An 84,734-nucleotide genomic window follows, 5' to 3' on the forward strand; every position below is an offset into this window, starting at 1 on the left:
GCCCTACCCCACCCACGGCACCCACTGGCCAGACCTCCAAGGGGCCACCCACAGCCAGACACCCCAAGCTCAGATCCCCAGACACCGACGGACAGATCTCCCAGACGCCCAAGGTCAGATGCCCAAGGTCAGATACCCAAGAACAGATTTCCAAGGTCAGACGCCCCCGGCCGGGCAGCCCGGACCCCGCTTCCGCCCGCCCTCCCGCCCGCCCTCCAGCCCCGCCCGGCACAATGGGACGGTGGACCAGCACATCGCGCCGGCGGACGAAGTCACCGGGAAGACGTACGCACACCCGGGAACGCCTGACGCACCGACCAGGCCGCCGATACCCGACACCACTCCCGACCCGATACCCGTCACCCGCCCCGTGGACCACGGCACCGCCAAACTGATGCCGGACATCGACCGCCCCCGCGCATGGCTGCTGACGGTCGACGGCGCCCCGCAGTCGTACGTCGACCTCGACGCCCCCACCCACCTGGAATTCGAGTACGTCCGCAGACTGGCCCACGTCCTGGACGAGGCCACCACCCCGGGACAGCCCCTCGACGCGCTCCACCTGGGCGGCGGTGCACTGACCCTGCCCCGCTATCTGGCCGCCACCCGCCCGCGCTCCCGGCAACGCGTCATCGAAGCCGACCGCGGCCTTCTCGCCCTGGTGGCACAGCACCTGCCGCTCCCCGACGGCTCCGGCATCGAGGTGCGCGCCCAGGACGCCCGTACGGCGCTGGAGGAGGCGCCCGAGGGCAGCGCGGACATCATCGTGGCCGATGTCTTCGGCGGTTCCCGGGTGCCGGCCCATCTCACTTCGGTCGAGTACGCGCAGGCCGCCGCCCGTGTGCTGCGGTCGCACGGCCTCTACGCCGCCAACCTCGCCGACGGCGCACCCTTCGACTTCCTGCGCGGCCAACTCGCCAATTTCGCCACGGTCTTCACGCAGCTGGCGCTGATCGCCGAGCCTTCCGTGCTGCGCGGCCGCCGCTTCGGCAATGCCGTGCTCCTCGCCTCGCGCACGGAGCTGCCGCTCGCCGCGCTGGCCAGGCGGGTGGCCGGTGACGCGTTCCCGGCCCGGGTCGAACACGGCGCGGCGCTGCGCCGGATGATCGCGGGCGCGCTGCCCGTACGCGACGCCGATGCGGTTCCTTCACCGGAACCGCCCTCGGGAGCGTTCAGCGTCGGCTGAGCGCCTGGGGCGGTGATGAGCGCTTGGGGTGGTTGGGCCTTGGGCCTTGGCCTGGGCCGCGGAGTGGCCCGCCGTCCCCCGACCCGACGGGTGGCCCCTGGTCGTCGGCTTTGGCCTGCGGTTGGTTGGTCTTGGGGTCTGTGGTGGCTTGGGTGGGTGCTGGGTTGTGCGGGTGTTGGCTTGGGTGGGTCTCCGTGTGCCTTCTCTGCCGCCTTGGCCTCCTTGCTGCCTCCTCCTTGTTCTCGGCAACGAATTACGGAGAGCTATAAGTTCCCCTCGGTGCATTACTCACCGTATTGGGTGATGTTGTTGTGTGGTGCCGGGAGGGAGTTTGGAAGGCGACGCCGCTGTCAGGGTCCGCTGTCGTGCGCGGGGTGTGCGTCGCTTCCTGGGCAGACCGGTGTCAGCGAGTGTCCGTGAGTGTCGGTGAAGTGCGGGGGCGGGAGGGTCGGGCGGGCCTTTTCATCCAAGCTACCCGTAGGTAACATGCTGCCATGTCCTCCGAGACCCTGCCGTCGATCGGCGAGATGATGTCGGCGTCCGTGCCGATGGTGCGCACCCTGAACCTCGAGTTCACCGAGACCACCGCCGAGCGCGCCGTGGTCCGTATGCCCGACCAGTCCGACTTCCACAATCACGTCGGCGGACCGCACGCCGGAGCGATGTTCACCCTCGCCGAGTCGGCCAGCGGTGCGATCGTGATGACGGCCTTCGGCGATCAGCTCGGGCGGGCGGTGCCGCTGGCCGTGCGCGCCGAGATCGGCTACAAGAAGCTCGCCATGGGCCCGGTCACCGCGACCGCGGAGCTCGGCCGGCCGGTGGCCGAGGTGGTTGCCGATCTGGATGCCGGCGAGCGCCCGGAGTTCCCGGTCAAGGTCAGCATCACCCGTGAGGACGGCGCGGTCACCGGCGAGATGACCATTGTGTGGACGTTGCGTCCCAATAAGTGAGACGAGTGCAGCGTAAGCGACTGTGGTGAGTTCTGCGTGAGCCATCAGGTCCAGTAGGTGAAGACCGTTTCCCGGCCCGTCGTGCAGTGCGCGGCGGGCCGTCGCTCATCCGCGTCCGATGCGGGCTATCGAGTACGCTTCCCGGGCGCGTTGTTACGGCGCGCCAGGGTATCGACCGGCCCGGTGGCACAGGCGGCCGGGCAGCGGCCCACGGGGGCCCTACATCAAGTGGAGGAAGCGGCTTTGCACATCCAGGAGTGGCTCGAGACGGTACCGGCCGTGAGCGTCTACCTCCTGGTGGGGGTGGTCATCGGGGTGGAAAGCCTGGGCATTCCGCTGCCCGGTGAGATCGTCCTCGTCAGTGCGGCGATCCTCGCCGCGACCCAGGACCACATCAACCCGGTCGTGCTGGGCGCCTGCGCGTCCGCCGGCGCGATCATCGGTGACTCCATCGGGTACATGATCGGGCGCAAGGGGGGCCAGCCGCTCCTCAACTGGGCCGGCCGGAAGTTCCCCAAGCACTTCGGTCCCGACCATGTCGCCATGGCGGAGGAGAAGTTCGAGAAGTGGGGCATGTGGGCGGTGTTCTTCGGCCGCTTCATCGCTCTGCTGCGGATCTTCGCGGGTCCGCTGGCTGGCGTGCTGAAGATGCCGTACTGGAAGTTCCTGATCGCCAACGTCCTCGGCGGCATCATCTGGGCCGGCGGCACCACCGCGCTCATCTACACCTTGGGCATGGTGGCAGAGTCGTGGCTGCGGCGGTTCCAGTGGCTCGGCCTGGTGGCGGCCCTCTGCTTCGGCCTCGGCTCGTTCCTGATCATGAAGCGCCGCGCGAAGAAGGCGGCGGCGGAGCGTGAGGCGAAGGCTCAGGATCAGGTTCCGGCGGCGATCGACTGACCTTCCGTCGGGAGCAGTTGCTCACGCGGCTACGGAGATTGCGGTCACCGGCCCGGTAGCGCTTGCCACCGGGCCGGTGTCGTGTTTTGCGGGTTGCGGGTTGCGGGTTGCGGGTTGCGGGTTGCGGCGCCTGTCGGGCATTGCCGAGGGTGAGGTGGGGCCAGGTATGCCTGGGGAACGGCGGGGCGCCTGGCGGGCGTTGTTCGCTGCCGGGGTGCTGGGGCCGCGTACCGTGCCCACCGGTTTCGCTGGTTGCACCGGTTCGAGCGGAAGGCGGCTGCTTCGAGCGGAAGACGGCTGCCGCGTCGCGGTCTGTCAGGGGCTCGACCAGACATCGGGGCCGCCGTCGCGCCATTCGATGAGGCCGGTGTCGTCCCAGGCGAACTGTGCCGTCGGGAATCCGGCCCGGCGCAGATACGCGGCCACATCGCCGCGGCGCAGGGCGCGGCCGAGGTCCTGTCCGTGGAGCGTGACGCGGCGCCCGCCGGTGCAGGGCGGGTGCACGATCACGGGGGCACGCTTCATGCCCTTCAGGATGCGGGCGGCCCGGCGCGTCCGCATCCCGAACGCGGCTGAACGGTCACGCTGTGTGAGTGGCGTGGGTGGCCGGGCGCCCACCTGAGCGCCCTCAGGACCCCGTCCGCAGCCGCGAGAAGAACGGGGCCGTCCGTACCCCGCCGCCGCGCTGCCACCACCGGGTACCCGCGCCGGCCTCCGGCACCGCGGCCCCCTCGCGTACCTCGCGGCGCAGCGCGGCCAGCATGTTGCGGGCCCCCGCGATGAACAGCGGATCCCCGACGAGCTTCTTGGCCGCCAGTGCCTTGCGGCACGCCCGCAGTGCCGCCTCCGGCCGACCATGGGCACGTTCGGTGAGGGCGCGGGCGTACAGGACGGTGGAGTACAGCCAGAAGTCGCCGTCGGAGTGCCGGGATTCCCAGGCGCGGTGGGCGGCGTTCGCCGCCTCCTCGGCGTCCACGGCCGACAGTGCGATGGCGAGCAGGGCGCAGCTGTGGGCGGGACCGGGCCCGAACCACGGGTCCTTGGACCGGTGCCCGGCCGCCTCCTCCAGGCACGCCACCGCCGCCCCGCTGTCCTCCCGGTACAGCGCCAGCACGCCGTGCGCATGCGCGATACGGGCCAGCCCGTCGTCGTCGGCGTGCATCACCGCCGCCGTCCACGCCTGGTCGAGGAGCGCTTCCGCGGTGGCGAGCGCATGCTCCTGCGCCGCGAGCCAGCCGGCCAGCCACAGCGCCCGCGCACGCAGCGGGGTGTCGCCCCGGGAGAGCAGCAGCAGCCGGTCCAGATGCGCCCGCCCCTCCCGGCGGAAGCCGCAGGCCCCCCACTGGAACCACAGCGAGACCGCGATCTCCAGGGCGCTGAGCGCGTCGTCCGCGTCCTGCGGCGGCCGGGTCAGCGCCGCGTCGAGGTTGTGCTGCTCGTCCTCCACCAGCCGGACGGCGATCTGCTGGTCGGGTCCCTGCCAGGCGATCTGCGCCTCCGCCGCGAGCGCCGCGCACGCCTGCCGGAACCGGCGCAGCGCCGCGGACTCCTCGCCCGCCTCGCGCAGCTGGGTCCGCCCGAAGTCCCGGGCGCCGCGCGGGAGGCGGTAGCGCGGCGACAGCGCGGCCCGGGTGTCCTGCGGGCCGCCGCTCTCCCGTACGCGTTCCAGTACGGAGGCCAGCCGCAGCCGCTCCAGCGCCGCGTCGATCTCCGGCGCAGGAACGTCACTGCTGGCACAGACGCATCCCGCCAGCCAGGGATCGAAGTCCCCGGGAAGCACCGAGAGCCGCGCCCACACCCGCCGGTCCGTGGGCGAGCAGAGGGCGTAGCCGGCGGCGTGGGCCGCGTAGAGAGAGGTGTGCCGCGCGGTCGGCGCCGGGCCCGAATAGAACAGCGGGCCGTCCGCGCTCACCTGCGCCACGAGCTGCGGCAGCGACATCCGGTCCAGCTGCCGCGCGGCCAGCTCGATCGCCAGCGGCGAGCCCTCGAGCGCCTCGCAGACGGCGACCAGCAGCTCCGGCGCTGCTTCCGACTCGGCCCGCGCGGCCAGCAGCTCGACGGCCGGACCCGCGATCCCCTCGCCCAGCGTCACGGGCAGCGGCGCGATGTCCACCACCCGCTCCAGGGGCAGCCCCAGCGAACGCCGGGACGTCACCACGATCTGCAGCGTCGGCTCGGCCCGCAGCAGCCGCCGCACCAGCTGCGCGCAGGCGTCGAGCACCGGATCGCAGTCGTCCAGCAGGAGGGTCGCGCCCTGCCGGACGCAGTGCGCGGCGAGCGCCGCGAGAGTGGCGCCGTCGGCCGGGCGCGCCTGCCGGGGACCGCCGCGCGGCGGTTCGTACGGGAGCGGGGCGCCCCGGCGCACGGTCTGCGCGCCGGTGAAGGGGGTACCTCCCTGCTCCTTGAGAGCTTGGGGGAGGGTGGTGGCCGGCAGCCCCGCGGCCTCGAGCAGAGCATCCGTCAGACCGCCGTCGGACAGGCCGTCCCAGCAGCCGACCCGGATGACCGTGCCGCCGTGCCGTGCGATGCGTTCGTCCAGGACGGCGCGGGCCAGGACGCTCTTGCCCGCCCCGGCGCCGCCGGTGAGCGTCACCAGGGGCGAGCCGTCCAGCAGCCCGGACACCCGCTCGTGCTCAACGGCCCGGCCCACCACCTCGGGCAGTGGCCGGTGATCGGCCCACGCGCTCATCCGCCATCCCGTCCACGGCACAGCGCCGCGCCGTCCCTATGGACGACCAACGATGCCAGAACCGACCGCCCGGTAAACAGGCGAGTGTCCTTATCTATCGGGGGAAACGCGACAGGGGCGTTTGACGGCGCCCCAGGGGCACCGGGCTGGAGGGGACGGCTCAGCCGTGCCCGGCGTGGGCCGGCAGGTCAGCCCTCGTCCTCCCCGGCCTCCGGGACTGCGTCGGCCTCCTGGACCGAATCCCGGTGCCGGGCCGCCAGTTCCAGATACATCGCGGCGTTCAGCTTTATCGTCTCGCGTTCCTCGTCGGTCAGCTCCCGCTTGACCTTCGCCGGCACCCCGGCGACGAGTGAGCCGGGCGGCACCTGCATGCCCTGCGGGACCAGCGCCTGTGCAGCGACCAGCGAACCGGCGCCGATGTGCGCACCGTTGAGGACCGTGGCGCCCATACCGACCAGGACGTCGTCCTCGACGGTGCAGCCGTGCAGGACCGCGTTGTGGCCCACGGAGACCCGCTCGCCGACGGTCACCGGGAAGCCGGGGTCCACATGCACCGTGCAGTTGTCCTGGATGTTGCTGTCGGCGCCGAGCACGATCGGGCCGCAGTCGGCGCGCAGCACCGCGTGGTACCAGACGCTCGCCCCCGGAGCCAGGGTGACGTCGCCGACCACGACGGACGTGGGCGCGGTGAAGGCCGCCGGATCGATCGTCGGCTCCGCGCCGGCCACCCCTGAAATCAACGCCCGTCCTGCCATTTTGCTTCTCCTCGCCAGTGGTGTGCCGCGCCAACGGCACCGTAGACGACGGTCGCAGCGGCGGGCGGGGGCGGCCGCCGGTGGGGCGAAGATCACAGCGCGGGGTGCGACCGGCCGCCCGGCGCGCTGAGTACGGTGTGCGGGTGCCGTCGAACCAGAACGTGTTCTCATCCCTTGCGGCCTGGCGGCGCCGGGCCGTGTCGCGTGCCGTCCACCGGGGCGTGCGCTGGGTGAGGCAGGCCGCGGCCGTTACGGCCGAGCGCCCGGGCCCGTACCGCTTCCGCCGGCTCGGCGCCGGTGCCCGGCTGGCCTTTCCGCAGGGCACGGTCTTCGGCGACCCCTGGATCGAGATCGGCGAGCACTGCATCATCGCCCAGGACGTCACTCTGACGGCGGGCATGATGCCGGACCTGGATCTCGGCCCGGACCCCATCCTCACCCTGGGCAACGGCGTCGTCCTGGGCCGCGGCAGCCATGTGATCGCGGATGTCCGGCTGACGATCGGTGATGACTGCTTCTTCGGCCCCGGGGTCTATGTCACCACCACCAACCACAGCTACGACGATCCCGAGGTGCCGGTCGGCAAGCAGTGGCCGCGCACCGACCCGGTCAGCATCGGCTCCGGCAGCTGGATCGGCACCGGGGCGGTCATCCTGCCCGGCGCGCGGCTGGGCAGGAATGTGGTGGTCGCGGCCGGTGCGGTGGTGCGCGGCGAGGTGCCCGACCACGCGGTGGTGGCGGGTGCGCCCGCCAGGGTCGTCCGCAGCTGGGACCCCGAGGCGGGCTGGCAGCCGCCGCTGCGTACGCCGGCGCCGGTGCCGATCCCCGAGGGCGTCACCCCGGAGCAGCTGCTCGCGTTGGAGGGGTGGGAGCCGGAGGAGGCCGCGGCGACCGATGGGGCGTACGAGGCGTCATGAGGCGTACGGGCGGGCCTGCGGGGCCGATGACCGCGCCGCCGCCTACCTGAGCCCCCGTCAGCCGTCAGCCGCCCGAAGCGAGCAGAACCGTTCCCACCAGGGCGAGCGAGGCGCCCGCCGTCTGGACGGCACGCATCCGCTCCTTCAGGATGCCGAGCGCGGCGAGGGCGGTGACGACGGGGTAGAGCGAGGCGAGGACGGCCGCGACGGTGACCGGGCCGTGCTGGGCGGCCAGGGAGTAGGTGCCGTTGGCGGCGACGTCGGCGAGGCCGATGAAGGCGAGCGCGGGCAGCGAACCGCGCAGCGCCGTGAACCCGCCCTCGGGCAGCGCGGGGGTGCCGCGCCGGACCGTCGCGTACAGCGCCGCGCCGCCCACCGCGACATTGCACACCCGCTGGACGAACAGGGCGAGGAACAGGCCGGTCAGGGTCGTGGACGCCTCCGCGATCAGGGACATCACCGCGCCGAAGCCGAGTGCCGATATCAGGGTGAGAACGATGGTCTGGCGCGCCACGGAAGCGCCGCCGAGCTGCGGCCCGCCCGCCAGGAGGACGCCGACCACGGCCACGGCCATGCCCGCGACCTGGACCAGGCCCGGCCGTTCGCCCGCCAGGATGCCGACGCCGAGCGGGACCATGACGGTGCCCAGGGAGCCGAGCGGGGAGACCACGCCCATCGGGCCGAGCGCCAGCGCGCGGTAGAAGCAGAGCATCGCGGCGGGGCCCACGACGCCGGCCGCGACCGCGAACCACAGCTGGGGACCGGCCTCCCGCCAGCCGCCGGTGGCCAGCACGATGGCACCCAGGGCGAGCGCGGCCAGGGTCTGCGAGACGACCACGACGGTCAGCGCGTGCAGGCGTCGGGTGAGCAGTCCGCCGCCGAAGTCGGCGAGCCCCCACAGGAGGCTGGTGGCCAGGGCGAAGACCGCAGTCATGGGGAAACCTCGCAGTACAGTGTCGTGGACGCGGAAGTGCACCACACAGTAGTTCATTAAATTGGACTGACGTAGTGAATATATTGCACCACCAGGGTGCTCATGGCTGCTCATGGATCCCTGGACCCCGATGGACCTCGACTTGGACGGACCGTGACGGATCTCGATCAGCTCACGCAGTCGCTTGCCCGTAACCTCAAGCACTGGCGCACCGAACGCGGCTACACCCTCGACGCGCTGGCGGCGCGGGCCGGGGTCAGCCGCGGCATGATCATCCAGATCGAGCAGGCCCGTACGAACCCGAGCGTGGGCACCACCGTCAAGATCGCCGACGCGCTGGGGGTCAGCATCACCACGCTGCTCGATTACGAACAGGGCCCGCAGGTGCGGATCGTGGCGCCGGACGAGGCCGTGCAGCTGTGGTCCACCGAGGCCGGCAGCCACACCACGCTCCTGGTGGGCGCCGAGGCGCCCGGCCCCTTCGAGCTGTGGGACTGGCGGCTGATGCCCGGCGACCGCAGCGCCTCGGATCCGCATCCCCCGGGCACCGTCGAGCTGATCCATGTCCGGTCGGGCACCCTGACGCTCGTCGTGGACGGCGAGGAGTACGAGGTCCCGGCCGGGGCCTCGGCGACCTTCGAGGCCAAGGTGGCGCACGGTTACCGCAACGACGGGGACGAGCCGGTCGCGATGACGATGTCGGTGATCATCCCGCTCGGGCGGTGAGCCCGGTGCCGCCCGCGCGGTGATCCAGACGGTGAGACGGGCGGCCGCGGATCGGGCCGCGGCTGTTAGCTTGGCGGACATGCCCGTTCCGATGGATGCCTTCGACGATGTCCGCCCCGCCGCCGAGTGCCTGGACCTGCTGGCCGAGCCCGTGGCCGCGGCGATCCGCGACTGGCGTGGATCCGTGCCGGTGCAGGAACTCCGTTACGTGGACACCGATCCGGCCATCGCAGACACCGAGCTCCTCGTCACGCACCACGGTGCCTGGCTGCTGGAGCAGTCGGCGAACTGCGTCGTGGTGGCGGGCAAGCGCGGCGGCGAGGTCACCCTGGCCGCGTGCCTGGTCCTCTCGCACACCCGGGTCGACGTCAACGGCACGGTCCGCCGCCACCTGGGCGCCCGCAAGGCATCGTTCGCCCCGGTGGACACCGCGGTCGGCGACAGCGGGATGGAATACGGGGGCATCACCCCGATCGGCCTGCCCGGCGGCTGGCCGGTGCTGGTGGACGCCGCCGTGGCCGACGTCCCGTACGCGCTGATCGGCAGCGGCAGCCGGCGCGGCAAGCTCATCGTGCCGGGCAAGGCACTGGCCGAACTGCCCGGCGCCACGGTCCTGGACGGGCTCGGCGTCCGGTAACTCCCGCCCCGGAAGGCGCTATTCGGCCCGAGAGGTCCGATCGGTCCGATCCGCCTGCGCGGTCCCCGCTTGCCCGGCGCCCGCGCGGGAGCGCAGATCCAGTGACAGCGGCGTCGCATGCTCGGTGAAGCCCAGGCTGCGGTACAGGGCCTCGGCCTCGTCCGTGGCATGCAGATCGACGCGGGTGACGCCCCGCTCGGCGAAGCGGTCCAGCAGCGCCTCCGTCGTGGCACGCGCATAGCCCCGGCCGCGATAGCGCGGGTCCGTACAGACATTGAAGACGAAGGCGAAGCGCCCCGACGGGTGTCCGGGTGCGGGCAGCCGCTCCTCTATCCGGCCGACCGCGCACGCCGCCAGATGCGGCGCACCGTCCCCCTCGCCGTCCACCACGAACCCGGCCAGCGGTGCATCCGGCCCGGCCAGCTGCCGGCGCGCCACCGCCTCCGCGTCCCGCTCCCAGCTCCCGGGCTCATCACGTCCGTTCATGGCGAGGAACATCAGGCGACGCAGCCGGACGAGTTCGGCGGCGTCCTCGGGGAGGGCGGCACGCGGCGTGATCATGCAGGGACGCTAACGCACCCCGTGCTCAGCCCAAACGGGGTATCTCAATGGCCGGACAGCGGTCCATGACCATGGTGAGGCCGGCGGCGCGGGTGCGGTGAAAAGCGGCGTCGTCGGTGACGCCGAGCTGGAACCAGACTGCCTGGGCGCCGATGGTGACGGCTTCGTCGGCGACGGCTCCGGCGAGGTCGCTGCGGACGAAGACATCGACGACGTCGACCGCGAAGGGGATGGCTTCCAGGGAGGGATAGCCCGCTTCCCCGTGCACGGTCTCGGCCTTCGGGTGTACGGGGACGATCCGCTTGCCGTAACGCTGCAGCACCCCGGCGACGCCGTATGCGGCGCGCTGCCGGTTCGAGGACAGTCCCACGACCGCCCAGGTGTCTCCGAGCTCGGTGAGGATCCTGCGGATGGTCGCGTGGTCGTCGTGCATGGGGTGGTGTCTCCTGTCGTCCGTGGTTCCGCCACAGCACAACGCGCGGCCCGCGCAGCTGATTCCCCCTTGCCGGTTCCGGTGATCAGGCCGCCCTGTTCCGGCGACGGTAGGCGCCCGGAGCCAGGCCGTACTCCCGCTTGAAGGCCTTGGCGAAGGCGAACTCCGAGCCGTATCCGGTGCGGGCGGCGACCGTCGTCAGCGGGGCGTCGGACTCGCGCAGCAGACGGGCGGCGGTCGTCATGCGCCAGCGGGTCAGATAGGCCATCGGCGGTTCGCCCACCAGCGACGTGAACCGCCGGGCGAACGCCGCGCGGGACAGCCCGGCCCGCTCGGCCAGCGATTCGACCGTCCACTGGGCCGAGGGGGTGTCGTGGATGGCCGACAGGGCGGGCGCCACCGCCGAGTCGCTCAGGGCCGCGGCCCAGCCCCGGGCGGTGGCCGGCGGCTGATCGTCCAGCCAGGCCCGCAGGATGTAGAGGAGCAGCGAGTCGATCAGTGCGGGCACGATGCCGTCCGAGCCGATACGCGGGTTCTCCAGTTCGGAGCCGAGGAGCTGGACGGCGGCGCTCAGCTCCGGATGGCGGCCGTGCCGCGTCGGCAGATGGATCACCTCGGGCAGCTGGCGCACCAGGGGATGCGGACGGCCCTGGTCCAGGTGGTAGTTGCCGCACAGGAGGCTGGTCTCGGGGCCCTCGCCGCCGATCGTGACCGTGCCGATCGGGGAATCCTGCCGGTACTGCTCCGCCTTCTCTTCCTCGGCCGGTGTGGAGGGCTGGTCGGCGAGGATGTGGCCCCGGCCGTCGCGCAGGAAGATCACATCGCCGGGGCTCAGCGGGATCGGCTTCAGATGCGGTGGTGCGTCCTCGAGGGGGACCAGCCAGCAGGTCCCGTACAGCACCACATGGAACCCGGCGCCCGCGACCGGTGGCAGCCGCAGGCCCCAGGGAGCGCGGCCGTTGGTCCGTACGGACGCCGGGCTTCCGGTACGCATCGAGGCCAGCGCCTCGGTGAGGATGTCCATCGGCCTCGCCTTCCCTGGTGCGGCCCGTCGCGGTCAGACCGTCAGGACAATCTTGCCCTGTACGTGCTTCGCCTCGACCAGCTCATGGGCCTTGCCGGCCTCCTCCAGCGGGAAGGTCGCCTCGACGTACGGCCGGATCCGGCCCGCGTCGACCAGCTCGGCGATCGCCTCGAGCGCGGCCCGGTCCGGCTGGACGAAGATGCCGGCGAAGCGCCGTCCGGCCGCCTCGACGCGCGCGGCGAGCTCCTGGTCCTCGTGTTCCAGGATGCTGATCAGCACGCCGCCGGGCCGCACGGCGCGGAGCGAGAGATCGCCCTGGGCCATGGAGTCGAGGACCACGTCGGCGTCCTTGACGGCCTCGGTGAAGTCGGTGGTCCGGTAGTCGATGATCTCGTCGGCGCCGAGGCCACGGACGAAGTCGTGCCGGGCCGCACTGGCGATGGCGGTCACATGGGCGCCGCGTGCCTTCGCGATCTGCACCGCGAAGTGGCCGACGCCGCCGGCCGCCCGCTGGATCACCACCCGGTCGCCCTCCTTGACGTCCGCCGCCTGCACCAGGCCCTGCCAGGCGGTGAGCGCCGCGAGGGGGAGGGCGGCGGCCTGCACATGGCCGACGGAGACGGGCTTGCGGGCGAGCTGGCCGGACGGTGCGACGACGTACTCGGCATAGCCGGTGGCGGCGCGGGGGAAGAACGGCATCCCGTACACCTCGTCGCCCACCTCGAAGCCGGCGCCGGGGCCCACCTCCTCGACCACCCCGGAGATGTCCCAGCCCACACCGAACGGCGGCTCGCCGAGCAGGGGGAAGAGGCCGGCCCTGACGGCCACGTCCACCGGGTTGACCGCACTGGCATGGACCTTGACCAGCACCTCGCCGGACTGCGGCACCGGCCGCTCGGTCTCCACGACCTCGAGGACCTCGGGGCCGCCGACGGACTTCTGGATCACTGCGCGCACGATAACTCTCCCTGGGTTCGGGCAAGGTTGATGCCCGGATCGGTTTGCGGACCGGCGTCCGGATCGTTGTCCGGACCGGTGTCCTGCGTGATGTCCTCAACCCTAGGAAGATCGAACGAGCCGCAGAATAGCCTTCCGTCTCGCTTACATGTCCCAGCGTCTCGCGGTGAGCCTGTTACGCGTCGTTCACCCCAGGCGGCCGAACCTCGCGTAAAGATCACGGTCGCGCCAGGCGTCGGAGAACGCGTCCAGCATCGCCTCGTGGAGCCGACGGTCGCTGACGTTCCGCCCGGGAGCGGAGATCCGGCTGCGGATCGCCGCCTCGACCGCCGGCCAGCGCAGCTCATGCATGGCGAAGGACACCAATTCCACGACGCCCTCCCCGGGGGAATCGATCAGGGAGATGAGCTCGGTCTCGAACTGCGGCCGCAGGGCGGGACTCCGCTGCAGCGCCGTGAGCGCGCGCTCCAGATCCCGCTCGAGTGCCTCCGCTCCGCACGAGGCCTCCGCGGCGTCCAGGATGTCGTGAACGATGCTTCTGAAGCCCGTCAGGGGATCAGCAGTCGGGCCTTCCCCATGCATCGATGTACTTTCCATCAGCCCTGAGTCCGTTTCTGTTGAACGCGTCGACGGCTGCCTGCCGTGCATGGGCTCCGTAGGGCCTGTAGTGCCCGGACTTGTTGTCGAGATGGACAACCTCGCCGCCCTTGGTCTTGAATTCGCCGGCGGCCAGCACCCGGCCGCCCTGGGCCAGGCTGACATGACCCGCGGTGCGCTTCCCGATGACGAGTTCACCGTTTTCCAGCACCACGTACGCGTAGTTTCCCGATCGAGCCAGGGCCTGTCCGGGTGAAATCGACTTGAACCACTGGGGCTTGTCTTCGGGTATCTGGTTCGGGAAGTCACGGGGATCGTCATCGGTGTGGCGGATGAGGACCGGTACGTCGTCCGCGCGCACAGAGGAGGCGCGGTCGCTGTCTGTGCGGTGGCTCCGGCCGCCAGGGTTGGCGAGCGAGGACGCCCGAGTGGACGTGTTGCCGGTCGAGCACCTCCCGTCCCGGTCACGGCGCTCCTGCTGCACCCGTTTGACGAGCTTGTCGACCTCGCCGGTGGCCAGGGCGGCGGCGGAGACCACGGGGTGGGCCGCGTACGGGAAGCGGTAGGGGACGGGCCGCCCGCCGGACGCCTGGGATTCCGCCTCGGCCTGGGCCCGGTATCTCGCGTCGACGGCGGCGTAGACCGCGCCGGCGCCGGGAACCGAGCAGGACAGCGTGCCTGACACCGTGTTACCGGTGAGGGGGAAGGCGCTGCGCGGGCTGGTGCATCCGCCGGCGCCCTGGCCGTCGATGGTCACGGTCGCGCGCATGACCGCGGTGACCGTACCGCCGGTGAGATGGACCTTGGCGTCAGAGGTCACTGCACCGGTGAAATTCTGGCTGACGGTGCAACCGCCGGTGCCACAGCTGACATTGCCGCCGTTGGTGCTCAGAGTGAAGTCGATGCCGTTGTCCACCGCATGCGCGAGCTGCCTGGTGGCCGCCTCCAGGCTGTCGTACAGCGCGTCCGCCCGGCCGCCGGAAACCGGGGACAGGTCCATCCCCCGGGAGCCGCCGTGCTCCAGGGCGCTCGTGGCCACCCGCTGCATCGCGGACGGCGTTGCGCCCTTGTGCCGCTGCCCGGGCCGACTGAGCTGCTTGAGCCGGCCGGACGGGCCGTAGGGTTCCAGGCGCAGCACGCGGTACGGCTTGTTCCTGGTGATGAAGAGACGTCCCGCCGGGGTGTCGGCGCGCAGTGCGGGCACCCCGTGGACCCGCAGCGGGGGCAGGTCCGGGTCGTCCGGGCCGGGCAGGTCCTTCACCTGGTCCACCGCGTCCGAGAGTTTGAGTGCCAGCTCGGCCGGGGGCAGGAACCGCGCCAGAACGGGGCCGATGCCGGATTCGCCGCGGTCGACGGTCCACTTGCCCGGGGTGTCCGGATCCGTCTGCTGCCCGTCCGGTGTCTCGTCGTCCGGGGCCTTCTTCGGCCGGGTGAAGGTCTTGCCGCCGATTCTGAGGACGTCCTGGTCCGGATCCGTCCCGCCGTCGCCGGTGGATCCCAGGAGCGTGCCGGACGGGGTGACGGTGATGTCCCGCTGGGTGATGCCGTTGGCCGTGTCCTTGTAGTGCAGCCCCCGGGCTGTCGCCAGGCGGGCCAAAGCCTGGTCGAAGGGGGCCTGATTCCGGGTCTGCTGCGGGGCTGCCCGGTGCGCATCGCGGGAATCGCGGGGAGCATCCGATCCGTTGGGCATGGCCAGCAGGCCCGCGACGACGGCGGCCAGGCCGAGGGCCACGAGTGCCGCGGTGCGCCGTCCCCTGCGGTGGGGCCACCCGGGCGGCTGCTGAACCCCGTTGGCGGGCGGCGTGGTTGAGGGCGGTGGCGGCACTGCCGGGGGCTGCGGCGGCACCTGCGCGGTCCGCGGCGGTGAGGCGTGGGTGTGCGTCGTTCCCGCGCCCCATGTGCCTGTTCCGGGCCGGGCGGGCCGGGCGGGCGGCGGCTGCGTGGTGGGCGGCGGCTGCGTGGTGGGCGAGGCGGGCTGTCCCAGGGGCGGTGGCACGGCCCGGGGTGTCTGCTGCCAGGTCGGCAGCTTCGGCTCGTCGGATCCGTCCTGCCAATAGTGGTCTCCCACAGTGACTCCCCCAAGTCGCTTCCGCCAGTACCCGCCCTTTGGGAAGATACGGCACCAGGGGGCGCACTCCCAGAGAGCAGCGTCCGGCAAGTTCAGTTCTTGCAAGTACGGGGCGGAAACGGGGAGTTGAGAACAAATGGCGGACACCAAGGGTGTGTTGCTTCCGGCGTATGTACTGGCCGATGAGTCGGGTTCGATGGGGCCGTACCAGGGGGAACTGTCGGACGGCCTGGTGTCGTTGTGCGAGGGGCTCCGGGCCGAGCCGATGATCGCGGCCAAACTGCGGCTGGCCGTGCTGGGCTTCTCCGACGACGTGCAGGTGCGGCTCGCGGTGGCGGACATGCGCACCGAGACCAGCCTGCCGCAGGTGGCCATCCGGGGGCTCACCAACTACGGGGCGGTGTTCGACGATCTGCTGGACCGGATTCCGTCCGACGTGCAGTGGCTGCGCGGCGAGGGGTACAAGGTGCACCGCCCGGTGGTGTTCTTCCTCAGCGACGGGCAGCCCACCGACGGCAAGGGCTGGCGGCGGCCGCACGCCAAGCTGATCGACAAGTCCCAGACACCGACCGCGCCGAACATCATCGCCTGCGGGATCGGCGACGCCCAGGCCGCCACCATGGTCGAGGTGGCGACGCGCCCTGAGTTCGCCTTCGTCGCCAAGCCCGGGACCGACATCGGCCAGGCGATCTCCGAGTTCTTCCATGCGCTCACCGCGAGCCTGGTGGCCTCGGGGCAGGCGCTGGGCTCGGCCAGCCCGCAGCTTGTGGTCAACCGGCCGGAGCAGTTCACCATGGCGATCGACGAGGTCGGGCAGTGAGTCCGCACGGCGGGGACGGCTCCGCTGCGCCGCCGCTCGCACCGTCCCTGTCCGGGCCCGAGCCCTGGCACCCGGTCACGGTGGGCGTGCCCGGACCCGAGTTCGAGGCGAGGCCGCCGGGCCAGTACGCCTTCGACTTCCCGGACAGCGTATGTGACGGCTGGTCAACCGACCTGCTCACCCTGCGTTTTGCCTCGGTGCGTGGCGCCAAGCACCGCTACTACCGGCAGCCCCGCCAGGACGCCGCACGCGCCGCGGTCCACGAGGCCACCGGCAGCATCGTGTTCGCCGTTGCCGACGGCGTCTCGAGCGCCTCGAGCTCCGAACACGGCGCCGTCGAATCCTGCCGGGCCGCCCTGGAACGGATGCTCCACCTGCTGTCCGGCAGTCAGGGACCGCTGGACTTCCAGGACGTCGCCCACCACGCCGCCGAACGGCTGCGGCAGCTCGCACAGTGGCGTCTGGGCGGGAAGGCCCCCGAGCCGGCCGAGGTGGCGCGCCTGTACGCCACGACGCTCGTGGCCGGTGTCGTCCGTCCTGACCGTACGGGAGGCAGCGTCGAGCTCTGCCGGATCGGGGACTCGGGGGCCTGGATGCTGGAGCCGTCCAGCGGCCGGTACCATCCGCTGTTCGACTCCAAGACCGGTTCGGACACCGTGCTGGTCTCGAACGAGGTGGCGCCGCTGCCCCAGGTACCCGATCGGCTCGAGGGGACCACCGCCCGCCTGTCTCCCGGTCAGGTCCTGCTGGTCGGCACCGACGGTTTCGGAGACCCGCTCGGCGACGGCGACGGCCACGTCGGCTCGCTCTTCGCCCGGCACCTCGCCGTACCGCCGCCTCCGCTGTGGCTCGCGCACGTCCTGGACTTCTCCCGGGAGACCTTCGACGACGACCGGACCCTGCTGGCGGTCTGGCCCCGCGCCACGGCAGAGCCGCGATGACGGCACCACGCGTACGCCCCGTCGATCACAGCACGCTCACCCTGGGACGCCAGCTCGGCCAAGGCGGCCAGGGCACGGTGTACCAGGTGGCCAACAAGAAGATCAACGAGGCCTTGGGCGGCGGCGGTTGGGATGTGGTCTACAAGGAGTACGCCGCCGCCGTGCTGCCCGATCTCGATGCCGACGCACTGGCGTCGAGAGTGGACCTGATCGGCAAGCTGAGCGCTGCCGAAGGCCGGTGGCTGTGCGAGAAGACCGCCTGGCCCGCGGCCGTGGTCGAACGCCAGGGCCAGACCTGCGGGTTCCTCATGCGCGCGGTACCCGATCGCTTCCAGTTCGCCTTCCAGAGCCTGACCGGCACGGCCGCGGGAACGAAGCGACTCGCGAACCTGGAGTATCTGCTCAACGACGACTCCTACGTCGCCGGGATCGGCCTGACCATCAGCGACCGGGACCGGCTCGCCATCCTGGCCGACCTGGCGGCCACGCTCACCCGGCTCCACCGTACCGGCATCACGGTCGGAGACCTCTCCCCGAAGAACCTGCTGTTCACCACGACCCCGCAGGCCGAGTGCTTCCTCATCGACTGCGACGCCATGCGGTGGCAGGGCAGCACCGTGCTGCCCCAGGCCGAGACACCCGACTGGCAGGTCCCTGCGGGCGAGGAGAAGGCGACCCGCGCCAGCGACATCTACAAGCTCGCACTGCTCGCCATCCGGCTCCTGGCCCGCGATCAGACCGCCACCGATCCCGCCGCGCTGGCCGCGCTCAGCCCGGAACTCGGCGATCTGGCCCGCAGCAGCCTCACCTCCGACCCCGCCCGAAGGCCCACGCCGGCCCTGTGGGCCGAGCAACTCACCGCGGCGAGCGCCACGGCATCCACCGCCCCCGCCGCACCGTCCGCTCCCCGGCCAGGGCCCCGACGGCCCCGCGTCTCGTCGGCCCACCGCCCCGGCCCGGGGCGCCCGCCCGGCACCACGTCCCCGGCGGGAACGGGCCCGGCCGGGAAGAACCCGGCGGGTGCGGTCGGGCTCGTCGCTACCGTCGCGGTGGTGCTGATCGCGCTGATCGTGATCGGCAACTCGTCCGACGACAACTCCGATGCCTCCGCCCAACCCACCGTGTCCACCAGCGCGTACGTGCCCAGCTACGAACCGACGACGGAGGCGCCCACCGAGCCCGAGACATCGCCGAGCGACGAGGACACCTGGGACCCGTCGACCTATTCCCCCGAACCCGACCCGACGACCTACTCTCCCGAACCCGACCCCACGACACCCCCGGCTCCGCCCCCGCCACCGCCACGACCCGACTACTACGGGGCCATCGCCGTGGCAAGCAACGGCGGCTATGGCAGGGCCTGGGACTACCGCTCGCGAAGCGGCGCCGAGTCGGGAGCGATGAGCAGGTGTTCCGGTTCCGGCTGCAAGGTGCTCACCAGCTTCGTCAACGGCTGCGGAGCCATCGCGTACAACTCCAGCACCCGCCAGTACTGGGGCGGTCACGGCGACACCCCGGTCGAGGCCACGAACAACGCGATGTCCAATGCAGGCGGCGGGCGCTGGATCACCTATGCCTGCACCACGCGGTACCAGAACTGAGTCCTCGCCTCTGACCTGCGTGGTTGCAGGTCGCGGACGGTGGGCCGGGGTACGCCCCGGGGCGCCCCGGCGGGGACCGCGAGGACGGTTCCTGACCATCCCGGTTGCGTACCCGCCCCAGCTGTGACGACCGTGGACTGAGGATCCGCGCGGAGCAGCGAAGGAGCACTCGATGCATGCGTCGTCCGCCACGCCCGGCGCCGACGGCCCCCAGGGGCCGTTGAGCGCCGGTGAGCGGGCGGACTACGAGCGGCTTCGCCGGGCAGCCGGAATGCGGCACCGCCGGCTGCGGTACGCCGCCACGTCGTTCCTGCTGGTCCTGGCCTTCCTCCTCGCACCCCTCGGCGTCGTCGCCGCCTGGCTGGACTCCCAGGTCTCGGACACCGGCCGGTACGTCCAGACCGTGGCGCCCCTCGCCAGGAACCCGGCGGTCCAGAACGCGCTGACCAACCGGCTGACCGGCAAAGTGGTCGGCTACATCGACACGGAACGGCTCACCGCGGCACTCGCCCACGCCCTGCAGGAGACCGGCGCGCCGCCGGTCGTGGTCGACCGGGCCGGCACCCTGGCCGGCGCATTGAAGAGCGGTGCCACCAGTGCGGTCCGCGCAGTGGTGAACAAGGTGGTGACCAGCGACCAGTTCGCGGATGTCTGGGACGGCGCCAACCGCAGGGCGCACGCCGCCGTGGTGAACGTCCTCACCGGTCAGGGCGGCAGCGCCGTCGAGGCCAAGGGGAACACCATCACGCTCGACATCGGCACGGTGGTCAAACAGGTCGAGAAAAAGCTGGTCGACGCGGGGTTCAAGAACGCCGACAAAATCCCCGACATCGACAGGTCCGTCGTGCTGGTGAAGACCGACAAGCTCAACAAGGCCCAGGACGCCATGCGGCTGCTCAACATCGTCGGTGTCTGGCTGCCCGTGCTGGTCGTGGTGCTGGCGGCACTGGCCGTGTGGTCGGGGCCCTCGCACCGGGTGGCCATGATGAGTGCGGCCGTCGGCTTCGGCGTGATGATGGCCGCCCTGCTCATCGCGCTGGCCTTCTTCCGCCAGAAGTACCTGGAATCCGTATCCCCGAAGGTGCAGTCCCCGGACGCCGCCTCCGCCGTCTACGACGACCTGGTGCGGTTCCTTCAGCAGACCACCCGCACGGTGCTGGTCATCGCCGTGATCGTGCTGGTCGCCGGCTATCTCTACGGGCCCGGGCGCGGCGCCCGGTGGACACGTGGGATCACCGGCCGTGGCACGACGGCCGCGGGCCGGGGCCTGGCCCGGGCGGGGGTGCGGACCGGCGGTGCGGGCCGCTGGCTCGACACGCACCGCGCGTGGACGACGGGAGTCGTCATCGGCGCGGGAGTGCTCGCGCTGTTCCTGTGGAACTACCCCACCCCGGGCGCCGTGGCCCTGGTCCTGGGACTCGTCGTCCTCGTCATGGCGGTCCTCGGCGTCCTCGCCGCCGCGGGAACCCCACCCCCACCGGCAGCGCCCGGCCCCGGTCCCGCCGGTGACGACGGCCGAACGAAAGGAATGCCTGGATGACCGAGAAGACGACGACAGCGCAGGACTCCCGGTGCTGACCTGAGCCGATATCACCGGCCGTTGCTACGGCGCACCGCGAACTACGAGTGGCAGGAGAAAAGCCATGGGCAACGTATACCTGGCGTACGACTATCCGGTGCTGGGCGCCTTCTGGACCGTCATGTGGATCTTCCTGTGGGTCCTGTGGCTGTTGGTGCTCTTCCGCGTCATCGCCGACATCTTCCGCGACCACGCACTGAACGGATGGGCGAAGGCGGGCTGGCTGTTCTTCGTCATCATCCTGCCCTTCCTGGGCGTCCTGATCTATGTGATGGTCCGCGGCAAGGAGATGAGCAAGCGCGAGCTGCGTGAGGCCAAGCGGCAGCAGGACGCGGTCGATGCATACATCCGCGAGACGGCGGGCGGCCCGGGCGCGAGCAGCGCCGATGAGCTGGCCAAACTCGCCGACCTCAAGGCGAAGGGCACGATCTCGGAGGCGGAGTTCCAGCGGGCCAAGGAAAAGATCCTCCACTGACCACGGAATTCCGGCCGCGACCTCCAGGCGGGGAACGCCCATGAACGGTCTTCAGATTCTTCCGCTCGCCCTCACCATGATGCTGGGTCCGCAGATCATGTCGGCGATCATCTTCGTGACGACGCCGCGGGCGGTCCGGGTATCGCTCGGCTTCCTCGCCGGCGTCGCCATCGCCACCACCGCAGGCGTGGCGGTCATGAAGGGAATCACCGGCGCCTTCGACCTGGGGGACCCCTCCGACAAGGGATCGGCGGGACAGATCGTCCAGTACGTGCTCGTCGGTCTCCTGGCGTTCGGCGCCGTGTGGAACTGGGTGAAGCGGGAAACCATCGAACCGCCGAAGTGGCTGGGCACGCTCATGTCGGCGGACGCGAAACGGGCCTTCAAGGTCGGGCTGCTTCTCATCAGCCTGATGCCGTCGGACCTCGTGATCATGTTCACCGTCGGCATCAACCTGTCGCAGAACAACGCGGCCTTCTACGAGGCGCTGCCGTTCATCGCGCTCACCGTGCTGGTCGCGGCCCTGCCGCTGCTCGTACGGCTCCTGCTCGGAAAACGGGCCGAGGCCGCCATGCCTCGGATCCGGGACTGGACCAACACCCACAGCTGGCTGGTCAACATCATCGTCTACGTGGTCTTCATCGTCCTCATCCTCGCCTAGCAGGTCCGGCCCACGCTTCCGCTTCCTTGCGTGCGGCGTCATAGGCCTCACGGGCGGCGGAGACCTGCGGAAGGTGCGCCTCGGACCAGTCGGTGAGGGCAGGCCTGCCTCTCCCGGGGGAGGCGGTGGCCCCGGCCCCCCGGGCATGCAGACGCCCCGCCCGAAGGGGAAGACGGGCGGGGCGGGTCTCTGCGGGGCGGGGTCTCAGGTGGTGCCGCCGACCGCTCCGGCGGTGACGACGCTGCTGTCGGCGGCGGTACGGGCCGGTTTGCCGATGGCCGCGCCGCCGGTGACCGGCTCGATCCCGACGGTCGCCGTACCCGGGCGCAGGGCAGCCGTGGCGGACGGCTCGGGTGTTCCGCCGGTCTCGAGCCCGGTCCCGGCCCCGGTCCCCGCCTCGGAGATCGCCGCCCGCAGCGGCTCGGTCTCCACCAGCATGCTCACCGGCCCGGTCGGGTTCAGGTACAGGGCGTGCCCCGGCGGCAGCTGCTCGACGAGCTCGGCCACCGGACGCCGGTCGTACAGCAGCCGTCCCACCGATTCGAGATAGCCGGGCGAGGTGTAGACGGGGATCACCGGGGTGCCCTCCGGCGAGGCCGCGGCCAGTGGCGTGCCGGTCGCGGTGACCAGGACCGACACCTCCGCACGGGCCAGCGTCGCATGGACGTCCTGCATCGGCCCGTACCCCGTGGCGGCCAGCTGCACCGCGCGGTCGACGGCGTCGGCCGGCTCCGCCCAGTCCAGCGCCTGCGGGGACGGCCGGTACTCGGGGTTGTCGCGCCACTCCTCGATCTCACCGGCCGGGCCCGACCGCCACTGGCCGATCAGCGCCCACAGCGGCGGTGCACCCTCGCCCTGCCACGTCAGATCCACCATGGCCAGCCAGTGATCGGGGGCGTTGCGCGCCGCCTCGACGACCTCCGGGGGCGGCTCGGGCATGTCCTCGCCCGTCACGGGCTCGCCCGCCGTCATCGCCGACTGTGTGATGTTGTCCATGAAGCCCTCCGCCAACCCGCCGTCCGGTTCCTGAGTGCACGGGCGGACCCCGCAAACACAAGGCCTTCGCCCGGGGCTCACCCTGCCCACGGGCGGCGCGGACGTCGTCCCGACGCACCGTACGGACCCCTGCGGGTACGCCGCCTGGCCGTGCGCCCTGCGCCCGTACGGCGGACCCCGCAGCGCGGCGAGGGGCACCGGCGCCGGGCGGTGTCCGTTGTCCGTGTGTCACCGGCAGGTCATAGGCTGGCCGGATGCAGGAGCAGTACCGCACGCTCGCGCGCGAGGGTGTCCACGAGATCGAGATCAACAAGTCCCGCTTCATCTGCGCGCTCGCCCCCGTGGCGAGCGAGGCCGAGGCCCAGGACTTCCTCGCGCGTATCCGCAAGGAGCACCCCGCGGCCCGCCACCACTGCTGGGCGTACGTCCTCGGCGCCGACGGCGGCATCCAGAAGGCCAGCGACGACGGCGAGCCGGGCGGCACCGCAGGCGTCCCGATGCTGCAGATGCTGGTGCGGCGCGAGGTGCGCTATGCGATCGCCGTGGTCACGCGCTACTTCGGCGGCGTCAAGCTCGGAGCGGGCGGGCTGATCCGCGCCTACGGGGGCGTGGTCGGCGAGGCGCTGGACGCGCTGGGCACGGTCACCCGGAAGCGCTTCCGGCTGGTCACCATCGGCGTCGACCACCAGCGGGCCGGCCGGGTGGAGAACGACCTGCGGACGACGGGGCGCGCGGTGCGCGAGGTGACGTACGGCGCCGATGTGCGCATCGAGGTCGGACTGCCGGAGGCCGATCTGGACGCCTTCCGCGGATGGCTGGCCGACGCGACGGCCGGTACGGCGGTGCTGGAGATCGGCGGCGAGGCGTACGGGGAGTGGTGATGCCCGGAAGCTGTACGCGATTTCGCAGGTCGGGCCCCGTACACCGGTGACCGGGTGCGAGACTGGGGCGGACACGGACGACGAGCGTCGAGAGGGACACCACACCATGCGGGTCGGAGTGCACCTGTGAGACTCCTGCACACCTCCGACTGGCACTTGGGACGGTCGTTTCACCGCGTGAGCCTGCTCACCGCCCAGCGCGCATTCCTCGACCACCTCGTCGGGACCGTCCGGGACCGGGGGATCGAGGCGGTGCTCGTCGCGGGCGACATCTACGACCGCGCGGTGCCGCCGCTCTCCGCCGTACAGCTCTTCGACGAGGCCCTGCACCGCCTCGCCGACCTCGGCGTCCCGGCCGTCATGATCTCCGGCAACCACGACTCCGCCCGCCGGCTCGGCGTCGGCTCCGGGCTGATCCGGCAGGCCGGCATCCATCTGCACACCGACCCCGCCGCCTGCGGCACGCCCGTGCTCCTCGAGGACGGGCACGGTCCAGTGGCGCTGTACGGACTGCCGTACCTCGAACCGGCCATGGTCCGCGACGCGCTCGGTGCCCGGCGGGCCGGCCACACCGAGGTGCTGGGTGCGGCGATGGACCGGGTCCGCGCCGACCTGGCCGCACGGCCCGCGGGGACCCGCTCCGTGGTGCTCGCGCACGCCTTCGTCACCGGCGGCGCCGTGAGCGACAGCGAGCGCGACATCACCGTCGGCGGGGTGGCCTCCGTCCCCGCGGCCGTGTTCGACGGCGTGGACTACGCCGCGCTCGGCCATCTGCACGGCTGTCAGACGCTCACCGAACGGGTCCGCTACTCCGGCTCGCCGCTCGCCTATTCCTTCTCCGAGGCCGGTCACCGCAAGTCGATGTGGATCGTCGACCTCGACGGGGACGGCGCGGTCACCGCCGAGCGGGTCGACTGCCCGGTGCCCCGGCCGCTGGCCCGTATCCGCGGACCGCTGGAGCGGCTGCTCGACGACCCCGGACTCGCCCGCCACCAGGACGCCTGGGTGGAGGCGACGCTCACCGACCCCTCCCGCCCGCACGAGCCGATGGCCCGGCTCGCCGAGCGCTTCCCGCATATCGTCAGCCTCGTCTTCGACCCCGACGAGGGCCCCGCCCGCACGCTCGCCTCCTACGCCCAGCGGCTGCGCGGCCGCAGCGACCAGGAGATCGCCGAGGACTTCGTGGAACACGTACGGGCCGGACGCGCTGCCGACGCCGACGAGCGGGCCGAACTGCGCTCGGCCATCGACGAGGTACGCCTGGACGACACCCTGCACGAGGTGGCGCGATGAGGCTGCACCGGCTGTCCGTCACCGCCTTCGGGCCCTTCGCACGCACCCAGGTCGTCGACTTCGACCGGCTGTCGCGGGACGGCCTCTTCCTGCTGCACGGCCCCACCGGCGCGGGCAAGACGTCCGTCCTGGACGCCGTGTGCTTCGCGCTGTACGGATCGGTCCCCGGGGCGCGGCAGAGCGGCCAGGCGCTGCGCAGCGATCTGGCGGACCCGCTGACCCTCACCGAGGTCGTCCTCGAACTGACCGTTGCCGAGCGCCGTTTGGAGATCACCCGGCTGCCCGAGCAGCCGCGCCCCAAGAAGCGGGGGAGCGGGACGACCCGGGAGAAGGCGCAGAGCCGGATGCGGGAGTTCGACGCGGCCGGTGGCGAGTGGACGGCGCTGAGCCGGTCCCACCAGGAGATCGGCGAGGAGATCGGGCAGCTGCTCGGGATGAGCAAGGAGCAGTTCTGCCAGGTGGCGCTGCTGCCGCAGGGCGACTTCGCACGCTTCCTGCGGGCCGATGCGGAGGCCCGCGCCCGGCTCCTGGGGCGGCTCTTCGACACGCGGCGGTTCGCCGCCCTGGAGGACCGCCTCAACGCCCGGCGGAAGGCCGCCGGGGACCGGGTCGCGGCGGGTGACGAGCGGCTGCTGGCGCTCGCACACCGGATGGCGCAGGCGGCGGGGGACGACACCGATCTCGACGACCCGTCCCTTCCCATGCCGGAGAGGCCGGTTGAGGCCCCCCAGGGCAGGCGGAGCCGGACGGCAACCGTACCGGCGCAGGGCCGGGGCGAGGGGCGGCCCGCCGCCGTCCCCGGCCCGGGGGAGCCCGGATTCGCCGGCGCGGTGCTGGTGCGGGCCGCCGTGGCCCGGGCCGGCGCCCGCGAGCGGCTGGAGATCGCCCAGGCCGCGGTACGCGCCGCCGAAGCGGCGGAACGCGTCGCCGCCGGGCGCCTGGAGGAAGCCCATGAACGGGACCGGCTCCAGCGGCGCCACGAGGACGCCCGCCGCCGCGCCGCCCAGCTCGAGGCCCGCGCCGAGGAGCGGGAGCGGATGCGCCGCCGGCTGGAGCGGGCCCGTGCGGCCGCCGACGTCGCCCCCGCTCTCGCGCTGCGCGACGCCGCCGGACGCGAACTGGACGCCGCACAGGACGCCGAGCGGCGGGCCAGGGCCGCGCTGCCGCCCGATCTCGCGGAGGCCGAGGGCGACCGGCTCGCCGCACTGGAACGGCAACTGCAGGCCGACCTCGGATCGCTGACGGCGGCGCGCCGCGCCGAGCGCCGGGCCGCCGACATCGGCCTGGAGCGCGCCGGACTCGACCGGGAGGCGCGCGCCGACGACCAGACGCTGCTGGACACCGCCGAGTGGCTGGCCGGCTGGGACGCCGTCCGCGAAGCCCATCAGCGGCGCATCGAGACGGCTCAGGAGGCCGCGACCCGCGCCGAACAGCTCGGCGCGCAGCTCCGGCCCGCCGCCGAACGCCTCGAGGCGGCCCGCCGCCGCGACGCCCTCGGTGCGGAAGTGCAGGCCGCAGAGCGGGAGTTGCTGGCCGCCAGGGAGCGTGCCGCGGCGGCACACGAGAACTGGCTCGACCTCAAGGACCGGCGGCTGCGCGGAATCGCCGCCGAGCTCGCGGAAGGGCTGCGGGACGGCGAGGCGTGCGCGGTGTGCGGGGCGACCGACCACCCCGACCCGGCCCGTGCGGGCGAGGGGCATGTCGACCGGGCGGCCGAGGAGGCCGCGCTGGCCGCTCACCGCCGGGCCGAGGACGCCCGCCGGCAGACCGAGAGCCGCTGCCAGTCCGCCCGGGAGGCGCTGGCCGGCGCCGCCGCCGCGGCCGGAGACGCACCGGCCGGCGAACTCGCCGAACAGGTCGAGGAGTTGCGTAGGGAGCATGCGCGCGACCATGCGGCCGGGGCCGATCTGCATGCCGCCCGCGAGGCCCTGGGACGCGCCGAGCGCGAGTACGAGCACCGCCGCGCCGAGCAGCAGCAGGCCGAGCGCCGCGTCGCCGCCCGCACCTCGCACCGGGAAGCGCTGCACCGCGAACAGGCCGCGCTGGAGGAGGAGCTGACCCGGGCACGCGGCGACTGCGCCAGCGTCGCCGAGCGCGCCGGACGGCTGGAACGGCAAGTGACGCTGCTCGCCGCAGCCGCCGAGGCCTCCCGTACGGCGGGCGGCTGCGCCGAGCGCCTCAAGGACGCCGACGCCGGGCTCTCCGACGCCGCCTACCGCGCCGGATTCGACACTCCGCAGTCCGCCGTCGAGGCGCTGCTGCAGGACGGCGAATGGCGCGCGCTCCAGCAGCGCCTCGACGCCTGGCAGGCCGAATCCGCCGCCGTGCAGGCGGAGCTGGACAGCCCCGAGGGTGTTGCCGCGGCGGCCCTGCCGCCCGCCGACCCGGACGCCGCACGCACCGCGCACGAGGCCGCGGGACAGCGGCTGCGGACCGCCGCCGCGGCCCAGGCGGCCGCCCGCGACCGCTGCGGCGAACTCGACCGGCTGTCCGCCCGCGCCGAGGCCGACGCCCGCGAACTGGCCCCGCTGCGCACCGCCTACGACCGCATCGCCCGCCTCGCCGGGCTCGCCTCGGGCACCTCCGGCGAGAACGAACGGCGGATGCGCCTGGAGTCGTACGTCCTCGCCGCCCGCCTCGAACAGGTCGCGGCCGCCGCCAGCGAACGGCTGCACAGGATGTCGTCCGGCCGCTACACCCTCGTCCACTCCGACGAACGCGCCGGCGGCACCCGGCGCTCCGGACTCGGGCTGCATGTCATCGACGCCTGGACCGGCCAGGAGCGCGACACCTCCAGCCTCTCCGGCGGGGAGACCTTCTTCGCCTCGCTCGCCCTCGCCCTCGGGCTCGCCGACGTCGTCACCGACGAGGCCGGCGGCACCCGGCTCGACACCCTCTTCATCGACGAGGGCTTCGGCAGCCTCGACGAACAGACCCTGGACGAGGTCCTGGACGTGCTGGACGGGCTGCGCGAACGCGACCGCAGCGTCGGCATCGTCAGCCATGTCGCCGACCTGCGCACGCGGATCCCGGCGCAGCTGGAGGTCGTCAAGGACCGGTCGGGCTCGGCGGTCCGGCACCGGGTCCCTGGCTGATCACGGGGCGGCGGGGGAGCGGCGAGGAGTACACGACGCTGGTGGTCACCGAGCCGAGCGCCCCGATCCGGCCCGAGACCTCCTCCAGATGCCGCATCGACCGGGCGGCGACCTTGATGACGAAGCAGTCGTCGCCCGTGACGTGGTGGGCCTCCAGGATCTCCGGTGTGCTCTCCAGCAGATCGTGGAACGGCTTGTAGTTGCCGTTCGGGTAGCGCAGCCGGACGAAGGCGAGCACCGGCAGACCGAGCCGCTCCGGGTCGATCACCGCCGCATAACCCGAAATCACCCCGGACTCCTCCAGACGGCGCACCCTTTCGGTCACGGCGCTCGCGGACATGTTCACGGCCCGCGCCAGCTCCGCGTAACCCACGCGGCCGTTGCGCTGCAGAACATCGAGGATGCGCCAGTCGGTGGCGTCGGGGGAATAGCCGGTCATAGCCGCTGTCTAGCAGGGGAATCCCCGGCTGATCAAGGGTTTTGCCGGTGATCACCGCTTCAAGGGCCGACCGACGGACCGTAAATTATCGGCCATGATCACACAAGGCATACGCACCCCGGGCCCGACCACCGCCACCAGCGCCGTCCTGGCCACCCCGCCCGCCGCACCCGCCGACGCCGCCGCCTACTTCGCCGCCCGCCTCGCCTTCCACACCGATGTCGCCGATGTGCACGCCGCGCTCGCCGCCGGTGCCGCCGACTTCGTCGTCGTCGACTCCCGGAGCACCGGGGCCTGGGACCAGGGCCATGTCCCCGGAGCCGTCCACCTGCCCACCGCCCGTATCCCCCAGGACGCGGCAGGGGTGCTCGACCCCGCGGTCCCGGTCGTCGTGTACTGCTGGGGCCCCGGCTGCGACGGTGCCACCCGCGCCGCCCTCGCGCTGGCCCGGCTCGGCTACCGGGTCAAGGAGATGCTCGGCGGCATCGAGTACTGGATCCGCGAGGGATACGAGGTGGCCACCTGGCAGGGCACGGAACGGCGCCCCGCCGACCCGCTGACCGCGCCCGTCGGGGCGGAGGACTGCGGCTGCTGAGCCGGGGAACGGGGCCGGCGCACCGCCGCGGCCGTCAACTCCCCGTGCTGCTCCCGGCATGGGCCCCGGCCGGAGCGCTCACCAGGGCCTCGAACAACGGTCCGGCGTCCGCCCCCGCAGGCAGCCCGCTCACCTGCCCGTCGCCGACCTCGACGACCCGCCAGACGCCGTCCATCCGCAGCGCCAGGTCCGTGGTGACGAAGCGGGCGTCCAACTCCCGTACCCGCGGGGCCACATGAGTGAGATCGGGGGCCGGGCACAGCCCCGGCGTGTCGGGGTGCGGGCCGGTCAGCACCGGCTCGCCGTCCAGCCACCAGACCCTCGCCTCGCCCACCGCCCGGTCGAAGTCCTCGAAGGCGCGCAGCACCACACCGCCGGTCAGAAACTCCTCCTGGAGGGCGACGAAGCGGTGGACGACCGAGGCCAGACGGCCGGTGTCGGCCGCGTCCGGGACGTACGCGGCCTCCTCCCATTCGTGTTTACGGGACTTGACCCAGTCCTTGACCACGACGGGGCGGTCTCCGAAGGGCCCGGCGAGCCTGGCCAGTGCCGCGCGCTCCGGGGCACGGCCGGGCGCGCAGGGGAGAAGCGTGCTGCGCGGGGTGAGTGAGCGGAAGGTGTCGTACCAGCCGGGGAGTTCATGGGCCGTGCGGTACGCGGCGGGGGAGCTCAGCAGCCGGCAGCCGCGGGCGGCCAGCGCCGCGGCCAGCTCGGCGTAACGGCCGGCGGGCAGCATCCAGCCGCGGTACCAGACCGCGCCCGCCCCGCGCGGCACCCGGGACACCGCCGCCCCGGCGTCCCCCGCCGACAGCGCCTCGTGGTCGAGGACCGCGGCCGACGCACCGGCCGACCGGGCCGCGGCGGCCTCGGCCGCGAAGTGCGGGTCGGGGCGCCGAGGACGCAGCGGGTCGCCGGGGAGGAGAAAGAGCGGCGGGGCGGCGGGGTGGTCCGGGGTCATGCCATCGGACCCTACGGGCGGGCATGTCCGGCCACAACGGGATATGCAGTGGCCGGACAGCGCGCCGCCTCAGGTCACAGCGCCGGACAGCGCGCCGCCTCAGGTCACAGCGCCGGACAGCGCGCCGCCTCAGGTCACAGCGCCGACAGCTCGCTCAGCAGATCGTCCAGCCCCAGCGAACCCTGCGAGAGCGCCGCCATGTGCCAGGCCTTGAGGTCGAAGTCCGCGCCGTGCCGGGCGCGGGCCGCCTCCCGGCCCTGGAGCCAGACCCGTTCACCGAGCTTGTAGCCGATCGCCTGGCCTGCGATGCCCTGATAGCGGATCACCTCGCTCTCGACATAGTCCGCCGGGCGGCTGCAGTGCAGCCCCAGGAACTCCTGCGCCAGCTGTGGAGTCCAGCGCTCACCCGGGTGGAAGGGCGAGTCCGCCGGGATCTCCAGCTCCAGATGCATACCGATGTCGATGATGACGCGGATCGCCCGCATCATCTGCGCATCCAGATAACCCAGGCGCCGTTCGGGACTGGTCAGGAAGCCCAGCTCGTCCATCAGACGCTCGGCGTACAGCGCCCAGCCCTCGGCGTTCGCCGAGACGATGCCCACCGTGGTCTGGTAGCGGGAGAGCTGATCGGCGACATGGGTCCACTGCGCCAGCTGGAGGTGATGGCCCGGCACCCCCTCGTGGTACCAGGTGGAAACCAGGTCGTACGCCGGGAAGCGGGTCTCGCCCATCGTCGGCAGCCAGGTGCGGCCGGGGCGGGAGAAGTCCAGCGAGGGCTGGGTGTAGTACGGGGCCGCGGCGCTGCCCGGCGGGGCGATCCGCGACTCCACCTTCCGCACCCGCTCGGCGAGCTCGAAGTGCGTGCCGTCCAGCGCGTCGATCGCCTCGTCCATCAGCGACTGGAGCCACTGCCGGGTCTCCTCGACGCCCTCGACCGTCTCACCGTGCTCATCGCACCAGGCCAGCGCCTCCCACGGAGTCTTCGCACCGGGCAGGACCTTCTCCGCCTCGGTCTCCATCTCGGCCAGCAGCCGGTGGAACTCGGACCAGCCGTACGCATACGCCTCGTCCGCGTCGAGGTCGGCGCCGTTGTAGTAACGGGCGAGCCGGGCGTAGCGTTCCCGGCCCACCACGTCCGGCGCGCCCGCGACGGCCGGGGCGTAGCTGTCCCGGAGCCAGTCGCGCAGCTCCACCAGGGCGCCGGTCGCGACCTCGGCCGCCGCGGTCAGTTCGGTGCGCAGCGCGTCCGGGCCCGGGTCGGTGAATTCGGCGAACCAGCTGCGGTCCGTGCCGATCCATTCCGCCAACTGGCCGATGACCGTGGCGACCTGGCGCGGTCCGGCGGGCAGTTCCCGCCGCAGGCCGGCGTCGAGGGAGGCGCGGTAGCCCTCCAGCGCGGCCGGTACCGCCCGCAGCCGCCGGGCGATCGCCGCCCAGTCCGCCTCGGTCTCGGCGGGGGTGATCGTGAAGACCTCGCGGACGCCGTGCAGCGGCGAGCCGAGGTTGCTGACCGCGCGCAGGCCCTCGCCCGCGTCGTGCACCGCCAGCTCCGCGGTCAGCCGCTCACGCAGCAGCCGGGCGCAGATCCGCTCGGCGGCGCTGTCCGCGCCCGGCCGGGCCTCGGCCTCGGTGAGCTTCTCCAGCGTCGTACGGGCCAGTTGGGCCACCGCCTCCTGGCCCGTGGGCGAGAGGTCGGGAAGCCTGCCGGAGCTCTCGGCGACACCGAGGTAGGTGCCGCTGATGGGGTCCAGCTCGACGAGGGCGTCGACATAGGCATCGGCGATCTGGCGGGGCAGCGGGCCGCCGCCGGAAGAAGTGGTGTGGGACATGACGGCATCCTCGTACGGATCACCCCGCCGCGTCACCAACAATAGGCCGGACGTTCCTGTCGCTTTGCCGCCGCATTGCCATTCGTGGTGCCCGCACCGCCGTCCGGCGCGCCGCGGATGCCGCGGACCGGCCGGGTGCCGCCACACCCGGCCGGTCCTGCGGATCCGCGCGCACCCCGCGGCATGGCGGGCCGGGAGCCGTTGACGGTCGCCCGCCGTGGTCCGGCTACTTCGGACGTCCCGCCGGCACCCCGAGCCGTGGCGGGCCGGCCACTTCGGTCACCCCCGCCGGGCGCGTGGTGATCACCAGCGTGCCCTCCTCTATCTGGTAGTCCAGCGGCAGCCCCAGACCGCGCATCGCCGCCACCATCCCGGTGTTGGAGGCCTGGGTGATGGCGTACACGGTTTCGCAGCCCGTCTCGGCGGCCATCGTCACCAGCCGGCGCAGCAGCTCCGCGCCGATCCCGCGCTGCTGCCAGGCGTCCTCGACCAGCAGCGCGACCTCGGTCTCGTCGCCGTCCCAGAGGAGATGGCCCAGGGCCACCAGGCGCCCGGAAGCCGTCTCCACCGCCAGCGTACGGCCGAACCGGGGGCTGAGCAGATGCGCCAGATAGCGGTCCGCGTCGGTGACCGGCCCGTGATAGCGCAGCCCGAGCGTGGCCGCGGAGCAGCGGTCGTGCATCTCGCGGGCGGCGGCCAGGTCGGTGGTGTCGGCACGGCGGATGGTGATCTCGTTGCCCTCGGGCAGCGTCAGCACATCCCGCCGCGGCGGCACCCGCTGGCCGAGCCTGGCATCCAGATCGACCAGGGCGCGCACTCGGGCGAACTCGGTGGGCGTGAACGGCAACTGCGGCCTTTCGATGGTGAGCGACCCCCCGGAGGGGTCGCGGAATTTCATGGTGTGCTCGGCCAGCACGCCCTCGGCGGGCACCTGCTCGGCCAGCGGGTGCCCGCGCAGCGAACGTGCGGGCACCGAACGGATCCTGCAGCGCCCCAGCAGCTGACGCAGCGCCAGCGGCAGTTCGGAGGAGTCCAGGGCCGTACGGGTCGCCAGCCCCAGCATCCGGGTCGGCGCATCGACCAGGTCGTGGGCGTCCGCCCGCTCCAGCCAGCTGTGTGCGCCGCCCGCGCCGGCCACCGTACGGGTCAGCTCCCCGGGCGCGACCGCGGCCGGCGCGCGGAGCAGGAACTCGTCGACCGTGCCGTCGGACAGCGGATGGGTCTGCAGGCTGAGGATGTCCACCCGGCGCCCGGCCAGCGCCGTGCACAGCGCGGCCAGGCTGCCCGGCTCGTCCTGGACCGTGGTCCGCATCCGCCACAGCACCGTCTCCTGCCCGCCGGCCTCGGTGGCCCCGGCGGGGGAGGGCAGCGCCATGGCGCCGGTATCGGTCGGGGGCGGGGCGTGGCCGTGCCGTCGTGACCACCACACGTGGAAGCCGGCCGTGGCGAGCAGGGCCACCGCCCCCGCGCACAGCAGCACCGGGCCGGACGGCCCGTGCGCCACGGTGTTGGCCACCAGGTCGGCCACGGCCACCGCCGTGAACAGGGCGGCGAGCTCGACGACCTCCCGGCGCCAGTGATGGCGGCGGGAGGAATGGGCAGAGGTTGCTTCAGTCATGCAGACAGCCTCGCGGACCGGTGTTGCCTGATCGCCAACACTTTGTGTCCGACGGGTAAAAGACGCAATCGGAGCATTGGTCCCTACTGCCCAACCTGTCCTGGTTGCAGCACCTTGCTGAACAACACCTCGCCCCCTTCCTGACGCAGCCGCACGGTCAGCTCCCCGCTTCCCCCGTCGATGTCGATCTCCCCGAAGTTCTGCGGACTCTCCGCGGGGGAGGTGTTCGCACGATCCGGTGCCTTGAGGAACGGCTGCGCGGGCCCGAACGTTCCATCCAGCTTCAGCGCCTGGAATCCGCCCGCGTTCAGCGGCCCGGACACGAACTCCCAGAACGGCTCGAAGTCCTTGAACGCCGCCCGCTCCGGTGCGTAGTGCTGCGCCGACGTGTAGTGCACATCCGTCGTCAGCCACACGGTGCCGGTGATCCGCCGGTGCTTGATGTGCCGCAGCAGCTCGGCCAGCTGCAGCTCACGCCCCAGAGGCGCGCCCGGATCGCCCTGCGCCACCGCCTCGAAGTCCGTCTTGCCGTCCGGCACGACCAGCCCCAGCGGCATGTCGGAGGCGATCACCTTCCACACCGCACGTGACCGCGACAGCTCCCGCTTGAGCCAGCGCAGCTGCTCCGCACCGAGAATGCCCTGCGGGTCATCGGTCTGACGGCCCGGCGAATTGGCATTGCGGTACCGGCGCATGTCCAGCACGAACACATCCAGCAGCGGGCCGTGCCGCACCACCCGGTAGACCCGGCCTCCCCCGTCGGCCCGCAGCGTACGGACCGGGAAGTACTCGCTGAACGCCCGCAGCGACCGCGCCGAGAGCACATCCGCGTCCTTGACGGTGTACCGGTCGTCGTCGAGCAGCTGCCCCGGATACCAGTTGTTGTGCACCTCGTGGTCGTCCCACTGGGTGATCGTGGGCACCTGGGCGTTGAACCGCCGCAGATTCTCATCCAGCAGGTTGTAGCGGAACGCGCCCCGGAACTCCGCCAGCGTCTCGGCGACCTTCGCCTTCTCCTCGGTCGTCACATTCCGCCAGATCCGCCCGTCCGGCAGCGTCACCCGCTCCGGGATCGGGTTGTCGGCGTAGATGTTGTCGCCGCTGCACAGAAAGAAGTCCGGGTCACGGCGCCGCATGTCCTCGTAGATGCGATAGCCGCCCCGGTCCGGGTTGATGCCCCAGCCCTGCCCGGCCAGATCCCCCGACCAGTGGAAGCGGACGCCGTCGCGGACGCGCTCGGGAGCCGTACGGAACGTCCCCGTGACCGGCTCGCCACTGCGCCGCGGGTCGTCGGGATCGGCCAGCACCACCCGGTAGTGGATCTGCTCCCCGGACGGCAGCCCGTGCAGCGGGGTGACCCCGGTGAAGTCCGTACCCGCCCCGATCACCGGGCCGTGCCACGTCCGCGCATTGCGGAACGACTCCGTCGCCGCGGTCTGCACCAGCATCCGGGCCGGGCGGTCGGACCGTACCCACACCAGACCCGACGACGTCGTCACATCCCCGACCTGCACACCCCAGTCGGCGCCGGGCCGCCCGCTGCGCGCCTGCGCCGGTGCACCACAGGTGAGCGCGGGCAGCGCCAGCACGCCGGAACCGGCCGCCGCACCCCGCAACAACGACCGCCGCCCGAAGCCGCCGCCGGATCCCTGCACCATCTGAAACCTCCATGTCGGACTTCGCCGGACTGACCTCGGCCGATGTGCCGTTCGTACCGGGAGCCGGTGCCGGTGGCCCGAACTCCCGGTGTCCGGCGGCCGAACGGCGGATGCGCCGCCGGACCCGGAGCGTACCCACCGCCCGGCTCACACCGCCGCGACCGTGTCGAGGACGACGCGGGCCACCAGCGCGGGATCGTCGTTCATCGGGACATGACCGCAGCCCGGCAGCCGCACCAGACGGGCACCCGGGATCGTCTGCTTGGCGCGCACGCCCTGACGGGGCAGCAGCAGCCGGTCCCGGCTTCCCCAGCCGATGGTCACCGGGACGTCCGGCACATCGGCCGTGAACCGCACCCCGCGCCCGGCCGCCAGCGTCGGCGCGAACCCGGGCGCCTCACGCAGCGCACGCGTCTCCGCCATCACCGCCTCGGCCGAACGGCGCCCGGGATGGGCATAGATGGTCCCGGTCAGCGAGGCCCGCCCGACGACGGACCGGGCCAGCGACGCCACCACCGGCTCCGGCAGCGCCTGCGCCCCCGCATACATGCCGCGCAGCACCCCGAAGGCGTACCGGCGCTCGGCCGGCGTCCAAAAGCCCGCGGGAGAAAAGGCGGTGACCGACCGTACGGCCTTCACCCGGCCCAGCTCGAGGGCCAGCAGCCCGCCCAGCGAGTTCCCCACGACATGCGGACGCTCCAGCCCCAGCTCCGCGAAGGCCGCGGCGAGCAGCGGGACCACGGTCGGCAGGTCGTACGCGGTATCGCCGGGCAGCGCCGGCGAGGCACCGAAGCCGGGCAGGTCCACGGCGATCACCTCATGGGAGGCGGCGAGGATGTCGCAGACCGGGCGCCAGGCCTGGAGATGGTGTCCGATGCCGTGCAGCAGGACGACGGGCTCGCCCGCGCCCTTGCGCTCGTAGGCGACCGTGAACGGCGGCCGGCCGGCGGGACGGACACGGGCGAAGGAGACCGGGGCGGCCATGAGGGGGCTCCTCTGGGGGGTGGGAAGTGCGGTGGTGGTGCGGCGTATCCGGACACGATGCCAGGCGCGCCGCCGCAGGGGACCCGCTCGCCCGGCACTGTGCCGCACACCACGTCAGCGAACGCCCGCGTCCCCTTCGTTTCCGCTGGACAACGCCGCGATCGCCGGGTGGGATGGCAGGGTGCTGACCGATTCCGCGACCGATGTCTTCGAAGAACACCGCCCCGTGCTCCACGGTGTGGCCTACCGCATGCTCGGCCGGGTGGCCGACGCCGAGGACGTCGTCCAGGACGCCTGGCTGCGCTGGTCGTCCGCCGACCGCAGCGAGGTGCGCGAGCCACGCGCCTATCTGGTCCGCATCACCACCAGACTGGCCATCGACCGCCTCCGCCAGGTGCAGTCCCGCCGCGAGTCCTATGTCGGCCCCTGGCTGCCGGAACCCCTCGCCACCGACTTCGGCGGCACCGCACCCGACACCGCGGAGCGGGCGGTGTTCGCCGAGTCGGTCACCCTCGCCGTCCTCGTCGTCATGGAGTCGCTCTCCCCTCTGGAGCGCGCCGTGTTCGTCCTGCGCGAGGCCTTCGGCTATCCGTACGCGGAGATCGCCGCCGCCCTCGACCGCAGCGAGGCCGCCGTGCGCCAACTGGCGGGGCGGGCCCGCCGCCATGTCGAGGAGGGCAGGCCGCGCTTCGACGTCGATCCGGACCGGCGGCGCGATCTGACCGAGCGGTTCCTGGCCGCCGCGGCCGGTGACGACCTCGACGGCCTGATGCAGCTGCTGGCGGCGGACGCACGGCTGGTCGGTGACAGCGGCGGCAAGGCCAAGGCCCCGCTGCGCATCATCGAATCCGCCGACAAGGTCGCCCGGTTCCTGCTCGGCGTGGCCGGGAAGCAGCCGGCCGGTTTGGAGTTCACCCTCCTCGAACTCAACGGCGGCATCGCGCTGCTGACGCACGTCGGCGGCATTCCGGACACCGTCCTCCAGCTCGATGTCGTGGACGGCCGGATCCAGACCGTCTACGTCGTCCGCAATCCCGACAAGCTGCGGTCGCTGGCGGCCAGTTGAGCGGCGGCCCGCAGGCCGGTCCGCGGGCTTGACAGCACGGGGACGCCGCCGGTGAGACGGTCGGCGGCGGACGCCATCGACGCCTGCGCCAGCACGATCGCATCGGCGGCCGGCACCTCCCGCGCCGCGGCGGCCACCGCCTCCAGATAGCCCTCCGTATCACCCGCCTCGAACCGCTCCCACGCGCCCGGGACGAGCACCGTCCGCACCCGCACCGCCCGCCCTGCCCGGTCCGCCTCCTCGGCGATCAGATCCTCCGTGGGCGCGAGCGTGCTCGCCAGCGCGGCGAGCACCACGATCCGCGTCCCCGCGGCGACCGCGGCCGCGGCCATCGGCCGGTCCGCCCGCAGCACCGCCGGCCCGAGCCCGGCGCCGGCCGCCTCCGCCACCGCACCGATCGTCGAGCAGGTGCACAGCACCGCCCGGGCGCCCTCGCGAGCCGCCCCGGCAAGCGCCGCCGCGACCTCCTCCGCCACCGCGTCGGGCCCCAGCTCCCTTGCGCGGTCGAGGAGTTCGGGGCGCACGAGATGCCGGAGCGCGAGTCCGGGCGCCTCCTCGTCGCGCAGCGCGTCGAAGACCGGGACATGGACGGGCGAGGTGTGCAACAGGGTGAGCATGACCGCAGGGTAGCCAGCGCCGGAGCGGGCCGGCGACCGGGGAGGCCGCGCCGCCGGTGGCGGCGGAAACGGCCCGCGGATCGGACGTGGGCCCGCGGATTGGTCTTGACCAAGGTTTCCACCGGCCATATCGTCGGGATACTGCAACAACCTTTAATAAAGAAGCGCTCGAAATCGGGTCCGGCGGACCGACGGGGCCCCGGCCCCGCGGGGCAACGGCCAGTGCGGAGGACAGGGTGGGGACCACGCAGCTCGAAACGGCGCCGGAGCCGAAGTACTGGCACCTCAGGACCGTGCTCAGCGAGGCGCTGGACTCGGAGTTCGCGGTCGGCGAGATTCTGCCCAACGAGCGGGAACTGGCGGCGCGGTTCGGCGTCGCACGGGCCACGCTCCGGCAGGCGCTCGAACAGCTCGAGCTGGAGGGCAGACTGCAGCGCCGCCGCGGCGTGGGCACCACCGTCGCACCGCCCCGGGTCGGCGTCGCCGTCGACCCCGCCCGCCACACCTGGCCCGGTGCCCCCGGCGACGACTGGCAGCCCCAGGACGCCACCGCGACCGAAACGGTCCCCGCCGCCGTCGCCCGCATCCTGGAAACCGCCCCCGGCGACCGCGTGCACATCGTCCGCCGCAGCCGCGTCACAGGCGGTCAGCCCGTCGCCGCCGAGCTGCTGTACGTGCCGTCCGTCCTCGTCCCCGGCTCCACCGCCGTGGCCTCGCTCAGCGCCCCGGCCCGCGCCCGCGCCGTCCTCAACGCCCTGCAGGAACGGGAACTGGACGGCCAGGACCGCACCGTGGAACTCGGCTCGGCCCGCGCGGAGGACGCCAGGCAGCTGGACCGCCTGCCCGGCGCCCCGGTGCTCGTCGTCACCACCCGCTATGTCTCCGCCGGCCGCCCGGCCGCCGTCGCGGTCGCCACCTACCGCGCCGACACCTGCCGGCTCACCTTCGGCGAGAGCGACGCGGTGGCGGTGCTTGCGGGCTGAGGCCCTGGCATCCCCTAGGGGACGGTCGAACAGATCCCCTAGGGGATGCCAGGGCCCCTTGCAGTCCACAACGCGGGGGCGCCCGGAGGGGTTCCCGCAGGTGTCTACCGGCGGCCCGTCACCGTGCTCTCCACCGCGAACAGTTCGCCCTCCACATGGTCGAGCGCGAGCCGCAGCGCCCCGGTGGCGACCGCCGCCTCGCCCAGCTCCGACAGGGCGACCTCCGGCGGGCGCAGACAGTAGCGCGCCAACTCCCCGCGCAGCGGCTCCAGCACACCGGCCAGACCCGCCGCCCAGCCGCCGACCACCACCAGCTCCGGGTCCAGCGCCAGCACCAGCGCCGCCACATCGTGCACCAGCCGCCGGATGAACCGCTCCACCGCCTCCCGCGCCCGCGCATCCCCGTCCCGCGCCAGCGCGAACACCGCCGCGACCTGCGCCTCGTCCAGTGGTTGCAGCGGCTCACCGGTCGTCGACAGCAGCGTCTCCGGCGTCGCCTCCCGCCCCAGCAGATGCAGCGCGCCGATCTCCCCGGCCGCCCCGCCGAACCCCCGGTGCAGCCGCCCGCCGATCAGCGAACCGGCCCCCGGGCTCAGCCCCGCAAGAACGAACACCACATCGCCGGACCCGGTTGCCGCACCCTTCCAGTGCTCGGCCACCGCCGCCGCGTTCGCATCGTTCTCGACCAGCACCGGGCAGCGGAACGACCGCCGCAGCCGTTCCCCCAGGGGGAGACCGGTCCAGCCGGGCAGCGCCGTACCCAGCCGCACGGTGCCGTCCGCCTCCACGATTCCCGGGCTGCCCACGCCCACCGCCCGCAGCGAACTGCGCGGCACCCCCGCCCGGCGCAGCAGATCGGCCACCACACCGCGCACCTGCTCCAGCCGCTCATCGGCCGGCGCGGTCTGGGCCACCGGGCGCTGCGCCGCATCCAGCACCTGCCCGCCCAGGTCGGCGAGCTGGGCCGCGACACGGTGCGGGCCGATCTCGATGCCCAGCAGATGGCCCGCCTCCGTACGGAACCGGAACCGGCGGGCCGGCCGTCCCTGGCGGCGCGCCTCGCCCTCCCCGGCGGCCGCCTCGGCCACCAGCCCGGTCTCGATGAGCCCCTCGACCACGCCCTCGACCGTCGGCCGGGACAGACCCGTCACCTGGACGAGATGGGTGAGCGTGGGGGAGTCCGCGGCGCGCAGTGCATGCAGCACCACCGCGGAGTTGATCCGTCGCAGCAGGGAGGGATCCCCACCCGTGAGCCGCCCCACCGTCACTCTCCTCGCGTCGCGTGTCTGGCGGATCGTAGCCGGTCAGCGGGTGTGCGGCGAGACCCGGCAGCGGCCGCGCACGGCACCGGCACCGGCACGACGGCACCCGCGCGCAGACCGGCTCGCCCCCTCCGCGCGCCCGGCGGACAAGCGGTGGACGGCCAATTGTCAGACCCCGGCGGTTTACTGACGGTATGACGAGTGCGGAGCGGCTGAGGGTGATCGACGACCTGCGGGGCCGGACGTTCCCGGCCCGCAGGGAGCGGACCGCGGCGGGGGAGAGCGGCCCAGGGTTCCATGTGGTGCGGCTGTGGGAGAGCTCCCCGCTGTGGGACGCGGACCCGGCGGACGCCCGGGAGATACGCGAGGACTGCGCGGCCGAGCTGACGGCGCTGACCGCGGTGCTGTCCTTACGGTGGGGCGAGCCCGCCGTCCTCGAACTCTCCGGGGCCCTGGAACGGGCCGCGATGGGGCTGCCGGTCCGGCCGCCGCTGGACATCCTGTGCGGCCTGGTGCCCCGGCTGCACACCTGGCAGGAGGCGGGCCGCCGGGTCGCGGTCGGCGCGGGGCAGGGCGGACCGGAGCAGCCGTATCAGCTGCTGGCGGCGATTACCGACCCGGGCGCGCTACGGAGCCTGGACTGACGCATCGGCGAAGGCCGCCGCGCGCAGCCGGCCGTACTCCTCCGCCATGGTGGCGAGCGTCCAGTGGGCGTTCAGGCCGCTGGGGTTGGGCAGTGCCCAGATGCGGGTGTCGCCGAGGGTGCGTTCCTGGGGGCCGATCGCGGCGTGCTTGTCGCCGAAGGCGACGCGGTAGGCCGTGACGCCCGCGACCGCAAGCCAGCGCGGCCGCAGCTGCGCCACCTTCTCGGCGAGCAGCCGCCCGCCCTCGCGGTACTCCTCGGCCGATAGTTCGTCGGCCCTGGCGGTCGGCCGGGCCACGACATTGGTGATGCCGAGGCCGTGTGCGAGGAGTTCCTGCTGCTCGGCAGGCGCGAACTGCCGCGGGGTGAAACCGGAGGCGTGCAGAACGGGCCAGAAGCGGTTGCCGGGGCGGGCGAAGTGATGGCCGGTGACGGCCGTCATCAGCCCCGGGTTGATGCCGCAGAAAAGCACCCGCAGACCGCTCGCGGCCACGTCAGGGACGAGGCGGTCGCGAGCGGCCTGGAGTTCTTCGGAGGTGAAACGCATATCACCAGCGTGTCAGAAGCCCGGGGCGGGATGCGGCCCGGGTTACAGGATCGCGCCGGGGGTGTACGCCGCGGCCTCCGGGTGCTGCTTGGCGATCTCCTCGATCCGGGCGACGACGGACGCCACCTGGTCGGCCGCCGCACCCGTGAAGGAGAGCTTGTCCGCCATCAGGGCGTCCAACTCGGCCCGGTCCAGCGGGATCCGCGCGTCCGCCGCCAGCTTGTCGAGCAGTTCGTTGCGCTCCGCGCCCTGCTCACGCATCGCCAGCGCCGACGCGACCGCGTTCTCCTTGATCGCCTCGTGCGCCTCCTCGCGGCCCACCCCGGCCCGTACGGCGCCCATCAGCACCTTCGTCGTCGCCAGGAAGGGGAGGTAACGGTCCAGCTCGCGGGCGACGACGGCGGGGAAGGCGCCGAACTCGTCCAGCACGGTCAGGAACGTCTCCAGCAGCCCGTCCAGCGCGAAGAAGGAGTCCGGCAGAGCGACCCGGCGCACCACGGAGCAGGACACATCGCCCTCGTTCCACTGGTCGCCCGACAGCTCGCCCGCCATCGAGGCATAGCCGCGCAGAATCACCATCAGGCCGTTGACGCGCTCGCAGGAGCGGGTGTTCATCTTGTGCGGCATGGCGGAGGAACCGACCTGGCCGGGCTTGAAACCCTCGGTGACCAGCTCGTGGCCGGCCATCAGCCGGATCGTCTTGGCGATCGACGAGGGGGCGGCGGCCAGCTGCACCAGCGCGGTGACCACGTCGTAGTCCAGCGAGCGCGGGTAGACCTGGCCGACGGAGGTGAACGCCTGCCCGAAGCCGAGGTGCGCGGCGATCCGCTGCTCCAGTTCGGCGAGCTTGGACGCATCGCCGCCCAGCAGGTCCAGCATGTCCTGGGCGGTGCCCACGGGGCCCTTGATGCCGCGGAGCGGGTAGCGGGACAGCAGGTCCTCCAGGCGCGCGTACGCCACCAGCAGCTCGTCCGCCGCCGTCGCGAAACGCTTGCCCAGCGTCGTGGCCTGCGCGGCCACGTTGTGCGAGCGGCCCGCCATGACCAGCTCGGCGTTCTGCGCGGCCAGCGACCCCAGGCGCGCCAGCACGGCGACCGTACGGTCCCGCATCAGCTCCAGCGACAGCCGCACCTGCAGCTGCTCGACGTTCTCCGTCAGGTCACGCGAGGTCATGCCCTTGTGGACCTGCTCATGGCCGGCGAGCGCGTTGAACTCCTCGATCCGGGCCTTGACGTCGTGCCGGGTGACCTTCTCGCGCTCGGCGATCGAGGCCAGGTCGACGTTCTCCAGGACCCGCTCGTAGTCGGCCGGCGCTTCCTCGGGGACCGCCACCCCCAGGTCCTTCTGGGCACGCAGCACGGCAAGCCACAGCTTCCGCTCCAGCTTCACCTTGTACTCGGGGGACCAGAGCACGGCCAGCTCCGCGGAGGCGTAGCGGCCGGCCAGAACATTGGGGATGCGAGGCTTCGCAGACACAGCAGTCACATGGCCAGAGTCTACTGGCGGTTTACGCAGGCCAGCGCCCCGCCCCGGGCTGTGCGTTCCTACAGGCCGCCCTGCAGGCCGCGCACCCGGCCGTCACCCCTCGTACGGCAGCAGCTCGGGCCGCTTGGCCGGACGGCCGTCCCCCGAGGACCGGCCGGTGAGCCGGCGGCCTATCCACGGGACGAGATGTTCGCGCGCGAACCGCAGATCGGCGACCCGCCGGGCGCCCCAGCCCGGTGCCGCCGCGGCCGGCAGCGGGGCGTCCCAGTCCGACTCGGCGGGCAGCCCGAGCGCCTGCCAGACGGCCTCCGCCACCCGCCGGTGCCCCTCGGCGTTCAGATGCAGCCGGTCGTCCGCCCACAGCCGGGGGTCGGCCAGCGCCCGCGACGCATACAGGTCCACGACCACCGCACCGTGCCGGGCCGCCAGAGTGTCGATCTCCGCGAACAGCCGCTCCATCCGCGGCCGGAACGGCTCCAGCACCGGCCCCTCACGCCCCGGACTGCGCATCAGCACCAGCCGCCCGCCGCCCTGGGCCAGCTGCCCGGCGGCGTCCGCCAGCTGCGCGCACACCCGCTCCACATCGCACTTGGGCCGCAGTACGTCATTGAGCCCGCCGACCAGCGTCACCAGATCGGCCCGCATCGCGGCCGCGGGACCGCACTGTTCCCCGGCGATCTGGCCGATGAGCTTGCCGCGCACGGCGAGATTGGCGTAGCGGAAGCCGGGCGCGAGGGCCGTCAGCCGGGCGGCGAGCAGATCGGCCCAGCCGCGGTAGGAGCCGTCGGGCAGCCCGTCCGACATCCCCTCGGTGAAGCTGTCGCCGACCGCGACGAAACTGGTGTAATGGGCATTCATCTCCATGGCGCGGTGATCCTATCCCGCGGTGTACGGTCGGATGCCGTCCGGTCGGAATGCCGTCCGATACGCGAGAACACGCAAGGCGCCAGAAAACCTGAGGCGCGAGGAAACGTAAGGGTGGTGGCACGATGACTCCCCGCCGCCGGGCTGCCCCCGACGCGCCGACGTTCACCGAGCGTGCCCGCAGACAGCAGCTCATCGACTGCACCATCGACCTGATCTCCACCCGCGGATATCCGGCCACCTCCCTGTCGGCCATCGCCGAACGGGCCGGTCTGTCCAAGGCCGCCGTGCTCTACCACTTCTCCTCGAAGGACAACCTCACCGCGGCGGCCCTGACGCAGGTGCTGGAGGAGTTCAGCGCCCACGTCGGCGAGCGGGTGGCGCGCGAGACGAACCCACGGGACGCCGTCGTCGCCTACGTACGGGCGATGATCGGCTATCAGCAGGCCCACCGCCGCCAGGTCCGCGTGATCACCGAGATGCTCCTCGACGATCACGGCGGCACCCGGCTGAAGACACCCGGATCGCACGACACCCACGGCCGCCTGCAGGCTCTCACCGACCTGCTGATGGAGGGTCAGAAGGCGGGAGCGCTACGGGAGTTCCATCCGCAGACGGTGGCCCTGGCGATCGGCGGCGCGATCGACGGAGTGATCGCGCACTGGCTCGTCCACCCCGATCTCGACCTGGACGCCGCGGCCGCCGAGCTGGTGACCTTCACTCTCAACGCGATCGAACTCCGGGACTGACCCGGGCGAACGCGGGGGCGCGCTCGGGCCACACGCCGAACCCGCCCAGCGTGCCCGCCACGGTCCGCAGCGCCGGAACCCGCCGCATCAGCCGCATCGGCACCGGCAGCCGCTTCTCGTCGAGCGTGCCGTCCAGAGCGGCCCGGATCATGCCGTGCTCGGCCTCCTGCGCCTTCTGCACCAGAACCATCGGCAGCTGCCGCCGCCTCTGCACCCGGGCCAGATCGGCGACGCCCACGGTGCCGCGGCGCAGCGGCCCCGCCAGGATCCGGGCGGCCGCCACCGCGTCCTGCAGCGCCAGATTGACGCCCACCCCGCCGACCGGCGACATGGTGTGCGCCGCATCCCCGATGCACAGCAGCCCGTCCCGGTACCAGCGCCGCAGCCGCCCGAACGTCACCTCCAGCAGCTTCACCTCGTCCCAGCCGATCCGGCCGGTCACCTCGCCGTCCCAGCCGAACAGCGCCCCCAGCCGGTCCCGGAGCCGCTGGATGCCATGGGCGCGCAGCTCCGCGTCCCGGCCCTTCCCGATCAGATACGCCGTCTGGTAGTACGAGCCCCGGTCCATGGTGACCGCCGCCTGGCCACCGCCGAACCGCGCGAAGACCCGGCCGTTGAGGGCGCCGGCAAGGGGGTCCCCCCTGCTCGAACGCAGTTGAGAGCTTGGGGGAGCGTCCACCCGTATCTGCCACACATCCATCGGCACCTCGATCAGCTTCTGCCGCAGTCCGGCCGCGCCGCGGACCATCGAGTCCCGGCCGTCGCAGGCCACGGTCAGATCCGCGGCGAGCTCACCCGGCGTGCCGTGCTCGTCGACGTACCGCACCCCCGTCACCCGCCCGCCTTCGGTACGCAGCCCGGTGACCTCGGTGCGCATCCGCAGGGTGAAGGACGGCCGCTCCGCGGCGGCGCTCGCGATCAGGTTGAGGAAGTCCCACTGCGGGACCATCGCGAAGTACTTGTGGCGGCCCGGGATCCGCCGCATATCGGTCATCACGACCGTGGTGCTGCCGATCTGCGCCCGCATCTCCTCCAGCTTGGGGAACTCCAGCCGCGCGAACGCCTCGCCCAGGCCCAGTTCGTCCAGCAGGCGCAGCGTCGACGGATGAACGGTGTCCCCGCGGAAATCGCGCAGGAAGTCGCCGTGCTTCTCCAGGACGGTCACCTGCACGCCGGCCCTGGCGAGCAGCAGCCCCAGCATCATCCCCGCCGGCCCGCCGCCCACGATGCAACACGTTGTGCGGTCCATGCTCTTGCCCCCTCGACACGTCACTAACCGATCGGTCAGCAATCTAACCGATCGGTCAGGCGAAGGGTTTTCCGGGGTCCGGGGAAGGCCCGGGGGGGCCGGGGTCCGGGGTTCTCACACCGCGGGCGGCCGCTGCAGCACCAGCTCCCGCAGCACGTCCTCCATCGTCACCAGTCCGGTCAGCGTCCCGTCGTCGCCGATCACCGCGGCCAGGTGGGTACGGGACGCACGCATCGCCGTCAGCACGTCGTCCATCAGTGTCGTGGCCTTGACCCGGGCGATCGGACGCAGCGCGCCGACCGCGAACGGCAGATCGCGCGGATGGGCGTCCAGTGCGTCCTTGACATGCAGATAGCCCAGAATGCGGCTGTTGTCGTCGACCACGGGGAAGCGCGAGAAGCCCGACCGGGCGGTCAGCCGCTCCAGGTCCTCCGGGGTCACCCCCATGCGCGCCACGACGACCCGCTCCGCCGGCAGCACCACATCCCGGACCGGGCGGCGCCCCAGCTCCAGAGCGTCCCGCAGCCGCTCCTTGGCCCGCTCGTCCAGGAGCCCGGCGGCCCGCGAATCCTCGACCATCTTGGCGAGCTGATCGTCCGAGAACGTCGCGGCCACCTCGTCCCTGGTCTCCACCCGCAGCAGCTTCAGCAGACCGTTGGCGAGCGCATTGACCGCAAAGATCACCGGACGCAGCGCACGCGTCAGCGCGACCAGCGGCGGGCCCAGCACCAGAGCACTGCGCACCGGCTCCGCCAGCGCCACGTTCTTCGGCACCATCTCGCCGAAGAGCATGTGCAGATACGTGGCCAGCGACAGCGCGATCACGAACGAGATCGGATGGACCAGGGTCTCCGAGATGCCCACGGCATGGAACACCGGCTCGAGAATATGGGCGATGGCCGGCTCGGCGACCGCACCCAGCACCAGCGTGCACAGCGTGATGCCCAGCTGCGCGGCGGCCAGCAGCGCCGACACATGCTGCAGCCCCCACATCACACTGTTCGCCCGCCGGTCACCACGCTCCGCATACGGCTCGATCTGACTGCGGCGCACCGAGATCAGCGCGAACTCGGCACCCACGAAGAAGGCGTTGACGACCAGCGTCAGCAGACCCACGAACAGCTGGAGGGCAATCATCGGCCCGCCTCCGCCTCGTCACCGGCCTCGCCGGCCTCGCCGTCCAGGGGGGCGTGCAGCAGCACCCGCGCGGCGCGGTGCCCCGCCGCGTCGAGGACGTCCATCGTCCAGCCGGCCACATCGAGGCTGTCGCCGCGCACCGGGATCCGGCCCAGCTCGGCGGCGATCAGCCCGGCCAGCGTCTCGTACGGGCCGTCCGGCAGCCGCAGGCCGATCCGGCGCAGCCGGTCCGTACGGGCCGAGCCGTCGGCCTGATAGACGGCACGGCCGTCCGCGTTCGTCCCCGCCGGCGCCAGATCCGGCGTCTCCAGCGGATCATGCTCGTCGCGGACCTCGCCCACCACCTCCTCGACGATGTCCTCCAGCGTCGCGACCCCGGCCGTACCGCCGTACTCGTCGATGACCACGGCCATCGTCCGCCTGCCGGACAGCCGGTCCAGCAGCCGGTCCACGGGCAGGGTCTCCGGCACCAGCAGCGGTTCCCGCAGCAGCTCGGAGACGGGATGACGGGGACGGCGCTCCGCCGGGATCGTCAGCACGTCCTTGATGTGCGCGACCCCGACGACCGCGTCGAGGCTGCCGCGGTAGACAGGGAAACGCGACAGACCGGTCGCTCGGGTCGCATTGGCGACATCCTCGGCCGTCGACTGCACCTCCAGGGCCATCACCTGCACCCGCGGTGTCATCACATTCTCCGCGGTCAGATCCGCGAGATTGAGGGTGCGGACGAACAGCTCGGCGGTGTCCGCCTCCAGCGCGCCCTCCTTCGCGGAGTGCCGGGCGAGCGCCACCAGCTCCTGCGGCCCCCGCGCAGAGGCCAGCTCCTCGGCCGGCTCCAGGCCCATCCGGCGGACCATGTGATTCGCCGTGCTGTTGAGATGCCGGATGAACGGCTTGAACGTGGCACTGAAACCGCGCTGCGCGGTGGCGACGTTCTTGGCGATGGCCAGCGGACTGGAAATGGCCCAGTTCTTCGGGACCAGCTCGCCGATCACCATCAGGGCGACGGTCGAGATCACTGTCCCGAGGACCAGCGCCACCGATTCGGCGGCGGAACGCGGCAGGCCCAGCGCGGCCAGCGGGCCGTACAGCAAGGTGGCAATGGCCGGCTTGGACAGCATGCCGATGACCAGGCCCGTCACCGTGATGCCGAGCTGCGCACCGGAGAGCTGGAAGGTGAGACCGCGGACCGCCTTGAGGGCACTGTCCGCGCCGCGCTCACCGCGCTCGGCGGCGCGTTCGAGATCGCTGCGCTCGACGGTCGTCAGCGAGAACTCCGCCGCGACGAAGACACCACAGGCCAGGGTCAGGAGGAGCGCCACGCCCAGCAGGAGCAGGTCGGTCATCGGGTCACCTCCGCTCCGTTCCATGATCGAACAGGATCGGGCGGTTCGCGCCCTGGAGAGCGGAAGCCCGCCCTTTCCCGTACGAGGGCGGGGAAACGCTCGACGCCCCGGGGAGTGCTGACCATGCTCAGACCAGCGGCTTTGTCCATCGCCGCCACTGCTCCTCACGCCGGTACCCCGCCGCCGCCCAGGCGTGGTGAGCAAGCTCGTTCTCTTCCAGCACCATGGCGTCGCCGCGTCGCCCGCCGAGCTTCACGAAACGCTCTTCGGCCGCTTCGAGGAGGGCCTTCGAGATGCCCTGTCTGCGGTGGGACGGGTGCACGGCGAGGCGATACAAGGACGCTCGCCAGCCGTCGAAACCCGCGATCACCGTGCCCACCAGCTCACCGTCCCGCTCGGCCAGCAGCAGCGACTCCGGATCCCGGGCCAGCAGCCGCGCCACCCCGTCCGTGTCATCGCTGATGCTGGTGCCCTCGGCGGCAGTCTTCCAGAAGGCCAGTACGGCATCGAGATCGGCCGGCGCGGCGGCCCGGACATGAAGATCACTCATACCGCGATCCCACCACCGGCCCGCCGCAGCCGTCGACTCGTTTCCGCACACCGTGACGCAGATCGCGATCGGCCCCGCCGGCCCCCCTTCCACCCCCTCGGCCACCCTCGGTGGGCAGCACCTGCTGGACGAGGATGTTCAGCTCGGCCGGCTCCGGACGCCCGGCGGCGAACTCCCGGTACCGGGCCACCGAGACCGCCAGCTCATCGGGCGGCAGCAGCTCCAGCACACCCTCCGGCTTGCCGGGTGCCTGACGTCCGCCGGTGAACGCCGCGATCTCGGCATGCCGCGCCGCCAGCCGCAGCATCCGGGGACCGTTGCCACCGATCAGCAGCGGCGGACGGGGCCGCTGCGCGGGCTGCGGTACGTGCCCGGAGTCGGCCAGCAGACGGTCCAACTCCTCGACGGTACGGGTCAGATGGTCCACCCGCTGCCCCGGCGAACCCCAGGGCAGCCCGGCCGACTCGTGTTCGGCGCGCACATATCCCGTACCGAGGCCGAGCTCCAGCCGCCCGCCGGTGAGCGCATCGACGGAGGCCACCTCGCGGGCCAGCAGCGCCGGATTCCAGAAGCCCGCGTTGAGGACGAACGTCCCCACCCGCGGCCGTTCGGTCGCCTCCGCCGCGGCGATCAGTGCCGGAAACGGCGCCGGCATGCCCAGATGGTCCGGGACCAGCAGGACGTCATAGCCCAACTCCTCGGCCCGGCGGCATTTCTGACGCCAGGACCTCCCCTCGTCGAGAGTGACCATATTGATGCCGAAGCGGAACGGGCGTGGCATGAAACCCCCTCGCAAAGCGTGCGGACGACGCGGCCGTACCCCCATCGGTCACGACCCGATGCACGACCATGATCGCCCGAACGCCGCGACCACCGCCGTCATTCCTGCCCTGCACCGCCCTTCACGCGCCGACGCTTGCCGGTGCTAGCGCCACCGCGCTAGCGTGAATCCGTGGCGAAGACACAGCTGAACGTCCGGGTGGACGAGGCCACCGCCGACGCGGCGCGGGAGCGCGCCCTGCAGCGGGGAGTGAGCATGAACCGCTATATCGAGGAACTCGTCCTCAAGGACGCCGGCGAGGTCGGCCAGACCTTCGTGGAGGCCGCCGCCGACTTCATGAAGCAGTACGAACGGGTCTTCGCCGAGGAGTTCGGTCTGGAGGGCGGCGGGGCCGGCGGTCGCGCGGCGTCCACCACCCGGGACGGACAGCCGGGCACCTGAGGAACATCTCGACGAGCACGCCCGCCGCATGACCGGCAGGACCGGCATCACTGCCACGCCTGCCACGCCTGGCAGGACTGGCACGCCTGGCACGACTGCTATGACTGCCACGGCCGTCATGACTGCCAAAACTGTCAGCGCTGCGTGGCCGGTGCTGCGATGATTCCTCACCGATGACTGAACTGATCAGGGACTGCATCGAGTGCGGGGGAACGGTCGCCCCCGACGGTCACTGCTGGGAATGCGGAGCGGCCCAGCCGGCCTTCCGCGCCCATGAGGAGAGCGCGACCGACGACGGCGCGGCGGCGATCAGCGACCGCGGCAAACGGCGCGGCATCAACGCGGACGCCATGGCGCTGGCCACGGCCGGACGGTGGACGATCGGCATCGTCTGCGACGGTGTGTCCATGTCGCCCCGATCGGACCGCGCCGCTCAGATCGCCGCCGAGGTCGGTATGGCCACGCTGGCGGCACGGCTGAGCGCCGGCGCGGTGCCGGAATCCGCACTCGAGGAAGCGGCCGTCCGGGCGGGTCGCGCGGTCGCCGCCCTGGCCGCGTCGGTGGACGCCGCCCCCGCCTGCACGTATGTCGCCGGAATCGCCGGGCCCGAGGGCATCTGGAGCGCCTCGATCGGCGACAGCCGCGCGTACTGGCTGCCGGACGAAGGGCCCGGGATGGCGCTGACCGAGGACGACTCGGGCGCGCTCGAGGCTCTCACCGCATGGCTCGGCGCCGACGCCGACCAACCCGCCCCGCACATCCGCAGTTACCGCCCACCGGTACCTGGCCGGCTGCTGCTGTGCACCGACGGCCTCTGGCGCTACCTGCCCGACGCCGAGGAACTGCGCGCCGTACTGACCCGCCGTCAGGCCGCACCGACCCACCCTCGGAACGCACCGAGGGGCCACGGCAGCCAGCTCGAGGATGTGCGGAAACTGGTCGGTTACGCCCTCGACGCCGGCGGGCACGACAACATCACCGCACTGCTCATCCCCATCATCCCCACGGGTTCCGCTTGAGCGGTCACCGGAAAGCGAGCGGTCCCCGGAGGGCCGCCTGAGACACCTGGACGCCTGCCCGACAGGGACAACCAAAGCCACGGGGGCAACCAAAGCCACGGGGACCACCACAAGTCCCCCGAATCATCACCGGGAGCCGACATCACCCTGCACATCGACCTCGCCTGGCTCCTCCTGATCGCCGAACAGCACACTCCCGGGGACCCCCAGGTCACCGACTGGGGATCCCTGGTGGCCGCGGTCAGCCGGCACGAGGCGGAGATATTCGGCGTACCCGTCTACCCCGACCCCCAGGACCGCGCCGCGGCCCTGCTTCAACTCCTTCTCCAGGTACCGGCGTTGGAGCGCTCGAACGCCATGTTCGCGACCGCCGTCGCCTACGGCTACCTCGTCGCCAGCGGTCTGAAGATCGCCACCTCCCCCGAGCGGGTCCGCGATCTCGCCCGCCTCGTCAAGGACGGCACGGCGGACGTCCGCACCATCGCGGACGTCCTGCGCACCTGGACGGTGTAACCGCCCGGCCCGCCCCGCGAAGGTCCGCCCGGCCCCGCTCCGGCCCCCCCGAGCACGGAGGGGCGCCCGGGCATGACGGAACGCACGAGGGCGTGAAGAGCCGTCAGGACGGCGGCTGCAGCGGCTCCGAGCCCCCGAGCTCCGGTGCCAGCCATGCGCGTGCCGCGGCCCGGAAGGCGCTCGGCGGCAGGGTGCCGGAGCCCTCCGGGATCACGCCCAGCAGCGGTGCGCCGGCCGCCTCGGGGAGGTCGGCGAGGTTGCAGCGGGAGGCGAGGTCGGGGGCGGCGGGCCAGCTGCCGATGACGACGCCGGGGCAGTAGAGGCCGTACGCGCGCAGGGCGAGCGCGGTCAGGGCGGTGGTGTTGAGGGTGCCGAGGCCTGCCTGGGCGACCACCAGGACGGGGGCCTTGGCCAGCCGGGCCGCGTCGGCGAGGGTGTTGCCGTCGTCGTCGAAGCGAACGAGGAGGCCGCCGGCACCCTCGACGAGCACCAGATCGTGCGAGGCGCTCAGTTTGGCGGCGGCCTCGGCGATCTCGGCCGGGCCCACCGGGGGCAGACCGGCCCGGGACGCGGCCGTGGCGGGCGCCAACGGGTCCGGGAAGCGGGCGAGTTCGGCCGTGGTGACCGGGCCGGCCAGCCGCTCGACCTCCGCCGCGTCGCCCGGCTCATCGGCCGCGACCCCCGTCTGGGCCGGTTTGAGGACGGCCACCGAGCGGCCCTCGGCGAGCGCTGCCGCGGCGAGCGCGGCCGTGGTCACGGTCTTGCCGATCTCCGTGCCTGTGCCCGTCACAAACAGCACCGACATATCGGACAGTCCTTTCAGCGTTCCCAACCGATTGGCCTTCCTCGACCGCTTCAGCCTTCGCGCGCCGCGGCGCACACCGCGGCGCAGATCCGCGCCACATCGTCGTCACCGGTGATGTACGGCGGCATGGTGTAGATCAGATCCCGGAACGGCCGCACCCAGACACCCGCGCGGACCGCCGCCCGGGTCGCGGCCGTCATGTCCACGGCATGATCGAGCTGGACGACACCGATCGCGCCGAGGACCCGGACGTCCCGTACGCCGGCGATGTCCGAGGCCGCCGCCAGCCCGTCCCGCAGCCCGGCCTCGATCCGTTTGACCTCCTGCGCCCAGTCCTGGGAGAGGAGGAGGCCGATGGAGGCGTCGGCCACGGCGGCGGCGAGGGGATTGCCCATGAAGGTGGGGCCGTGGGCCAGGACGGGCAGCTCCCCCCGGGAGATGCCGTCGGCGACGCCGGACGTGCACAAGGTCGCCGCGAGGGTCAGATAACCGCCGGTCAGGGCCTTGCCCACACACATGACGTCCGGTGAGACGCCGGCGTGTCCGGCGGCGAACAGGCTGCCCGTACGGCCGAAGCCGGTGGCGATCTCGTCGAAGACGAGCAGCACGTCGTGCGCGTCGCAGGCCTCGCGCAGGACCCGGAGGTAGGCGGGGGAGTGGAAGGACATCCCGCCCGCGCCCTGGACGACCGGCTCCACGATCACCGCGGCCAGTTCCTCGGCGTGACGGGCAATCAGTTCGCGCAGATGCGCCGCGTAGGCCTCGTCGGGCGCGGCGTCGAAGCCGGCCGGGGGTGCCTGAGCGAAGATCTGCCGCGGCAGCACCCCCTGCCACAGCTCGTGCATCCCGCCGTCCGGATCGCAGACGGACATCGGCTGCCAGGTGTCGCCGTGGTAGCCGCCCCGCCAGGTCAGCAGCCGCTGTTTGCGCGGCCTGCCGAGCGAGCGCCAGTACTGCAGGCACATCTTGACGGCGACCTCGACCGACACCGAACCGGAGTCGGCGAGGAAGACATGCTCGAGCGGCTCCGGGGTGATGTCGACCAGACGCTTCGCCAGGCGGACGGCGGGCTCATGGGTGAGCCCGCCGAACATCACATGACTCATCCGCTCCAGCTGCCCGCGCGCCGCCTCGTTGAGCACCGGGTGGTTGTAGCCGTGCACCGCCGACCACCACGACGACATGCCGTCCACCAGCTCGGTCCGGCCCTCGGCGGGCCGGCCCAGCCGCAGCCGGACGCCGGACGCCGACTCCACCAGCAGCGGCTCGGCGCGGCCGGGCATCGGCCCGTACGGATGCCAGACGTGCTGCCGGTCGAGCGCGAGGAGCTCGCCGGGCGTCAGGGACGGCTCAGGCATTGGGCGGCAGCTCGGTGCCGGCGCCGCGGCGGCGCACCGAGACCAGGTCCCGGCGGGTCTCCTCGGAAGGAGGCGCGGGCACCGCGGCGTCGGCGGCCGGCTCCGGGGCGGGCTGCACCGAGGCGTCCGTACGGTGCTCCGGCAGCGTCGTGGTGTCCGTGCCCTCGACCTCGAACCCGGCGTCCGCGATCATCGCCAGGTCCTCCTTGCCGGCCTGGCCCTCGCTGGTCAGATAGTCGCCGAGGAAGATGGAGTTGACCAGGTGCAGGGCGAGCGGCTGCAGGCTGCGCAGATGCACCTCGCGGCCACCGGCCAGCCGTACCTCCACGTCCGGGCAGACGAACCGGACCATCGCCAGGATGCGCAGCGCGCGCTGCGGGGTGAGGTTCCATTCCTTGGCGAGGGGGGTGCCCTCGAAGGGGATCAGGAAGTTCACCGGAACGGAGTCGGGGTCCAGTTCGCGCAGTGCGAAGACCACGTCCACGAGATCGGCGTCGCTCTCGCCCATGCCCGCGATCAGGCCGGAGCAGGCGGACATGCCCGCCGCCTGGGCCTGCTGCACGGTGGAGACCCGGTCGGAGAAGTCGTGTGTGGTGCAGATGTCGCCGTAAGTGGCTTCCGAGGTGTTGAGGTTGTGGTTGTACGCATCGGCGCCCGCCGCGCGCAGCCGGTCCGCCTGGCCGTCGGAGAGCAGCCCGAGACAGGCGCACACCTCCACGCCCTCGTTCTGCTCCTTGATGGCGGAGATGGTCTCCGAGACCCGGTCCACGTCCTTGTCCGTCGGGCCCCGGCCGCTGGCCACCAGGCACACCCGCTTGGCGCCGCCCGCCACTCCGGCGGCGGCAGCCTTCGAGGCGTCATCGGGCTTGAGCCAGGTGTACTTGAGGATCTCGGCCTTCGACCCCAGCCGCTGGGAGCAGTACGAGCAGTCCTCGGGACACAGGCCGGACTTGAGGTTGACCAGATAGTTGAGCTTGACCCGCCGCCCGAACCACTGGCGGCGCACCTTTCCGGCCGCGGCCACGACATCGAGCAGTTCGTCATCGGAGGTCGCCAGCACGGCGAGTGCCTCCTCGCGGGTCGGCAACTCGCGCCGCAGTCCCTTGTCCACCAATGTGTTCAGCAGGTCCATGGCGTTGATCCTGACGTACGGCACCGCCCCCGGCAAAGGAGGATTCCCACAACACGTCGCGATCGGGGTGTGTGTATCGCCACACCGTGGCCGTGCGGAACGACCGCTAACGTCTATCGACAGCCCACAATCGAGCCCCGCGAGCGGGCCCGCCATCGAGGCCACCAGACGAGGCCGGGAAGACAAGGACGCCGATGCTTCAGGACTCCGCCCCCGCGCCGGCTCGTGCTGCCGCCGCCGAACCCTCCCGGCGGGCCCACGGCGCGGCGTTCGACTGGATCGACGAGGCGCGGGCCGCCCGCCGGCGCGCCGGGCTGGTCCGTGCGCTGCGGCCCCGCGCCGCCGACTCCCCGCTGCTCGATCTTGCCAGCAACGACTACCTGGGGCTGGCCCGGCACCCCGAGGTCACCGGCGGCGCGGCCCGGGCCGCCCAGGAGTGGGGCGCGGGGGCGACCGGGTCGCGGCTGGTCACCGGCAGCACCGAACTGCATGCCCGGCTGGAGGCCGAACTCGCCGCGTTCTGCGGCGCCGAGGCGGCCCTCGTGCTGTCCTCCGGCTATGCCGCCAATCTCGCCGCCGTCACCGCGCTCACCGACACAACAACCCTCATCGTCTCCGACGCGGGCAACCACGCCTCCCTGATCGACGGGTGCCGCTTGTCCCGGGCCCGTACGGAAGTGACTCCGCACGCCGACCCCCAGGCCGTACGCGCCGCGCTGACGGGTCATGACGGCCGGGCTCTGGCCGTCACCGACTCGGTGTTCTCGGTCGACGGCGACGCGGCGCCGCTGCGCGCCCTCGCCGAGGCTTGCCGGGCGCACGGTGCCGCCCTGCTCGTCGATGACGCGCACGGTCTGGGCGTCCTGGGCGACGGCGGGCGGGGCGCGGTGGCGGCCGCCGGACTCGCCGGTGACGCCGACGTGGTGACCACCGTGACGCTCTCCAAATCGCTCGGCGCCCAGGGCGGCGCGGTGCTCGGCCCGGCACGGGTCATCGAGCATCTGGTCAACACCGCCCGGTCGTTCATCTTCGACACCGGGCTGGCACCGGCGGCGGCCGGCGGCGCGCTGGCCGCGCTGCGGCTGCTGCGCCGCGAGCCGGAGCGCGCCGCCCGGGCCGGGGACGTCGCGCGGGAGCTGCACGAGCGGCTCACCGCGGCCGGTCTGACGGCGGTCCGGCCGGACGCCGCGGTGGTCTCCGTACGGGCGCCCTCCCCGGAACAGGCGCTCCGCTGGGCGGCCGACTGCCGGGAGGCCGGGCTCGCGGTCGGCTGCTTCCGGCCGCCGTCCGTACCGGACGGGATCTCCCGGCTGCGGCTCACCGCCCGCGCCGACCTGACGAGCGATCAGGTCGATACGGCGGTACATGTGATCACCGCCACCGCGCCGGTCTGCTGAGAGGACCGGCGCGCACCGCGTCCGCCCGGCCCCCTGGCCGCCCAAATACGCTCTTCCGTCGCAGACTTCACCGCTTTGAGCGACAGATATCCGTACATCTCGGTGGATCGGCCGCCAGACCGGCGGCGGGGGTGGCACCCTGGCGCGCACAGCACCAGGCCGCGGCGTACCGCACCTCCGGTACGGCCCCGGCGGGAAAGGGACGACGCCGCGATGGCAGACCACGCAGACCATCAGGAATCCTCACTCACCCTGCCGACCGACCCTGCCTCGGTGGCCCTCGCCCGCAGCCATGTGCTGAAGGTGCTGGCCGACTGGGGCCTGCCCGCCGACACGGAGACCGCCGACGCCATCCGGCTGATCGTCTCGGAGCTGGCCACCAACGCCGTTCTGCACACCTTCGGGCAGTCCCCGACCTTCACCGTCGGGCTCCGTCTCGACCGCCGGGAACTGCTGCGGATCGGTGTCACCGACAGCCATCCGCGCCGGCCGCAACGGCTGCCCGCCGCGGTCCAGCAGGACAACGGGCGGGGCATGGTCATCATCCGCTCGCTCGCCGCGGAATCCGGCGGCCGGCTGTCGGTGGTGCCCACCGAGTCCGGCGGGAAGACCGTCAGCATCGCGATGCCGTGGGCGGCCGGGGTTCCAGGGGTGCGGGTTCCCTGAGCCGTCGGGCCGTCGCCTTCCGGGCGAACGCGCCGTGCAGCAGGGGCCGCAGTTCGTCCCGGCCGGGCAGCGCGCACCGCGCCGTCCGCGGGTGGCCCGTGCCCTGGAGGCCGCCACCGGAGCGCTGCTGACGGCCCTGGGCGGCATCCGGCCGGCCCGATGCTCGCCTGAGCCGTGGCGGCGGGCGGTTCCTGTGTGCGGGCCGCAGATCAGCCCACCCGCCCGTACCAGACGGCGGAGCTCCAGATCCGCTCCAGACGCACCACCGCGCCGGTCTTGGGCGCGTGCCAGATCCGGCCGCTGCCGGCGTAGATGCCGACGTGGTAGATGCCGCCGGCCGCGTGGAAGAAGACCAGGTCGCCGCTTCTGCGTGCCGCGCGGGAGACATGACTGGTGTCGTTGTACTGGGCCGCGGCGGTGCGGGGCAGCACCTTGCCCGCGTGCTTGAACGAGTACCGCGTCAGCCCCGAACAGTCGAAGCGGTGCGGGCCCTGGGCGCCCCACTCGTAGGGGGAGCCCCGCTTGGAGGCCGCGATCTGCAGGGCCTTCGCGGAGATGGCGGCGGCCTCGGCGTCCTGGGACGCTCCGGGGGCCACGGTGGTGCCCGTAACGGTGACCATGGTGAGAGCGGAGACGGTGCCGGCGCGTGCCAGCAGATGCGGCAGATGCCTGCGCATACTCATGCGCAACCCTTCGTCAGCCGCCTGCGAAGGGAGACCTGTCGGGTTCGGGCAGGCGAAGATGCCCGGCCGTGTGGACGGCTTCACCCCAAGGAGTCCGTCGGCCGCGAGGGCCGGGACCCCGTCATGCTCGGGTCCTCCGCTCCTGCCGATCCAACCGCGTCGACCTGACATCCGGGACGGCGGCAGGATTCGGCGTCCGTCCGGACCGCCCCGCCGAGGTGGCGGGGTCTTGTCGTGGAGGGATCTTCACGCCGAAAGTGCCCGAAATCCGGTAGAAAATGCTCTTCTGGGAATTGGTGTGATATTGGCCACATTTGCACCGAATGGTGAGTAATACTCGATTCGGTGGGGGTGGCGCGGTGCCGGGCGAGGCCGGGACCAGGGGCGACGCGTCGAGTGCCGCATGACGTGCGGGCGCGCTCTGCAAGTTGTCGCCTCCTTGCGGCGAGCGTGCCTGCTACGCCGTACGGGTGCCACCCGCGGCGCTCGTGTCGGATTCAGGGCCCGGGAGGCGGCGGCACCGTGACGAGGCGGGCCCGTCGTTCGCCGTCCAGGACCCGTAGCGCCTGGGCCAGGGTCCCGGAATGCAGCTCGTTCTCTCCGCGGCTGTGCATCAGTGCCAGCGCGTCGCGGAGGGCGGCCGCCTTGCCGACCAGCGCCTGGGCCGCGCGCAGACCGCCGTAAGTGCCGCTGGTGCGCGCCGGGTTGATCCGGCCCAGCAGATCCAGGACCTCCAGATAACGGTCGATCATCTCACCCTCCGCCCGCGTCAGGGCGGGCAGCGGCGGCAGCTCCGGTGGCAGCACTCCCGCTCACCGCGCCCCGGGCCGGCCGGACGACTGCTTGCGGCCGCGGGTGAGCTCGTCGATCAGGCCGTACTCCTGGGCGCCGCGGGCGTCGAAGATCTTGTCCCGCTCGATGTCCGCGGCGATCACCTCACGCGGCTGACCGGTGTGCAGGGCGAGCAGCTCCTCCAGCTTGTCGCGGGTGCGCAGCAGTTCCGTCGCCTGGATCTGCAGATCGGTGGCCTGGCCCTGGACCGGCTCGCTGAACGACGGCTGGTGGATCAGGATCCGGGCGCCGGGCAGGGCCAGCCGCTTCCCCGGCGTCCCGGCGGCCAGCAGCACCGCGGCCGAGGAGGCGGCCTGCCCCAGGCACACCGTCTGGATGTCGCAGGAGATGAACCGCATCGTGTCGTAGATCGCGGTCATCGCCGTGAAGGAGCCGCCGGGGGAGTTGATGTAGAGCTGGATGTCCTGCTCCGGAGCGGCGTGTTCGAGGTGGATGAGCTGCGCCATCACGTCGTTGGCCGAGGTGTCGTCGACCGGGGTGCCCAGGAAGATGATGCGCTCGCTCAGCAGCTTGGAGTACGGGTCCAGGGTGCGCGTTCCATTGGTGGTGCGCTCGGTGAACTCCGGCAGGACGTAGCGGGCCGTCGGTCGCGGCATGACTGCTCCTTCCCCTCAGGGAATCCCCTCGGGGACTCTCTGTAAAAAATGTACAGGATGTACATCCAGTTAGAATGGGAGCATGGCCTACGAAATTCCGGTGACGCAAGCCCGTGCGGAGCTCGCGGATCTGATCAACCGCGTCGTCTACGGCAGCGAGCGGGTGGTCGTCACGCGCCACGGAAAGCCTCTGGTGGCGCTGGTATCCGCCGCTGACCTGCAGCTTCTCGAAGAGCTGGGGCGGCGCGAGGAGGGTGCGCAGGAGGAGCAGGTGATCAGCACGGTCTCCTCCGTGCGGCAGCTGTCGTCCGCTCCGGGCGAACGGCGGCGGTTCGGTATCGCGGCAGAACACCGCGACCCGGCCGCCGGGGACCGGCGACCGGGTCGGGAGAGCTGACGGTGCAGAGCTGACAGCCGTCAGGAGGGGTAGGTATCGGCCTGGGGTGCTGCGGACCCTTAGGGGAAAACCCTAGGACCGCCCCCAGGGCCGCCCCTGCGGCCGCTCAGGAGCTCAGCTTCCACAGCGCGTTGGCGATGGCGTCGCTGTTGTTGTCCAGCGCCTTCTCGTCGATGTTCTTCGACGTGTCGCAGGACTGGTGGTAGCAGGCGTCGAACGCCTTGCCCGCCTCGCCGCCCCAGTTCTTCGCCTGCTCCTTGGTCTTGATGTAGTCGGCGCCCGAGAAGAGACCGCCGACCGGGATGCCCGCGTCCTTGAAGGAGGCGTGGTCCGAGCGGCCGTCGCCCTCGGTCTCCTTCTCGGTGGCGATGTTCTTCGTCGCGAACCAGTCCTTGAAGACCTTCTCCAGGCGCGGGTCGTCGTCGTAGACGAAGTACCCGGGGTTCGGGGAGCCGATCATGTCGAAGTTCAGATAGGCGTCGATCTTCGACTTGTCGGCGCCGAGCTTGTCGACGTAGGCCTGCGAACCGACCATGCCGTCCTCTTCGTCGCCGAACCAGGCGAACCGCAGGTGCTTGGCGGGCTTGAGGCCCGACTTGGCGACGGTCAGGGCGACCTCGAGGATGCCGGCCGAGCCGGAGCCGTTGTCGTTGATACCCGGGCCCGCGTCGACCGAGTCCAGGTGGGCGCCGGTCATCACGGTCTTGCCCTCGTCGCCGCCCGGCCAGTCGGCGATGAGGTTGTAGCCGGTGGAGCCGTTGTTGTCGAACTCCTGGACCTGGGTGGTGAATCCGGCCTGGTCCAGCTTGCCCTTGACGTAGTCGATGGACGCCTTGTAGCCGGGCTGTCCGTGGGCGCGGTTTCCGCCGTTGGCGTCGGCGATCGACTGCAGCTGGCCCAGGTGTGCCTGGACGGCCTTGACGTCGACGTCCGGGGCGTCGGCCGGCGCGGAGCCGGCGTAGGCGCCGGCCGCGGTGAAGAGGGTGGCGGCGACGGCGGCGACGGTGCCGGTGGCCAGCGCGGCCCGGCGTATTCGTACAGAACGGGACACAGTAAGGCTCCGATACTGGTGTGGGGGGTTGGTGCGGAGCGTTTTGACGCGCACATGAGGATCGCGATCACGTTGAAGATCGTCAAGAGCGGATACCGGACAGCTGTGTTCGGAGAGCGGGACGTGTCTGATTCATGGCGATCGTGGTGATATGCGTGCGGTGTTGAATGTCCGTTTCCGTGCCTGTTCGGCGCCCGTTCGGCGTCCGCTCTGCGCCCGTTCTGTGGGGCGGGAGTGACTTGGGGATACGGATTGCGCCGCATGTCTCCGTGTACGGACAAAGGGCTGCGGCCCCGTACGGCGCTTCCGGAGCCGGGTTGCCGTCGTGTAACGCGCGTGGTGCCGCGACGTTACGGCGAGCCTCATCACGGGTGTCGAGTTGTCTCTGACCGTAACGTCGTCGAAATCCCGCCGAACTAGCCTCCAGGTGTGGGGCGCTTGATGGCCAAGTGCTGGAAGTCGGTTTGCTCCTCCTTTAATTACTGCGTGGTACACCTATCGTCGCGGGTGTATCCACGCCCGTGACCTGGGTAAATGCGTCCCGGGCGGGAAGACTGTGAGGTGGGAACGTATGCAACTGACCCCGCATGAACAAGAACGCTTGATGATTCATGTGGCGGCAGACGTGGCCGAAAAGCGTCGGTCCAGAGGGCTGAAGCTCAACCACCCGGAATCCCTCGCGCTGCTCACCGTGCACATCCTCGAAGGCGCCCGCGACGGCCGTACCGTCGCCGAGCTGATGTCCTCCGGGCGCAAGGTGCTCAGCCGCGACGACGTCATGGAAGGCGTCGCGGAGATGATCCACGACGTGCAGGTCGAGGCCACCTTCCCCGACGGCACCAAGCTCGTCACCGTTCACGAACCCATCAACTGACCACGGGAGAGCCGAAGATGATCCCGGGACAGATCCTCTGTGCCGACGAGCCGGTGCGCCTCAACGAAGGCCTCCCCCTCACGCGCATGACCGTCCTCAACGCCGCCGACCGCCCCGTCCAGGTCGGCTCCCACTACCACTTCGCCGAGGCCAATCCCGGCCTGGACTTCGACCGCGCGGCCGCGCACGGCATGCGGCTCAATGTCGCGGCCGGCTCCGCCGTGCGCTTCGAGCCCGGCATCCCCACCGAGGTCGAACTCGTCCCCCTCGGGGGCAAGCGGATCGTCGCGGGCCTGCGCGGCGAGACCGGAGGAACCCTCGATGGCTGAGCTGACCCGCCAGGCCTACGCCGATCTCTTCGGCCCGACCGCCGGCGACCGGATCCGGCTCGCCGACACCGACCTGGTCATCGAGATCACCGAGGACCGCTCCGGCGGCCCCGGCCGGGCCGGCGACGAGGCCGTCTTCGGCGGCGGCAAGGTGATCCGCGAGTCCATGGGGCAGTCCCGCGCCACCCGCGCCGAGGGCACCCCCGACACCGTGATCACCGGCGTCGTCGTCCTCGACCACTGGGGCATCGTCAAGGCCGACGTCGGCATCCGGGACGGCCGGATCGTCGCGCTCGGCAAGGCCGGCAACCCCGACACCATGGACGGCGTCCACCCCGACCTCGTCATCGGCCCGGAGACCGAGATCATCGCGGGCAACGGCAAGATCCTCACCGCCGGCGCCATCGACACCCACGTCCACTTCATCTGCCCCCAGCAGGCGGACGAGGCGCTGGCCTCCGGCGTCACCACGATGATCGGCGGCGGCACCGGACCGGCCGAGGGCAGCAAGGCCACCACCATCACCCCCGGTGCCTGGCACGTGGCCCGGATGTTCGAGGCGATGGACGCGCTGCCGGTCAACGTCGGGCTGCTCGGCAAGGGCAACACCACCTCCCTCGCCTCCATGCGCGACCAGCTGCGGGCCGGCATCCTCGGCTTCAAGATCCACGAGGACTGGGGCGCCACCCCGGCCGTCCTCGACGCCTGTCTGCGCGTCTGCGAGGAGAGCGGCGCGCAGCTCGCGATTCACACGGACACGCTGAACGAGGCGGGCTTCCTCGGCGACACCCTCGCCGCCATCGCCGGCCGCTCGATCCACGCCTTCCACGTCGAGGGCGCCGGCGGCGGCCACGCCCCCGACATGATCGCGATGGTCTCCGAGCCGAATGTGCTGCCCGCGTCCACCAACCCCACGCGGCCGCACACCGTCAACACCGTCGAGGAACACCTCGACATGCTGATGGTCTGTCACCACCTCAACCCCGCCGTCCCCGAGGACCTCGCCTTCGCCGAGTCCCGGATCCGCCCCGCCACGATCGCCGCCGAGGACATCCTGCACGACCTCGGCGCCATCTCGATCATGTCCTCCGACGCCCAGGCCATGGGCCGCATCGGCGAGGTCGTGCTGCGTACGTGGCAGACCGCGCACGTCATGAAGCGGCGCCGGGGAGCGCTGGCGGGCGACGGCAGGGCCGACAACAACCGGGCCCGCCGCTACGTCGCGAAGTACACCGTCAACGCTGCCCTCGCCCAGGGCATCGACCACATTGTCGGCTCGGTCGAGGAGGGCAAGCTCGCCGACCTCGTCCTGTGGGACCCGGCCTTCTTCGGCGTCAAACCGCAGCTGGTCATCAAGGGCGGCCAGATCGCCTATGCCCAGATGGGCGACGCCAATGCGTCCATCCCCACGCCGCAGCCGGTCCTGCCCCGCCCCATGTTCGGCGCGACGGGCAAGGCCCCGGGCAGCAACTCCGTCAACTTCGTCTCCGCACAGGCCCTCGAGGACGGTCTCCCCGAGCGTCTGCCGCTGGCCAAGCGGTACGAGGCGATCCGCTCCACCCGCGGCGTCACCAAGGCGGATATGCGCAACAACGACGCGCTGCCCCGTGTCCAGGTCGACCCCGACACCTTCACGGTGGCCATCGACGGCGAGGTGGTCGAACCCGCACCGGCCGCCGAACTTCCCATGGCCCAGCGGTACTTCCTCTTCTGACGCGGCATCATGAGCAACCATCCGGAGCACCACCGATGAGCGAGCGTAGCGAGCGAATCATTCAAAGGTGCGCGCTGAGCGAATGCGAAGCCGAGCGAAGCGAGGTGTCGGCATGAGCCGCGCAGCGCTGCTCGTCCTCGCCGACGGCCGGTTCCCCGCCGGAGGGCACGCCCACTCGGGCGGCGCCGAACCGGCCGTCGCCGCGGGACACATCAAGGACGCCGTCACCCTGGAGCGCTTCTGCCGGGGCCGGCTGCACACCGCCGGCCTGGTCGCCGCGGGGCTCGCCGCGGCGGCCGCGGCCGGCCACGACCCGCTCCTCCTGGACGACGCCGCCGATGCCCGTACGCCCGTACCGGCGCTGCGCACCACAGCCCGCAAGCTCGGCCGGCAGATGATGCGGGCCGCCCGCGCCACCTGGCCCGGGCCGGACCTCGACGCGCTCGCCGCGGCGCGCCCGCGCGGCGCCCACCAGCCCGTGGTGCTGGGCGTGGCCGCCCGGTCCGCGGGACTGGAGCCGCTCGACGCCGCCTACGCCGTCGCGTACGAGAACATCAGCGGCCCGGCCACCGCGGCCGTCCGCCTGCTGAGCCTGGACCCCTTCGACGCCACCGCCGTCCTCGCCCGTCTCGCCGCCGACCTCGACCGGGTCGCGCAGCAGGGCGCCGACGCCGCGGCGCGCGTCGCCCTCGAAGGAACCGACGCCCTGCCCGCCGCCTCCGCGCCGCTGCTCGACATCACCGCCGAAGCGCACGCCGCCTGGCCGGTACGGCTCTTCGCGTCCTGACGCCCGTACTACCCAGCACCACCAGGAGCCCGCATGCATCTCGACCACCAGGACACCTTCCCCGAACGCCACACCTACAGCGCCGCCGACCCGGTACGGGCGGACGGCAGGCGGCGCGCCCTGCGCATCGGCCTGGGCGGCCCGGTCGGCACCGGCAAGACCGCCACCGTCGCCGCCCTGTGCCGCGCTCTGCGCGACGAGCTGTCCATCGCCGTGGTCACCAACGACATCTACACCCGCGAGGACGCCGAATTCCTGCTCCGTGAGGCGGTACTGCCCGCGGAGCGCATCGCGGCCGTCGAGACCGGTGCCTGTCCGCACACCGCGATCCGTGACGACATCTCGGCCAACCTGGAGGCGGTGGAGGACCTGGAGGCTGCGTTTTCTGCCGAGGGGGTCGGGCCGCTGGATCTGGTGCTGGTGGAGTCCGGTGGCGACAACCTCACGGCCACCTTCTCCAAGGGGCTGGTCGACGCCCAGATCTTCGTCATCGATGTCGCGGGCGGCGACGACATCCCCCGTAAGGGCGGCCCCGGCGTCACCACCGCCGACCTGCTGGTCATCAACAAGACCGACCTCGCCCCGTACGTCGGCGTCGACCTCGAGGGCATGGCCCGCGACGCCAGGGCGCAGCGCGGCGAACTGCCCGTCGCCTTCACCGCGCTGAAGGCCGAGAACGGCGTCAAGCCGGTCGCGGACTGGGTCCGCCACCAGCTCGCGCACTGGACCGCGGACGCCGCATGACCCTCGCCGTACCCGCACCCGCCCGGCCGGGGACCGCCGCCCTTCCGACGGCCGGTCTGCGGGCCACCGCCCGGATCACCGCACGTGCCGACGGGGTGGGAGGCGCCACCCGCCTCCCGGTGCTCGACGGCGACGGGCCGCTCGCGCTGCGCCGTGTCCGCGGATACGGCCACCAGGCGCGGGTCTGCGTCGTCGGCGCCATGAGCGCCCCGCTCGGCGGCGACCGGCTGGCCATCGAGGCGGTGGCCGAGGAGGGGGCGGCGCTGCACATCACGGCCGCCGCGGCCACCGTCGCGCTGCCCGGCCGCAACGCCGGACACGCCACCTACGACGTACGGCTGACGGTGGCCGACGGCGCCCGGCTGGAGTGGCTCCCGGAACCGCTGATCTCCGCCGCGGGCAGCGATCTGCGGATGACCACCACCGTCGAACTGGCCCCCACCGCACGCCTCGTCCTGCGCGAGGAGCAGGTCCTGGGACGCACCGGCGAGCCGACCGGCGCCCTGCGCAGCCGGCTGACGGTCCGCCGCGCCGGCCGCACCCTCCTGGACCAGGAGACGGCCTACGGGCCCGGCGCCCCCGGGTGGGACACCGCGGCCGTACTGGACGGCCACCGCGCCACCGGCCAGCTCCTCGTGGTGGAACCGGAGCGGTATGCCGAGCCGGTCGGCGTACGGCTCCTGGGGGAGGCGGCCGACGGCGCCGGGCAGGGCGTTCTCGCCCCGCTCGCCGGCCCCGCCGCCCTGGTCACGGCCGTTGCCCCGGACGCGCTGCGGCTGCGGCACCTGCTGGACGAGGCCGCCCGCTCACACCTCCAGATCGGCCTCTAGCCGGGCCAGCCGGTGGCGTGCCAGCGCGAGGTTGGCACGCTTGCGGTCCAGCACCAGATAGAGGAAAAGCCCCGAGCCGTTCTTTCCCGTCACGGGGCGGATCAGGTGGTACTGCGCGGTCAGCGTGATGAGCATGTCCTCGATGGCGCCCTGGAGTTCCAGCATTTCCATGGTGCGCAGCTTTGCCCGTACGACATCGGTGTTGCCGGCCGCGGCGACATTGAGATCCAGCGCGTTGTTGTCGCCGAGCGTGGCGAGGGCCATTCCGCTGGTGTAGTCGACCAGGGCGACGCCTATGGCGCCTTCGATGGACGACATCGCGTCGGTGAGGGCGGCTTCCATTTGTGCCATGGGAATTACAGACCTTTCAGTGTTTCTCTTGGTGCGTCCGGGGTGTCCGGCGGTATCTGGGGGTGCCCGGGGGGATCCGGGCGGGTCAGGGGCGGGTCAGGGGCGGGCCGGGCTGTCCATCAGGGCGCCGATCCGGGCCGCGGTCCGCCGTGCCTGCCAGTGCAGCCGGCCCACATTGGTGTCCGGGCCGGCCACTGCCGTCAGGACGGCGCGGCTGCCCGCCGAATAGGCCGCGATATAGCCCTCGGTGCCGCGCGTGAGGGATTCCTCGAACCCGCCCTGACCGGTTGCTTCGGTAAGGCGTTTGGCGACCCCGATGGCCGCGGCGGTGAGCGCGGCGAGACCGTCCGGTTCGATGTCCCGCAGATCGTGGGCAATGACCATGCCGTCCGCGCTGGCCACCATTCCGCCCTGCAGATGCCGTACCTGATCGCGGAGGGCGACCAATTCCTCCCGCACATCGGGCTCGATCGTCATAAGGCTCCCGGCTCTCCTGTTTCTTCGGGTTCTTTCGTTGTTCCGCTTGATGGCACGCCTTCCGAATACGTGCCTCATGGCCGGATTTCGCGTGGGTAGGGGGTCATAGGTTTTCCTCCAGTGCCGTACGGAGTCGGACAAGGAGGGCAATATCCGGATCGGCGGTCTCGAGGATGTCCGGTACCGGTAGTTGCCAGGTCGGCGAAGGGCCTTCTGTTACGGGGTTACAGGCGCCGGGGCGCCGCCGCGGCAGGGCTGTCGGCGCCGTGGGCACCTGTATGAGCCCGGCCGCGGCGAGGCGGCGGGCGTCGAGCAGCGTCACAAAGGCGGACTGACCCAGCGCATGGGCGAGTTCGTACGGGGTGTGCCGGCCGTCGGCGCGGTCGAGCAGCCGGCGCTGTCTGCAGGTGGTGGGGGAGTGGTCCGAGCGGGCCGGGGGGAGGGGGACGAGGGGCGAGGCGTCGACCGCCGCCCAGGGCCGCAGCCGGTCGAGCAGCGCCCGGCGGCGGTCCGTCGCCCGCTGGAGGGCGGCGGCGCTGATCCCGCGGACGGTGCCCAGCCAGTGCCTGCTGCCCGGCGTGAACGAGCTGGTCTCCGACGCCAGCGGCAGCGCGAAGAACGCGGCGTCGAGGAGCGCGCCCAGATGGCAGATCTCCAGCTCGCTCTGCGTCAGCCACCCTTCGGCGACCAGGAACCGGCCGCCGCAGTGGTCCGGCCCCGCGGTCTCGAGGGCCCGCCGCCAGCGGTCCCCGGTCAGCCGTCCGGCCGCGCCGAGCCGGGCCTCGATCCCGGGCGCCGGGGTGCCCTCGACGCAGTACACGGCGCCGTCCCGGAGGTAGAAGCAGCCGTTCGGACCGCGCAGGGCGCCGGTGACGCGTTCCGCGGCGCACCGGTCGAGCGGCCCGCCGGACGCGGCGGGGCCGGGCGATTCGGAGGCCGCCGGACCGGGGGGTATGGGTAAGGGCATGGCGGGCGCTCAGGCCGCCACCAGCTCCGCCGCCAGATCGCGCAGCCGTAACCGGGCGATGGCCAGATTGGCCTGCCCGCGGTCGAGCCAGAGGTGGAGATAGGTCTGGCTGTCGAAGGCGGTGTGCACGAACCGGATGAGGTGGTAGGTGCCCGCGGCCGTGATGATGAGGTCCTCCAGGTCCGGGCCGTCGGCGCCCTTGGTGTCGAACGTGGCGCTGCGCACCACGGCCTGGACCACCTCCGCGGTGTCCGCGGCGGTCGCCTCGTGATCGGCGTGCGGCGCCCGCCCGGCCGTACCGAGTGTCAGCCCGCTGGTCCAGTCGATCAGTCCGGCACCCAGCACGCCGGGGATCCCCATCGCCTGGGCCAACACCTGATCGATACCGGGCACTTCTGAACTCCTCGTGGCAGTCTGTGGGGGAACCCGCACGGAAGGTTACTGAAGGCGGTGTGCCCGGCACATGCCTGGAGGGCATGTGCGCGGCAATTGACGTGTTATCGACGCTCGGCGGCCCATTGTCGGCGCTTGTGTGCCGCCCAAGCCGCATGCCGTGGTAGGGCGTCGACGGGTGTGCCGGATCCGCGCCGTATCGCAGCGCACCGTCGGCCGGCCTCAACTGCGGTAATCCTACGGATTGGTAAAGAAACCGTGGTCAAACCTGTTCAGGAGGGGACAGGAGACGACAGGATCCCCCTGTAACCAGCTCTGTGATCATCGTCGCCACAAGCGGCGCACCAAGCAGGGGGAACCACCACGTGAGAAGAACAGCAGCGCTGGGCGCTGCCGGCACCTTGGTGACCGGCACGCTCATAGCAGGCGCGATAGCCGCCACGCCCGCCAGCGCGGGCGAGCACCACCGCAAGCCCGGATCGGCCGAAGCCCGCGGCGTCAAGACCGCCGCCGCGCGCGCCGCCAAGAAGGGCATCGACTGGAAGGACTGTCCCGCGGACTGGGGCCTCAAGGCCCCCGTCCAGTGCGGCTATGTCACCGTCCCGGTCGACTACGCCAAGCCCAACGGCCGCACCATCAAGATCGCCGTCGACCGGGCCGTCAGCACCGGCGGCAAGGACGAGCGACAGGGCTCGCTCGTCTACAACCCCGGCGGCCCCGGCGGTTCGGGAATGAAGTTCCCGAACCGCATCACCACCAAGAACCCGCTGTGGGCCAAGACCGCGAAGGCCTATGACTTCGTGGGCTTCGACCCGCGCGGCGTCGGCCACTCCGCGGCGATCTCCTGCATGGACCCGCAGGAATTCGTCAAGGCCCCCAAGGCCGACCCGGTGCCCGACACCGAGGCCGACAAGCTCGCCCAGCGCAAGCTCGCCAAGGAGTACGCCGACGGCTGTGCCGAGCGCAGCGGCGACCTCCTGCCGTACATGACCACGCCCAACACCGCCCGCGACCTGGACGTGATCCGCGCCGCGCTCGGTGACAAGAAGCTCAACTACCTGGGCGTCTCCTACGGCACCTATCTGGGCGCCGTCTACGGCACGCTCTTCCCGGGCCACGTCCGCCGGATGCTCGTCGACAGCGTCGTCAACCCGTCCCGCGAGAAGGTCTGGTACCAGGCCAACCTCGACCAGGACATCGCCTTCGAGACCCGCTGGGGCGACTGGAAGAAGTGGGTCGCGAAGAACGACGCGGCCTACCACCTCGGCGACACCCCGGAGAAGGTCCAGGCGGCCTGGGAGAAGCTGCGCGCCACCGCCAAGAAGAACCCGATCGGCGGCGTCGTCGGCCCCGCCGAGCTCACCGGCTTCTTCCAGAACGCGCCGTACTACGACTCCATGTGGGCCACCGTCGCCCAGGTCTGGAGCGCGTATGCCGCAGGTGACGAGAAGCCGCTGATCGAGAACGCCGGGCCCGACCTCAAGGACACCGCCGGCAACATCGCGGCCGAGAACGGCAACGCCGTCTACACGGCCGTCGAGTGCACCGACACCAAGTGGCCCACCAGCTGGAAGAAGTGGGACCGGGACAACACCCGGGTCCACCAGCAGGCACCGTTCATGACCTGGTCCAACGCCTGGATGAACCTGCCCTGCGCCACCTGGTCGGCCAAGCAGCAGAAGCCGGTCGAGGTCGAGACCGGCAAGGGCCTGCCCAGCGTGCTCATCGTGCAGAGCACCCGGGACGCGGCGACCCCGTACGAGGGCGCCGTCGAGCTGCACAAGCGGTTCGCGGGCTCCCGGCTGATCACCGAGCGGGACGCCGGATCGCACGGTGTCACCGGCCAGGTGAACCCCTGCATCAACGAGCGGGTGGACGCCTACTTCGTCGACGGGAAGGTCGACGCGGACGATGTGACGTGCGCCCCGCACGCCACGCCGCAGCCGGGCAAGCAGACGGCGAAGGCCACCGCGAAGGGTGCCTCCGGCCTGCCTGTTGCTCCCTGACCTCACGTCAGTGCCAACGCCGCGGGCGGCCGGGAAGTTCCCGGCCGCCCGTTCGCCTCTCACTCTGCGTAGCGATCCCCTTGAGTGCCCGGCCTGTTGTGCCCGGCCTACCGCCCCGCGAACACCTCATGGAACGCCGCCCTGGTGGGGGAGTCCGCCTGCCGGTCCAGCACGGCGAACACCACCCGGTCGAACCATCCGGCGAACCGGCCGTCGCCCAGCAGCAGGGCCGCGAACGCCCCCGCCACCTGCGCCGGTTCGTTGCGGAAGACCCCGCACCCCCAGGCCCCGAGCACCAGTTGGCGGTGACCGGACACCGCCGCGACCTCCAGCACCCGTTCCGCACGGGCCGCCAGCGCCCCCGCCACCCGGCCCGTCTCGGCCGGCCGCTGCCGGGCGATGACCCCCGCGTTCGGCGCCGCGGCCGTCAGGAACCCGGCCTCGTACGGCACTTCGAGCAGCGTGCCCCGGTCGTCACGGAACACCGGCACACCGGGGGAGAGGATCACCCGGTCGCTGTAGAACGGGCTCGGCGCGGCCCGGTGGGCGGCGTAGAAGTCCGGTGCCTCGCGCACACACGTGTAGAGCGCCGACCCCCGGCACAGGGCCTCCTCCTGGGCCTGCGCACCATTGAGGTAACCGCCGCCGGGATTGCGCGCCGAGGCGAAGTTCAGCACCGCGACCGGCCCGCCGCCCGCCTCGGCGAGCCGCCGGCCCGCCGTGAGACTGCCTTCCCCCGTCACCTCGAAAACCGTCCGTACGCCCGCACCCGGGCCCTCGACGGCGACCGCCTCCGGCCCGTACAGCCGGGTCCCGGCCCGTGCCCGTCCGACCGCCGCCCCGATCTCCACCAGCCGTCCGCCGGGCGCGCGGTACGCACCTGCGGCGACGATCCGCTCCGTCTCCTGCGCCATACCGCGCAGCCGGGCGCTCATCGTCGGCACCCCCGTATCCGATCCATCATGACGATCAAGGTACGGGAGGGCGGCACACCCCGCGACGGATTATCCGCCCGCCCCGGATGCGCGGCCCGGGGCGGGCCAGTTCAGTTCCGGTCGCCGTTGCCCCTGCGTCCGTGCGCCCGCGCTTTCGCCTCCGTCTGCGCCGCGGCCTTCGCCTCACCGGCGTAGACATCGACGTACTCCTGCCCGGACAGCTGCAGGATCGCGTACATGATCTCGTCCGTGACCGCCCGCAGCGCGGTCCGCTCGTCCACCAGCCCGGCGTACCGCGAGAAGTCCAGCGGCGCCCCGAACCGGATGGTGATCCGCATCGCCCGCGGCAGCCGCCGCCCCGTCGGCTGCGCCTCGAAGGTGCCGATCATCGCGCAGGGCACCACCGGCACCCCCGCCCTGAGCGCCATCGCGGCCACCCCGGTACGCCCCTTGTAGAGCCGCCCGTCGTGCGACCGCGTGCCCTCCGGATAGATTCCCAGCAGCCGGCCCTTGCGCAGCACCGCAAGCCCCGACGAGATCGCCGCCTGCGACGCCTGGCCGCCCGACCGGTCGATCGGAATCTGCCCCACACCCCGGAAGAACGCCGCGGTCAGCCGCCCCTTCAGGCCCGGCCCCGTGAAGTACTCGGCCTTGGCCAGAAACGTCACCCGCCGTGGCACGATCGCGGGCATCACGAAGTGGTCGGCGAACGACAGATGATTACCCGCGATGATCGCCGCCCCCTCCTCCGGCACATGCTCCAGCCCCTCGACCCGCGGCCGGAACACCAGCCGCAGCAACGGCCCGAGAACGATGTACTTGAGCAGCTGGTAGAACACCCGCAGACCTCCCCGTGGTCACTGTGCCGACGCAGAGTAGCCGCCACCCGGACAGGGCGCGAGGGTTCCGGATCAGCGGGCGTGGCCCGCCGTCCGGTAGCGGAGCAGGACAACGCCGTTGCCGAAGGTCCGGGTCTCGGCCGGCTGCAGACCCACCCTGGAGTCCGAGGCCCGGAACAGCGGTGTGCCCCGCCCGATGAGGACCGGATGGACGTAGATGCGGTACTCGTCGATCAGACCGTGCTCCCTGAACGCCGCGGCGAGACCGGCGCCGCCGAGCGCCAGATCGCCGCCCGGCTGCGCCTTGAGCGCCCTGATCTCCTCGGGGTCGACTCCCCGCAGGACGGTCGTGTTCCAGCCGGCCCGCTCCAGGGGCCGGGAGAACACGATCTTGGGCATGTCCCGCCAGATACCCGCGAACTCGCAGCTCGTCATCGACCAGGTGCCGGCCGATGTCGCGCCCCGGCCCTTCGGAAAACCCCTCCAGGGACACCGACATCATCAAGACGGTCTTCCGCATGTCCCGCCTCCGAGCCGCTGCAGCCCCCGCCGGAGCCTCTCGCTACCGACGGCCGCACTGATACCAGTCGTCCCCGCCCTCCGCGAGCGACCGGCCCAGGTAGTCCCGCAGATCCCGCGCGACCCACCGCCGGCTGTCGTCCTCGTGCTCCCATACGAAGACGTCGGCACGCGGCGGCGTCCGGACGAAGGCGAACTGGTCACCGCCCCCGTTGTCCCCGAAGAAGAGCAGGGCGTCGAAGGGCATGTAGAGACCGGCGAACGAGCGGTCCTTCCAGAAGTGCAGATTCTGCTCGACGATCCGCTCCAGCGGCCAGACGGTGTCCACGCCGTACGGACCCGCCACGCCGTCGGTTTCCCGCAGCAGACCGGCGAGTTCGGCCGGCAGCGGGCACCCCAGGCGCCGCTCCGCCGCGGACAGCCCAGCCGGGCCGGCGGGCGTACGGAACCCGGCCCCGGCATACGCCCGGCCGACGAGGTCTCTCCACATAGGGGCAGCGTATGCGGGCGGCGCGGCCGGCCGGCACGCGCGTCGTGTTCCGGCCGCCGTGCCCGCACCGGCACGGCACGGAAGTGCCGGGCCCGAGAGCGCCGTTGACGAGCCCGTACGGGCGACCTCACGGCGTGGCCGCTTGCCCGTCGGCGCGTGCCGGGGTGCGCTTTCCCGCGTGCACCCGTGCTCGAACCCACCGAGCCGCCCTCAGGAGGCCCGCATGCCCAAGGCCCGCCGCGCACTCCGCGCCGCCGCGCTCACCGCCGCCGTTCTCGGTGCTCTGGCCGTCGCTCCGGGCGGCCCCGCAGCCGCGGTCGAGCCGCCTCGCCGCGGCCTCTTCCTGACGGTGTCCGGCGCGGGCAACACCTGGATCCGTGGCGTACTGCTCGTCTGCCCCGACTCCCGCGGCACCCATCCGCACGGCGCGGCCGCCTGCGCGGCGCTGACCGAGGCCGACGGCGACCTGGACGAGCTGCCGGCGACTCCGCGCCCGTGCACCAAGCAGTACGACCCCATCACCGTCGAGGCGACCGGCGAATGGCGCGGCCGTCCGGTGGCCTGGCGCAAGTCGTTCCCGAACGCCTGCGTCCTGGACTCCGACACCGGGGCGGTCTTCCGCTTCTGAGGCCCGGAGGGGCCCGGGGCGCTCAGACCCGCCGTGTCGCCACCACCCCGGCCGTCACCAGCGCCAGCACGATCCACAGGAACCACAGCCAGCCGTTGCCGCCCAGGGCCACGGTGTAGGCGGTCGCGATCACCAGCCCGCTCACCGTGCACACGGCCATCGTCTTGGCAGATCCGGGCATACCCGCAACCTCCTCACGGCAGCCCGGAACACGCATGCCACGGGCCGCGGCCATGGGACCATCGTCCCCGGCCGCGGCCCGTACCGCCAGATGACCTGGCTCCGCGTCACTGCCCCCGCGCGTTGAGCGAGGCGAGATAGGCGTTGTAGGCGGCCAGGTCCTGGTCGCCGTTGCGGTCGGCGGCGCGGTCGGCGCGCTGCGACTGGCGCTCCTCGGACTTGTACCACTGGTAGACCAGGGCGATCAGCACCACGACGGACGGGATCTCACTGAACGCCCACGCGATGCCGCCCGCGGCCGTCTGGTCGGACAGCGCCTCGATGCCCAGTGAGGCCGGCGGGTGCAGGAAGGTGCCGACCATCGGCTGCGTGGCCATCATCAGCGCGATCCCGAAGAACGCGTGGAACGGCATGCCCGCGAACAGCTCCAGCATCCGCATCACATAGCCCGGCCGGTGCGGGCCCGGATCGACGCCCATGATCGGCCAGAAGAAGACCAGGCCGACGGCGAGGAAGTGCACCATCATTCCGATGTGCCCGGCCCGCGACTCCATCAGGAAGTCGAAGAGCGGGGTGAAGTACAGGGCGTAGAGGCTCGCGATGAAGAGGGGGATGGTGAACGCCGGGTGCGTGATGATCCGCATGTAGCGGCTGTGCAGCAGCGCCACCAGGATTTCGCGCGGGCCCTTGCGGCCGCGCCCGGCGGTCGGCAGGGCGCGCAGCGCCAGCGTGACCGGCGCCCCGAGCAGCAGCAGGATCGGCGACAGCATGCTGATGACCATGTGCTGCACCATGTGCACGCTGAACATCGCCATGCCGTAGTCGTTCAGCTTGGTGCACATCACCAGAGCCACCGACAGCACACCGATGACCCAGGCGATCACCCGGCCCACCGGCCATTCGTCCCCCCGCCGTCGCAGCCGGAGCACCGCCCAGCCGTACAGCAGCAGTCCCAGCAGGCAGCCGACGAGAAAGAACGGATCACCACCGAACTCCAGCCCCCGCCCCAGCGTGAACGGCGGCAGATCCATGTTCATGCCGTCCATGCCGTGCCCGCCGTGATGCATCCGCTCGCTCCTGATTCGTACCAATGCTCCGGCGACAAGACTAGAACCGCCCCCGGCCGGAACAGCGGCCGGGGGCGGTCCGTACAACAAGGAACGACAGGTACCACAGGAACTACAGCACGCACTCCGCCTCGCCGTACCGCTCCGCGGGCACCGTCTTCAGGCTCTCCACGGCCTCGGCGAGCGGCACCAGCGTGATGTCCGTGCCGCGCAGCGCGGTCATCATCCCGAACTCGCCGCGGTGCGCGGCCTCGACGGCGTGCCAGCCGAAGCGGGTGGCCAGGACGCGGTCGTACGCGGTCGGGGTACCGCCGCGCTGGACATGGCCGAGGATGACCGGGCGGGCCTCCTTGCCGAGCCGCTGCTCCAGCTCGACGGACAGCTGGCGGGCGACACCGGCGAACCGCTCATGGCCGTAGATGTCCTTGCCGCCGACGTCGAAGGACATGGTGCCCTCGCGCGGCTTGGCGCCCTCGGCGACGACCACGATCGCGAACTTCTTGCCGGCCTCGAAGCGCGCGGAGACCCGCGCGGTGAGCTCGTCGATGTCGAAGGGCCGCTCCGGCACGACGATCGCGTGCGCACCGGCCGCCATGCCCGAGTGCAGCGCGATCCAGCCCGTGTGGCGGCCCATCACCTCGACGATCATCACCCGCTGGTGCGATTCGGCGGTGGTCTTGAGGCGGTCCAGCGCCTCGGTGGCGACGCCCACCGCCGTGTCGAAGCCGAAGGTCACGTCCGTGACCGCGATGTCGTTGTCGATGGTCTTGGGTACGCCGACGATCGGCAGCCCGGCGTCCGACAGCAGCCGCGCCGCCTTCAGCGTGCCCTCGCCGCCGATCGGGATGATCGCGTCCAGGCCCAGCTCGGCGACATGGCCGCGGGCCCGCTCGACGCCGTCCCGCAGATGGGCGGGCTGCACCCGCGACGACCCGAGGATGGTGCCGCCGCGCGCCAGGATGCCGCCGACGGCATCCAGGTCGAGCTTGCGGTAATCGCACTCCAGCAGGCCCTTCCAGCCATCGCGGAAGCCGATCACCTCATCGCCGTGATCGGCGGTGGCGCGGTGGACGACGGACCGGATGACGGCGTTCAGACCGGGGCAGTCGCCGCCGGAGGTGAGGACACCAATACGCATTGCTCGAAAAACCCTTTGCAATTCAACCGGGGGCCCGGACCCCGTCGTCCGGTTGGATCCCGCTCACCCTACAAGCGCGGGGCCATGGGATACACGTACGCCCGCAGTGCGGACTGCCGGTGCGACTGCGGGCGTACGAAAAGGGGTTGAAAGGGTGTTGAAAGGGGCGAAAGGGGTTAGGCGGGTGCGGTTGCCGCGGCGATCCGCTCCTGGCGCAGCGCCTCGTACCAGCGGTCGTCCACCGGGGGCAGCGCGTTGACATCCAGCGCCAGCTTGATCAGCAGGTCGGCGATGTGCGGGTTGCGGGCCATCACCGGACCGTGCATGTACGTACCGAAGACGGTGTCGTTGTACGCGCCCTCGTAGCCGTCGCCGACGCCGTTGCCCTTGCCGAAGCGCACCCTGGCGAACGGCTTGGCGGTCTGGCCCAGATGCGTCACGCCCTGGTGGTTCTCGAAACCGGTCAGCGGGGGCAGACCCAGCTTCGGGTCGATATCGGCCAGCACGTCGCCGACGCAGCGCTCACCCTCGCCGCGGGTGCTCACCACGTCCAGCAGCCCCAGGCCTTCCTGCTGCTTGCCGAGGTCGTTGATGAACTCATGGCCCAGGATCTGGTAGCCGGCGCACACCGAGAAGACGATCGCGCCGTTGGAGACCGCGCGGTGCAGACCGCCGTCGCGGATCAGCCGCTCGGCGGCCAGCCGCTGCGGCCGGTCCTCGCCGCCGCCGATCAGATAGATGTCGCCGGAGGTGGGAATGGCCTGGTCGGAGCGTACGTCCAGGCGCTGTACGTCCAGACCGCGCTGCCGCGCCCGCCGCTCCACCACCAGCGCATTGCCCTGGTCGCCGTACGTGCTCAGCAGGTCCGGGTAGATCCACACCAGGCGCAGACTGTTGTCACTCATGCTTGCTCGTCCTTGTCCCGAGTCCGTGGATTCCACTCAGTTGCCCACGCGGCGGCGCAGGTCCTGGAAGGCCGTGTAGTTGGCGATGACCTCGATCCGGCCGGGCGGGGCCATCTGCACCGCCTCGTCGATGTTGTCGCACACCTGGAAGTCGAGTCCGGCGACCTCGAGGCGGACCGCCAGGTCCAGCTTGCGGTCCCCGAGGACGAAGATCGGGTGCCCGGCGAGCCGGGTGTAGTCGACGTCCCACAGCCAGGAGGTGTCGGTGCCGTCCGCGCCGCGGGCGTTCACCGACATGATCACCGGGGTCGGCGGCGGGTCGATCAGCGAGAATGTCTCCAGCCAGCCGGCCGGGTTCTTCGCCAGCAGCAGCCGCAGCTCCCGTTCCAGGAACGAGACCACGTCATAGCGTCCGGCCACGGCCTGCACGCTGAACATCCGCTCCAGGGCGACCTGCGGCGGCACCCCGAAGGCGGCGGCGACCGCGGCCGACGTCGTTGCGTTCGCCTTGTTGGCACGGCCCGGCAGCTGGAGCTTGATCGGCCAGGCGCTGCCGTGCGGGTCCAGTACGTGATCACCGGAGAGCGCCCAGCTGGGCGTCGGCCGGCGGAAACCGCACTCGCCGCAGAACCAGTCGTCGCCCGGCCGCTGCATCACGCCACCGCAGGACGGGCAGGACCAGGCGTCGTCCTTCCACTCCTGGCCCGCTGCGACCCACACCACATTCGCGGACGACGAGGCCGCCCAGACGATCAGCGGGTCGTCCGCATTGGCGATGATCAGCGCCTTGGAGCCGGCCAGGCCCTCGCGCCACTTCTCCGCCAGCATCCGGGTCTCCGCGGCGCGGTCGAGCTGGTCGCGCGAGAGGTTCAGCAGCGCTATGGCCTTCGGCGTGACATCCCGGGCCACCCCCGCCAGGTACTTCTCGTCGACCTCGATGACGCCGTACTTGGCGTCCGAGCCGCCGGCCAGCGCGGAGGTGATACCCGCCGGCATATTGGCGCCGAGCGCGTTGGAGACCACCGGTCCGCTGGCCCGCAGTGCCTCGGCGATCAGCCGCGTGGTGGTCGTCTTGCCGTTGGTGGCGGACACCAGAACCACGTCCAGGTGCCGGGCCAGCCGGGCCAGCAGGTCGGGGTCGAGCTTCAGCGCCACCCGGCCACCGATCACCGATCCGCTGCCGCGGCCCGCCGCGCGCGATACCGCCGCCGCGGCCTTGCCTGCCGTCACGGCCAGCTTGGCCCGCGGCGACAGCGGCTCCGTGTTGCCTGCCATCGTCCTTGATCCTCCTTGCATCCGGCGCCCGCCTGCCGCGTGGCCGCCGGGGGAACGCCTCCTCCGCAACCGACGACCGGCCGGAGGCTTCGGTCGGGGATCAGCCTATCGAGATCCGGCCGTGGGCCCGAACCCCGCCACCCGTGCGACGACATCCGGTGTGACCGGGGAGGCTTCCCGATCACCGTACGCTGGACGCCATGCGCACCCGTACGATCCCCGGCAGCACCGGCCGCCCGCGCCCGATGCGCCTCCTCGGCGACCCGGCCCTGACCATGCCCTGTCAGGAGGTCACCGCCTTCGACGGTGAGCTCGCCCGGCTGATCGAGGACATGTACGCGACAATGTACGCGGCCCACGGCGTCGGCCTCGCCGCGAACCAGATCGGCGTCCCGCTCCGGGTGTTCGTCTACGACTGCCCCGACGACGAGGACCGCCGCCACCTCGGTCATCTCGTCAACCCCCGGCTCGTCGAGGCCGACGGCCCGGTCGTCCGCGGACCCGAGGGCTGTCTGTCGCTGCCTGGTATCGAGGCCGGTACGCCGCGCCACGACCACGCCGTCGTGGAAGGGTTCAGCGCGACCGGCGAGCCGCGGACCGTCACCGGCACCGGCTTCTTCGCCCGCTGCCTCCAGCACGAGTGCGACCACCTCGACGGCGGCCTGTACGTCGACCACCTCACCGGACTGAGGCGACGACGGGCCCTGCGCGCGGCCGCCCGCGCGCCATGGGCCGACCACGGCGAAGTCCGGCCGCCGCATTCCTGACCTGACGGCCGCCGGATTCCCGGGCCGGTTGCGGGGCGGGCGATCGGCTTGCCGCGGGCGCCCGGCCGACACCGGCGAGCGGCGGGAATGCCCGGCCCGCCCCACCGTGTTGTGGACCCGCAGGGGGCCCACGCATCCCCTAGGGGATCTGTTCGAACGCCCCCCAGGGGCCGGTGACCGCCAGGGCGCCGCTCAGAATCCGGGGCCGCCCGCGAGGTCCTTGACGGTGGCGAGCTGTCCCCACAGCAGATCCGTCAGATGCTGCACCAACTTCTCGCGGGAGCAGGGGCGTTCCCGCAGCCACCAGTCGCCGGCCGCGTGCATCATGCCGACGATGCCGTGCCCCCACACCCGCGCCCGTTCCTCGCCGTCGGGTCCCAGCTCCAGCCGGTCGGCGATCACCTTGGCGAGCTCCTCGCCGAGCCGGCGCAGCAGCGGGGCGGAGTGCCGTCCCACATCGAAGCCCGCCTCACTCTGGCTCTGCTCGTCGGAGGGGTGCATCAGGAAACGGTAGACCTGCGGCCGGGTCTCGATCGCGACCAGATAGGCGTCGAGGGTGGCCTCGACCCGGTCGCGGCGCAGGACCGGGGCGTCCAGCGCGGTGCGCAGATTGTCCAGCAGAGCGTCGGTGTGCCGGACGGCCAGCGCGCGGTAGAGCCCGCCCTTGTCGCCGAAGTGCCGGTAGAGGATCGGCTTGGTGATGCCGGCCTCGGCGGCGATGGCGTTCATCGACGCGTCCGGGCCGTCGCGCAGCACAATCCGCTCCGCGGCCTCCAGCAGCTCCCGCCGTCTGCGTTCGGTCGCCGTCTGCCGACGGCCGCTGTCCTGTGTGTTTTCCATGGTCGTGCTCCCACCCTCGTGACTCCGTGGCGCTCGCGCAACGTAACACCCGAACTCCACGGCGAATTCGAACCCCGGGGAGTTGACATCCCTTACTGATGAGTAACAGACTCGGCGTTACCGCAAGTAACATGCGAGAGATCGCAGCACAGACCGCAGTGCAGGAGGGGTCATGGCCGAGTTCACCATGGAGCTCAACGACGAACAGCGGGAAGTCCGCGACTGGATTCACGGTTTCGCCGCGGACGTCATGCGCCCCGCCGCCGCCGAGTGGGACGAGCGCGAGGAGACCCCCTGGCCGGTCATCCAGGAGGCCGCCAAGATCGGCCTGTATTCTCTGGACTTCTACGCGCAGCAGTTCTTCGACCCCACGGGCCTGGGCATCCCGATGGCGATGGAAGAGCTGTTCTGGGGCGACGCCGGTATCGCCCTGTCGATCGTGGGCACTGGCCTCGCCGCCGTCGGCGTGCTCGCCAACGGCACCGAGGAGCAGATCGGCACCTGGGTCCCGCAGATGTACGGCGACGCCGATGACGTCAAGGTCGCCGCCTTCTGCTCCTCCGAGCCGGACGCCGGATCGGACGTCGCCTCGATGCGCACCCGCGCGGTCTACGACGAGGCCAAGGACGAGTGGGTGCTCAACGGCACCAAGACCTGGGCCACCAACGGCGGCATCGCCAACGTCCACGTCGTCGTCGCGGTCGTCGACCCCGAGCTGGGCTCCAAGGGGCATGCCTCCTTCATCGTTCCCCCGAACACCCCCGGTCTGTCCCAGGGCCAGAAGTTCAAAAAGCACGGCATCCGCGCCTCGCACACCGCCGAGGTCGTCCTCGAGAACGTCCGGGTCCCCGGCCATTGCCTGCTCGGCGGCAAGGAGAAGCTCGACGAGCGCCTGGCCCGCGCCCGGGAGAAGGCCAAGGCCGGTGGCGAGCGGGTGAAGAATGCCGCGATGGCCACGTTCGAGGCGTCCCGCCCGGCGGTCGGCGCGATGGCGGTCGGTACGGCACGCGCCGCGTACGAAGAGGCCCTGGAGTACGCCAGGACCCGCGAGCAGTTCGGCCGCCCGATCATCGACAACCAGGGCGTCGCCTTCCAGCTGGCCGATATGCGCACCCAGATCGACGCCGCCCGTCTCCTGGTCTGGCGCGCCTCCTGGATGGCGGTGGCCGGCAAGCCCTTCACCTCTGCCGAGGGCTCCATGTCCAAGCTCTTCGCCAGCGAGGTCGCCAAGAAGGTCACCGCCCAGGCCGTACAGATCCTCGGCGGCAACGGTTTCACCCGCGAATACCCGGTGGAGCGGATGCACCGCGACGCCGCGATCTACACCATTTTCGAAGGCACGAGCGAGATCCAGCGGCTGGTGATCGCCCGGACGCTGTCGGGGATGCCGATCCGATAGGGCCTTGTCCCGGTAGAACGCGCTGAGGTCCGCAGTGTGGAGAGAAGGCCCCACCCGTGGCCGGGTGGGGCTTCGGCGCTGTGCGGCGGCGCGGCTTTGGACGCGCGGGTTCGCTCGGGCTGCCGGGGCTGCCGGCCTGGTGGGGCCGGTTCCTCACTTGAGGGCGACCCCTACGGGAGCGTCCTCGACGGGGATGGTGGCCGTGATCGTATTGGTGTCGGTGTCGATCACCGACACGGCGTCCCAGTTCTCGTCGGTGACGTAGGCGCGGCGTCCGGCGGGGTCCACGGCCACCCCGCCAGGGCCGTCGCCGGCCGGGATGGTGGCGGTGACCGTGGTGGTGTCGGTGTCGATCACCGAGAGGGTGTCCGCGTCGAAGTTGGTGACGTAGGCGCGGGCCCGGGTCGTGTCCACCGCCACGAACACCGGGAAGTCGCCGGCGGGCACGGTGCCGATGACCGTGTTGGTGTCGGTGTTGAACACCGACACGGCCTCCGAGCCGACGAGGGGGACATAGGCGCGGGCCCGGGGCCCGTCCACCGCCACCCCGCTCGGCCGGTTGCCGACGGGGACGGTGGCGATCACGGCATTGGTGTTGGTGCTGAGTACGGACACGGTCGCCGAGTCGCCGTTGGTGACGTAGGCGCGGGCCTGTGTCGGATGGACTGCCACGCAGACAGGTCTGTCGCCGACGGGGATCGTGGCGATGACCGTGTTGCTGCTGGTGTCGATGACCGACACCGTGTCCGAGTCGGTGTTGGTGACGTAGGCGCGGGCCCCGGTCGGGCCCACCGCCACCGCGATCGGACTGTCGCCGACGGGGACGGTGGCGGTGACCGTGTTGCTGTTTGTGCTGATCACCGACACGGTGTCCGAGAAGACATTGGCAACGTAGACGCGAGCCAGGCTCGGATTCGCCGCCACCCCGAAGGGGAAGCTGCCGACGGGGATCGTGGTGATGACGGTGTTGCTGCTGGTGTCGATGACCGATACGACGTTCGACATCGCGTTGGTCACGTACGCCCTCACGGCGCGGCCTGGAGGCCTGCCGGCCCTACGCGGCGTCGATGCCGCCTGGTCCGGAGGCTTTTGTCCGTACGGCCCTCCGGCGGCCGGAGGCGTTCGCGGGCGCAGGGGACGGTGTGCGTCACCCTTCCATTCTTCGGTCCGTCGCCGGGTGCTGCCAGGGCGGTTCGGCCGGAAGGTTGATTCGACCGGGCGGCTGATCGGCCCGCCTTGTCGGTGTCGGGCCGGACGTTGGAGGCCGGGCGTCGGGCGTCGGAGGTCGGGCGTCGGGCCTCTGCGGGCCCCGGCCGAGGCTGTCGGAGGAAATGTCGTCCGCAGGCGTTGAGCCCCGCACACCGCCCGGCCCCGCCGAGCGGCGGGATCAGGGTGTCGTGAAGAAGGCGCTCATGCCGTCGACGTCGGAGAGGTAACTGTCGATGGCGGTGATACGTCCGTCGCGGGTGGTCAGCACGGTCGCGAGGTATTCGTCCAGCTGACGGCCGTCAGCGGCGGTCGCCCTGTTGCGGAGCGAGAGCGCGGCGCCACGCGCGCCGACAAGTATGTGCAGCAGCTCGGTGTGCAAGCCCTGGCCCGCGATGTGCCGGGCCCGGTGCACGACCGCGTCCGCCCCGTGGGCGGTGCCGGAGATGGTGCCGGTTCCCGGCATGGTCCAGGTGATCTCGTCCGCCAGCAGACCGCGCAGCGTCTCCCAGTCGCGGGCCTGGAATGCGGCGAGGAACCGTTCGGGGATGGTGGGGTCCGCGCTGTCCGGGGACATGGGTCTCCTGTTCCTTTGTTCCTTGCCGACGGCTGTCGGGGCTGCCGTCGGGTTGATCAAACCCACCTCGCCGACTTTAGGCGGTTCACCCTGGCGGCACGCACCGGCAGCCTGGTGCTCTCGCCACCCGGCAGCGCGGCGCCGGGCGGGCCGGGCCGACGTTTCGCTGATTCGGCCTCACTGACGCTTCGTCAGTTGTCCGGGATGTCAACGGAGTCGAGGCCCGGTTCCCCGGACCTTCGCGGCGGTGCGAGCGACGTCACCCTGGCGGCCGTCTCCCTCCCGGCCGTCGCATACGGCCCCTGAGCAGGCGCTCGTCAATCCTCCAGCCCTGCCCCGGATGGGTCGCCCGGGGCGCGGCTGTTCGTTCGCCGGCGAGTCATCCCGCGCCCGTATCCCCTTGACGAGCGGATCGACTCGCTCTACGTTCCTTCCATAAAGCAAAACATTGATTCCATGATGCGGAATTAAACAGCTTTCCGGTTCCTTCTGGTTCCCTCCGGCCCCTTCGCCGGAACATGCCCCTGACAGGTCGACGCAGGAGTACTCGATGCCTCGAATGACAGCCGCCCGCGCCGCAGTGGAGATCCTCAAGCGCGAGGGTGTGACCAACGCTTTCGGAGTGCCGGGAGCGGCGATCAACCCCTTCTACAAGGCGCTGAAGGAGGGCGGCGGCATCGCCCACACCCTCGCCCGCCATGTCGAGGGCGCCTCGCACATGGCCGAGGGCTACACCCGTGCCAAGGCGGGCAACATCGGTGTCTGCATCGGTACCTCCGGCCCGGCCGGCACCGACATGATCACCGGTCTGTACTCCGCGATCGCGGACTCGATCCCGATCCTGTGCATCACCGGCCAGGCCCCGACCTCCAAGCTCCACAAGGAGGACTTCCAGGCCGTCGACATCGCCGCGATCGCCAAGCCGGTCACCAAGGCGGCGACCACGGTGCTCGAGGCCGCGCAGGTCCCGGGCGTCTTCCAGCAGGCCTTCCATCTGATGCGCTCCGGCCGTCCCGGCCCGGTCCTCATCGACCTGCCGATGGACGTCCAGCTGGCCGAGATCGACTTCGACCCGGAGACGTACGAGCCGCTGCCGGTCTACAAGCCGCAGGCCACCCGCGCCCAGGCCGCGAAGGCCCTCACGTTCCTGCTGGAGTCCGAGCGCCCGCTGATCGTCGCCGGTGGCGGCATCATCAACGCCGACGCCTCCGACCTGCTGGTCGAGTTCGCCGAGCTGACCAACATCCCGGTCATCTCCACCCTGATGGGCTGGGGCACCATCCCGGACGACCACGAGCTGAGCGCCGGCATGGTCGGTGTGCAGACCGCGCACCGCTACGGCAACGCGACCTTCCTCGAGTCGGACTTCGTCCTCGGTGTCGGCAACCGCTGGGCCAACCGCCACACCGGTTACAACATGGAGGCCTACACCAAGGGCCGGAAGTTCGTCCACGTCGACATCGAGCCCACCCAGATCGGCAAGATCTTCGCCCCGGACTACGGCATCGCCTCCGACGCCAAGGCCGCGCTGGAGCTCTTCATCGAGGTGGCGAAGGAGCTCAAGGCCGAGGGCAAGCTGCCCGACTTCAGCGACTGGGCCGCCTCCACCCAGGAGCGCAAGGCCGCCCTGCAGCGCCGCACGCACTTCGACAACATCCCGATCAAGCCGCAGCGCGTGTACGAGGAGATGAACAAGGCCTTCGGCCCGGAGACGCGCTACGTCACCACCATCGGCCTCTCCCAGATCGCCGCCGCGCAGTTCCTGCACGTCTACCGGCCGCGCAACTGGATCAACTGCGGCCAGGCCGGCCCGCTCGGCTGGACCATCCCGGCCGCCATCGGTGCCGCCACCGCCGACCGGGAGACCCCGATCGTCGCACTGTCCGGCGACTACGACTTCCAGTTCATGATCGAGGAGCTGGCGGTCGCCGCCCAGCACAAGGTCCCCTACGTCCACGTTCTCGTGAACAACGCCTACCTGGGTCTGATCCGTCAGGCGCAGGGCAACCTGGGCATCAACTTCGAGGTCAACCTCGAGTTCGAGAACATCAACACTCCGGAGATCGGCGTCTACGGCGTGGACCATGTCAAGGTCGCCGAGGGTCTGGGCGTCAAGGCGATCCGCGTCACCGACCCGAGCGAGCTGGGTGCCGCCTTCGAGGAGGCCAAGAAGCTCTCCGTCGAGCACCAGGTCCCGGTCGTCGTCGAGGCGATCCTGGAGCGGATCACCAACATCTCGATGAGCCCCAACGTCGACATGAGCAACGTCAAGGAATTCGAGGAGATCGCGACCGAGCCGGGCCACGCGCCCACCGCGATCAAGCCCCTCAAGGTCTGAGGCCGGAAGACCGGCCCGTGTGGTGTGCCGGGCGCGGCTTGACCCCCGCGCCCGGCCTCGCCACCATCTCGTAAAAACAGAAACAAAAATCCGCTATCCGGAAGGGGCGCCTGACTCTCATGGGTTTCACGGACACGCGCTTCAACGTCAATCTGTCGATTCTGTTCACCGAGCTTCCGTTGCTGGAGCGGCCGGCGGCCGCACGGGCGGCGGGCT

86 protein-coding genes, 2 pseudogenes and 1 riboswitch are annotated in these 84,734 nt (G+C 71.8%); of the genes and pseudogenes, 38 read left to right on the forward strand and 50 right to left on the reverse strand.

Annotation, left to right across the window (positions count from 1 at the left end):
* The first annotated feature begins 394 nt into the window (after positions 1–394).
* The 3 genes from ADL29_RS29295 to ADL29_RS29305 all read left to right on the forward strand — a co-directional run bounded on the left by ADL29_RS29295 (position 395) and on the right by ADL29_RS29305 (position 3,033).
* Positions 395–1,186 carry a spermidine synthase gene (locus ADL29_RS29295; RefSeq protein ID WP_053926645.1) on the forward strand — a complete coding sequence of 264 codons (792 nt, stop codon included), beginning with the start codon at positions 395–397 and terminating at the stop codon, positions 1,184–1,186.
* Between the two features lie 494 nt (positions 1,187–1,680).
* Positions 1,681–2,136: a DUF4442 domain-containing protein gene (locus tag ADL29_RS29300; protein WP_046924398.1), complete on the forward strand. Its 456-nt coding sequence runs from the start codon at positions 1,681–1,683 to the stop codon at positions 2,134–2,136.
* A gap of 243 nt (positions 2,137–2,379) precedes the next feature.
* Positions 2,380–3,033, forward strand: a complete 654-nt coding sequence (locus ADL29_RS29305; protein ID WP_053926581.1) for a DedA family protein — start codon at positions 2,380–2,382, stop codon at positions 3,031–3,033.
* Positions 3,034–3,348: 315 nt separating this feature from the next.
* Here the strand turns inward: ADL29_RS29305 and ADL29_RS29310 are convergent, their stop codons facing one another.
* From ADL29_RS29310 to ADL29_RS29320, 3 genes are all read right to left on the reverse strand, one after another.
* Positions 3,349–3,558, reverse strand: coding sequence for a hypothetical protein (locus ADL29_RS29310; protein WP_046930406.1), 210 nt, complete (start codon positions 3,556–3,558; stop codon positions 3,349–3,351).
* Between the two features lie 103 nt (positions 3,559–3,661).
* Positions 3,662–5,722 carry an ATP-binding protein gene (locus tag ADL29_RS29315; protein WP_053926582.1) on the reverse strand — a complete coding sequence of 687 codons (2,061 nt, stop codon included), beginning with the start codon at positions 5,720–5,722 and terminating at the stop codon, positions 3,662–3,664.
* A gap of 188 nt (positions 5,723–5,910) precedes the next feature.
* Positions 5,911–6,477 (reverse strand): gamma carbonic anhydrase family protein, encoded by a 567-nt coding sequence (locus tag ADL29_RS29320; RefSeq protein ID WP_053926583.1) that lies wholly within the window; start codon positions 6,475–6,477, stop codon positions 5,911–5,913.
* A 143-nt stretch (positions 6,478–6,620) separates the two neighbouring features.
* Here ADL29_RS29320 and ADL29_RS29325 point away from each other — a divergent pair, with 143 nt between their 5' ends.
* Positions 6,621–7,394 (forward strand): acyltransferase, encoded by a 774-nt coding sequence (locus tag ADL29_RS29325; protein WP_053926646.1) that lies wholly within the window; start codon positions 6,621–6,623, stop codon positions 7,392–7,394.
* 64 nt (positions 7,395–7,458) lie between these two features.
* Here the strand turns inward: ADL29_RS29325 and ADL29_RS29330 are convergent, their stop codons facing one another.
* On the reverse strand, positions 7,459–8,328 hold the full coding sequence (locus ADL29_RS29330; protein ID WP_046930404.1) for a DMT family transporter: 870 nt from the start codon (positions 8,326–8,328) through the stop codon (positions 7,459–7,461).
* Positions 8,329–8,481: 153 nt separating this feature from the next.
* On the opposite strand from ADL29_RS29330, the gene ADL29_RS29335 reads away from it, so the two are divergent.
* Positions 8,482–9,054, forward strand: a complete 573-nt coding sequence (locus ADL29_RS29335; protein WP_053926584.1) for a helix-turn-helix domain-containing protein — start codon at positions 8,482–8,484, stop codon at positions 9,052–9,054.
* 79 nt (positions 9,055–9,133) lie between these two features.
* Positions 9,134–9,691 carry a YbaK/EbsC family protein gene (locus ADL29_RS29340; RefSeq protein WP_053926585.1) on the forward strand — a complete coding sequence of 186 codons (558 nt, stop codon included), beginning with the start codon at positions 9,134–9,136 and terminating at the stop codon, positions 9,689–9,691.
* Between the two features lie 18 nt (positions 9,692–9,709).
* Here ADL29_RS29340 and ADL29_RS29345 read toward each other — a convergent pair whose 3' ends face one another.
* The 6 genes from ADL29_RS29345 to ADL29_RS44670 form a co-directional block, all read right to left on the reverse strand.
* The gene (locus tag ADL29_RS29345) at positions 9,710–10,252 is read right to left on the reverse strand and encodes a GNAT family N-acetyltransferase (RefSeq protein ID WP_053926586.1); all 543 of its coding nucleotides are present in this window, start codon (positions 10,250–10,252) and stop codon (positions 9,710–9,712) included.
* Between the two features lie 25 nt (positions 10,253–10,277).
* On the reverse strand, positions 10,278–10,685 hold the full coding sequence (locus tag ADL29_RS29350; protein WP_053926587.1) for a CoA-binding protein: 408 nt from the start codon (positions 10,683–10,685) through the stop codon (positions 10,278–10,280).
* An 85-nt stretch (positions 10,686–10,770) separates the two neighbouring features.
* A complete protein-coding gene (locus tag ADL29_RS29355) occupies positions 10,771–11,709 on the reverse strand; it encodes an AraC family transcriptional regulator (protein WP_053926588.1) in 939 nt (312 codons plus the stop codon).
* Between the two features lie 33 nt (positions 11,710–11,742).
* Complete coding sequence (locus ADL29_RS29360) at positions 11,743–12,666, reverse strand: NADP-dependent oxidoreductase (RefSeq protein ID WP_053926589.1); 924 nt, start codon at positions 12,664–12,666, stop codon at positions 11,743–11,745.
* 186 nt (positions 12,667–12,852) lie between these two features.
* Positions 12,853–13,248 carry a hypothetical protein gene (locus ADL29_RS29365; RefSeq protein ID WP_053926590.1) on the reverse strand — a complete coding sequence of 132 codons (396 nt, stop codon included), beginning with the start codon at positions 13,246–13,248 and terminating at the stop codon, positions 12,853–12,855.
* Positions 13,223–15,331 carry a hypothetical protein gene (locus tag ADL29_RS44670; protein WP_211274413.1) on the reverse strand — a complete coding sequence of 703 codons (2,109 nt, stop codon included), beginning with the start codon at positions 15,329–15,331 and terminating at the stop codon, positions 13,223–13,225. Before ADL29_RS44670 ends, ADL29_RS29365 begins: the two co-directional genes overlap by 26 nt.
* A 136-nt stretch (positions 15,332–15,467) precedes the next feature.
* On the opposite strand from ADL29_RS44670, the gene ADL29_RS29375 reads away from it, so the two are divergent.
* The 6 genes from ADL29_RS29375 (at position 15,468) to ADL29_RS29400 (ending at position 21,408) form a co-directional block, all read left to right on the forward strand.
* Complete coding sequence (locus tag ADL29_RS29375; RefSeq protein WP_046924386.1) at positions 15,468–16,151, forward strand: vWA domain-containing protein; 684 nt, start codon at positions 15,468–15,470, stop codon at positions 16,149–16,151.
* Complete coding sequence (locus ADL29_RS29380; protein WP_053926592.1) at positions 16,148–17,092, forward strand: protein phosphatase 2C domain-containing protein; 945 nt, start codon at positions 16,148–16,150, stop codon at positions 17,090–17,092. The genes ADL29_RS29375 and ADL29_RS29380 overlap by 4 nt, the downstream gene beginning before the upstream one ends.
* Positions 17,089–18,693 (forward strand): DUF4189 domain-containing protein, encoded by a 1,605-nt coding sequence (locus tag ADL29_RS29385; RefSeq protein ID WP_053926593.1) that lies wholly within the window; start codon positions 17,089–17,091, stop codon positions 18,691–18,693. Before ADL29_RS29380 ends, ADL29_RS29385 begins: the two co-directional genes overlap by 4 nt.
* A gap of 172 nt (positions 18,694–18,865) precedes the next feature.
* Complete coding sequence (locus tag ADL29_RS29390; RefSeq protein ID WP_053926594.1) at positions 18,866–20,233, forward strand: hypothetical protein; 1,368 nt, start codon at positions 18,866–18,868, stop codon at positions 20,231–20,233.
* A gap of 103 nt (positions 20,234–20,336) precedes the next feature.
* Positions 20,337–20,747 (forward strand): SHOCT domain-containing protein, encoded by a 411-nt coding sequence (locus tag ADL29_RS29395; protein WP_053926595.1) that lies wholly within the window; start codon positions 20,337–20,339, stop codon positions 20,745–20,747.
* A gap of 40 nt (positions 20,748–20,787) precedes the next feature.
* Entirely contained in the window at positions 20,788–21,408 is a 621-nt protein-coding gene (locus tag ADL29_RS29400; RefSeq protein ID WP_053926596.1) for a GAP family protein, read from the forward strand.
* Between the two features lie 204 nt (positions 21,409–21,612).
* Here ADL29_RS29400 and ADL29_RS29405 read toward each other — a convergent pair whose 3' ends face one another.
* Positions 21,613–22,404 carry a type VII secretion system-associated protein gene (locus ADL29_RS29405; RefSeq protein WP_053926647.1) on the reverse strand — a complete coding sequence of 264 codons (792 nt, stop codon included), beginning with the start codon at positions 22,402–22,404 and terminating at the stop codon, positions 21,613–21,615.
* 254 nt (positions 22,405–22,658) lie between these two features.
* Here ADL29_RS29405 and ADL29_RS29410 point away from each other — a divergent pair, with 254 nt between their 5' ends.
* From ADL29_RS29410 to ADL29_RS29420, 3 genes are all read left to right on the forward strand, one after another.
* The gene (locus tag ADL29_RS29410; RefSeq protein WP_053926597.1) at positions 22,659–23,285 is read left to right on the forward strand and encodes a YigZ family protein; all 627 of its coding nucleotides are present in this window, start codon (positions 22,659–22,661) and stop codon (positions 23,283–23,285) included.
* Positions 23,286–23,411: 126 nt separating this feature from the next.
* Positions 23,412–24,578 carry an exonuclease SbcCD subunit D gene (locus ADL29_RS29415; RefSeq protein ID WP_053926598.1) on the forward strand — a complete coding sequence of 389 codons (1,167 nt, stop codon included), beginning with the start codon at positions 23,412–23,414 and terminating at the stop codon, positions 24,576–24,578.
* Positions 24,575–27,673 (forward strand): AAA family ATPase, encoded by a 3,099-nt coding sequence (locus ADL29_RS29420; protein ID WP_053926599.1) that lies wholly within the window; start codon positions 24,575–24,577, stop codon positions 27,671–27,673. The genes ADL29_RS29415 and ADL29_RS29420 overlap by 4 nt, the downstream gene beginning before the upstream one ends.
* On the opposite strand, the gene ADL29_RS29425 is transcribed toward ADL29_RS29420, so the two are convergent.
* A complete protein-coding gene (locus tag ADL29_RS29425) occupies positions 27,627–28,112 on the reverse strand; it encodes an Lrp/AsnC family transcriptional regulator (RefSeq protein ID WP_053926600.1) in 486 nt (161 codons plus the stop codon). The two genes, ADL29_RS29420 and ADL29_RS29425, sit on opposite strands and share 47 nt — an antisense overlap.
* 94 nt (positions 28,113–28,206) lie before the next feature.
* Here ADL29_RS29425 and ADL29_RS29430 point away from each other — a divergent pair, with 94 nt between their 5' ends.
* On the forward strand, positions 28,207–28,707 hold the full coding sequence (locus tag ADL29_RS29430) for a rhodanese-like domain-containing protein (RefSeq protein WP_053926601.1): 501 nt from the start codon (positions 28,207–28,209) through the stop codon (positions 28,705–28,707).
* Between the two features lie 34 nt (positions 28,708–28,741).
* Here ADL29_RS29430 and ADL29_RS29435 read toward each other — a convergent pair whose 3' ends face one another.
* The 5 genes from ADL29_RS29435 to ADL29_RS29455 all read right to left on the reverse strand — a co-directional run bounded on the left by ADL29_RS29435 (position 28,742) and on the right by ADL29_RS29455 (position 35,754).
* A complete protein-coding gene (locus ADL29_RS29435) occupies positions 28,742–29,665 on the reverse strand; it encodes an ATP-grasp domain-containing protein (RefSeq protein WP_053926602.1) in 924 nt (307 codons plus the stop codon).
* A 134-nt stretch (positions 29,666–29,799) separates the two neighbouring features.
* The gene (locus ADL29_RS29440) at positions 29,800–31,494 is read right to left on the reverse strand and encodes a DUF885 domain-containing protein (protein WP_053926648.1); all 1,695 of its coding nucleotides are present in this window, start codon (positions 31,492–31,494) and stop codon (positions 29,800–29,802) included.
* Positions 31,495–31,720: 226 nt separating this feature from the next.
* Positions 31,721–33,112, reverse strand: a complete 1,392-nt coding sequence (locus tag ADL29_RS29445; protein WP_053926603.1) for a GNAT family N-acetyltransferase — start codon at positions 33,110–33,112, stop codon at positions 31,721–31,723.
* Between the two features lie 83 nt (positions 33,113–33,195).
* A complete protein-coding gene (locus ADL29_RS29450) occupies positions 33,196–34,770 on the reverse strand; it encodes an alkaline phosphatase D family protein (protein WP_053926604.1) in 1,575 nt (524 codons plus the stop codon).
* Between the two features lie 147 nt (positions 34,771–34,917).
* Positions 34,918–35,754, reverse strand: a complete 837-nt coding sequence (locus ADL29_RS29455; RefSeq protein WP_053926605.1) for an alpha/beta fold hydrolase — start codon at positions 35,752–35,754, stop codon at positions 34,918–34,920.
* Positions 35,755–35,935: 181 nt separating this feature from the next.
* Here ADL29_RS29455 and ADL29_RS29460 point away from each other — a divergent pair, with 181 nt between their 5' ends.
* On the forward strand, positions 35,936–36,820 hold the full coding sequence (locus ADL29_RS29460; RefSeq protein ID WP_053926606.1) for an RNA polymerase sigma-70 factor: 885 nt from the start codon (positions 35,936–35,938) through the stop codon (positions 36,818–36,820).
* Here ADL29_RS29460 and ADL29_RS29465 read toward each other — a convergent pair.
* Entirely contained in the window at positions 36,772–37,437 is a 666-nt protein-coding gene (locus ADL29_RS29465) for an aspartate/glutamate racemase family protein (protein ID WP_053926607.1), read from the reverse strand. The genes ADL29_RS29460 and ADL29_RS29465 overlap by 49 nt on opposite strands.
* 236 nt (positions 37,438–37,673) lie before the next feature.
* Between ADL29_RS29465 and ADL29_RS29470 the strand changes: the two genes are divergently transcribed.
* The gene (locus ADL29_RS29470; protein ID WP_053926608.1) at positions 37,674–38,420 is read left to right on the forward strand and encodes a GntR family transcriptional regulator; all 747 of its coding nucleotides are present in this window, start codon (positions 37,674–37,676) and stop codon (positions 38,418–38,420) included.
* 104 nt (positions 38,421–38,524) lie between these two features.
* Here the strand turns inward: ADL29_RS29470 and ADL29_RS29475 are convergent, their stop codons facing one another.
* Positions 38,525–39,682, reverse strand: coding sequence for an ROK family protein (locus ADL29_RS29475; RefSeq protein ID WP_053926609.1), 1,158 nt, complete (start codon positions 39,680–39,682; stop codon positions 38,525–38,527).
* Between the two features lie 194 nt (positions 39,683–39,876).
* Between ADL29_RS29475 and ADL29_RS29480 the strand changes: the two genes are divergently transcribed.
* Complete coding sequence (locus tag ADL29_RS29480) at positions 39,877–40,326, forward strand: hypothetical protein (protein ID WP_053926610.1); 450 nt, start codon at positions 39,877–39,879, stop codon at positions 40,324–40,326.
* Here ADL29_RS29480 and mug read toward each other — a convergent pair.
* The 3 genes from mug to ADL29_RS29495 all read right to left on the reverse strand — a co-directional run bounded on the left by mug (position 40,309) and on the right by ADL29_RS29495 (position 43,221).
* Complete coding sequence (mug, locus tag ADL29_RS29485) at positions 40,309–40,872, reverse strand: G/U mismatch-specific DNA glycosylase (protein ID WP_053926611.1); 564 nt, start codon at positions 40,870–40,872, stop codon at positions 40,309–40,311. The two genes, ADL29_RS29480 and mug, sit on opposite strands and share 18 nt — an antisense overlap.
* A 42-nt stretch (positions 40,873–40,914) precedes the next feature.
* A complete protein-coding gene (purB, locus tag ADL29_RS29490; protein ID WP_053926612.1) occupies positions 40,915–42,348 on the reverse strand; it encodes an adenylosuccinate lyase in 1,434 nt (477 codons plus the stop codon).
* A gap of 102 nt (positions 42,349–42,450) precedes the next feature.
* Complete coding sequence (locus ADL29_RS29495; RefSeq protein ID WP_053926613.1) at positions 42,451–43,221, reverse strand: SGNH/GDSL hydrolase family protein; 771 nt, start codon at positions 43,219–43,221, stop codon at positions 42,451–42,453.
* A gap of 125 nt (positions 43,222–43,346) precedes the next feature.
* On the opposite strand from ADL29_RS29495, the gene ADL29_RS29500 reads away from it, so the two are divergent.
* On the forward strand, positions 43,347–43,970 hold the full coding sequence (locus ADL29_RS29500; protein WP_053926614.1) for a TetR/AcrR family transcriptional regulator: 624 nt from the start codon (positions 43,347–43,349) through the stop codon (positions 43,968–43,970).
* Here ADL29_RS29500 and ADL29_RS29505 read toward each other — a convergent pair.
* From ADL29_RS29505 to ADL29_RS29525, 5 genes are all read right to left on the reverse strand, one after another.
* Entirely contained in the window at positions 43,945–45,219 is a 1,275-nt protein-coding gene (locus ADL29_RS29505; protein ID WP_078971382.1) for an FAD-dependent oxidoreductase, read from the reverse strand. The two genes, ADL29_RS29500 and ADL29_RS29505, sit on opposite strands and share 26 nt — an antisense overlap.
* 114 nt (positions 45,220–45,333) lie before the next feature.
* A complete protein-coding gene (locus ADL29_RS29510; protein ID WP_053926615.1) occupies positions 45,334–46,356 on the reverse strand; it encodes a hemolysin family protein in 1,023 nt (340 codons plus the stop codon).
* Complete coding sequence (locus ADL29_RS29515) at positions 46,353–47,702, reverse strand: hemolysin family protein (RefSeq protein WP_053926616.1); 1,350 nt, start codon at positions 47,700–47,702, stop codon at positions 46,353–46,355. The genes ADL29_RS29510 and ADL29_RS29515 overlap by 4 nt, the downstream gene beginning before the upstream one ends.
* 127 nt (positions 47,703–47,829) lie before the next feature.
* Positions 47,830–48,252 (reverse strand): GNAT family N-acetyltransferase, encoded by a 423-nt coding sequence (locus ADL29_RS29520; RefSeq protein WP_046924359.1) that lies wholly within the window; start codon positions 48,250–48,252, stop codon positions 47,830–47,832.
* Positions 48,245–49,033, reverse strand: a complete 789-nt coding sequence (locus ADL29_RS29525; protein WP_078971383.1) for a TIGR03621 family F420-dependent LLM class oxidoreductase — start codon at positions 49,031–49,033, stop codon at positions 48,245–48,247. Before ADL29_RS29525 ends, ADL29_RS29520 begins: the two co-directional genes overlap by 8 nt.
* A gap of 171 nt (positions 49,034–49,204) precedes the next feature.
* Here ADL29_RS29525 and ADL29_RS29530 point away from each other — a divergent pair, with 171 nt between their 5' ends.
* The 3 genes from ADL29_RS29530 (at position 49,205) to ADL29_RS29540 (ending at position 51,006) form a co-directional block, all read left to right on the forward strand.
* Entirely contained in the window at positions 49,205–49,474 is a 270-nt protein-coding gene (locus ADL29_RS29530; RefSeq protein ID WP_053926617.1) for a hypothetical protein, read from the forward strand.
* Between the two features lie 173 nt (positions 49,475–49,647).
* Positions 49,648–50,493, forward strand: coding sequence for a PP2C family protein-serine/threonine phosphatase (locus tag ADL29_RS29535; protein ID WP_053926618.1), 846 nt, complete (start codon positions 49,648–49,650; stop codon positions 50,491–50,493).
* Positions 50,494–50,634: 141 nt separating this feature from the next.
* Positions 50,635–51,006 (forward strand): hypothetical protein, encoded by a 372-nt coding sequence (locus ADL29_RS29540; RefSeq protein WP_046924355.1) that lies wholly within the window; start codon positions 50,635–50,637, stop codon positions 51,004–51,006.
* 103 nt (positions 51,007–51,109) lie between these two features.
* Here ADL29_RS29540 and bioD read toward each other — a convergent pair whose 3' ends face one another.
* From bioD to bioB, 3 genes are read right to left on the reverse strand one after another with little or no spacing between them, the layout of a single operon-like run.
* On the reverse strand, positions 51,110–51,811 hold the full coding sequence (gene bioD / locus ADL29_RS29545; RefSeq protein ID WP_053926619.1) for a dethiobiotin synthase: 702 nt from the start codon (positions 51,809–51,811) through the stop codon (positions 51,110–51,112).
* 50 nt (positions 51,812–51,861) lie between these two features.
* Complete coding sequence (locus tag ADL29_RS29550; protein ID WP_053926620.1) at positions 51,862–53,169, reverse strand: adenosylmethionine--8-amino-7-oxononanoate transaminase; 1,308 nt, start codon at positions 53,167–53,169, stop codon at positions 51,862–51,864.
* Positions 53,162–54,301 (reverse strand): biotin synthase BioB, encoded by a 1,140-nt coding sequence (gene bioB / locus ADL29_RS29555; protein ID WP_053926621.1) that lies wholly within the window; start codon positions 54,299–54,301, stop codon positions 53,162–53,164. Before bioB ends, ADL29_RS29550 begins: the two co-directional genes overlap by 8 nt.
* A 194-nt stretch (positions 54,302–54,495) precedes the next feature.
* Here bioB and ADL29_RS29560 point away from each other — a divergent pair, with 194 nt between their 5' ends.
* On the forward strand, positions 54,496–55,698 hold the full coding sequence (locus ADL29_RS29560) for an 8-amino-7-oxononanoate synthase (RefSeq protein ID WP_078971384.1): 1,203 nt from the start codon (positions 54,496–54,498) through the stop codon (positions 55,696–55,698).
* Positions 55,699–55,911: 213 nt separating this feature from the next.
* On the forward strand, positions 55,912–56,364 hold the full coding sequence (locus ADL29_RS29565; RefSeq protein WP_046924351.1) for an ATP-binding protein: 453 nt from the start codon (positions 55,912–55,914) through the stop codon (positions 56,362–56,364).
* A 209-nt stretch (positions 56,365–56,573) separates the two neighbouring features.
* On the opposite strand, the gene ADL29_RS29570 is transcribed toward ADL29_RS29565, so the two are convergent.
* The 3 genes from ADL29_RS29570 to ADL29_RS29580 form a co-directional block, all read right to left on the reverse strand.
* Positions 56,574–57,047 (reverse strand): C40 family peptidase, encoded by a 474-nt coding sequence (locus ADL29_RS29570; protein WP_053926622.1) that lies wholly within the window; start codon positions 57,045–57,047, stop codon positions 56,574–56,576.
* A 3-nt stretch (positions 57,048–57,050) separates the two neighbouring features.
* A riboswitch (cyclic di-AMP (ydaO/yuaA leader) is annotated at positions 57,051–57,247 on the reverse strand.
* A gap of 297 nt (positions 57,248–57,544) precedes the next feature.
* Positions 57,545–57,853 carry a hypothetical protein gene (locus ADL29_RS29575; RefSeq protein WP_053926623.1) on the reverse strand — a complete coding sequence of 103 codons (309 nt, stop codon included), beginning with the start codon at positions 57,851–57,853 and terminating at the stop codon, positions 57,545–57,547.
* A gap of 6 nt (positions 57,854–57,859) precedes the next feature.
* The gene (locus ADL29_RS29580; protein WP_053926624.1) at positions 57,860–58,495 is read right to left on the reverse strand and encodes an ATP-dependent Clp protease proteolytic subunit; all 636 of its coding nucleotides are present in this window, start codon (positions 58,493–58,495) and stop codon (positions 57,860–57,862) included.
* An 82-nt stretch (positions 58,496–58,577) separates the two neighbouring features.
* On the opposite strand from ADL29_RS29580, the gene ADL29_RS29585 reads away from it, so the two are divergent.
* Positions 58,578–58,892, forward strand: coding sequence for a type II toxin-antitoxin system Phd/YefM family antitoxin (locus ADL29_RS29585; RefSeq protein ID WP_046924337.1), 315 nt, complete (start codon positions 58,578–58,580; stop codon positions 58,890–58,892).
* A 106-nt stretch (positions 58,893–58,998) separates the two neighbouring features.
* Here ADL29_RS29585 and ADL29_RS29590 read toward each other — a convergent pair whose 3' ends face one another.
* Positions 58,999–59,943, reverse strand: coding sequence for a M28 family metallopeptidase (locus ADL29_RS29590; RefSeq protein ID WP_053926625.1), 945 nt, complete (start codon positions 59,941–59,943; stop codon positions 58,999–59,001).
* 571 nt (positions 59,944–60,514) lie between these two features.
* Between ADL29_RS29590 and ADL29_RS29595 the strand changes: the two genes are divergently transcribed.
* The 6 genes from ADL29_RS29595 to ADL29_RS29620 all read left to right on the forward strand — a co-directional run bounded on the left by ADL29_RS29595 (position 60,515) and on the right by ADL29_RS29620 (position 65,221).
* Positions 60,515–60,817 carry an urease subunit gamma gene (locus tag ADL29_RS29595; protein WP_046924335.1) on the forward strand — a complete coding sequence of 101 codons (303 nt, stop codon included), beginning with the start codon at positions 60,515–60,517 and terminating at the stop codon, positions 60,815–60,817.
* 17 nt (positions 60,818–60,834) lie between these two features.
* Complete coding sequence (locus ADL29_RS29600) at positions 60,835–61,146, forward strand: urease subunit beta (protein WP_053926626.1); 312 nt, start codon at positions 60,835–60,837, stop codon at positions 61,144–61,146.
* Positions 61,139–62,860 carry an urease subunit alpha gene (locus ADL29_RS29605; RefSeq protein WP_053926627.1) on the forward strand — a complete coding sequence of 574 codons (1,722 nt, stop codon included), beginning with the start codon at positions 61,139–61,141 and terminating at the stop codon, positions 62,858–62,860. The genes ADL29_RS29600 and ADL29_RS29605 overlap by 8 nt, the downstream gene beginning before the upstream one ends.
* Positions 62,861–62,972: 112 nt before the next feature.
* Complete coding sequence (locus tag ADL29_RS29610; RefSeq protein ID WP_053926628.1) at positions 62,973–63,647, forward strand: urease accessory protein UreF; 675 nt, start codon at positions 62,973–62,975, stop codon at positions 63,645–63,647.
* A gap of 33 nt (positions 63,648–63,680) precedes the next feature.
* The gene (gene ureG, locus ADL29_RS29615; protein WP_053926629.1) at positions 63,681–64,391 is read left to right on the forward strand and encodes an urease accessory protein UreG; all 711 of its coding nucleotides are present in this window, start codon (positions 63,681–63,683) and stop codon (positions 64,389–64,391) included.
* On the forward strand, positions 64,388–65,221 hold the full coding sequence (locus ADL29_RS29620; protein ID WP_053926630.1) for an urease accessory protein UreD: 834 nt from the start codon (positions 64,388–64,390) through the stop codon (positions 65,219–65,221). Before ureG ends, ADL29_RS29620 begins: the two co-directional genes overlap by 4 nt.
* Here ADL29_RS29620 and ADL29_RS29625 read toward each other — a convergent pair.
* From ADL29_RS29625 to ADL29_RS29640, 4 genes are all read right to left on the reverse strand, one after another.
* Positions 65,198–65,572, reverse strand: a complete 375-nt coding sequence (locus ADL29_RS29625; RefSeq protein WP_053926631.1) for a roadblock/LC7 domain-containing protein — start codon at positions 65,570–65,572, stop codon at positions 65,198–65,200. The genes ADL29_RS29620 and ADL29_RS29625 overlap by 24 nt on opposite strands.
* A gap of 96 nt (positions 65,573–65,668) precedes the next feature.
* On the reverse strand, positions 65,669–66,049 hold the full coding sequence (locus tag ADL29_RS29630) for a roadblock/LC7 domain-containing protein (protein ID WP_053926632.1): 381 nt from the start codon (positions 66,047–66,049) through the stop codon (positions 65,669–65,671).
* A gap of 103 nt (positions 66,050–66,152) precedes the next feature.
* Positions 66,153–67,016: a hypothetical protein gene (locus ADL29_RS29635; protein ID WP_053926633.1), complete on the reverse strand. Its 864-nt coding sequence runs from the start codon at positions 67,014–67,016 to the stop codon at positions 66,153–66,155.
* A gap of 9 nt (positions 67,017–67,025) precedes the next feature.
* Positions 67,026–67,409 (reverse strand): hypothetical protein, encoded by a 384-nt coding sequence (locus tag ADL29_RS29640; RefSeq protein WP_046924327.1) that lies wholly within the window; start codon positions 67,407–67,409, stop codon positions 67,026–67,028.
* Between the two features lie 365 nt (positions 67,410–67,774).
* On the opposite strand from ADL29_RS29640, the gene ADL29_RS29645 reads away from it, so the two are divergent.
* On the forward strand, positions 67,775–69,415 hold the full coding sequence (locus ADL29_RS29645; RefSeq protein ID WP_053926634.1) for an alpha/beta hydrolase: 1,641 nt from the start codon (positions 67,775–67,777) through the stop codon (positions 69,413–69,415).
* Positions 69,416–69,522: 107 nt separating this feature from the next.
* On the opposite strand, the gene ADL29_RS29650 is transcribed toward ADL29_RS29645, so the two are convergent.
* The 4 genes and pseudogenes from ADL29_RS29650 to ADL29_RS29665 form a co-directional block, all read right to left on the reverse strand.
* On the reverse strand, positions 69,523–70,350 hold the full coding sequence (locus tag ADL29_RS29650; protein WP_053926635.1) for a TIGR02452 family protein: 828 nt from the start codon (positions 70,348–70,350) through the stop codon (positions 69,523–69,525).
* 110 nt (positions 70,351–70,460) lie between these two features.
* Positions 70,461–71,189 (reverse strand): lysophospholipid acyltransferase family protein, encoded by a 729-nt coding sequence (locus tag ADL29_RS29655; RefSeq protein WP_046924324.1) that lies wholly within the window; start codon positions 71,187–71,189, stop codon positions 70,461–70,463.
* Positions 71,190–71,261: 72 nt separating this feature from the next.
* A pseudogene (locus ADL29_RS29660) lies at positions 71,262–71,709 on the reverse strand (dihydrofolate reductase family protein).
* 42 nt (positions 71,710–71,751) lie between these two features.
* Complete coding sequence (locus ADL29_RS29665) at positions 71,752–72,198, reverse strand: SMI1/KNR4 family protein (RefSeq protein WP_053926636.1); 447 nt, start codon at positions 72,196–72,198, stop codon at positions 71,752–71,754.
* A 223-nt stretch (positions 72,199–72,421) separates the two neighbouring features.
* Between ADL29_RS29665 and ADL29_RS29670 the strand changes: the two genes are divergently transcribed.
* The gene (locus ADL29_RS29670) at positions 72,422–72,826 is read left to right on the forward strand and encodes an SSI family serine proteinase inhibitor (RefSeq protein WP_053926637.1); all 405 of its coding nucleotides are present in this window, start codon (positions 72,422–72,424) and stop codon (positions 72,824–72,826) included.
* Between the two features lie 22 nt (positions 72,827–72,848).
* Here ADL29_RS29670 and ADL29_RS44250 read toward each other — a convergent pair whose 3' ends face one another.
* From ADL29_RS44250 to ADL29_RS29690, 5 genes are all read right to left on the reverse strand, one after another.
* Positions 72,849–73,007, reverse strand: coding sequence for a hypothetical protein (locus ADL29_RS44250; protein WP_046924321.1), 159 nt, complete (start codon positions 73,005–73,007; stop codon positions 72,849–72,851).
* Between the two features lie 106 nt (positions 73,008–73,113).
* Entirely contained in the window at positions 73,114–74,073 is a 960-nt protein-coding gene (locus tag ADL29_RS29675; RefSeq protein ID WP_053926638.1) for a cytochrome c oxidase assembly protein, read from the reverse strand.
* A gap of 112 nt (positions 74,074–74,185) precedes the next feature.
* Positions 74,186–75,211, reverse strand: coding sequence for a 6-phosphofructokinase (locus tag ADL29_RS29680; RefSeq protein ID WP_046924319.1), 1,026 nt, complete (start codon positions 75,209–75,211; stop codon positions 74,186–74,188).
* A 176-nt stretch (positions 75,212–75,387) separates the two neighbouring features.
* Entirely contained in the window at positions 75,388–76,116 is a 729-nt protein-coding gene (locus ADL29_RS29685) for a type 1 glutamine amidotransferase (protein ID WP_053926639.1), read from the reverse strand.
* A gap of 36 nt (positions 76,117–76,152) precedes the next feature.
* Entirely contained in the window at positions 76,153–77,391 is a 1,239-nt protein-coding gene (locus tag ADL29_RS29690; RefSeq protein WP_046924317.1) for a Mur ligase family protein, read from the reverse strand.
* A gap of 200 nt (positions 77,392–77,591) precedes the next feature.
* Between ADL29_RS29690 and def the strand changes: the two genes are divergently transcribed.
* Positions 77,592–78,158 carry a peptide deformylase gene (def, locus tag ADL29_RS29695; RefSeq protein ID WP_053926640.1) on the forward strand — a complete coding sequence of 189 codons (567 nt, stop codon included), beginning with the start codon at positions 77,592–77,594 and terminating at the stop codon, positions 78,156–78,158.
* 192 nt (positions 78,159–78,350) lie between these two features.
* Here def and ADL29_RS29700 read toward each other — a convergent pair whose 3' ends face one another.
* Complete coding sequence (locus ADL29_RS29700; protein ID WP_053926641.1) at positions 78,351–78,998, reverse strand: TetR/AcrR family transcriptional regulator; 648 nt, start codon at positions 78,996–78,998, stop codon at positions 78,351–78,353.
* 172 nt (positions 78,999–79,170) lie between these two features.
* Here ADL29_RS29700 and ADL29_RS29705 point away from each other — a divergent pair, with 172 nt between their 5' ends.
* Positions 79,171–80,397 (forward strand): acyl-CoA dehydrogenase family protein, encoded by a 1,227-nt coding sequence (locus ADL29_RS29705; protein WP_053926642.1) that lies wholly within the window; start codon positions 79,171–79,173, stop codon positions 80,395–80,397.
* A 153-nt stretch (positions 80,398–80,550) separates the two neighbouring features.
* Here the strand turns inward: ADL29_RS29705 and ADL29_RS29710 are convergent, their stop codons facing one another.
* Both ADL29_RS29710 and ADL29_RS29715 read right to left on the reverse strand, forming a co-directional pair.
* Positions 80,551–81,414 (reverse strand): YVTN family beta-propeller repeat protein, encoded by an 864-nt coding sequence (locus tag ADL29_RS29710; RefSeq protein WP_063788563.1) that lies wholly within the window; start codon positions 81,412–81,414, stop codon positions 80,551–80,553.
* Positions 81,415–81,784: 370 nt separating this feature from the next.
* On the reverse strand, positions 81,785–82,180 hold the full coding sequence (locus ADL29_RS29715) for a nuclear transport factor 2 family protein (protein WP_053926643.1): 396 nt from the start codon (positions 82,178–82,180) through the stop codon (positions 81,785–81,787).
* A 550-nt stretch (positions 82,181–82,730) separates the two neighbouring features.
* On the opposite strand from ADL29_RS29715, the gene gcl reads away from it, so the two are divergent.
* Positions 82,731–84,518, forward strand: a complete 1,788-nt coding sequence (gene gcl, locus ADL29_RS29720; protein ID WP_211274414.1) for a glyoxylate carboligase — start codon at positions 82,731–82,733, stop codon at positions 84,516–84,518.
* 119 nt (positions 84,519–84,637) lie between these two features.
* A pseudogene (locus ADL29_RS42990) lies at positions 84,638–84,734 on the forward strand (hydroxypyruvate isomerase); the annotation flags it as partial.

It is taken from the genome of Streptomyces chattanoogensis, from assembly GCF_001294335.1.
Taxonomy (GTDB): Bacteria; Actinomycetota; Actinomycetes; order Streptomycetales; family Streptomycetaceae; genus Streptomyces; species Streptomyces chattanoogensis.

Excerpts from the sequence above, each read along its gene's own strand:
- ADL29_RS29295 (WP_053926645.1), top strand. The coding sequence starts at position 395 with ATGCCGGACATCGACCGCCCCCGCGCATGGCTGCTGACGGTCGACGGC.
- ADL29_RS29300 (WP_046924398.1), top strand. The coding sequence starts at position 1,681 with ATGTCCTCCGAGACCCTGCCGTCGATCGGCGAGATGATGTCGGCGTCC.
- ADL29_RS29310 (WP_046930406.1), bottom strand. The coding sequence starts at position 3,558 with ATGAAGCGTGCCCCCGTGATCGTGCACCCGCCCTGCACCGGCGGGCGC.
- ADL29_RS29315 (WP_053926582.1), bottom strand. The coding sequence starts at position 5,722 with ATGAGCGCGTGGGCCGATCACCGGCCACTGCCCGAGGTGGTGGGCCGG.
- ADL29_RS29320 (WP_053926583.1), bottom strand. The coding sequence starts at position 6,477 with ATGGCAGGACGGGCGTTGATTTCAGGGGTGGCCGGCGCGGAGCCGACG.
- ADL29_RS29330 (WP_046930404.1), bottom strand. The coding sequence starts at position 8,328 with ATGACTGCGGTCTTCGCCCTGGCCACCAGCCTCCTGTGGGGGCTCGCC.
- ADL29_RS29340 (WP_053926585.1), top strand. The coding sequence starts at position 9,134 with ATGCCCGTTCCGATGGATGCCTTCGACGATGTCCGCCCCGCCGCCGAG.
- ADL29_RS29345 (WP_053926586.1), bottom strand. The coding sequence starts at position 10,252 with ATGATCACGCCGCGTGCCGCCCTCCCCGAGGACGCCGCCGAACTCGTC.
- ADL29_RS29350 (WP_053926587.1), bottom strand. The coding sequence starts at position 10,685 with ATGCACGACGACCACGCGACCATCCGCAGGATCCTCACCGAGCTCGGA.
- ADL29_RS29355 (WP_053926588.1), bottom strand. The coding sequence starts at position 11,709 with ATGGACATCCTCACCGAGGCGCTGGCCTCGATGCGTACCGGAAGCCCG.
- ADL29_RS29365 (WP_053926590.1), bottom strand. The coding sequence starts at position 13,248 with ATGCATGGGGAAGGCCCGACTGCTGATCCCCTGACGGGCTTCAGAAGC.
- ADL29_RS29375 (WP_046924386.1), top strand. The coding sequence starts at position 15,468 with ATGGCGGACACCAAGGGTGTGTTGCTTCCGGCGTATGTACTGGCCGAT.
- ADL29_RS29385 (WP_053926593.1), top strand. The coding sequence starts at position 17,089 with ATGACGGCACCACGCGTACGCCCCGTCGATCACAGCACGCTCACCCTG.
- ADL29_RS29390 (WP_053926594.1), top strand. The coding sequence starts at position 18,866 with ATGCATGCGTCGTCCGCCACGCCCGGCGCCGACGGCCCCCAGGGGCCG.
- ADL29_RS29395 (WP_053926595.1), top strand. The coding sequence starts at position 20,337 with ATGGGCAACGTATACCTGGCGTACGACTATCCGGTGCTGGGCGCCTTC.
- ADL29_RS29400 (WP_053926596.1), top strand. The coding sequence starts at position 20,788 with ATGAACGGTCTTCAGATTCTTCCGCTCGCCCTCACCATGATGCTGGGT.
- ADL29_RS29405 (WP_053926647.1), bottom strand. The coding sequence starts at position 22,404 with ATGGACAACATCACACAGTCGGCGATGACGGCGGGCGAGCCCGTGACG.
- ADL29_RS29410 (WP_053926597.1), top strand. The coding sequence starts at position 22,659 with ATGCAGGAGCAGTACCGCACGCTCGCGCGCGAGGGTGTCCACGAGATC.
- ADL29_RS29420 (WP_053926599.1), top strand. The coding sequence starts at position 24,575 with ATGAGGCTGCACCGGCTGTCCGTCACCGCCTTCGGGCCCTTCGCACGC.
- ADL29_RS29425 (WP_053926600.1), bottom strand. The coding sequence starts at position 28,112 with ATGACCGGCTATTCCCCCGACGCCACCGACTGGCGCATCCTCGATGTT.
- ADL29_RS29430 (WP_053926601.1), top strand. The coding sequence starts at position 28,207 with ATGATCACACAAGGCATACGCACCCCGGGCCCGACCACCGCCACCAGC.
- ADL29_RS29435 (WP_053926602.1), bottom strand. The coding sequence starts at position 29,665 with ATGACCCCGGACCACCCCGCCGCCCCGCCGCTCTTTCTCCTCCCCGGC.
- ADL29_RS29440 (WP_053926648.1), bottom strand. The coding sequence starts at position 31,494 with ATGTCCCACACCACTTCTTCCGGCGGCGGCCCGCTGCCCCGCCAGATC.
- ADL29_RS29445 (WP_053926603.1), bottom strand. The coding sequence starts at position 33,112 with ATGACTGAAGCAACCTCTGCCCATTCCTCCCGCCGCCATCACTGGCGC.
- ADL29_RS29450 (WP_053926604.1), bottom strand. The coding sequence starts at position 34,770 with ATGGTGCAGGGATCCGGCGGCGGCTTCGGGCGGCGGTCGTTGTTGCGG.
- ADL29_RS29455 (WP_053926605.1), bottom strand. The coding sequence starts at position 35,754 with ATGGCCGCCCCGGTCTCCTTCGCCCGTGTCCGTCCCGCCGGCCGGCCG.
- ADL29_RS29465 (WP_053926607.1), bottom strand. The coding sequence starts at position 37,437 with ATGCTCACCCTGTTGCACACCTCGCCCGTCCATGTCCCGGTCTTCGAC.
- ADL29_RS29480 (WP_053926610.1), top strand. The coding sequence starts at position 39,877 with ATGACGAGTGCGGAGCGGCTGAGGGTGATCGACGACCTGCGGGGCCGG.
- mug (WP_053926611.1), bottom strand. The coding sequence starts at position 40,872 with ATGCGTTTCACCTCCGAAGAACTCCAGGCCGCTCGCGACCGCCTCGTC.
- ADL29_RS29495 (WP_053926613.1), bottom strand. The coding sequence starts at position 43,221 with ATGGAGATGAATGCCCATTACACCAGTTTCGTCGCGGTCGGCGACAGC.
- ADL29_RS29500 (WP_053926614.1), top strand. The coding sequence starts at position 43,347 with ATGACTCCCCGCCGCCGGGCTGCCCCCGACGCGCCGACGTTCACCGAG.
- ADL29_RS29505 (WP_078971382.1), bottom strand. The coding sequence starts at position 45,219 with ATGGACCGCACAACGTGTTGCATCGTGGGCGGCGGGCCGGCGGGGATG.
- ADL29_RS29510 (WP_053926615.1), bottom strand. The coding sequence starts at position 46,356 with ATGATTGCCCTCCAGCTGTTCGTGGGTCTGCTGACGCTGGTCGTCAAC.
- ADL29_RS29515 (WP_053926616.1), bottom strand. The coding sequence starts at position 47,702 with ATGACCGACCTGCTCCTGCTGGGCGTGGCGCTCCTCCTGACCCTGGCC.
- ADL29_RS29520 (WP_046924359.1), bottom strand. The coding sequence starts at position 48,252 with ATGAGTGATCTTCATGTCCGGGCCGCCGCGCCGGCCGATCTCGATGCC.
- ADL29_RS29525 (WP_078971383.1), bottom strand. The coding sequence starts at position 49,033 with ATGCCACGCCCGTTCCGCTTCGGCATCAATATGGTCACTCTCGACGAG.
- ADL29_RS29535 (WP_053926618.1), top strand. The coding sequence starts at position 49,648 with ATGACTGAACTGATCAGGGACTGCATCGAGTGCGGGGGAACGGTCGCC.
- bioD (WP_053926619.1), bottom strand. The coding sequence starts at position 51,811 with ATGTCGGTGCTGTTTGTGACGGGCACAGGCACGGAGATCGGCAAGACC.
- ADL29_RS29550 (WP_053926620.1), bottom strand. The coding sequence starts at position 53,169 with ATGCCTGAGCCGTCCCTGACGCCCGGCGAGCTCCTCGCGCTCGACCGG.
- bioB (WP_053926621.1), bottom strand. The coding sequence starts at position 54,301 with ATGGACCTGCTGAACACATTGGTGGACAAGGGACTGCGGCGCGAGTTG.
- ADL29_RS29560 (WP_078971384.1), top strand. The coding sequence starts at position 54,496 with ATGCTTCAGGACTCCGCCCCCGCGCCGGCTCGTGCTGCCGCCGCCGAA.
- ADL29_RS29565 (WP_046924351.1), top strand. The coding sequence starts at position 55,912 with ATGGCAGACCACGCAGACCATCAGGAATCCTCACTCACCCTGCCGACC.
- ADL29_RS29570 (WP_053926622.1), bottom strand. The coding sequence starts at position 57,047 with ATGAGTATGCGCAGGCATCTGCCGCATCTGCTGGCACGCGCCGGCACC.
- ADL29_RS29580 (WP_053926624.1), bottom strand. The coding sequence starts at position 58,495 with ATGCCGCGACCGACGGCCCGCTACGTCCTGCCGGAGTTCACCGAGCGC.
- ADL29_RS29585 (WP_046924337.1), top strand. The coding sequence starts at position 58,578 with ATGGCCTACGAAATTCCGGTGACGCAAGCCCGTGCGGAGCTCGCGGAT.
- ADL29_RS29595 (WP_046924335.1), top strand. The coding sequence starts at position 60,515 with ATGCAACTGACCCCGCATGAACAAGAACGCTTGATGATTCATGTGGCG.
- ADL29_RS29600 (WP_053926626.1), top strand. The coding sequence starts at position 60,835 with ATGATCCCGGGACAGATCCTCTGTGCCGACGAGCCGGTGCGCCTCAAC.
- ADL29_RS29605 (WP_053926627.1), top strand. The coding sequence starts at position 61,139 with ATGGCTGAGCTGACCCGCCAGGCCTACGCCGATCTCTTCGGCCCGACC.
- ADL29_RS29610 (WP_053926628.1), top strand. The coding sequence starts at position 62,973 with ATGAGCCGCGCAGCGCTGCTCGTCCTCGCCGACGGCCGGTTCCCCGCC.
- ureG (WP_053926629.1), top strand. The coding sequence starts at position 63,681 with ATGCATCTCGACCACCAGGACACCTTCCCCGAACGCCACACCTACAGC.
- ADL29_RS29620 (WP_053926630.1), top strand. The coding sequence starts at position 64,388 with ATGACCCTCGCCGTACCCGCACCCGCCCGGCCGGGGACCGCCGCCCTT.
- ADL29_RS29625 (WP_053926631.1), bottom strand. The coding sequence starts at position 65,572 with ATGGCACAAATGGAAGCCGCCCTCACCGACGCGATGTCGTCCATCGAA.
- ADL29_RS29630 (WP_053926632.1), bottom strand. The coding sequence starts at position 66,049 with ATGACGATCGAGCCCGATGTGCGGGAGGAATTGGTCGCCCTCCGCGAT.
- ADL29_RS29635 (WP_053926633.1), bottom strand. The coding sequence starts at position 67,016 with ATGCCCTTACCCATACCCCCCGGTCCGGCGGCCTCCGAATCGCCCGGC.
- ADL29_RS29650 (WP_053926635.1), bottom strand. The coding sequence starts at position 70,350 with ATGAGCGCCCGGCTGCGCGGTATGGCGCAGGAGACGGAGCGGATCGTC.
- ADL29_RS29665 (WP_053926636.1), bottom strand. The coding sequence starts at position 72,198 with ATGTGGAGAGACCTCGTCGGCCGGGCGTATGCCGGGGCCGGGTTCCGT.
- ADL29_RS29670 (WP_053926637.1), top strand. The coding sequence starts at position 72,422 with ATGCCCAAGGCCCGCCGCGCACTCCGCGCCGCCGCGCTCACCGCCGCC.
- ADL29_RS44250 (WP_046924321.1), bottom strand. The coding sequence starts at position 73,007 with ATGCCCGGATCTGCCAAGACGATGGCCGTGTGCACGGTGAGCGGGCTG.
- ADL29_RS29675 (WP_053926638.1), bottom strand. The coding sequence starts at position 74,073 with ATGCATCACGGCGGGCACGGCATGGACGGCATGAACATGGATCTGCCG.
- ADL29_RS29680 (WP_046924319.1), bottom strand. The coding sequence starts at position 75,211 with ATGCGTATTGGTGTCCTCACCTCCGGCGGCGACTGCCCCGGTCTGAAC.
- ADL29_RS29685 (WP_053926639.1), bottom strand. The coding sequence starts at position 76,116 with ATGAGTGACAACAGTCTGCGCCTGGTGTGGATCTACCCGGACCTGCTG.
- ADL29_RS29690 (WP_046924317.1), bottom strand. The coding sequence starts at position 77,391 with ATGGCAGGCAACACGGAGCCGCTGTCGCCGCGGGCCAAGCTGGCCGTG.
- def (WP_053926640.1), top strand. The coding sequence starts at position 77,592 with ATGCGCACCCGTACGATCCCCGGCAGCACCGGCCGCCCGCGCCCGATG.
- ADL29_RS29700 (WP_053926641.1), bottom strand. The coding sequence starts at position 78,998 with ATGGAAAACACACAGGACAGCGGCCGTCGGCAGACGGCGACCGAACGC.
- ADL29_RS29705 (WP_053926642.1), top strand. The coding sequence starts at position 79,171 with ATGGCCGAGTTCACCATGGAGCTCAACGACGAACAGCGGGAAGTCCGC.
- ADL29_RS29715 (WP_053926643.1), bottom strand. The coding sequence starts at position 82,180 with ATGTCCCCGGACAGCGCGGACCCCACCATCCCCGAACGGTTCCTCGCC.
- gcl (WP_211274414.1), top strand. The coding sequence starts at position 82,731 with ATGCCTCGAATGACAGCCGCCCGCGCCGCAGTGGAGATCCTCAAGCGC.